Source organism: Micromonospora sediminimaris (assembly GCF_016863575.1).
Classification (GTDB): Bacteria; Actinomycetota; Actinomycetes; order Mycobacteriales; family Micromonosporaceae; genus Micromonospora; species Micromonospora sediminimaris.
This window is the reverse complement of record NZ_BOPD01000031.1, coordinates 1-88,821: the sequence shown is the minus strand read 5'-3', so window position 1 is coordinate 88,821 and position 88,821 is coordinate 1. Positions and strand designations below refer to the sequence as shown.

At 71.6% G+C, this 88,821-nt stretch carries 85 protein-coding genes, 3 pseudogenes and 1 riboswitch; of the genes and pseudogenes, 27 read left to right on the top strand and 61 right to left on the bottom strand.

Going from position 1 to position 88,821, the window contains the following annotated elements:
- Positions 1–121 precede the first annotated feature (121 nt).
- From dusB to Vse01_RS23290, 5 genes are all read right to left on the bottom strand, one after another.
- Positions 122–1,300 (bottom strand): tRNA dihydrouridine synthase DusB, encoded by a 1,179-nt coding sequence (gene dusB / locus Vse01_RS23310; protein ID WP_093407448.1) that lies wholly within the window; start codon positions 1,298–1,300, stop codon positions 122–124.
- 24 nt (positions 1,301–1,324) lie between these two features.
- The gene (locus Vse01_RS23305) at positions 1,325–2,170 is read right to left on the bottom strand and encodes a hypothetical protein (protein WP_093407451.1); all 846 of its coding nucleotides are present in this window, start codon (positions 2,168–2,170) and stop codon (positions 1,325–1,327) included.
- Positions 2,171–2,305: 135 nt separating this feature from the next.
- Positions 2,306–3,685 carry a glycine--tRNA ligase gene (locus tag Vse01_RS23300; protein ID WP_093407453.1) on the bottom strand — a complete coding sequence of 460 codons (1,380 nt, stop codon included), beginning with the start codon at positions 3,683–3,685 and terminating at the stop codon, positions 2,306–2,308.
- Positions 3,686–3,797: 112 nt separating this feature from the next.
- On the bottom strand, positions 3,798–4,295 hold the full coding sequence (locus Vse01_RS23295; RefSeq protein ID WP_093407654.1) for an Rv0361 family membrane protein: 498 nt from the start codon (positions 4,293–4,295) through the stop codon (positions 3,798–3,800).
- A gap of 154 nt (positions 4,296–4,449) precedes the next feature.
- Positions 4,450–4,791 carry an antibiotic biosynthesis monooxygenase family protein gene (locus Vse01_RS23290; protein ID WP_093407456.1) on the bottom strand — a complete coding sequence of 114 codons (342 nt, stop codon included), beginning with the start codon at positions 4,789–4,791 and terminating at the stop codon, positions 4,450–4,452.
- A 29-nt stretch (positions 4,792–4,820) separates the two neighbouring features.
- On the opposite strand from Vse01_RS23290, the gene Vse01_RS23285 reads away from it, so the two are divergent.
- The 7 genes from Vse01_RS23285 (at position 4,821) to Vse01_RS23255 (ending at position 9,273) form a co-directional block, all read left to right on the top strand.
- Positions 4,821–5,078: a hypothetical protein gene (locus Vse01_RS23285; protein ID WP_093407458.1), complete on the top strand. Its 258-nt coding sequence runs from the start codon at positions 4,821–4,823 to the stop codon at positions 5,076–5,078.
- A 54-nt stretch (positions 5,079–5,132) separates the two neighbouring features.
- On the top strand, positions 5,133–6,137 hold the full coding sequence (locus tag Vse01_RS23280) for a metal ABC transporter substrate-binding protein (RefSeq protein WP_093407461.1): 1,005 nt from the start codon (positions 5,133–5,135) through the stop codon (positions 6,135–6,137).
- On the top strand, positions 6,134–6,898 hold the full coding sequence (locus tag Vse01_RS23275) for a metal ABC transporter ATP-binding protein (RefSeq protein ID WP_093407464.1): 765 nt from the start codon (positions 6,134–6,136) through the stop codon (positions 6,896–6,898). Before Vse01_RS23280 ends, Vse01_RS23275 begins: the two co-directional genes overlap by 4 nt.
- The gene (locus Vse01_RS23270) at positions 6,895–7,764 is read left to right on the top strand and encodes a metal ABC transporter permease (protein WP_093407656.1); all 870 of its coding nucleotides are present in this window, start codon (positions 6,895–6,897) and stop codon (positions 7,762–7,764) included. The genes Vse01_RS23275 and Vse01_RS23270 overlap by 4 nt, the downstream gene beginning before the upstream one ends.
- Positions 7,765–7,801: 37 nt before the next feature.
- Complete coding sequence (locus tag Vse01_RS23265; protein WP_093407467.1) at positions 7,802–8,101, top strand: ArsR/SmtB family transcription factor; 300 nt, start codon at positions 7,802–7,804, stop codon at positions 8,099–8,101.
- A gap of 17 nt (positions 8,102–8,118) precedes the next feature.
- A complete protein-coding gene (locus Vse01_RS23260; RefSeq protein ID WP_093407659.1) occupies positions 8,119–8,517 on the top strand; it encodes a Fur family transcriptional regulator in 399 nt (132 codons plus the stop codon).
- Between the two features lie 144 nt (positions 8,518–8,661).
- The gene (locus tag Vse01_RS23255) at positions 8,662–9,273 is read left to right on the top strand and encodes a hypothetical protein (RefSeq protein WP_093407661.1); all 612 of its coding nucleotides are present in this window, start codon (positions 8,662–8,664) and stop codon (positions 9,271–9,273) included.
- A gap of 179 nt (positions 9,274–9,452) precedes the next feature.
- On the opposite strand, the gene Vse01_RS23250 is transcribed toward Vse01_RS23255, so the two are convergent.
- The 7 genes from Vse01_RS23250 to Vse01_RS23220 form a co-directional block, all read right to left on the bottom strand.
- The gene (locus tag Vse01_RS23250; RefSeq protein ID WP_373870705.1) at positions 9,453–11,462 is read right to left on the bottom strand and encodes an acyl-CoA dehydrogenase family protein; all 2,010 of its coding nucleotides are present in this window, start codon (positions 11,460–11,462) and stop codon (positions 9,453–9,455) included.
- A gap of 110 nt (positions 11,463–11,572) precedes the next feature.
- On the bottom strand, positions 11,573–12,073 hold the full coding sequence (locus tag Vse01_RS23245) for a DUF6328 family protein (protein ID WP_093407469.1): 501 nt from the start codon (positions 12,071–12,073) through the stop codon (positions 11,573–11,575).
- Positions 12,074–12,182: 109 nt separating this feature from the next.
- A complete protein-coding gene (locus Vse01_RS23240; RefSeq protein ID WP_093407472.1) occupies positions 12,183–13,013 on the bottom strand; it encodes an alpha/beta fold hydrolase in 831 nt (276 codons plus the stop codon).
- A gap of 59 nt (positions 13,014–13,072) precedes the next feature.
- Positions 13,073–13,840 (bottom strand): MerR family transcriptional regulator, encoded by a 768-nt coding sequence (locus Vse01_RS23235; protein ID WP_093407666.1) that lies wholly within the window; start codon positions 13,838–13,840, stop codon positions 13,073–13,075.
- A 140-nt stretch (positions 13,841–13,980) separates the two neighbouring features.
- A complete protein-coding gene (locus Vse01_RS23230; RefSeq protein ID WP_093407668.1) occupies positions 13,981–14,778 on the bottom strand; it encodes an ABC transporter ATP-binding protein in 798 nt (265 codons plus the stop codon).
- Between the two features lie 79 nt (positions 14,779–14,857).
- Positions 14,858–15,628: a TIGR03943 family putative permease subunit gene (locus Vse01_RS23225; protein ID WP_093407474.1), complete on the bottom strand. Its 771-nt coding sequence runs from the start codon at positions 15,626–15,628 to the stop codon at positions 14,858–14,860.
- Positions 15,625–16,629 carry a permease gene (locus Vse01_RS23220; RefSeq protein ID WP_373870707.1) on the bottom strand — a complete coding sequence of 335 codons (1,005 nt, stop codon included), beginning with the start codon at positions 16,627–16,629 and terminating at the stop codon, positions 15,625–15,627. The genes Vse01_RS23225 and Vse01_RS23220 overlap by 4 nt, the downstream gene beginning before the upstream one ends.
- Before the next feature lie 267 nt (positions 16,630–16,896).
- Positions 16,897–17,002: riboswitch (TPP riboswitch) on the top strand.
- Positions 17,003–17,074: 72 nt separating this feature from the next.
- Here Vse01_RS23220 and Vse01_RS23215 point away from each other — a divergent pair.
- The 4 genes from Vse01_RS23215 to Vse01_RS23200 all read left to right on the top strand — a co-directional run bounded on the left by Vse01_RS23215 (position 17,075) and on the right by Vse01_RS23200 (position 20,245).
- Positions 17,075–17,665, top strand: coding sequence for an ECF transporter S component (locus Vse01_RS23215; RefSeq protein WP_093407673.1), 591 nt, complete (start codon positions 17,075–17,077; stop codon positions 17,663–17,665).
- Between the two features lie 54 nt (positions 17,666–17,719).
- Positions 17,720–19,159 carry an ABC transporter ATP-binding protein gene (locus Vse01_RS23210; RefSeq protein ID WP_093407476.1) on the top strand — a complete coding sequence of 480 codons (1,440 nt, stop codon included), beginning with the start codon at positions 17,720–17,722 and terminating at the stop codon, positions 19,157–19,159.
- The gene (locus tag Vse01_RS23205; RefSeq protein WP_093407479.1) at positions 19,156–19,956 is read left to right on the top strand and encodes an energy-coupling factor transporter transmembrane component T family protein; all 801 of its coding nucleotides are present in this window, start codon (positions 19,156–19,158) and stop codon (positions 19,954–19,956) included. Before Vse01_RS23210 ends, Vse01_RS23205 begins: the two co-directional genes overlap by 4 nt.
- 61 nt (positions 19,957–20,017) lie before the next feature.
- A complete protein-coding gene (locus Vse01_RS23200) occupies positions 20,018–20,245 on the top strand; it encodes a hypothetical protein (protein WP_093407481.1) in 228 nt (75 codons plus the stop codon).
- Between the two features lie 95 nt (positions 20,246–20,340).
- Here Vse01_RS23200 and Vse01_RS23195 read toward each other — a convergent pair whose 3' ends face one another.
- Positions 20,341–20,568, bottom strand: coding sequence for a hypothetical protein (locus tag Vse01_RS23195; protein ID WP_093407484.1), 228 nt, complete (start codon positions 20,566–20,568; stop codon positions 20,341–20,343).
- A gap of 403 nt (positions 20,569–20,971) precedes the next feature.
- Here Vse01_RS23195 and gnd point away from each other — a divergent pair, with 403 nt between their 5' ends.
- Entirely contained in the window at positions 20,972–22,417 is a 1,446-nt protein-coding gene (gene gnd / locus Vse01_RS23190; protein ID WP_093407487.1) for an NADP-dependent phosphogluconate dehydrogenase, read from the top strand.
- A 110-nt stretch (positions 22,418–22,527) separates the two neighbouring features.
- On the opposite strand, the gene Vse01_RS23185 is transcribed toward gnd, so the two are convergent.
- The 3 genes from Vse01_RS23185 to recO form a co-directional block, all read right to left on the bottom strand.
- Complete coding sequence (locus Vse01_RS23185; protein ID WP_093407489.1) at positions 22,528–22,713, bottom strand: hypothetical protein; 186 nt, start codon at positions 22,711–22,713, stop codon at positions 22,528–22,530.
- A gap of 109 nt (positions 22,714–22,822) precedes the next feature.
- Positions 22,823–23,623 (bottom strand): isoprenyl transferase, encoded by an 801-nt coding sequence (locus Vse01_RS23180; protein ID WP_170863518.1) that lies wholly within the window; start codon positions 23,621–23,623, stop codon positions 22,823–22,825.
- A 32-nt stretch (positions 23,624–23,655) separates the two neighbouring features.
- On the bottom strand, positions 23,656–24,540 hold the full coding sequence (gene recO / locus Vse01_RS23175) for a DNA repair protein RecO (protein ID WP_093407494.1): 885 nt from the start codon (positions 24,538–24,540) through the stop codon (positions 23,656–23,658).
- Between the two features lie 126 nt (positions 24,541–24,666).
- Between recO and Vse01_RS23170 the strand changes: the two genes are divergently transcribed.
- On the top strand, positions 24,667–25,530 hold the full coding sequence (locus Vse01_RS23170; RefSeq protein WP_232511332.1) for a DUF4097 family beta strand repeat-containing protein: 864 nt from the start codon (positions 24,667–24,669) through the stop codon (positions 25,528–25,530).
- Here the strand turns inward: Vse01_RS23170 and Vse01_RS23165 are convergent.
- From Vse01_RS23165 to hrcA, 13 genes and pseudogenes are all read right to left on the bottom strand, one after another.
- Positions 25,517–26,644, bottom strand: coding sequence for an acyltransferase family protein (locus Vse01_RS23165; protein ID WP_093407496.1), 1,128 nt, complete (start codon positions 26,642–26,644; stop codon positions 25,517–25,519). The genes Vse01_RS23170 and Vse01_RS23165 overlap by 14 nt on opposite strands.
- A 173-nt stretch (positions 26,645–26,817) precedes the next feature.
- Positions 26,818–27,714, bottom strand: a complete 897-nt coding sequence (era, locus tag Vse01_RS23160) for a GTPase Era (protein ID WP_093407499.1) — start codon at positions 27,712–27,714, stop codon at positions 26,818–26,820.
- Positions 27,711–28,088: a cytidine deaminase-like protein gene (locus Vse01_RS23155; protein ID WP_093407501.1), complete on the bottom strand. Its 378-nt coding sequence runs from the start codon at positions 28,086–28,088 to the stop codon at positions 27,711–27,713. The genes era and Vse01_RS23155 overlap by 4 nt, the downstream gene beginning before the upstream one ends.
- A complete protein-coding gene (locus tag Vse01_RS23150) occupies positions 28,081–29,463 on the bottom strand; it encodes a hemolysin family protein (protein WP_093407504.1) in 1,383 nt (460 codons plus the stop codon). The genes Vse01_RS23155 and Vse01_RS23150 overlap by 8 nt, the downstream gene beginning before the upstream one ends.
- A complete protein-coding gene (gene ybeY, locus Vse01_RS23145) occupies positions 29,463–29,936 on the bottom strand; it encodes an rRNA maturation RNase YbeY (RefSeq protein WP_093407506.1) in 474 nt (157 codons plus the stop codon). The genes Vse01_RS23150 and ybeY overlap by 1 nt, the downstream gene beginning before the upstream one ends.
- 15 nt (positions 29,937–29,951) lie before the next feature.
- Positions 29,952–30,308, bottom strand: a pseudogene (locus tag Vse01_RS29490) (PhoH family protein); the annotation flags it as partial.
- Between the two features lie 273 nt (positions 30,309–30,581).
- Positions 30,582–31,121, bottom strand: a pseudogene (locus tag Vse01_RS29485) (LAGLIDADG family homing endonuclease); the annotation flags it as partial.
- Between the two features lie 207 nt (positions 31,122–31,328).
- Positions 31,329–32,075 (bottom strand): annotated as a pseudogene (locus tag Vse01_RS29480) (PhoH family protein); the annotation flags it as partial.
- Between the two features lie 183 nt (positions 32,076–32,258).
- Entirely contained in the window at positions 32,259–33,647 is a 1,389-nt protein-coding gene (locus Vse01_RS23135) for a serine hydrolase domain-containing protein (protein WP_093407511.1), read from the bottom strand.
- Positions 33,644–34,003, bottom strand: coding sequence for a histidine triad nucleotide-binding protein (locus Vse01_RS23130; protein WP_093407514.1), 360 nt, complete (start codon positions 34,001–34,003; stop codon positions 33,644–33,646). The genes Vse01_RS23135 and Vse01_RS23130 overlap by 4 nt, the downstream gene beginning before the upstream one ends.
- Positions 34,004–34,048: 45 nt before the next feature.
- Positions 34,049–34,783, bottom strand: a complete 735-nt coding sequence (locus Vse01_RS23125) for a 16S rRNA (uracil(1498)-N(3))-methyltransferase (RefSeq protein ID WP_093407516.1) — start codon at positions 34,781–34,783, stop codon at positions 34,049–34,051.
- Between the two features lies 1 nt (position 34,784).
- Entirely contained in the window at positions 34,785–35,930 is a 1,146-nt protein-coding gene (gene dnaJ / locus Vse01_RS23120) for a molecular chaperone DnaJ (protein WP_093407519.1), read from the bottom strand.
- Between the two features lie 73 nt (positions 35,931–36,003).
- Positions 36,004–37,026 carry a heat-inducible transcriptional repressor HrcA gene (gene hrcA / locus Vse01_RS23115; RefSeq protein ID WP_093407521.1) on the bottom strand — a complete coding sequence of 341 codons (1,023 nt, stop codon included), beginning with the start codon at positions 37,024–37,026 and terminating at the stop codon, positions 36,004–36,006.
- A 210-nt stretch (positions 37,027–37,236) separates the two neighbouring features.
- Between hrcA and Vse01_RS23110 the strand changes: the two genes are divergently transcribed.
- The gene (locus Vse01_RS23110) at positions 37,237–37,833 is read left to right on the top strand and encodes a DUF4870 domain-containing protein (protein WP_093407523.1); all 597 of its coding nucleotides are present in this window, start codon (positions 37,237–37,239) and stop codon (positions 37,831–37,833) included.
- A gap of 27 nt (positions 37,834–37,860) precedes the next feature.
- Here Vse01_RS23110 and hemW read toward each other — a convergent pair whose 3' ends face one another.
- A complete protein-coding gene (hemW, locus tag Vse01_RS23105) occupies positions 37,861–39,084 on the bottom strand; it encodes a radical SAM family heme chaperone HemW (RefSeq protein WP_093407678.1) in 1,224 nt (407 codons plus the stop codon).
- A gap of 20 nt (positions 39,085–39,104) precedes the next feature.
- Between hemW and Vse01_RS23100 the strand changes: the two genes are divergently transcribed.
- From Vse01_RS23100 to Vse01_RS23090, 3 genes are all read left to right on the top strand, one after another.
- Positions 39,105–39,893: an enoyl-CoA hydratase-related protein gene (locus tag Vse01_RS23100; RefSeq protein WP_093407525.1), complete on the top strand. Its 789-nt coding sequence runs from the start codon at positions 39,105–39,107 to the stop codon at positions 39,891–39,893.
- Positions 39,894–40,011: 118 nt separating this feature from the next.
- The gene (locus Vse01_RS23095; protein ID WP_093407681.1) at positions 40,012–40,944 is read left to right on the top strand and encodes a hypothetical protein; all 933 of its coding nucleotides are present in this window, start codon (positions 40,012–40,014) and stop codon (positions 40,942–40,944) included.
- Between the two features lie 233 nt (positions 40,945–41,177).
- Positions 41,178–42,083 (top strand): phytanoyl-CoA dioxygenase family protein, encoded by a 906-nt coding sequence (locus Vse01_RS23090; RefSeq protein WP_232511333.1) that lies wholly within the window; start codon positions 41,178–41,180, stop codon positions 42,081–42,083.
- An 87-nt stretch (positions 42,084–42,170) separates the two neighbouring features.
- Here the strand turns inward: Vse01_RS23090 and Vse01_RS23085 are convergent, their stop codons facing one another.
- From Vse01_RS23085 to Vse01_RS23070, 4 genes are all read right to left on the bottom strand, one after another.
- Entirely contained in the window at positions 42,171–42,815 is a 645-nt protein-coding gene (locus Vse01_RS23085) for an MOSC domain-containing protein (protein WP_093407683.1), read from the bottom strand.
- Between the two features lie 143 nt (positions 42,816–42,958).
- A complete protein-coding gene (locus Vse01_RS23080) occupies positions 42,959–43,246 on the bottom strand; it encodes a GlsB/YeaQ/YmgE family stress response membrane protein (protein ID WP_093407532.1) in 288 nt (95 codons plus the stop codon).
- Positions 43,247–43,429: 183 nt separating this feature from the next.
- Complete coding sequence (gene lepA, locus Vse01_RS23075; protein WP_093407534.1) at positions 43,430–45,304, bottom strand: translation elongation factor 4; 1,875 nt, start codon at positions 45,302–45,304, stop codon at positions 43,430–43,432.
- A 94-nt stretch (positions 45,305–45,398) separates the two neighbouring features.
- Complete coding sequence (locus Vse01_RS23070; protein WP_093407536.1) at positions 45,399–45,932, bottom strand: DUF4240 domain-containing protein; 534 nt, start codon at positions 45,930–45,932, stop codon at positions 45,399–45,401.
- Positions 45,933–46,019: 87 nt separating this feature from the next.
- On the opposite strand from Vse01_RS23070, the gene Vse01_RS23065 reads away from it, so the two are divergent.
- Together Vse01_RS23065 and rpsT are read left to right on the top strand one after the other, a co-directional pair.
- Complete coding sequence (locus Vse01_RS23065) at positions 46,020–47,000, top strand: phosphotransferase family protein (RefSeq protein WP_093407686.1); 981 nt, start codon at positions 46,020–46,022, stop codon at positions 46,998–47,000.
- Between the two features lie 225 nt (positions 47,001–47,225).
- Positions 47,226–47,492, top strand: coding sequence for a 30S ribosomal protein S20 (rpsT, locus tag Vse01_RS23060; RefSeq protein WP_093407538.1), 267 nt, complete (start codon positions 47,226–47,228; stop codon positions 47,490–47,492).
- Positions 47,493–47,596: 104 nt separating this feature from the next.
- Here the strand turns inward: rpsT and Vse01_RS29475 are convergent, their stop codons facing one another.
- The 10 genes from Vse01_RS29475 to pepN form a co-directional block, all read right to left on the bottom strand.
- Positions 47,597–48,193, bottom strand: coding sequence for a hypothetical protein (locus Vse01_RS29475; protein ID WP_232511334.1), 597 nt, complete (start codon positions 48,191–48,193; stop codon positions 47,597–47,599).
- Positions 48,190–49,170, bottom strand: coding sequence for a DNA polymerase III subunit delta (gene holA, locus Vse01_RS23050; RefSeq protein WP_093407540.1), 981 nt, complete (start codon positions 49,168–49,170; stop codon positions 48,190–48,192). Before holA ends, Vse01_RS29475 begins: the two co-directional genes overlap by 4 nt.
- A 124-nt stretch (positions 49,171–49,294) precedes the next feature.
- A complete protein-coding gene (locus Vse01_RS23045; RefSeq protein ID WP_232511341.1) occupies positions 49,295–51,676 on the bottom strand; it encodes a ComEC/Rec2 family competence protein in 2,382 nt (793 codons plus the stop codon).
- A gap of 35 nt (positions 51,677–51,711) precedes the next feature.
- The gene (locus tag Vse01_RS23040) at positions 51,712–52,557 is read right to left on the bottom strand and encodes a ComEA family DNA-binding protein (RefSeq protein WP_373870706.1); all 846 of its coding nucleotides are present in this window, start codon (positions 52,555–52,557) and stop codon (positions 51,712–51,714) included.
- Positions 52,558–53,007: 450 nt separating this feature from the next.
- The gene (locus Vse01_RS23035; RefSeq protein ID WP_093407545.1) at positions 53,008–53,781 is read right to left on the bottom strand and encodes an SDR family NAD(P)-dependent oxidoreductase; all 774 of its coding nucleotides are present in this window, start codon (positions 53,779–53,781) and stop codon (positions 53,008–53,010) included.
- A 128-nt stretch (positions 53,782–53,909) separates the two neighbouring features.
- Positions 53,910–54,770: a DegV family protein gene (locus Vse01_RS23030; RefSeq protein WP_093407548.1), complete on the bottom strand. Its 861-nt coding sequence runs from the start codon at positions 54,768–54,770 to the stop codon at positions 53,910–53,912.
- A gap of 48 nt (positions 54,771–54,818) precedes the next feature.
- Positions 54,819–55,484: a histidine phosphatase family protein gene (locus Vse01_RS23025; protein ID WP_093407551.1), complete on the bottom strand. Its 666-nt coding sequence runs from the start codon at positions 55,482–55,484 to the stop codon at positions 54,819–54,821.
- On the bottom strand, positions 55,481–55,885 hold the full coding sequence (rsfS, locus tag Vse01_RS23020; RefSeq protein ID WP_093407553.1) for a ribosome silencing factor: 405 nt from the start codon (positions 55,883–55,885) through the stop codon (positions 55,481–55,483). The genes Vse01_RS23025 and rsfS overlap by 4 nt, the downstream gene beginning before the upstream one ends.
- A gap of 99 nt (positions 55,886–55,984) precedes the next feature.
- Positions 55,985–56,581 carry a nicotinate-nucleotide adenylyltransferase gene (nadD, locus tag Vse01_RS23015; RefSeq protein ID WP_093407555.1) on the bottom strand — a complete coding sequence of 199 codons (597 nt, stop codon included), beginning with the start codon at positions 56,579–56,581 and terminating at the stop codon, positions 55,985–55,987.
- Positions 56,582–56,655: 74 nt separating this feature from the next.
- Positions 56,656–59,169: an aminopeptidase N gene (gene pepN, locus Vse01_RS23010; RefSeq protein WP_093407557.1), complete on the bottom strand. Its 2,514-nt coding sequence runs from the start codon at positions 59,167–59,169 to the stop codon at positions 56,656–56,658.
- A gap of 68 nt (positions 59,170–59,237) precedes the next feature.
- Here pepN and Vse01_RS23005 point away from each other — a divergent pair, with 68 nt between their 5' ends.
- On the top strand, positions 59,238–59,456 hold the full coding sequence (locus Vse01_RS23005) for a DUF397 domain-containing protein (protein WP_093407559.1): 219 nt from the start codon (positions 59,238–59,240) through the stop codon (positions 59,454–59,456).
- A 22-nt stretch (positions 59,457–59,478) separates the two neighbouring features.
- On the opposite strand, the gene Vse01_RS23000 is transcribed toward Vse01_RS23005, so the two are convergent.
- Positions 59,479–59,856, bottom strand: coding sequence for a hypothetical protein (locus Vse01_RS23000; protein ID WP_093407691.1), 378 nt, complete (start codon positions 59,854–59,856; stop codon positions 59,479–59,481).
- Positions 59,857–60,130: 274 nt separating this feature from the next.
- On the opposite strand from Vse01_RS23000, the gene Vse01_RS22995 reads away from it, so the two are divergent.
- On the top strand, positions 60,131–61,378 hold the full coding sequence (locus tag Vse01_RS22995) for a cytochrome P450 (protein WP_093407562.1): 1,248 nt from the start codon (positions 60,131–60,133) through the stop codon (positions 61,376–61,378).
- 189 nt (positions 61,379–61,567) lie between these two features.
- Positions 61,568–62,047: a DUF4383 domain-containing protein gene (locus tag Vse01_RS22990; RefSeq protein WP_093407564.1), complete on the top strand. Its 480-nt coding sequence runs from the start codon at positions 61,568–61,570 to the stop codon at positions 62,045–62,047.
- A 6-nt stretch (positions 62,048–62,053) separates the two neighbouring features.
- Here the strand turns inward: Vse01_RS22990 and Vse01_RS22985 are convergent, their stop codons facing one another.
- The 9 genes from Vse01_RS22985 to Vse01_RS22945 all read right to left on the bottom strand — a co-directional run bounded on the left by Vse01_RS22985 (position 62,054) and on the right by Vse01_RS22945 (position 72,253).
- Positions 62,054–62,503 (bottom strand): GNAT family N-acetyltransferase, encoded by a 450-nt coding sequence (locus tag Vse01_RS22985; protein ID WP_093407567.1) that lies wholly within the window; start codon positions 62,501–62,503, stop codon positions 62,054–62,056.
- A 70-nt stretch (positions 62,504–62,573) separates the two neighbouring features.
- A complete protein-coding gene (gene obgE, locus Vse01_RS22980; protein ID WP_093407569.1) occupies positions 62,574–64,025 on the bottom strand; it encodes a GTPase ObgE in 1,452 nt (483 codons plus the stop codon).
- Positions 64,026–64,115: 90 nt separating this feature from the next.
- A complete protein-coding gene (rpmA, locus tag Vse01_RS22975) occupies positions 64,116–64,370 on the bottom strand; it encodes a 50S ribosomal protein L27 (protein ID WP_091197044.1) in 255 nt (84 codons plus the stop codon).
- 11 nt (positions 64,371–64,381) lie between these two features.
- Entirely contained in the window at positions 64,382–64,696 is a 315-nt protein-coding gene (rplU, locus tag Vse01_RS22970; RefSeq protein ID WP_093407572.1) for a 50S ribosomal protein L21, read from the bottom strand.
- Positions 64,697–64,862: 166 nt separating this feature from the next.
- Positions 64,863–65,378 carry a hypothetical protein gene (locus Vse01_RS22965; protein ID WP_093407575.1) on the bottom strand — a complete coding sequence of 172 codons (516 nt, stop codon included), beginning with the start codon at positions 65,376–65,378 and terminating at the stop codon, positions 64,863–64,865.
- A 182-nt stretch (positions 65,379–65,560) separates the two neighbouring features.
- A complete protein-coding gene (locus Vse01_RS22960; protein ID WP_093407578.1) occupies positions 65,561–68,587 on the bottom strand; it encodes an Rne/Rng family ribonuclease in 3,027 nt (1,008 codons plus the stop codon).
- 130 nt (positions 68,588–68,717) lie between these two features.
- A complete protein-coding gene (locus Vse01_RS22955; protein ID WP_093407695.1) occupies positions 68,718–69,437 on the bottom strand; it encodes a TIGR03936 family radical SAM-associated protein in 720 nt (239 codons plus the stop codon).
- Between the two features lie 98 nt (positions 69,438–69,535).
- Positions 69,536–71,521, bottom strand: a complete 1,986-nt coding sequence (locus Vse01_RS22950) for a TIGR03960 family B12-binding radical SAM protein (protein ID WP_093407698.1) — start codon at positions 71,519–71,521, stop codon at positions 69,536–69,538.
- A 60-nt stretch (positions 71,522–71,581) separates the two neighbouring features.
- Positions 71,582–72,253 (bottom strand): TMEM175 family protein, encoded by a 672-nt coding sequence (locus tag Vse01_RS22945; RefSeq protein WP_093407581.1) that lies wholly within the window; start codon positions 72,251–72,253, stop codon positions 71,582–71,584.
- 148 nt (positions 72,254–72,401) lie between these two features.
- On the opposite strand from Vse01_RS22945, the gene Vse01_RS29470 reads away from it, so the two are divergent.
- Positions 72,402–73,778: a hypothetical protein gene (locus Vse01_RS29470; protein WP_232511335.1), complete on the top strand. Its 1,377-nt coding sequence runs from the start codon at positions 72,402–72,404 to the stop codon at positions 73,776–73,778.
- Positions 73,779–73,809: 31 nt separating this feature from the next.
- Here the strand turns inward: Vse01_RS29470 and Vse01_RS22935 are convergent, their stop codons facing one another.
- The 3 genes from Vse01_RS22935 to Vse01_RS22925 form a co-directional block, all read right to left on the bottom strand.
- Positions 73,810–74,508 carry a lysophospholipid acyltransferase family protein gene (locus tag Vse01_RS22935; RefSeq protein ID WP_093407584.1) on the bottom strand — a complete coding sequence of 233 codons (699 nt, stop codon included), beginning with the start codon at positions 74,506–74,508 and terminating at the stop codon, positions 73,810–73,812.
- A gap of 149 nt (positions 74,509–74,657) precedes the next feature.
- Complete coding sequence (ileS, locus tag Vse01_RS22930; protein ID WP_093407586.1) at positions 74,658–77,804, bottom strand: isoleucine--tRNA ligase; 3,147 nt, start codon at positions 77,802–77,804, stop codon at positions 74,658–74,660.
- A 393-nt stretch (positions 77,805–78,197) separates the two neighbouring features.
- Positions 78,198–79,739 carry an alkaline phosphatase D family protein gene (locus Vse01_RS22925; protein ID WP_093407589.1) on the bottom strand — a complete coding sequence of 514 codons (1,542 nt, stop codon included), beginning with the start codon at positions 79,737–79,739 and terminating at the stop codon, positions 78,198–78,200.
- Between the two features lie 180 nt (positions 79,740–79,919).
- On the opposite strand from Vse01_RS22925, the gene Vse01_RS22920 reads away from it, so the two are divergent.
- Together Vse01_RS22920 and sigJ are read left to right on the top strand one after the other, a co-directional pair.
- Positions 79,920–80,360 carry a carboxymuconolactone decarboxylase family protein gene (locus Vse01_RS22920; protein WP_093407591.1) on the top strand — a complete coding sequence of 147 codons (441 nt, stop codon included), beginning with the start codon at positions 79,920–79,922 and terminating at the stop codon, positions 80,358–80,360.
- Positions 80,357–81,235, top strand: coding sequence for an RNA polymerase sigma factor SigJ (sigJ, locus tag Vse01_RS22915; RefSeq protein ID WP_093407594.1), 879 nt, complete (start codon positions 80,357–80,359; stop codon positions 81,233–81,235). The genes Vse01_RS22920 and sigJ overlap by 4 nt, the downstream gene beginning before the upstream one ends.
- A 14-nt stretch (positions 81,236–81,249) precedes the next feature.
- On the opposite strand, the gene ndk is transcribed toward sigJ, so the two are convergent.
- Positions 81,250–81,675, bottom strand: a complete 426-nt coding sequence (ndk, locus tag Vse01_RS22910) for a nucleoside-diphosphate kinase (RefSeq protein WP_093407596.1) — start codon at positions 81,673–81,675, stop codon at positions 81,250–81,252.
- Positions 81,676–81,816: 141 nt separating this feature from the next.
- Here ndk and Vse01_RS22905 point away from each other — a divergent pair, with 141 nt between their 5' ends.
- Positions 81,817–83,298: a VOC family protein gene (locus Vse01_RS22905; RefSeq protein ID WP_093407598.1), complete on the top strand. Its 1,482-nt coding sequence runs from the start codon at positions 81,817–81,819 to the stop codon at positions 83,296–83,298.
- A 48-nt stretch (positions 83,299–83,346) separates the two neighbouring features.
- On the opposite strand, the gene Vse01_RS22900 is transcribed toward Vse01_RS22905, so the two are convergent.
- From Vse01_RS22900 to Vse01_RS22890, 3 genes are all read right to left on the bottom strand, one after another.
- On the bottom strand, positions 83,347–83,712 hold the full coding sequence (locus Vse01_RS22900) for a DUF4233 domain-containing protein (protein ID WP_093407600.1): 366 nt from the start codon (positions 83,710–83,712) through the stop codon (positions 83,347–83,349).
- Entirely contained in the window at positions 83,709–84,980 is a 1,272-nt protein-coding gene (locus tag Vse01_RS22895) for a bifunctional folylpolyglutamate synthase/dihydrofolate synthase (RefSeq protein ID WP_232511344.1), read from the bottom strand. Before Vse01_RS22895 ends, Vse01_RS22900 begins: the two co-directional genes overlap by 4 nt.
- A 185-nt stretch (positions 84,981–85,165) precedes the next feature.
- Entirely contained in the window at positions 85,166–87,784 is a 2,619-nt protein-coding gene (locus tag Vse01_RS22890; RefSeq protein WP_093407603.1) for a valine--tRNA ligase, read from the bottom strand.
- A 69-nt stretch (positions 87,785–87,853) separates the two neighbouring features.
- Between Vse01_RS22890 and Vse01_RS22885 the strand changes: the two genes are divergently transcribed.
- Positions 87,854–88,537, top strand: coding sequence for a hypothetical protein (locus Vse01_RS22885; protein ID WP_093407605.1), 684 nt, complete (start codon positions 87,854–87,856; stop codon positions 88,535–88,537).
- Positions 88,538–88,821: the final 284 nt, after the last annotated feature.

The following is an 88,821-nucleotide window of genomic DNA, read 5'->3' as shown; positions in this document are numbered from 1 at the left end:
CTCTCCCCGAACCACCCCGGGATACGACAACATCGGGGATGTTGCTCCCTCGCCGTGGCGTGACACGGCAACATCCCCGATGTTGCTGGCTGGGCTCCCCGCCGGCAGGCGGGTGGAGGGATCAGCCGCCGGAGTCGTCCAGCTCGGCGCCCTCCGGAACGGTGTCGTCGTCGCGGCTGGCCAGCCAGCCGTCGGGCAGGAAGACCTTGCCCGGTGAGTTGGTACGACCGCGCGGCTGCCCCAGCGTCTCGACCGGGAACGGTACCGCCGGGTCGAGCTTGCCGAGCAGGTCGTCCAACTGGGCCAGGCTGTCGATCATCGCCAGCGAGCGGCGCAGCTCGCTGCCCACCGGGAAGCCCTTGAGATACCAGGCGACGTGCTTGCGGAAGTCGGTGCAGCCGTCCCGTTCACCCCGGGCCGGGGTGCGGGAACCGGCGGTGAACTGCTCGACCAGCAGCTCGGCATGCCGGCGCATGGTCACCGCGACCTCGCCGAGGGTGGGCAGCCGGCGCTGCGACGAGCCGTTGAACGCCGCTTCCAGGTCGGCGAAGAGCCACGGGCGGCCGAGGCAGCCGCGACCGATCACCACGCCGTCGACCCCGGTGTGCGCCACCATCCGCAGCGCGTCGTCGGCCTCCCAGATGTCGCCGTTACCGAGCACCGGCACGTCGAGGGCCTGCTTGAGAGTGGCGATGGCGTCCCAGTCCGCCGTGCCCGAGTACCGCTGCGCGGCCGTACGACCGTGCAGGGCGACCGCGGCGACGCCGGCCTCCTGGGCGGCGAGCCCCGCCTCGACGTACGTCAGGTGCTCGTCGTCGATGCCCTTGCGCATCTTGACCGTGACCGGCACCCCGGCGGGTGACGCGGCGTCCACGGCGGCCCGCACCAGGCGGGCGAAGAGCCGCCGCCGCCAGGGCAGGGCCGCGCCACCACCGCGCCGGGTCACCTTCGGCACCGGGCAGCCGAAGTTGAGGTCGATGTGATCGGCGAGGTCCCGTTCGACCACGATCCGCACGGCGGCAGCGGTGGTCTCCGGGTCGGTGCCGTAAAGCTGGAGGCTGCGTGGGCGCTCGTCGGCCCCGAACGCGATCATCCGCAGCGTCTTCGGGTTCCGCTCGACCAGGGCGACCGTCGTGATCATCTCGCAGACGTAGATGCCGCCGCCCTGCTCCCGACAGAGCTGCCGAAAGCCGACGTTTGTGATGCCGGCCATCGGGGCGAGCACCACCGGCGGCCACACCTGGTGCGGCCCGATGCGCAGCGACGGCCGGTCGGCGGCGGGAGGGAGGGCGGTTTCCACCGCTCAAGGGTACGGGGACCGTGGTCAGCGCCGCCGCCACGGCCACCGGCGACCCCCGCCACCGGACGCCTGCCGGACCAGCGCCTCCGCCGCCCGCAGCTTCTGCTGGATCTCCGTCCCGCCCGCACCCAGCAAGTCGGTCAGCTGGCTGCCCTGCTTCACCACCAACCCGGCACGCTCGACGTCACCGATGGCCACCAGCGCGTGCGCGTAGATCGAGTACGTGTTGGCCAGCTCCCAGATGGTGATCGGCTGATGCGGGTCGAGCGCCTTCAGCCGCAGCTCCGTTGCCCGGGAGCCGGCCAGCGCCGCTTCCCGGGCATCGGCCGCCGCGCCCTGCTGCTGGTGGCGGTGCAGCAGAGCGTTCGCGTGGTTGTGGTAGGCGGTGGCCATCGCCGCACGGGTGCTCGGCCCCGCGCCAGGCGGCGGACCGGCGGTGTGCAGACCGATCTCGACTGCCTTCTCCAGCAACTCCAGCCGGACCTCGGGGCTGCCGGCCACGAACGCCGACTCGCCGCAGTCCACCATCGCGGTGATCAACTCACCCAGCGCCTCGTCCCGGCGTGGCTGGGTCGGATCCGGATGCTCCGCCGCCACCGCCTGATGGATCTCCGCGAACAGCGTGACGGCCTCGTGGCCCGACTCCTTCGCCCGGTCGTGGCGACCCATGGCGGCCAACACCATGCTGTGCCGCCACAGGGCCCGAGCCAGCTGACGTTGATCGTGCCGGTCGACCTGGGCACCCCCGACGGCCTGCCGGTACGCCTCGATGACCCGCAGCCAGAGCACGTCTGCCTGCTCCCAGCCCGCCGGCCGGGTGGAGTACTCCCGCGCCCGCTCGAAGATCTCCTCGCGTGCTTCCGGCTCCACGTCGTTGGCCCTTCGTCTCCGTGCGGATATACGCCCGCCTGGAGACATCATTGGGCATGGATGCCAGTCGGCTCGACCGTCGCACCCGTCCCGGGCCGCCGGGTTCAGACCGGCGTGCCCGGGCGGGGGCGGGAATCAGCAGCCGGGAAGGTGGTCGATCAGGTAGCGCTCGACCTGGTCCAGGCCGATCCGTTCCTGGGTCATGGTGTCCCGGTTGCGCACGGTCACCGCGTTGTCGTCAAGCGTGTCGAAGTCGACGGTGACGCAGAACGGGGTGCCGATCTCGTCCTGTCGGCGGTAACGGCGACCGATGGCCTGCGAGTCATCGAACTCGACCACCCAGCGCTTGCGCAGGTCCGCGGCGAGCTGCTTCGCCTTCGGCGAGAGCGCCTCGTTACGCGACAACGGCAGCACCGCCACCTTGACCGGGGCCAGTCGGGGGTCGAAACGCATCACGGTGCGCTTGTCCACACCGCCCTTGGTGTTCGGCGCTTCGTCCTCGTCGTACGCCTCCAGCAGGAAGGCCAGCACCGCGCGGGTGAGGCCGGCGGCCGGCTCGATCACGTACGGGATCCACCGTTCCTGCTTGGTCTGGTCGAAGTACGACAGGTCGACGCCGGAGTGCTTGCTGTGCGTGGACAGGTCGAAGTCGGTGCGGTTGGCGATGCCCTCCAACTCGGCGAACTCGGTGCCGCCGAACTGGAACCGGTACTCGATGTCGACGGTGCGCTTCGAGTAGTGGGAGAGCTTCTCCTTGGGGTGCTCGTAGAAGCGCAGGTTGGTCTCGGACAGACCGAGGTCGAGGTACCAGTTCCAGCGCTCGGCGAGCCAGTACTCGTGCCACTGCTCGTCGGTGCCCGGCTCGACGAAGAACTCCATCTCCATCTGCTCGAACTCGCGGGTACGGAAGATGAAGTTGCCCGGGGTGATCTCGTTGCGGAACGACTTGCCGGTCTGCGCGATGCCGAACGGCGGCTTCTTGCGGGCGACCGTCTCCACGTTGCGGTAGTTGACGAAGATGCCCTGGGCGGTCTCCGGCCGCAGGTAGTGCAGACCCTCGTCGCTCTCCACCGGGCCGAGGTAGGTCTTCATCAGGCCGTTGAACATCCGCGGCTCGGTGAAGGTGCCCTTGTTGCCGCAGTTGGGGCAGTTCAGCTCGGCCAACGAGGTCGGCGGGCGGCCGTGCTTGGCCTCGTACGCCTCCTCAAGATGGTCGGCGCGGAACCGCTTGTGGCAGGACTGGCACTCGGTCAGCGGGTCGACGAACGCCTCCAGGTGCCCGGAGGCGGCCCACACGTCCCGGGCGAGGATCACCGCGGAGTCCAGACCCACCACGTCGTCGCGCTGCTGGACCATGGTCTTCCACCACTGCCGGCGGACGTTCTCCTTGAGTTCCACGCCGAGCGGACCGTAGTCCCACGCCGATCGGGTGCCCCCGTAGATCTCGCTGGAGGGGAAGACGAAGCCCCGGCGCTTGGCGAGGCTGACAACGGCGTCGATACGGTCGGCTGGCATTTTTCCTCCTACGCCGACTGGCGGTCGGCGGGGACGTCACGGTCGGCGGGGACGGTTCGGGACCACGGTACGACCGGCGCGGTCCCGAACCCAGCACATTACCTGCGACCGGTCAGTTGACTCCGCAGACCTCCATGCCACCGGTCTGCGGATCCTGTGCGAGCACGACCTGCTGGCGTTCCTGGCCGCCGCCGCGGTAGGTCACCTCCACCGGCACGGTGAGGGTGGTGGTGTCCACCTCGCCGACCCGGTAGGAGGAGATCTGCGGCTCGGCGGCGGAGCGGCGTTCGAACTCCTGCCGGGACTCGCGCCGCCGGGCGTCCTCGCAGAGCTGGTCGTACGCCTGGCCGTACTCGCCGTCCGCGAGGGCCCGGTAGTAGTCGCCGGAGACCGTGCGTCCCTGCTCCTCGATCGCCTGCACCCCGCTGACCAGCAGGCCGACGACCGCCGTGCCGCCACCACCGCAACAGAGCAGCAGGGCCAGCGCCCCCGCACCGAGACCGAGCCACAGCCGGGACCGACCGCCCTCGGTCGGTGGTGCCGCGAACGGCGGCGCCACCCCGGGCCCGGGCGGCGGCACCGGAGCGCCCCGCTCCGGACCGGACGGCACCTGACCCGGCGGCGGGCCGGGCGGCACCGGACCGGCGGCCGGCGTGCCGCTTTCGTCCGCCGCCTGGGGTCCCTGCTGGCCGGGCGGCGATGGGTCTGGTGGTGGGGCTGCCGGTCCGGGAGCGGTCATAGGAGCCAGCGTAGTGCCCGGCGACTCAGCGGTAAGGACCCGCAGCCCGGTCGCTGGCCACCGTGACCACGTCCCCGCCCGGCGCCGCGGTCGCCAACGGCTCGTACGCGGACGGCTCGTCGACACTCTCGGCGAGCAGCGGCACTGCCGTGATCTTCACGTCGAAACCGCCGAGGGCGCGGCGGTAGGTGCCGACCGACTCCCACTCGGTGACCAGGCACCAGTGCCGCGGGTCGTCCAACGCCCGGACCAGCTGTCCGCGCTGGTAGCCGGGCCGGGCGGCGAGCGCGGCGAGGGCCGCGTGGGCCCGGGCGGTGAACGCCTCCGCGACGTCTTCGTCGACCACGAACCGGTTGGTCACCAGCACCGGCTTCTCCTCCTCGTAGAGTCTGTGGAATGCAGCGTACGCAGCCTGGCATCGCCGGCCGACTGGCCCGGACCAACCCGACGACGGTGTTCCTGGTCACCCTCGTCCTCGCGTTGGTCGCGTTCTTCACTCCGGGCGTGATCGGCGGGCTGTTGACGCTGCTGCTGGCCGGCGCGCTGGCGGCCCTGCTGGTGACCACCTGGACGGTGCAGACGCCGCAGACCCGGGCGATCCGGCTGGTCGTGCTGACCCTGCTGGTCACAGCCGGTCTGGTGAAGCTGCTCTGACATGCAATCATGCGTTTTTGACAATCATTGTCGTTGTCGCGGAGAGTCGATGACATGACCTTCCGCTCCGCCCCGCGCGCCCTGGCCACCGCCACGGCCGCCCTGCTCGCCCTGACCGGCGTCACCGCCTGTTCGAATGACGACAGCCCGGCCGGCGCCGACCCGCAGCGGGTCGACGTGGTGGCCGGTTTCTACCCGTTGCAGTTCCTCGCCGAGCGGATCGGCGGCGACGCCGTGGCCGTGACCAACCTGGCCCGCCCCGGCGCCGAGCCGCACGACCTGGAGCTGAACCCGGGTCAGGTCGGCCAGATCAGCGAGGCGGAACTGGTCCTCTTCCTGCACGGCTTCCAGCCTGCCGTGGACGAGGCGGTCGAGCAGCAGGCCGGTGACCGCGCCTTCGACGTGGCGACCGTGGAGCCCCTGCTGGACGCCACCGCCGGTGGTCACGACCACGGCCACGAAGGCGAGGAGGACCAGCACGGCCACGAGGACGAGGAGCACGCCGAGGAGGAGCAGCACGCCGAGGAGGCGTCCGACGGCGCCAAGGACCCGCACGTCTGGCTCGACCCGATCCGGCTGGCCACCATCGGCGACAAGCTCGCCGAGCGGCTCGGCACGGCCGACCCGGACCGGGCCGACGAGTACACCCAGCGGGCCGCCACCCTGCGTACCGAGCTGGAACAGCTCGACACGGAGTTCGCCGAAGGGCTGAAGACCTGCCAGCGTCGGGAGATCGTGGTCAGCCACACCGCGTTCGGCTACCTGGCGCAGAAGTACCAGCTGGAGCAGATCGGCATCAGCGGACTCACCCCGGAGGACGAGCCGTCCCCGCAGCGACTGGCGGCGGTGGCCGAGGAGGCCCGGGAGCACCAGGCCACCACGATCTTCTTCGAGACGCTTGTCAGCCCGAAGGTGGCCGAGACCATCGCCCGTGAGGTCGGCGCCCAGACCGCGGTGCTGGATCCGATCGAGGGCCTGTCAGCCGAGGGCGACGGGGACTACCTTTCGGTGATGCGTACCAACCTGCAGACCCTGAGGACGGCGTTGAGCTGCTCGTGACACCTGACGTCATCACCGTCACGCACGGGGTGGTCGGCTACGACGGCCGCCCCGTGCTTCGTGACGTTTCGCTTACCGTGACCGCCGGTGAGGTGGTCGCGGTCCTCGGTGCCAACGGCTCCGGCAAGTCCACCCTGATCCGCGCCATTCTCGGGTTGGTCCCGCTGAGTTCCGGCACCGTGACCCTGTTCGGCCGACCGGTCCGCCGGTTCCGCCAGTGGCACCGCGTCGGGTACGTCCCCCAGCGCCTCGGCGCCGGCAGTGGCGTACCGGCCACCGTTGCCGAGGTGGTCGCCGCCGGGCGGCTGGCCCGCCGGGGAGTCCTGCGTCCGCCCGGGCGCGCCGACCGGGAGGCCGTCGCCGAGGCGCTGCGCGCCGTCGGCCTGACCGACCGGGCGAAGGACCCGGTCAGCACCCTCTCCGGGGGGCAGCAGCAGCGCACGCTCATCGCCCGGGCCCTCGCCGGGCAGCCCGAGCTGCTGATCCTCGACGAGCCGACGGCCGGCGTGGACGCGGCCAGCCAGGAGGCGTTCGCCGCTGCGTTACGCGACTTCACCGTCGGCGGCGGCACCGTCCTGCTCGTCGCCCACGAACTGGGTCCGCTGCGCCCGGTGATCGGCCGGGCGATCGTCGTACACCAGGGGTTCGTGGCGCACGACGGCGCCGTGCCGGAGCCGGCCGGGCACCACGCGGCGCCGGACCACGACCACGTGCATCCGCACGGCCCCGAGGAGCCCGCCGGGCTGTGGAGCGCGAGTTGAACCTCTTCCAGTACGAGTACATGCAGCTTGCGCTGGTCAGCGCTCTGATCATCGGGCTCACCGCGCCCGCGCTCGGCATCTACCTGGTGCAGCGGCGGCTGGCGCTGATCGGGGACGGCATCGGGCACGTCGCGCTGACCGGGGTCGGTGCCGGCCTGCTCTTCCAGACCTCCCCCGTGATCATGGCCGTGATCGCGGCCACCGTCGGCGCGGTCGTCATCGAGCTGATCCGGGAACGCGGCCGTACCTCCGGCGACCTGGCCCTCGCGCTGCTCTTCTACGGCGGCATCGCCGGCGGGGTGGTGCTGGTCGGGCTCTCCGACAGCACCAGCTCCAATCTCAACGCGTACCTGTTCGGCGCGTTGAGCACGGCCTCCCGGACGGATGTCGCCACCATCGCGGTGCTGGGCACGGCCGTGCTGATCGCGATGATCGGGCTGCGGCCGGCGCTGTTCGCCGTCTGTCACGACGAGGAGTACGCCCGGGTCTCCGGCCTGCCGGTGCGCGCGCTCAACCTGCTGCTCGCGGTCACCACGGCGATCACGGTGACGATCGCCATGCGGGCGGTCGGCGTACTGCTGATCAGCGCGCTGATGGTCGTCCCGGTGGCCACCGCGCAGCAGGTCACCCGGGGATTCCGCAGCACGATGGCGGCGGCGATGGCATTGGGTCTGTTCGCCGGCGGCGCGGGCATCTGGATGGCGGCGGTCGCCGACACCGCGCCCGGCGCCTCGGTGGTGGTCCTCGCGATCGCCTCGTTCGTGGTGGTCACCCTGCTGGCCGCCGGTTGGCGCCGGCTCCGGCGGGCCCGACCCCAACCCGCGCCGGCTCCGGAGCCGCACGAGGTGGTGCTCGGCGGATCCTGATCACGAGCTGCCCGCCGGTATTGGTTACCGTTGCAGGGTGACCAGCGGATCCGGCTATGACGCGTACGAGGGTGCCAGCGAGTTGCTGCGCGCCCTCTCGGCACCGATCCGGCTGGCCATCGTCAGCGAGCTGGCCGGTGGTGAGCGCTGCGTGCACGAGCTGGTGGACAAGCTCGGCGTGGCCCAGCCGCTGGTCTCCCAGCACCTGCGGGTGCTCCGTGGGGCGGGCGTGGTCCGGGGCTCCCGGCGGGGGCGGGAGATCGCGTACACCCTGGTCGACGAGCACGTCGCGCACATCGTGGCCGACGCGGTCAGCCACGCCGGGGAGGGATCATGAACGAGCGGAGTGGCGTCATGAGCGACAGTGGTACGGCCGTTCGCAACACCCGTCAGCGTTCGGCGGTGAGCGCGCTGCTCGCCGAGACGGAGGGGTTCCACAGCGCCCAGGAACTGCACGCGATGCTGCGCGATCGTGGCGAGCGGGTCGGGTTGACCACGGTCTACCGGACGTTGCAGGGGCTGGCTGACGCAGGCGAGATCGACGTGATGCGCCCACCGGGCGGCGAGCACCTGTACCGCCGGTGCAGCGAGGGGCATCACCACCATCTGGTCTGCCGGGCCTGCGGCCGTACGGTCGAGGTCGCCGGGCCGACGGTGGAGACCTGGGCCGACCGGGTCACCGCGCAGCACGGCTTCACCGACGTCAGTCACACCCTGGAGATCTTCGGCACCTGCCCGACCTGCGCCCGCTGACCGATCGGCCGCCGGTCTTCCTCGTCGCGTCACTGCGGGTGCCGCCCGGATCGGCGGGCTGACGATCAGAAGTGTGTGATCGGCGGGAGCTGACGGGCGACTGTCGGGGTGCCGGGTGACGGGGTCCGTGGCAGGCTGTCCGGCGTGAAGATCTACGCTGATCGTTTCCCGACCGCGCTGCGACAGCTGCTCACCGATCTGCTCGTCATCGCCTGGGTGTACGCGACGATCCGGGGCGCGCTGTGGCTGCACGACCTGGTGCAGAAACTGGCCGTACCCGGACAGAAGCTGGAAGGGGCGGGCGGCGGACTTGCCGACAACCTCGCCGAAGCCGGCGGCAAGGTCGGCCGGGTGCCGTTGGTCGGCGATGAGCTGACCGCACCCTTCGAGCGGGCGGCCGGTGCCGCTCGCTCGCTGGCCGAGGCCGGCCGCGACCAGCAGGAGTTGGTCGACCAGTTGGCGCTGGCACTGGCCGTCGGGCTGCTGATCGTGCCGCTCGGACTTGTGGTGTTCGGCTGGCTGCCGCTGCGGGTGCGCTGGATGCGCCGGGCCGGCTCGGCGGCGACACTGGCCGCCGCACCCGCCGGCCGGGACCTGCTGGCCCTGCGCGCCCTGGCCGGCCAGCCGCTGCGCAAGCTCACCCGGATCGCCCCCGACGTCGCCGAAGCGTGGCGCCGCGGCGACGACGCGACGGTCAACGCCCTGGCCGCCCTAGAACTCCGCCGCCTAGGCCTCCGCGACCCCCAAGCCCCCTGACACACCCACCCCACCCCACCACTCCCCTGTTACTCCCCTGTTACTCCCCTGTTGATCAAGAAGTTTGAGTCGTGAATCGCGCCGATTCAGACCAGAACTTCTTGATCAACACGGGCTGGCGCGGGACCGCGTGGGGTGGGGTCAGGGGTGGGGGTGGGGTCAGGTGGGTGGGGGTGGGGTCAGGTGGGTGGGGGGAGGTGGCGGCGGGCGGTGGAGGGGGCGGTGGAGGGGCCGGGGGTCCAGGGGGCCACCCAGGGCAGGTCGGTGGGCGGGGTGATGACGCCGTCCTCCAGGGCGGCGTAGCGGCCGGCGAGGATGCGCTTGGCAGCCGTCACGTCGATCGAGTCGGTGTTCTCCCACAGGGCGGTGAACAGGGCGTCTACCCGGACCCGGGCCTGCCGGCAGAACAGGTCGGCCAGTTCGACGTTCTCCGGCCTGGTGTCGCGCTCGGCGTGGGCGCGTACGCAGACCGCGCTCATCGCGAACAGTTCCGCGCCGATGTCCACCACCCGGCCGAGGAACGCCTGCTTGCGCTCCATCTTTCCCTGCCAGCGGGACATCGCGTAGAAGGTGGACCGGGCCAGCTTCCGACTGGCGCGTTCCACCTGACGCAGGTGCCCGGCGAGCGGACCGAACTCGCCGTACCCGGTGGGCTGCTGCCCCTTGCCGACCGCGAGGGTCGGCAGCCACCGCGCGTAGAACGCGCCCGCCCGGGCACCAGCCTTCGCCTTGCGGGCGAGCCCGGCGTCGGGGTCGATGATGTCGCCCGCCACCGACAGGTGCGCGTCCACCGCCTCCCGGGCGATGAGCAGATGCATGATCTCCGTGGAGCCTTCGAAGATCCGGTTGATCCGCAGGTCACGGAGCATCTGCTCGACCGCGGCCGGGCGTTCGCCCCGGGCGGTGAGCGACTCGGCCGTCTCGTACCCCCGGCCACCGCGGATCTGGACCAGTTCGTCGGCGACCCGCCACGCCATCTCGCTGGCGTACAGCTTCACCAGCGCCGCCTCGATCCGGATGTCGTTGCGGTCGTCGTCGGCGAGCAGGCAGCACAGGTCGAGCATGGTCTCCATGCCGTACGTGGTCGCGGCGATGAAGGAGAGCTTCTGGGCGACGGCCTCGTGCTCACCCACCGGCCGGCCCCACTGGACCCGCTCCGCCGACCACTCCCGGGCCACGTTCAACGCCCACTTGCCGGCGCCGACGCACATCGCCGGCAGCGACAACCGGCCGGTGGTCAGCGTACTCAGGGCGATCCGCAGCCCCTTGCCCTCGCCACCGATGACGTTCTCCTTCGGTACGAAGACGTCGTGGAAGCGGGTGAGGCTGTTCTCCAGTCCACGCAGGCCGAGGAAGGCGTTGCGCCGCTCGACCGTGATGCCCTCGGCGTCGCCGTCGACCACGAAGGCGGTGATGCCGCCGCGACGTCCCTCCGCCTTCGGCACCCGGGCCATCACCACGAGTTGGGTGGCCACGGTGCCGTTGGTGGCCCACAGCTTGACGCCGTTGATCCGGTAGCCGGTGCCGTCGGGTGTCGGCTCGGCGGTGGTCGCCAGGCGGGCCGGGTCGGAGCCCACGTCCGGCTCGGTGAGCAGGAACGCGGAGACCTCGCCGGCGGCCAGCCGGGGCAGGAAGCGACGTCGCTGCTCCTCGCTGCCGAACATCTTCAACGGCTGAGGTACGCCGATCGACTGGTGTGCCGACAGCAGCGCGCCGATCGCCGGGCTGACCGAGCCGGCGAGCATCAACGCCCGGCAGTAGTGCAGGTTGCTCAGGCCGAGCCCGCCGTACTCCCGGCCGATCTTCATCCCGAAGGCGCCCAGCCGGGCCAGCCCCTGGAACACCTCGTCGGGAATCCGCGCGTCGCGTTCGATCGCCGCGCCGTCCACCTCGGTGGCGACGTAGTCGCGGAGCCGGCCGAGGAACTCCTCGGCGCGGGCCTGTTCCTCCGGATCCGGTCGCGGCCACGGATCGATCAGGTCGAGCCGCAGCCGGCCCAGGAAGAGTTCCTTGCCGAAGCTGGGCCGGTCCCAGGTGGTCTGGCGGGCCGCCTCGGCGACCTGACGCGCCTCCTTCTCGGACACCTGGCCCGCCGCGTCCGGCGCGGGCACCTGGCCCGCCGCGTCTGACGCGAGGTCGGCGTTACGGCTGTCGGTGGCTGACGGACGGTGGTTCTCGGCGATGGCCACGGCAAACCCCCGGGGGCTCGATCCGGACAGTCGGACTGTTCCGCCTGTTCAGCAGGCTACCCGCGTTTGTTACCCAAAGGTAGCCACGGATATCCGCAGCAGCGGCCGACTCAGCCCTGGTTCAGGCCACTCGGGTCCTCGTCGTCGTCGATGTCGTCCTCACCCCAGTTGCGGCGGGCGAACGGCAGCATCATCCAGAGGGTCAGGAACCACAGACCGGTAACGGCACTGAGCAGGAACGCGATCGGTCGGGCGAGTACGAAATCGGTGATCAGCAGCACCGAACTCACCATCGCGACAAGCATGAAGCCGAGACCGCCGCTGGCCATCCGATGGGCGAAGCGCACCAGTTCCGGTTTGCGGCCCTGCCGGAACAGCGCCCGGTGGAACGCCACCGGCGAGATGATCATCGCGGTCGCGCCGGCTGCGGCCAACAGCGCGACGATGTAGACGTCCCGCTGAAACTGGGTGGTGTCGTCGAAGCCGGCGCTGAACGGCAGGGTCAGCAGGAAGGCGAAGAGGATCTGCACGCCGGTCTGCGCGACCCGCAATTCCTGTAGCAGGTCGGCGAAGTTGCGCTGCCACCGCTGCTTCTCGGTTTCCTTCGACACTGCGGACCTCCGGGGCTCCGCCGGCCCTCGCCGCCGGCGGTCACGCTGATGCCCCACCGGTCGCGACCCGAAACCCGTTCGGGATCTCCCGTGCCCGCTCTCCGCCCGCTCAAACCGCCGGGCGGACCCGGGCCAGGATCGCCTCGGCCAGCGGCGTCGGCGCCTCGTCCGGGATCCAGTGGGTGATCCCGGCCAGTTCGACGAATCGAAAATCCCCTGTCACGTGAGCGGCGCACGCCTGCGCGGCGACCCGCCCGATGGCGACGTCACCGTCACTCCAGACGAAGGTGGTGGGCACCGGCACCGGGCCGACCGCCGCCAGATCCGACTTCGACATCGCCCGGTACCAGTTCAACGCGGCGGTCAGGGCACCCGACTCACGCATCGGATCGGCGTACGCGGCCACCCGGGCAGCGTCGCCGACGCCACGCAGCAACCGCCGCAGCCCGGCCGCGCCGAGCGTGAGCAACGTCTTCTCCGCCACCCCGGGCTTCCGGAACAGCACCATGTACGCCGAGCGCGCCTTCTGCTGCGGGTCGTGTGTCAACGCGTACGCCATGGCCGCCGGATGCGGCACGGAGACCGCGGTCAGGGTCCGTACCCGGTCCGGGTGGGTGGCGGCCAGCGCCCACCCGACGACCGCACCCCAGTCGTGCCCGACCACGTGGGCGGCGGGCACCCCGAGGGCGTCCAGCACCGCAGCCGCGTCGGCGACCAGTTCACCCAGCCGGTACGCCTCGACCTGGGTGGGCCGGGCCTGTGGCGAGTAGCCCCGCTGGTTCAGCGCGTAGCTGCGCAGACCGGCGGCGTGCAGGGCCGGCAGTACGTCGTCCCACTCACCCGAGTGCTGCGGGAAACCGTGCAGCAGCAGCACCGGTTCGCCCTGCTCAGGACCACCGGTGGCGACGTCGAACCACAGACCTCGGGCATCGATGCGCATGCCGGCAGCCTACCGACGACCCGACGCCGGCTCCGAAAAGGTGACAATCAACAGGGCGGCTAAGCCAGCCGCTCCATCCGGTTCCAACCGGTCCAGCCACGCTCACGCAACAACTCCTGCAGTCGTTGCATCCGGGGATCGGCCTCGACGGCGAGCGCGTCCAGCAGGTCGTGCATCAGGTCCTGGTAGTCCCCATCGGAGGGTTCGAACGTGCCGGCGGCGTACGCCTGCTCAGCCAGGTTGGCAATGATGTCGGCGGCCTCCCCCAAGCGTGGGTCGTCGTCGTCGCCGCCGTCGAGGATCTCCGACAGCACCCGGTAGAGCCGGACGACCCGCGGGTCGTCGAGCTGCGCGAGTTTGCCGGGCATGAACTCGCGGATGTGATCGGGCCAGTGGGCGGCGACCAGGATCCAGCCGTCCCGCTCGCCCGCCATCACCCGCTCGGACACACCGATTTCCCGGAGCCGATCGAGGTAGGCGGTCACCTCCGGGGGGAGTGTCAGACCGTCCCCGGCTGCGAGCTGCGCGATCTGCCTACGGCTGGTCTGCAACCGTTCGATCTCTTCCCGCAGGTGACCGTCGATCCCGCGGATCGCTTCCGCGAAGGTCGCCGAATCGGCTTCGAGTAGCTGACTGATCCGGGACAGCGGTACACCGGCGTTGGCGAGAGTGCGGATCTTGATGAGGGACACGGCCGCCGTCGGGCCGTACCGCCGGTAACCCGAGGCGTCCCGCTCCGGCTCGGGCAGCAGCCCGATCTGGTGGTAGTGCCGCACCGTCCGCACCGTGACACCGGCGTACGCCGCCAGTTGACCGATCGTCAGCATGCCCCGATCCTGCCCCCACCACACCGGGCCCGGCCGAGTCGGGCTTACGCGGTAGGCCACGTACGAGTCGGACCCGGTCTCGATCGCACCACCGAAGCCGTGGACGAACAGCAGCATGAAGGCGATCGGCACATGCCGCTTCAGTGCTGTTCCTTGTCTGTGCCGGCACCGACGAGGGTGAGGAAGATGTCTTCGAGGTTCCGCTGCTTCTCGACGTACTCGACCTCGGCGGGTGGCAGGATCCGCCTCAGCTCGTCGAGGGTGCCGTCCACGATGATCCGGCCCTCGTGGAGAATCGCGATCCGGTCGGCGAGGTTCTCCGCCTCGTCGAGATACTGGGTGGTGAGCAGCACGGTCGTGCCGCCCTGAGCGAGTTCGTTGACGGCGTGCCACACCTCAAGGCGCGCCTGCGGGTCCAGCCCGGTCGTCGGCTCGTCGAGGAAGACGACAGGCGGATTCCCGATCAGACTCATCGCGATGTCCAGCCGGCGGCGCATGCCCCCGGAGTACGTCGCCACCCTCCGGGCACCCGCCTCAGTCAATGCGAAGCGCTTCAACAGCTCGTCCGCGATCGCGCCGGGTGCCTTGAGGTGCCGCAGCCTGGCGACGAGGACGAGGTTCTCGCGCCCGGTGAGGATCTCGTCGACCGCCGCGAACTGCCCGGTGAGGCTGATGGACTCGCGCACGTCGGCCGCCCGCGTCGCGACGTCGAAGCCGTTGACGTGTGCGGTGCCCGCGTCGGCCTTGAGCAGCGTGGAAAGGATCTTCACCACCGTGGTCTTGCCCGCGCCGTTCGAGCCGAGCAGGGCGAAGATGCTCCCCCGCGCGACCTCGAAATCCACGCCACGCAGCACGTGCAGCTTCTGGTACGACTTTGCCAGGCCCCGCACCCGGATCGCGGGCCCCTGAAGCTCACTGGTTGTCGCCGGGATCGTCATGCCGATCAGCATGGAGGGCTGACGCAGCGTCAGGGTCAAGCCCGCAGCGGCACCGATTCTCGCAGTGGGTGGCGCGAGGTCAGTCGTACGGACGCTTGGGGACAGGCACCTGCCGCCAGGACTCGACCTCAAGGTAGGGGATCTCGGCGTCGTTCACCGGATCCCGGCCGAGTCGGTCGCTGTAGCGGCCGGTCACCTCGACCCAACTGTCGTCGGGCAGCCCGGCCGGTACGTCGCCGGTCAACCCGAGCTTGACCGGTCGGCCGTCGGCGGCGCAGCAGGACAGCACCATCCGGGCCAGGATCGGCTGGCCGTCCGCGCCGGTGGCAATGAAGCCGGTGAGCTGCACCCGCCGATCGCCGATCGACGTGCCCCGGTCGAACAGCGCCCGGGAGGCGTAGTCCAGGACGCTGACCTGCACCGGGTCACCCTCGGGCAGCGGCGGGTAGTCCGACTGCTGTTGGCTGCTCAACGCCGTGCCGGCCTGACCCGCCGCGTACGACCCGAGGGCCGGCGGGGCGACCAGCAGCAGGCCGAGCACGGGCAGGATCAGCAGCCAACCGACCCGCGGCTCGTGGTGGGCGCGCCCGTGCCCGTCATGCCCGTCATGCCCGTCGGGGCGGTCGGGGCCGACGGTGGGACCGTCGGCGGGGGCCAGCGCGCGGGGGGCCGGCGGGCGCAGCTCGTACCAGAGCGTCATGATCGCGGCGGCGACCAGCAGCAGGCCGGCGGCGATCAGGAAGGGACGCAGGCCCTCCTTGACGTAGCGCAGGTAGAGGTCGGTGACGCTGGCCCGGATCACCGCGCCGCCGAGCAGCAGCAGGATCACCGCCTGCGCCTGCCGGTTCACAGCAGCACCGCCCCGGCGCCGACGGCGACCAGCACGGCCACCGCGAAGGTGGTCGGAGCGAACCGGAAGGCGAAGCGGCGGCCGAACACCCCGGCCTGCATCGAGATCAGCTTGAGATCGACCATCGGCCCCACCACCAGGAAGACCAGTCGGGACGTGAGCGAGAACTGGGACAGCGAGGCAGCGACGAAGGCGTCAGCCTCCGAGCAGAGCGAGAGCAGCACGGCGAGCAGCGCCAGCGCCAGGATCGACAGCCACGCGTTGTCGGCGAGGGTCTGCAACCACCGCTCCGGCACCAGCACGTTGATGCTGGCGGCGGCCATCGCGCCGAGTACCAGGAAACCACCGGCGTGGGTCACGTCGTGACGTACGGCGGCCCAGAAGGCCCGGCCTCGGGACGCGTCGTCCAGCTCCGGGCGGCGCGGCATCCTGATCCACTCGGTGCGCCCGAGCCGCAGCCAGAGCCACCCCATGATCATGGCGACGATCAGACTGGCGACGCCCCGGGCAAGGACCATCTCGGGGTTGTTCGGGAAGGCGACCGCCGTGGCGGTGAGCACGATCGGGTTGACCGCCGGGGCGGCGAGCAGAAACGCCAGCGCGGCGGCCGGGGTCACGCCCCGCCGGATCAGTGACCCGGCGATCGGTACCGAACCGCACTCGCAGCCCGGCAGCACCACCCCGGCCGCGCTGGCTGCCGGCACCGCCAACGCCGGGTGCCGGGGCAACGCCTTCGCCCAGAAGGATCGGGGCACGAAGACCGCGATCACGGCGGAGAGCAGCACTCCGAAGGCCAGGAACGGCACTGCCTGCACCATGATCGAGACGAAGACGGTGGTCCAGGTCTGGATGCGGGGATCGTCCAGGGCGGCGGCGATCGGCTCCCGAAAGATGATCAGGATGATCAGCAGCGCCGCGAGAACCTCCACCGAGCCGATCCGGTCACCGAGCCAGCGCCGGGGTGACTCGCCACCGGCAGGCTCCGGTGGGCGCGTTTCGATGTCGACGCCCCCGGCCGAGGATCGGGGCTCCGGTTCGCCCGGCACGGCCCGGTCAGTGTCTGTGGTCACCCGTCACCCTTCGGCCGTGGCGGATCGGCGGACTGAGATTACCGTCCGGCGCGGATGACGTCGATGGATGTCACAGATTCGCCAGACTTCCGGGAGCCCCCGGCCACCGGACCAATCGGATGCGAGTAACCGTCGTGACCTGGGGAGATCACATTGCCGGTGGATCTTCCGTGGTGTTAGCGTCGGCGGGACAGACAACACCTCCGACAGGGGAGCGCACAGCGCTGAGAGTGCGGGTCCGCCCGCAGACCCTCCGTACCTGATCTGGGTAATGCCAGCGCAGGGAGTTCGGTCCACCTCCAGCCCGCCACCGTTCGGCGCCGCCGGCCGGGGCGTGCGTCTTGCCTGGTTCGCATCTGGACTGGGAGCAATCATCGTGCAAACCACCGACAGCAACCGCTGGCGCACCATCGACATCGTGGTGGCGTCGGTCATCGCCGTCGCCTTCGGCGTCATCTTCTGGGCCTGGGGCGTGGTGTGGAGCGCCACCGAGGGCGCCTTCAGCTTCTTCCCGCCGGCACAGACCCTCATCTACGGTGTCTGGCTGGTGCCGGCCGTGCTCGGCGGCCTGGTAATCCGCAAGCCCGGCGCCGCGCTGTACTGCGAACTGCTGGCCGCGATCATCTCGGCCCTGCTGGGCAGCCAGTGGGGCACCATCGTCCTGTTGCAGGGCCTGATGCAGGGTGTCGGCGCCGAGTTGGCCTTCGCCGCCTTCCGGTACCGCTCCTACCGGCTGCCGATCGCCCTGCTGGCCGGTGCGCTGACTGGCCTCAGCGCGGCAATCTTCGACTTCGTCTACTGGAACGCCGAACGCGACATCGCCACCTACCGCCTGCCCTACGCCGCGCTCACCGTCGTCAGCGCCACTGTCATCGCCGGCGCAGGCGCGCACGCCCTGACCCGCGCCCTGGCCCGCACCGGCGTCCTCGACCGCTTCCCCGCCGCCCGCGAACGCCCCCTGGTCTGACCTCCCCGGCAGTGTCGATCTCCACAGCAACCGTCAGGAAGAAAGGAGGGTGGGATGGGTGAGGGGGTGTGGGTACGGGGGTTTGGGTGGCGGCATGCCGGGAGGCGTGGCTGGGCGGTGCGCGGGGTTGAGCTGCGGGTGGAGCGCGGCGAGAAGGTGCTGCTGTTGGGGGCGTCGGGGGCCGGGAAGAGCACGTTGCTGGCGGCGCTGGCCGGCCTGCTGCCCGAGGACTCCGGGGAGCACGAGGGCAGCATCGAGATCGACGGCCGGCCGGTCGACGAGGCCCGGGACCGGGTCGGCATCGTCTTCCAGGACCCGCAGTCCCAACTCGTCATGGCCCGCAGCGGCGACGACGTGGCGTTCGGGCTGGAGAACCGGGGCGTGCCGGCCGGCCAGATCTGGCCGAGGGTGGACGAGGCGCTGCACCGGGTGGGCTTCCCGTACCACCGGGACCGGTCCACCGCGGCGCTCTCCGGCGGCGAACAGCAACGACTCGCCCTGGCCGGCGTACTGGCGCTGCGTCCCGGCCTGCTGCTGCTGGACGAACCCACCGCCAACCTCGACCCGGCGGGTGCCGCCCTGATCCGCGCGGCGCTCACCCGGGCGGTGGACGCCGACACCACCCTGATCCTGGTCGAGCACCGGGTCGCCGAGGCGCTGCCCCTGGTCGACCGGGTGGTGGTGCTCGAACCCGGCGGCGGGGTCCGCGCCGACGGCCCACCGGAGGCCGTCTTCGCCGCGCACGGCGACGCCCTCGCCGCCGAGGGGGTCTGGGTGCCCGGCCGGGAGATCCCGCCACGTCGGGCCGCCGGCCCGGCCGGCGAGGTGCTGCTCACCGCCGAACAGCTCGGCCAGCCACCCCGGCTGGCCGCCACCGACCTGACCGTACGAGCCGGCGAGGCGCTCGCGGTGCTCGGACCGAACGGCGTCGGGAAGTCCACCCTGGCGCTGCTGCTCGGCGGGCTGCTCCGGCCCGGCACCGGGCGGCTGGCGGCGAGCCCGGAACTGGCCGGAACGGACTCGCGGACCGCACCGCACCGATGGCGGGCACCGGTGCTGACCCGCCGGATCGGCTCGGTGTTCCAAAATCCCGAACACCAGTTCGTCACCGGCACGGTCTTCGACGAACTGGCCCTGGGGCCGAGGCGGACCGGGGCGTCCGAATCGGCGGTGCACGACCGCGTGACGGAACTGTTGAGCCGGCTGCGGCTGGATCGGCTCGCCGCCGCCAACCCGTACACCCTCTCCGGCGGCGAGGCGCGGCGGCTGAGTGTGGCGACCGCCCTGGCCACCGCGCCCCGCCTGCTCATCTGCGACGAACCCACCTTCGGCCAGGACCGGCGCACCTGGCGCGAGCTGGTGGATCTCCTCGCCGACCTGCGCGACGCCGGACACGGCCTGGTCACCATCACCCATGACGCCGACTTCGTGGCCGCGTTGGCCGACCGTACGCTGGCCCTCGCTCCGCCCGACACGGGACCGGCACGGCCATGATCACCCTGGAGCCGATCGCCCGGCCGGGCGCGCCGCTGGCCCGGCGAAATCCGGTGGCCAAACTGGCAGCCGCGATGTTGTTCGCGTTTCCGCTGATGGCCACGCTGGACCCGGTCACGCCGGCCATCGCGATCGCCGTGGAGCTGGCGGTGCTGCCGCTGTTCGGGGTGCACCCCGGGCTGCTGGCCCGACGGGCCTGGCCGCTGCTGGCCGCCGGCGGCGGCATCCTGGTCACGCTGGTGCTCTTCGCCGCCGACCGGTCGGGTCGGGTGCTGCTCGACGCGGGGCCGGTCGTGGTGACCTCGGGGGTGCTGGTCACCGCGCTCGGCCTGGTACTGCGGCTGTTCGCGGTGGCGTTGCCCGGCGTGATCGTCTTCGCCACCACCGACCCGACGGACCTGGCCGACGCGCTGGTGCAGAACGCCAGGGCACCCGCCCGGTTCGCGATCGGCGCGTTGGCGGCGTTCCGGTTGGTGCCGCTGCTCGGCCAGGAGTGGCAGATGATCACCATGGCGCGCCGGGCGCGCGGAGTCGAGGCGGGGCGCAACCCGGTGGCCCGACTACGGCTGTTCGTCTCGACGGCGTTCACGCTGCTGGTCGGGGCGATCCGGCGGGGCACCCGGCTCGCGGTGGCGATGGACGCCCGAGGCTTCGACAGCGGCATGCCGCGCACCTTCGCCCGCCGACAGCGTTTCGTCACGGCCGACTGGCTGCTCGTCGTCGGCGCGACGGCGACCGCCGGGGCCGCGCTCGCCGTCAGCGTGGCACTCGGCGTCTTCCGCCCGCTGGTCGGCTGACCCCGCCACCACGCGTCGGAGCGGACCGGGTCAGCGACGGACCCGACCGACACCACACCGGATGGTCGGCACCCTCACCGTTGCCGAACTGCTCGCCGCCGGGGCGATCGAGCGGGTGGTGGCGCTGGGTGGGACGCCGGTGACCCCGGACACGCCGGTACACACCAGGGGCTTTGTCCGGCCACAGTGGCAGGACGGCGAGCTGGTTCTGGTCACCATGCAGCACCACGCGGGCGGCCTGGCCCCGTTCGAGGTGCCCGACCCGACGCCCTGCTGCGCCGACCACTGAGGTGATCCTCCGACCGTGGCGTCCGGCACCGGCGCGACGGGCGAGGTCAGGGGGCCGGGTGCGCGTACCGACACGCACCCGGCCCCCGTGGACTGTCAGCTACGCCGGAAGGCGTAGCGGCGGACCTGGCCGGTCCGCTGGCCACGTCCGACACCGGAGGTGCCGGTGGCCGGTGGCCCCGCCTTGGGGGCGGCCGGCCGCCCGGCCGGCAGGGTGGGCACCGGAGCGATCGCGACGTCGTCCAGGTTCGCCGGTGTGACGGCGGCGAGTTCCGCCGAGTGACGGTCGGGACGGGACTTCCGGGAGCTGCGTTTGGCTGGCATCTGTGCCTCCTCGCTCGGCCGGCAACCGGTGGACGGTCGGCCGACCGCGTCGTGAGGACCGCCATCAGGGCGGTCGGGGACGGTACGGACTGCTGCCCGGGACCGGCCACGGAGGACGCCACCGCCGACGGCGGGTGGACACACACGCGGACGCCCGGGAGCACGCGGGGTCGCGGCACGACAGCGGCGAACCCGGCTCGGAAAGGGGCGTCAGTAGCGCATGCCCGCACGTTATCGCTCCAGCGAGGTGGGCGCAGCCGAATTAACGCCACCGGTCCGCGCGGGGCATCGTGGTGCGTTATGCGACCACCTGATGACCAGCGGTGGGGGGACGGCGCGCGCCGAACCGGTACCGCGATACCGTCGCAGCACTACAGGTAGACGGCGGAAGGTGGCGACGAGGATGGCGGATCGGGCTACGGCGCAGATCGGTGTGACGGGGCTGGCGGTGATGGGTCGCAACCTGGCCCGGAACCTGGCCCGCAACGGGTTCACCGTGGCGTTGCACAACCGCTCGCCGGAGCGGACCCGGTCGCTGGTGGCGGAGCACGGCGACGAGGGCACCTTCGTCCCGACGGAGTCCCTGGCGGACTTCGTCGCCGCGCTGGAGCGTCCCCGCGCGGTGATCATCATGGTCAAGGCGGGCGGTCCCACCGACGCGGTGATCGACGAGTTGGTGCCGTTGCTGGAAGCGGGCGACATCATCATCGACTGCGGCAACGCACACTTCGCCGACACCCGACGCCGGGAGGAGGCGCTGCGGGCCAAGGGTCTGCACTTCGTCGGCACCGGTGTCTCCGGCGGCGAGGAAGGGGCGCTGTGGGGGCCGAGCATCATGCCGGGCGGCTCGGCCGAGTCGTACCGCAAGCTCGGACCGATCTTCGAGAAGATCGCCGCTCAGGTCGAGGGCGTGCCCTGCTGCCAGCACGTCGGGCCGGACGGTGCCGGGCACTTCGTCAAGATGGTCCACAACGGCATCGAGTACGCCGACATGCAGCTCATCGCCGAGGCGTACGACCTGCTGCGGGCCGGGCTGGGCGCGGAGCCGGCGGAGATCGCGCAGATCTTCCGGGAGTGGAACTCCGGCGAGTTGGAGTCCTTCCTGATCGAGATCACCGCCGACGTGCTGGCGCACACCGACGCCGCCACCGGGCGGGCGTTCGTGGACGTGGTGCAGGACCGGGCCGAGCAGAAGGGCACCGGCCGGTGGACCGTCCAGATCGCTCTCGACCTGGGCATCCCGATCACCGGCATCGCCGAGGCCACCTTCGCCCGGTCGCTGTCGGGGCACGTGGGTCAGCGCGAGGCCGCGCTGCGGGCCTTCCCCGAGGCCGGCGAGAAGTGGCAGGTAAGTGACCGCGAGGCATTCATCGAGGACGTACGGCGGGCGCTGCTGGCCTCGAAGATCGTCGCGTACGCCCAGGGCTTCGACCAGATCCGCGCCGGCAGCGCCGAGTACGACTGGGGCATCGACCTGGGTGGTACGGCGACGATCTGGCGCGGTGGCTGCATCATCCGGGCCCGCTTCCTGGACCGCATCAAGCAGGCGTACGACGAGCAGCCGGAGCTGCCCACCCTGCTGGTCGCGCCGTGGTTCGCCGACACCGTGCGGGACGGCGTGCCGAGCTGGCGTCGGGTGGTGGCCGAGGCGGCCCGGGCCGGCGTACCGGCGCCCGCCTTCGCCTCGTCGCTGGCGTACTTCGACGCGCTGCGGGCAGACCGGCTGCCGGCCGCACTGATCCAGGGGCTGCGCGACAACTTCGGCGCGCACACCTACCGCCGGGTCGACCGGGACGGATCGTTCCACACCCTCTGGGCCACCCCCGACCGCGCCGAGGTCGAGGCCTGACCCACCGGTCGAGGCCAACGCCGACACCCGACATACGGCATCTCGCGGTATCCCTGCTGAGGGATACCGCGAGATGCCGTATTGCCGAGCTACCGGCCGCGCCGGTCGCGTCAGAAGAAGCGGCGGCGCTTGGCCTGCTGGGGGCGGATCAGGTCGGCGCCCTTGTTGAGCAGCCGAGTGGCCCGGTTGGGGCCACGGCGGGACTCCAGCGTGTGGCTCAGTTTCCGGGCTCCGGCGGCGGCGACCGGTACCGCGATGGCCATCACCGCCCACTGCCCGATGCGCTTGCGGATCATATGGGTTCACCTCCGTCAGTGGCTGCTGTCGGCGGTGATACCCAGAGTTGCCGCCGCGTATGCGCTCAGGTGGCCGGAACCACCGACGCTCACGCCGGAAGACCGACGCTCAGCCTGCCGGCACCACGGATGCCGAGGTGGTCGGGGCCACCGGGTTGGGCAGCGCGCCACCGAACCGACGATCGCGCTGGGCGTACAACTCGCAGGCGTACCACAGGTGCCGGCGGTCGAAGTCCGGCCAGAGCGTGTCCAGGAAGATCAACTCGGCGTACGCGCTCTGCCAGAGCAGGAAGTTGGAGGTCCGCTGCTCGCCGGAGGGTCGCAGGAACAGGTCCACCTCGGGCACCTCAGGGTGGTAGAGGTACCGCTGGACCGTCTTCTCGGTGACCTTGGCCGGATCGAGCCGACCGGCGGCCACGTCCCGGGCGATCGCGGCGGCAGCGTCGGCGATCTCCGCCTGCCCGCCGTAGTTCACGCAGAACTGCAGGGTCAGCGTCGAGTTGCCGCGGGACATCTCCTCGGCGGTCTGCAACTCGCTGATGACGCTCTTCCACAGCCGCCCGGCCCGACCGGACCACACCACCCGCACCCCGAGGTCGACCAGCTGGTCCCGGCGGCGGCGGATGACGTCCCGGTTGAAGCCCATCAGGAACCGCACCTCATCGGGTGAGCGTCGCCAGTTCTCGGTGGAGAAGGCGTACGCCGACAGGTACGGGATGCCCAGCTCGATGGCGCCCTCGACGGTGTCGAAGAGGGAGAACTCCCCCGCCTCGTGGCCCTTGGTGCGGGGCAGACCGCGTTCCTTGGCCCACCGACCGTTGCCGTCCATCACCACGGCGACGTGGCGGGGCACCGCCCCCGGTGGCAGCGCCGGCGGTCGGGCTCCAGACGGATGCGGTGTCGGCGGCACCGGTTCGCGCCGCCCGGCCCTGGACGATCGGATCACTCGGTTCTCTCCCTACTCACGTCCGGTGACGCCCGGTCGGGCGGCAGCGCTGCACCGGCCGGGGCCACGGTGCCGGCCTCGCCGGTCGGCCGCCGCGCGCCGGGTGCCGACGGCATCCCACCCCGGTCGACCAGCGGCAGCGAGCGTAGCGCGCGTTCCAGGTGCCACTGCAGGTGCGCCGCGACCAGGCCGCTGCATTCCCGGCGTACCCCGTTCTCGGTGGCGTCGGCTATCCGCCAGTCACCGACGGTGAGCGCCGACATCAGGTCGATGGTGGCCGGGGCCGGGTGGGCGGCCCCCGGTGGCCGGCAGTCCGGACAGACCGCGCCCCCGGCCGGCACCGAGAACGCCCGGTGCCGGCCCGGCGTGCCGCAGACCGCGCAGGCGGTCAACGCCGGCGCCCAGCCCGCCAACGCCATCCCGCGCAGCAGATACGCGTCGAGCACCAGCGTGGTGGCATGCCCGCCGTCGGCGAGGGCGCGCAGCGCGCCCAGGGTGAGCTGGAACAGCCGCAACGACGGTTCCCGCTCAACCGGGGTGAGCCGCTCGGCAGTCTCGGCGATCGCGCTGGCGGCGGTGTAGCGGGGATAGTCACCGAGAAACCGCTTGCCGTAGAGATCGATCCCCTCGACCTGGCTGACGCTGTGCAGCGAACTGCCGTGCTCCCCCTTGGGGTCGCCGGCCAGCTGCACATCGACGTGACCGAAGGGCTCCAGCCGGGCACCGAACTTTGACATGGTCCGGCGTACCCCCCGGGCGACCGCGCGGAGCCGGCCGTGCCGCCGGGTGAGCAGGGTGATGATCCGGTCGGACTCGCCGAGTTTCTGCACACGCAGCACCACCGCGTCGTCGCGGTAGAGCTGTCGGCGGTATCCGGCCATCGCGCCATTCTCCCCTCCGGCCGGGAATCAGGTCCGACCCCGGGTGGGAATTCAGGGTCCGCTCGGGGTCGCCGTGCCGGCGAACCCGGATGCGCGCCCGGTGCGGCCGGTCGTAGCGTGCTCGGCATGGCTTCGTACCGGACCAGCACCGTCTCCCGGCCCACCGCCGCAGATCAGCCCACCGCCGCGCGCCGAACCACCGCGCTGCGAGCGAGCACCGTGCGCCGGACCGGCATGGCGGTCGCCGCGACCGCCGCCCTCATCGTCCTGGTCGGGTGTGACAACCTGTCGTACCGGCAGCTGGACTTCGACACCACCGAGTCCGCCCGGATCACCGCGATCCAGGTGCTGCCCGGTTCCGGCGACGTGGTGGTCCGGGCCGACGGCGGAGCGGACGGGGTACGCGTCAAGCGCGTGGTGCGCTACCAGGGCAACCAGCCGGACGCGACGTACGAGATCAAGGGCACGGAACTGGTGCTGGACACCTCCTGCGGCAGCCGGTGCACCGTCTCCTACGAGGTGACGGTCGACGCGGGGGTGGGCGTACGCGGCGAGACCGGCTCCGGGGACGTCGATCTCAGCCGCGTCGGCCGGGTGGACCTCAAGGTCGGCTCCGGCAACGTGCGGGTCGCCGCGGCGACCGACACGGTGCGGGTGGAGACCGGCTCGGGCGACATCGAGGTGTACGACATCGCCAAGCCTGTCGTGCTGCGGGCCTCCTCCGGGAACGTGACGGGAAGTCGGCTCGGCGGCGAGGTGGACGCGGAAACCAAGTCCGGCGACGTCACCCTCGACCTGGACAAGCCCGTCTCCGCGCGGGCGCACGCGTCGAGCGGCAACGTCGCGCTGACCGTGCCCGGCGGGGCGTACCAGATCCGGCCCAGGGCCGACTCCGGCGAGATCGACCTGGGTGTCCCGGATGACCCCTCCGCCGCGTCCGTGCTCGACCTGCGTACCGGCAGCGGCGACATCACCGTCACCTCGCGATGACCCCACCGCCCCGGCCCCGCTGTTGCGGGACCGGTGCCACCGGCCCGGCATTCGGCTCGTGATCCTCGCCGGTGCGCGACTCCGCGTGCAGGCGGGTGGGGCGCGCCGCCGGGCGGCGGCCACCGGGGACCAGCTCGGGCGGACGCTGCGCCGCCACATCCTCGACCCAGCCCACCATCGCGGTTACCAGGGCCACCAGCAGGAAGACCAGGACCACCCGGATCGCCAGCCCCAGCAGGTCCTGATGCGACCAGCCGACCACGTCGACGAGCGGGGTGAGTGCGACCACGAACGCCATGTGCCACAGGTAGACCGTCAACGCCCGCCGGTTCAGCACGGTGACCGCCCGGCCTACCAGCGCGCTCCGGTCCACCCAGGCGGCGGTCGCCGGTGCCCGGCCCAGGGCCACCAGGATGAACGCGGCCGACCAGAGTGCGTTGCCGAGCGGAATGTCGTTGAGGTCGTAGCCGCGCGGACCCTGGTGGGTCAGGATCCAGGCGCCGCCCACCGCCGCCAGCGCCAGCGCGGTCGGCACCAGAATCCAGGCGCTCAGGCGGCGCAGCATCCCGCTCTGGTGGGCGAAACCCAGCAGCCACGCCCCGAAGTAGAGCCCGAAATGGCGCAGCACGACCGGCGGGTTCTGGTAGATGCCCAGCTCGATGACGAGCAGCAGGCAGTACGGGGCGAGCAGGGTGGGTAACGGGAACCGGCGGAACAGCCACAGCGCGACCGGGGAGGCGAGCACGAACCACAGGTAGTCACGCAGGTACCAGATCGGGCTCAGCGCCAGCGCACCCCAGTAGTTCGCCGGTGGGTCGGCCACCGGGAAGAGCCAAAGCAGCACCGCCGGGGTGAACGGCAGCCCGGTGAGCAGCATCGCCGGCACGAAGATCGCGGCGACCACCCACAGCGACGGCAGCAGCCGTCGCAGTCGCCGACCCACCGCCATCGGCCCGGACCGCAGCAGGGACGCGGCCATCAGCGAACCGGCCAGCGCGAACATCACCGACATGGCCGGGAACAACAGCGTGAGCGATCCCCAGCCGGTGACGTGGTACACGACCACCCGCACGATGGCCAAGGCGCGCAGCAGGTCCAGGTATCTGTTTCGCATCAGCCTGCATCTGTGTCGGGGGGTGCGGAGGCTCTTGCTTCCTCTACCCTCCGCTGCCCGCCGACGAACCGGTCAGCGACCCACTGCGTTAGTGAAACTTCCCATATGCCTGACCGGCCCCGATCAGACGGTCCGGTGCCGGTCGCCCTATTTAACCGGCCCGCCGGATCGGCTCAGAACCCGAGCTTGCGCAACTGCTTGGGGTCGCGCTGCCAGTCTTTGGCCACCCGTACGTGCAGATCGAGGTAGACCTTCGTGCCCAGCAGCTCCTCGATCTGCCGCCGCGCGGCGGTGCCGACGCCCTTGAGCCGAGCGCCCCGATGCCCGATGACGATCGCCTTCTGGCTGGGCCGCTCCACATACACGTCGGCATAGATCTTCGTCAGCCGGCCCTCCGGAATCATCTCCTCCACCACCACGGCGATGGAGTGCGGCAACTCGTCCCGCACACCCTCCAGCGCAGCCTCCCGGATCAGCTCCGCCACCAGCACCTGCTCCGGGTCGTCGGTGAGCATGTCGTCCGGGTACAGCTGCGGGGACTCGGGGAGATAGCGCGTCATCACCTCGACCAGGGTGTCCACCTGGTGCCCGGAAACCGCGCTGACCGGCACCACCTCCGCGAAATCCCCCAGCTCACTGACGGCGAGCAACTGCTCGGCCAGCCGCTTGCGATCGACCAGGTCGGTCTTGGTGACCACCGCCAGCACGGTCGCCTTCAGCTCGGCCAACTCCCCGGTGATGAACCGGTCGCCACGGCCGATCGGCTCGTCGGCCGGGATGCAGAGACCGATCACGTCGACCTCGCTCCAGGTCTGCCGCACCAGATCGTTGAGCCGCTCGCCCAACAGGGTGCGGGGACGATGCAGTCCCGGAGTGTCGACCAGCACGAGCTGCGACTCCGGCCGGTGCAGCACCGCCCGGATGACGTGCCGGGTGGTCTGCGGCTTGTTCGACGTGATCGCGATCTTCTGCCCGACGATGGCATTGGTCAACGTGGACTTGCCGGCGTTCGGCCGCCCGACGAAACACGCGAAACCCGCCCGGTAGGCGCGCCCGCTGCGTTCGTTCATTCGGTCACCGTGCCGAGCACCGTGCCATCCGGCCCGGCCACGTGCACCGGCGCGTCGACAGCCAGGTCGCGCACGGCCGCGTAGCCGGCACCGTCCAGCGTGGACGCCTCGGTCACCACCACCGCAGCCTCCAACCGGGTGGCACCCGCCGCAGCCGCCGAGGCGACCGCCAGTTGCAGCGCGGTGATGGTCAGCGAGGGCAGCGACACGCTGGCCGCCGCGTACGTCCGACCATCCTGATCCCGGACCGCGGCACCCTCCACGGCACCCACCCGGCCTCGGGCACCACGGGCGAGGATGACCAGCTTGCCGTCCTCGGCGCTCAATTCGGAGCCGGTGGACCGGACGGCCGGTACGGCGGGTGACTCAGGCATCGGCGGGCTGCCTCTCCTCGGATTGGTCGGTGTCGGAACGGGACGCGGTCGGCGGAGCGCCCGGAGCGTCCTTCATGTCGGTCGGCTCCACCCGGCGCACCAGCACCGTGTCGATCCGGTTGCGTCGACCGGTGGTGCCCTCGGCGACCAGCCGCAGGCCAGCCACCTCGACCCGCGCGCCCGGAATCGGCACCCGACCCAGGGCCTGGGCGAGCAGACCCCCAACGGTCTCCACCTCGTCGTGCGGCAGCTCGGTGTCGAACAGCTCGCCGAGATCCTCGACCGGCAGCCGGGCGGTGACCCGCACCGCACCGTCGGGCAACTGCTCGACCGGGGGGCGCTCGACGTCGTACTCGTCGGTGATCTCTCCGACGATCTCCTCGAGAATGTCCTCGATGGTGACCAGACCGCCGGTGCCACCGTACTCGTCCACCACGATGACCAGGTGGTTGCGGGCGGCCTGCATCTCCGACAGCAGATCGTCCACGGGCTTGGACTCGGGCACGAAGGTCGCCGGCCGCATCAGCTCGGCCACCGGTAGCTGACGGTCCTCGACGGCCCCGCCCTGGATACGCCGGATCAGGTCCTTGAGATAGAGAATGCCGAGCACGTCGTCGACGCTCTCACCGATCACCGGGATCCTGGAGAAACCGGAGCGCAGGAACAGCGCGAGCGCCTGGGAGAGGTTCTTGCCCGACTCGATCCACACCATCTCGGTACGCGGCACCATCACCTCGCGGGCGATGGTGTCACCGAGGGCGAAGACCGAATGGATCATCTGCCGCTCGCCGTGCTCCACCACGCCCCGTTGCTCGGCGAGGTCGACCAGCTCACGCAGCTCGACCTGAGTGGCGAACGGCCCTTCCCGGAACCCACGGCCCGGGGTGACCGCGTTACCGATCAGGATCAGCAGGGAGGCCAGCGGGTTGAGCACCCGACCCAGCCAGCGCACCAGCGGCGCGGCCGAACGGCCCACCGCGTACGCGTGTTGCCGGCCGAGGGTGCGCGGGCCCACGCCGACCACGACGAAACTGACAACGGTCATCGCCCCCGCGGTGACCAGCGCCGCCCGCCAGCCCGCGCCGAAGGTGTCCACCGCCACCAGCGCCACCAGTGTGGTGGCGGTCAGCTCGGCGAGCAGCCGGAGCAACAACAGGAGGTTGAGGTGCCGGACCACGTCACCGGCGACCGTCTGGAGGGTACGGGCACCTCGGATCCCCTCGCGGGCCAGCTCGGCCGCGCGGGCCGGAGAGACCGCGGCAAGGGCCGCCTCGGTCATCGCGATCAGGCCGGCAAGTACCACCAGCCCGGCAGCGAAAACGAGTAGTTGCAGGTCGGGTAGGCCGGTGGCGGCCGCGGCCAGCGGAGTGTCCATCACCGGGAGCGGGCCGACCGCCAGCTCGCCAGCAACCGGGCCTGGAGCCCGAACATCTCCCGCTCCTCCTCCGGCTCCGCGTGGTCGTAACCGAGCAGGTGCAGGACACCGTGCACGGTGAGCAGGTGCAACTCGTCGGCGGTGCTGTGCCCGGCGGTGGCCGCCTGCTTCGCCGCCACCTCCGGGCAGAGCACGATGTCGCCGAGCAGTGCGGGCTCACCACCGGCGGCGGCGGTCTCACCCGGCCCATGGTCGACGCTGCCCTCGTCCATGGGGAAGGCCAGCACGTCGGTCGGGCCGTCGCCGCCCATCCACCGATGGTTCAGCTCGGTCATGTAGTCGACGTCCACCAACAACACGGAAAGCTCGGCGAGCGGATTGACTCCCATCTCGTCGAGCGCGTGCCGGGCGACGGCGAGCACGGCGTCGGTGTCGACCTCGGCACCGGACTCGTTGGCGATCTCGATGGACAACTGTCTTCCCTCGGTCTAGCGGCGCCGGCCGCCGCGGTTGCCCTGGGCGCTGCGCCCGGACACCGCGTGCACGCCCTGCGCCTGCTGGTTCTCGGCGTCCCACCGCGCGTACGCGTCGACGATCTCCCCGACCAGCCGGTGACGTACCACGTCGGCGCTGGACAGCTGCGCGAAGTGCACGTCCTCGACCCCGGCCAGGATGTCCCGGACGACCCGCAGCCCGCTCGTCGTCCCACCGGGCAGGTCGACCTGCGTGACGTCGCCGGTGACCACGATCTTGGAGCCGAAGCCGAGCCGGGTGAGGAACATCTTCATCTGCTCGGGCGTGGTGTTCTGCGCCTCGTCGAGAATGATGAACGCGTCGTTGAGCGTGTTGTGCGTGACCAGGAAGTCATCGGTGACATACAGCGAATCCTCCGCCGCCACCTGGATGCACATCGTCTCCTGGACACCGGCGGGGACGATCGAGTCGATGAAGCGCATCGGCCGGCCGCCACCGCACTCCTCGTACCGCTGGCCCTTACGCGCAAGCCGAAACGGCGGTACGCCCTCCGGCAGCCGGATCTCCACGACGTAGGCGTCCGACCGGTAGCCGACCGGACGACCGCTCGCCAGGCCAGGCGTACGACCCTCGGCCACCCGAACGCGCCACGTCGCCACGCCACCGAGTGACTGGACCAGGTGGACGACGTCGTCGCGGAGCCGGGGAGAGGTCGTCGAGTACTGCACCCGGCAGGTCCGTCCCGCCTGGACGACCGGCCCGCCGTCGGTGTCCAGCAGCCCCTGCAGGACGGCCAGGCGGACATCGACACTGTTCTGGAGATAGACGGACGGGACGAACTTGGTGCCCGACTTCGTCCCGGCCAGACCCAGCTCGCGGAGCGCGACCGTCACCGGGTTAGCGACGATCACTCCACCTCGGTGCCCCTTGGTGTGCCGGAGCACATAGTCGTACTCGCTCTTGCGGTGCAGCTCGATGTCGACCAGGTTGTCCTCGATCGCCCGGGCGAGCTCGGGGTCCGCCGTGGTGAATCCCGGCGTCGTGCGGCACGAGATCGACCCGTCACCGAGCAGCAGGCCGAGGACGTACGGATCGAGCGGAACGTCCTGTGGCTCCAACTGCACCGGAGCCACAACCGGCAGTTCGTAACGGCGGAGGTGACCCCGCCGCTCCTGCCCGATCATCTCCTGGGTCTCCAGCGTGCGTCGGCGACCACGCCGCTTGTCCTCGGGGGTGGCGACCGTCCAGAGATGCTCACCGCAACACAGGGTCGAAGCCCCGTCCTGCGTGGTCACCCGGTAGACCTGCTTGGGCCCTTGCGGGTAGATCCCGATCACCGGGGTCGGCATGCCGTTCGAGCCGATCACCAGGTCGCCGACCTGGAGTGAGCCGAACCGCTTGAAGCCTTCCGGTGTCAGCACGCGGGCGTCGTACGGCTGCGCCCGGCCCCTCATGTATGCCAGGGGGGCGACCTCGATCGTGCCGGCGGCCATCAGCTTCGGGATGGTCTCCGGGTCGAGCATGTCGTGCAGCGCGTCGTAGAGCGGGCGCAGGTAGGGGTCGATCTTCTCGTTGAGCGTGCCGGGCAGGAAACCGAGCCGCTCCCCCGCCTCGACCGCCGGCCGGGTCAGGATGATCCGGTTGATCTGCTTGGCCTGCAACGACTGCACCGCCTTGGCCATGGCGAGGTAGGTCTTGCCGGTACCCGCCGGGCCGATGCCGAAGACGATCGTGTGCCCGTCGATCGCGTCGACGTAGCGCTTCTGTCCCAGTGTCTTGGGACGGATGGTGCGCCCGCGCCGGGAGAGGATGTTGAGGGTCAGGACCTCGGCGGGCCGCTCCGTGCCACCCTGTTCGAGCATGCCGACGGTACGCCGGACGGCATCTGTGGTCAGGGTCTCGCCTTTCTCGATGAGTTCGAGCAGCTCGCTGAAGAGCCGCTCGGCGAGGGCGTTGTCGGCGGGAGCGCCGGTGATGGTGATCTCGTTGCCACGCACGTGCACGTCACTGTTCACCGAGCGCTCGACCAGTCGCAGGATCTCGTCGCCCGCGCCGAGCAGGTTGACCATGATCTTCGAGTCGGGGACCGTGATCCTGGTCTGGACCCGGGGCGGGCCGGGAGGTGGGGTGCCGGTCATAGGTCGGGCCCGAGGGCCCTGCGCCACCTGCTCTCGATCTCGGTGCCGGGCCCGTGGCACGGCGTGCGGACGTTACCCCCATCGTATCGGTTCAACGGCGGGGACACGCTGCCCATTTCCGCCGCTGTGACGCTCCGGCACGACCGGACATAGCAGGGCATTCCACCCCGATGAACCGCCCGGTCAGACGCGGAAGTCGAAACCGTCGAAGGTCTCCTGGCGGCGGGTGAACCGGTAGGTCGCCCAGTGCATCCGGACCACCACGCCGGCGGAGTCCCGGGTCAGCCGGAGCAACTCGCCGTTCTCCCGGCCGGAGACGGTACGGAACACGTCCGGCTGATCCGGCACCGGAGCGAACACCGCCGGCGGCTTCCCCGGCGGGTCACCGGCGCCACGGGCCCGCAGGGCCCCCTCGTGCCACGAGAAGACGTACTCGAAGCCCTCGCCCCACCAGCGGCCGAGCAGTCCGCGCACGTCCGGCGGCGCCGGCTCACCGGGACGCCACGGGTCGATGTCGGCCGGATCGTGCTCGACCGCGGCGGCGAGCAGTCGGTGCGGCAACTCCAGCAGCTCGACGGCGGTGCCGGAGGAGCCCAGCACGGCGGCGCCGAACGCCCCCGGAGTGCCCTCGCCGCCCCGGCGGCCGTACGCCCCGGCGAGGAAGCCCGGCATCGCCCCGTCATGCCCGACATGCACCACCCGCTCCCCCTGGGGTACCAGGATCAGACCGAGACCGAAGCCGCCGGCCCAGACCGCCTCGTCGGTGACCGTCACCGGCCAGCGCATCTCGTCCAGGGTGGCCGGGGCGAGCACCCGACCCGCCGCGTCCAACGCCGCCGGGTCGGCCAGGAAGGCGGCCCACCGGGCCAGGTCGGTCGCCGTGCTCCACAGCTGCGCGGCGGGGCTCACCGCGCCGAAGTCGGTGGGCGGCTCCGGATGCGCCTCGTCGGAGTACGCGTCGACCAGGAACCCGGTCGCGGCGCGCGGGCCCGGGGTGGTTGTGGTGGCGGTCAGCCCGAGCGGGGTCAGCACCCTCTCGGTCAGCACCTCCGCCCAGGTGCCGCCGCGTACCTGCCCGACCAGGTGGCCGAGCAGCGCCATGCCGAGATTCGAGTAGTGGTAGCGGCGGCCGGTCGGCAGCACCCGCTCGGCCCGGTCCAGCTCGGTGATCAGCTGGTCGGTGTCCGGTGCGCGCAGGGTGTCCCAGACGTCGCCGTACGGTTCGCGTTGCAGGCCGGCGGTGTGCGACAGCAGCCGGCGCACGGTCAGCTCACCGTGCGCCGGCAGGTCGAGGTGCCGCCGCAGCGGGTCGTCGAGGTCGAGCAGCCCGTCGTCGCGGCACTGCATGACCAGCACGGCGGTGAACGTCTTGGTCACCGAGCCGATCCGGAACCGGGTCTGCTCGTCCAGGGCCGTGTCGTTTCCGGTGCCGCCGGCGGTGCACGTCCACAGCGGCCGGTCGGCGCGGTGCACCGCCGCCGAGACCGCCGGCACCCGGGCCTGCGCCTGGACCTGGCGCACCAGCCGGTCCAGGCGACCGGCGGCGGAGGTGCGGCCGGCGGCGGAGGTCATCCGAGACTCCGGGCCAGCATCGGGCCGAGCGGGGCGCCGCCGAGCACGTGGGCGTGCACGTGGAAGACCTCCTGGCCGCCGTACGCCCCGGTGTTGAACATCAGCCGGAACCCGTCGCCGAGCAGGCCCTGGTCCTCGGCCACCGCGGCGGCGGTGGCCAGCACCTCGCCGGCCAGCGCCGGGTCACCCTGGCCGAGCGTGGCCACGTCGGCGTAGTGCTCCTTCGGTACGACCAGCACGTGTACCGGCGCCTTCGGGTCGATGTCGCGGAAGGCGAGCGTGGTGGGCGTCTCGCGGACCACGGTGGCCGGAATCTCTCCGGCGACGATGCGGCAGAACAGACAGTCGCTTCCCATCCGGGCAGTCTAAGGAAGGGTTCCGCGGCGACGTCCGCGCGACGCTCACCAGCGCAGCAGGCGGGTGGCGAGGACCGCCAGGGCGGCCACGCCCGCGGTGGAGGTGCGCAGCACCGAGCTGCCGAGCCGTACCGGTCGGGCGCCGGCTTCCTGGAAGGCCGACAGCTCGTCCGGGGTGATGCCGCCCTCCGGCCCCACCACCAGCACGATTTCGCCGTGTTCGGGCAGCTCGACTGTGGTCAGCCGGTCGGTCGCCTCCTCGTGCAGCACGTACCCGGCCGCCGCCCCGGCGATCCGGCGCGTCACCGATGCGGTGCTTTCGTCAGGCGCTCCCGCCACCACCGGCAGCCACGCCCGCCGGGCCTGCTTCGTCGCTTCCCGGGCGGTGGCGACCCACCGGCTGCGGGCCCGTACGCCCCGGTCGCCGCGCCACTGCACCACCGAGCGCCCCGCCGCCCAGGGGACCAGCTCGTCCACGCCCGCCTCGGTCATCGCCTGCACGGCCAGCTCGCCCCGGTCGCCCTTGGCGATGCCCTGGACCACCACCAGCCGCGGGTTCGCCGCGTCGACGTACCCCCGGTCGGTCACGTCGAGATCGAGGGTGCCCCGGCCGACGGCGGTGACCACGGCGGTGGCGGTGCCGCCCCGCCCGTCGGCGAGCAGCACCTGCTCGCCGACGCGCAGCCGTTGCACGGTGGCGGCGTGGTGGCCCTCGGGCCCGTCCAGCACCATCGAGACGGCGGTCGGCAGCGACTCGACGAGGAACAGCGGGGCGGACACGTCAGGCGTGGCCGTTGAAGGCGTCGCGCATGCGGGAGAAGAAGCCACCCTGCTTGGTCAGCTCGGCGACCTCCTCGCCGCGGGTCTTGGCGAAGTCGCGCAGCATCCGTTCCTGGTCGGCGTCGAGCTTGGTCGGGGTGCGCACGTCGAGGTGGACGTAGAGGTCACCCCGCCCGGCGCCGCGCAGGTGCGGTACGCCTCGGGCCCGCAGCCGCAGGGTGCTGCCCGGCTGGGTACCCGGCTTGACGTCGACCGGTTCTTCGCTGTCGAGCGCCTTGATGGTCAGCCGGGTGCCGAGTGCGGCGGCGGTCATCGGCACGGTGACCCGGCAGTGCAGGTCGTCGCCCTTGCGGGAGAAGACGTCGTGTGGCCGTTCGTGGATCTCCACGTAGAGGTCCCCGGCGGTGCCGCCGCCCGGGCCGACCTCGCCCTGCTGGGCGAGGCGGATCCGCATGCCGTCCTCCACCCCGGCGGGGATCTTGACGGTCAGCGATCGGCGGGTGCGTACCCGGCCGTCGCCGGCGCAGGTCGGGCAGGGGCTCGGGATGGTGGTGCCGTAGCCCTGGCAGACCGTGCACGGCCGAGCGGAGACCACCTGCCCGAGGAAGGTGCGCTGCACCGACTGCACCTCGCCCCGGCCACCGCACGCCTCGCAGGTGGCCAGGTGGGTGCCGGCGGCGGTGCCGGCACCGGAGCAGGTGGTGCAGAGTACGGCGGTGTCGACGGTGATCGGCGCCTCGACGCCGAAGGCGGTCTCCTGGAGGTCCAGCTCCAGTCGCAGGATCGCGTCGGCGCCGGGGCGGGTACGCGGACGGGGGCCCCGCCCGGCGCCCGTTGCGCCGCCGAAGAACGCGTCCATGATGTCCTGGAAGCCGACGAAGGGGCCGGCCCCGCCGGGACCACCCGGACCGCCGGGCCCGCCTCCGCCGGGTGCCAGCGGGTCCCCGCCCAGGTCGACGATCTGCCGTTTCCGATCGTCCGAGAGGACCTCGTACGCGGCGTTGATGTCCTTGAACTTCTCCTGTGCCTCCGGATCCGGATTCACGTCCGGATGGAATTGGCGCGCCAGCTTGCGGTAGGCGCGCTTGATCTCGTCATCGGAGGCACCCTTGCTCACGCCGAGAATGCCGTAGTAGTCCCTGGCCACTGCGTTCCGTGTCCTCGTGTTCGTCTCGAGTTACGCCGTTCGGCGGCGGCAGCCTGCCGTCGGCCCTGACTTGTCAGTTCTGGGCCAGCAGCTCGCCCACGTAGCGTGCCACGGCCCTCACCGTGGCGATGGTTCCGGGGTAGTCCATCCGGGTCGGTCCCAGCACGCCCATCCCCCCGACGATGGTCGCGCCCGGGCCGTACCCGGTGCTGACCACGGAGGCCGCCCGTAGGTTGTCGATCTCGTTCTCGTCGCCGATGCGCACCCGCAGGGTGCTCGGTTCCACCTCGCCGATGAGCTTGAGCAGCACGACCTCCTCCTCAAGAGCTTCGAGGATCGGACGCAACGAGCCCTGGAAGTCGAGCAGACCGCCCCGGGCGAGGTTGGCGGTGCCGGCCAGGGCGAGCCGCTCCTCGTGCCGTTCGACGAGCGTCTCCAACAGCACCGTGGACAGGGTGGTCATCGCCGGGCGCAGGTGCGGCACGGAGTCGTCGATGAGAGCCTGCACCAGCGGCGGGGTCTCCGACAGGCGGACACCTACGAGCTTCTCGTTGACCAGCCGGCGCAGGTCCAGCACGTCGTCGGCGAGGACCGGTGCGGGCAGCTCGACCAGCCGTTGCTCGACCCGACCGGTGTCGGCGATCATCACCAGCATCAGCCGGGTGGTGGAGATCGGCACCAGTTCCAGGTGACGCACCCGGGACCGGGCCAGGCTCGGGTACTGCACGACGGCGACCTGCCGGGTCAGCTGTGCCAGCAGCCGCACCGTGCGGTGCACCACATCGTCGAGATCGACGGCGCCGGCCAGGAAGCGCTCGATCGCTCGGCGCTCGGCCGGGCTGAGCGGCTTGACCCGGCTCAACCGGTCCACGAAGAGTCGGTAGCCACGGTCGGTGGGCACCCGCCCCGCGCTGGTGTGCGGCTGACGGATGTAGCCCTCTTCCTCCAGCACGGCCATGTCGTTCCGGACGGTGGCCGGCGAGACACCGAGTTGGTGCCGCTCGACCAGCGACTTGCTGCCGACCGGCTCCTGGGTGGCGACGTAGTCCTCGACGATCGCCCGGAGCACGGCGAGCTTCCGGTCGTCCAGACCCATCCTTGCCACCTCCTGTCGCAGGTCAGCCCGCAGCGTCACGGCCGCCAGAGGAACACTCTGGCACTCGACTGTAGCGAGTGCCAGTCTACGTCGGCGTCCCCCTCGACGCGATGATCAAGTCGGCCCGCTCGTCATCGAACCGATCGGCGGGTTGACACTCGCCGGTGTCGCTCTGGTGCGCCGTTGCCGCTGGCACCTACCGTGACCTCCATGACTGAACCACCTCGTCCCCCGGACTCCGGCGACGAACCCACGACACCACTGTCCGGTTCGCCAGGCCAGGGCGGTTATCCCCCGCCCGGCGGCTATCCACCTCCCACCGGCGACCAGCCGCCGCCGGCCGGCTACCCGCCGCCCGGGGGCTACCCGCCGCCCGGCGGTTACCCTCCCCCACCCGGAGCCCCCGGTGTCGGCTACCCGACCGGCGGTTACGGCGCTCCCGGCGGTGGCTACGCCAACAACGAGGACAAGACCTGGTCCCTGATCGCCCACTTCGGCGGCCCGCTCGGCGTGGTCGTCGGTGGCGGGCTCTTCGGCTGGGTGGCGCCGCTGATCGCGATGATGACCCGCGGGCAGCAGTCCCCGATCGCCCGGGCCCACTCGGTGGCCGCGCTGAACTTTCAGCTCACCTGGGCCATCGTCGGTGTGCTGAGCTGGGTGCTCACCATGATCACCTGCGGCATCCTGTTCTTCGCGCCGATCATCGCCGGGATCGTGCCGGTGATCTTCGGCATCATCGGCGGGGTCAAGGCCAACGACGGGGTGCTCTACCAGTACCCGATGAGCTACTCGTTCGTGAAGCGCTGACCGCGCGGGCCGACCGGATGACGGGGGTCAGGGCAGCAGGTCGCGGACCACGGCGTCGGCGAGCAACCGGCCGCGCAGGGTGAGCACGGCGCGGCCGGCGGCGTGGGCGGGCTCGGCGAGCAGGCCCTCGGCCAACGCCCGCGCCGCACCCGCCCGCCCGGCGTCGGTCAGCACGTCCAGCGGCAGGCCGGAGGCCAGCCGCAACCGGAGCATGACGTCCTCCATGTGCGCCTCGTCGCCGGTGAGCACCTCCCGGGCCTGCCCGGGTGACGCCCCGGCGGCGAGGCGTTGCGCGTACGCGGCGGGATGCTTGACGTTCCACCAGCGCACCCCGCCGACGTGGCTGTGCGCCCCCGGCCCGAGGCCCCACCAGTTCCCGCCGGTCCAGTAGAGCAGGTTGTGCCGGCAGCGCGCGGCTGGCGTGCGGGCCCAGTTGGAGACCTCGTACCAGGAAAAACCGGCCGCGCCGAGGGTGGACTCGGCGGCCAGGTAGCGGTCCGCGGCGACGTCCTCGTCCGGGTACGGCAGCTCGCCACGGCGCATCCGGGCGGCCAGCCGGGTGCCGTCCTCGACGATCAGGGCGTACGCGCTGACATGGTCCACGCCTGCGGCGACCACCTGGTCCAGCGAGGCGGCGAAGTCCTCGGCCCGCTCCCCCGGCGTCCCGTAGATCAGGTCGAGATTGACGTGGTCGAAGCCGGCGTCACGGGCCTCCAGCGCGGCGGCGGTGGCCCGGCCGGCGTGGTGCCGGCGGTCGAGCACGGCGAGCACCCCGGGCGCGGCCGACTGCATGCCCAGCGAGATCCGGGTGTACCCGGCCGCGCGCAGCTCCTTCAGCGAGGCGGGCGTCACCGACTCGGGGTTGGCCTCGGTGGTCACCTCCACGTCGGTGGCCAGCCCCCAGGTCCGGTCGATCGCGTCGAGGATGCGGGCCAGGTCGTCGGCGGGCAGCAGGGTGGGGGTGCCGCCGCCGACGAAGACCGTCTCCACCCGGGCCGGTGGGATGTCGTCCAGCACCCGGGCGGCGAGCGCCAGTTCCGCCAGCACGGCGTCGGCGTAGCCCTCCCGGCTCGCGCCGCCGCCCAACTCGTCGGCGGTGTACGTGTTGAAGTCGCAGTAGCCGCAGCGGCTCGCGCAGAAGGGCACATGCACGTAGACCCCGAAACCCCGGACGGCTACGGACGCACGGGCGGACGCGGGCAGCGACCCGTCGGCGGGGACGGGCTCGCCTGCTGGAAGGACGCCGGGCATGGCCACTAGTGTGCCCTGGCATGACCTCTCCCGACGCGTTCGTGCGGGTCGCCACGGCCCACGGGGTGACCACGCTCACCCTGGACAGTCCGCACAACCGCAACGCGCTCTCCACGCCGCTGATGACCGAACTGCTGGCCGGGCTGGCCGCCGCGGTCGCCGACGACGCGGTCCGGGTGATCGTGCTCGACCACACCGGGCCGGTCTTCTGCTCCGGCGCCGACCTGAAGGAGACCGCGGCGGCGTACGCCAGCGGCACGGTGCCCGCCGGGATGCTGGGTGACGTGCTCGCGGCGGTCTGGGAGTGCCCGAAGCCGGTGCTGGCGAGAGTCGCCGGCCCCGCCCGGGCCGGCGGACTGGGCCTGATCGCGGCAGCCGACCTGGCGGTCTGCGCGGCCGAGGCCACGTTCGCCTTCACCGAGGTGCGGATCGGGGTGATCCCCGCGGTGATCTCCGCGACGGTGCTGCCCCGCCTGACCACCCGGGCGGCAGCCGAGCTGTACCTGACCGGCGACACCTTCGACGGCCGGCGGGCCGCCGAGATCGGCCTGGTCACCGCCGCGGTGCCGGCCGCGGAGCTGGATGCCGCGGTGCGGCGGTACTGCGACTCGCTGGTACGCGGGGCCCCGTCGGCGTTGGCCGGCGCGAAGCGACTGCTGCGCCGCCCGGCCGCCGTCGACCTGCGCGCCGACCTGACCGAGCTGGCCGAGGTGTCCACCGGGTACTTCCTGTCGGCGGACGGCGTCGAGGGGGTCACCGCGTTCCGGGAGAAGCGGCCGCCGCGCTGGGTGGCGGAACTCGGTGGGTGAGGTACGGCCGGGACGGGGAACCTCGCGTCGCGCGCAGGTGCCACGGGAGGTGGGAACCGGTCGGACGACCCGAACGGGTCGATGAGGGACGTACGCTTGGCGGACCTTGACACAGGAGGTGCGGGTGCGAACTCGGGCTGTCGCGACGGGCTTCGTGGTCCTGGTCCTGATCGCCGCGATCGGGATGATCGTGGTGCTGAGGCAGGCCGGTGAGGGGCTACGGCTGCCGCTGGCCGGTCGGGCCTGCACGGTCCAGGCCGACGGCGAGGTGACGCTCGACTCGCAGCAGATGGCGAACGCGGCGACCATCGCGGCGATCGGCGTGCAACGCGAGATGCCGGAACGGGCGGTGGTGGTGGCGCTGGCCACCGCGTACCAGGAGTCCGGGTTGCGCAACCTGACCGGTGGTGACCGCGACTCCGTGGGGCTGTTCCAGCAGCGACCGAGCCAGGGTTGGGGCACGCCGAAACAGATCCGGGATCCGCGGTACGCGGCGGGGAAGTTCTACGCGGCGTTGAAGAAGGTGCGCGGCTGGGAGGACATGCGGGTCACCGACGCCGCGCAGAAGGTGCAGCGCTCGGCCTTCCCCGAGGCGTACGAGAAGTGGGCCGACGAGTCGCAGGTGCTCACCCGGGCGCTGCTCGGTCACGCCAGCACGGCGGTCACCTGCGCGGTGGGCGGTGATCCGGTGATGCGCGGCGCCGCCGCCATCGCCGCGCTGACCGAGGGGCTGGCGCTCGACTGGGGCCTGCGGGCCTTCACCGGCGACGACGACCGGCAGGTGGGCAGGAGTTACTTCACCTCTGCCGTCGACAGCTCCGGCAACCCGACCCTGCTGAAGGTGGGGATCAACGAATCGCCCTCCGCCGAGGGTGTGCGGGCCGGCTGGCGCTACACGCACTGGCTGGTCTCCCACGCGAAGGAGCACGGGGTGAAGCGGGTGACCTACGACGGCCGGGAGTGGACCGCCAAGCGCGGCGACTGGAAGCGCCTGCCGGACAGCGACCGGGGTGACACGGAGGTCCTCGCCGAGGTCCACGCCGACGTCTGACCGACCTCGATCTCTTTAGGCCGACCGCTCTTACCCGCAGTCACCGCAAAATCCGGCATTTTGCTACTTAATGCCACGTCTCGCCACGTTGAGTGACGTGCGGTAGTCGTCCAACCGCCTTCAGTCGCCGTACCTGTGTAAAGGTCGCGGGGTGCCCCCCGAGCCGCCTGGACGCGCGTTACGATCGGCGGCCTGTGCCAGAAATGGTTTCACCTCTTGGGGAGGGGTACTACGTGGCGTTCGACTACGGCGACCGGACCGGCTACGAACCGATCAGTGACGTCGACCGCAAGGAGTTCCACGAGCAGGGCTTTCTCCTGCTGCGCAACGTCCTGACCGAGGATCACCGGGCCGCTCTCGAGGCCGCGGTCGACCGGGTGTACGAGGAGGAGAAGGCCAAGGGCAACACCACCAAGGACGGCACCCTGCACCTGCTGGGCTTCCTTGAGCGTGACGAGCTCTTCGGCGAGCTGCTCACCCACCCGATCGCGTTCCCCTACATGTGGGGCCTGGCGGGCTGGAACATCTACACCCACCACAACCACCTCGACGTCACGCCGCCGGCGTTGGAGCCCGAGAAGCCGTACTGGGGTTGGCACCAGGACGGGTACCGGCAGAACTCCGACCCGGAGACGATGGACCCGAATCTGCCCCGGCCGATGTTCTCGCTGAAGGTCGCCTACGTGCTCTCCGACCTGTCGGAGAAGGGACGCGGCGCGACGAAGGTGATCCCTGGCAGCCACCTGTGGAACTCGCTGCCGCGCCCGTCGGATCTGAGCGTGCACAACCCGGACCCCGAGGGCACCGTCGAGATCACCGCCAACCCGGGTGACGCCTTCATCTTCGACCGCCGCCAGTGGCACTCCCGGTCGACAAACCTGTCGAACATCACCCGCAAGATGCTGTTCGTCGGTTACACCTACCGGTGGATCCGCCCGCTCGACGAGCTGCACCCCGACAAGGACGGCGAGTGGTACCGCAACCGCACGCCGGTGCAGCGCCAGCTGCTCGGGGAGGGCACCCACACGGCGAACTACTGGGGCATCAACTGGGACGGCTACATCGACGACGAGATCCCGCTGCGCAAGGAGCTCAAGCAGCGCGGTCTGCTGAACCGCAGCATCCCCTGGCTCCGCTGACCGGACCGTGACGACAGGCCCCGTGGCCACGCCTGGACGTGGCCCACGGGGCCTGTTCGCGTCAGCTCGGGACGACGTGCCGGTCCGTCAGCCGGCCGACTCGCCCAGCCGGCGACGCGCCTTCTCGCGAACCGGCTCGGGCAGGTCGTCGGCCGCCAGCAACCGGGGCAGCAGCGCCGGCTCCAGGGTGAGCGCCCGGAACACCTCGCCGAGGGTCACCCCGTGGGCCGGCCGGTGCACGATCTCGATCGGGTCGCCGACGCCCACCGCGCCCTCCCGCACCACCCGCAGGTAGGCGCCGGGCGTCGCACGGGCGGTGAACCGCTTGATCAGATCCGGTACGCCCCAGAATCCGGCAAAGGTGGTGCACGGCGTACGCGGCTTGGTCACCTGGAGCAACACCTCGCCGACGGCCCACTGCTCGCCGATCACGGCGCCGGTGACGTCGACCGCGTGCGTGGTGAGGTTCTCGCCGAAGCCCCCCGGACGGATGGCGCGCCCGAGGTCCGCCTCCCACCAGGCCGCGTCCTCCCCCGCGTACGCGTAGACGGCCTGGTCCGGACCACCGTGGTGGGACCGTTCGCCGATGAAGTCGCCGACCAACCCGTCGGTGCGGAAGAACACCGGAGCCTCGACCGGCCGCTTGTCGATGCCGCTGCGCCCGCTCGCGTCACCGGCCCACGCCGCCTCGGTCACGATGCCGACGTTCACCGATGCCACCCTGCCCGTCATGATCACATCCTAAGGGAGCGGTTTCGGCACCCCATCAGCCGTCGGCCGCTGGTCAGGTGGTCGCGCCACGGGCACCACGTTTGTCGTACGCATGCGAAAGGCGCCCGACCTCGACGGTCGGGCGCCTTTCGACGGTTCAGCTGTTACCGGTGGGTGACACCCCGGCGGTTGCGGCCCACGCCGGCGACCAGCGCCACCGCGACGGCGGCCAGCAGCACCTGGAGCATCAGCTCCCGCCAGTCGATACCGGCGGTCTCGGCGAAGCCGGACGCACGGGCGATCACGGTGCCGAGCAGCGCCGCACCGACACCGATGAGCATGTGCAGCCAGATCGGCATGTTCTGACGGCCCGGCACCACCAGTCGGCCAAGCGCACCGACGATCAGACCAACGATCAGGGCGGTGATGATGCCCCAGACGGTGAGCTCCATGGTCGCTCTCCTTCACGAAAGACGTTCAACGTTTGTGGTGTTCCTGTCGTGACCGCCTAATGCCCGACGAGCGAAGATCCCAAACCGGCTTTTCTGGCCGAGAGGTCGCGACCACCCCGAAAGACCGCGCCACGCAGACGGGCGCCCGGCCGGGTGGCCGAGCGCCCGTCGGGATGGATGCGCTTACTTCTTTCCGCTCGCCTTGCCGTCGGAGTCGGAGGAGAGCGCGGCGATGAACGCCTCCTGCGGGACTTCCACCCGGCCCACCATCTTCATCCGCTTCTTGCCCTCCTTCTGCTTCTCCAGCAGCTTGCGCTTACGGCTGATGTCACCGCCGTAGCACTTGGCGAGCACGTCCTTACGGATGGCGCGGATCGTCTCCCGGGCGATCACCCGGCTGCCGATGGCTGCCTGGATCGGCACCTCGAACTGCTGACGCGGGATGAGGTTGCGCAGCTTCGCCGCGATGGTGGTGCCGTAGGCGTACGCCTTCTCCTTGTGCACGATCGCACTGAACGCGTCCACCGGCTCGCCGTGCAGCAGGATGTCGACCTTGACCAGGTCGGACGCCTGCTCGCCGGAGGGCTCGTAGTCCAACGACGCGTAGCCCTTCGTACGGCTCTTCAACTGATCGAAGAAGTCGAAGATGATCTCAGCGAGGGGCAGCGTGTAGCGCAGCTCCACCCGGTCGGCGGAGAGGTAGTCCATGCCCAGCAGGCTGCCGCGCCGGCCCTGACACAGCTCCATCACCGCACCGACGTAGTCGTTGGGGGTGAGTACCGTGGCCCGCACCGTCGGCTCGTACACCTCGGCGATCTTGCCGGTCGGGTACTCGCTGGGGTTGGTGACCACGACCTCCTCGCCATCCTCCTGGATGGCCCGGTAGACCACGTTCGGCGCGGTCGAGATGAGGTCGAGGTTGAACTCCCGCTCCAGTCGCTCCCGGATGATCTCCAGGTGGAGCAGGCCGAGGAACCCACAGCGGAACCCGAAGCCGAGCGCACCGGAGGTCTCCGGCTCGTAGGTCAACGCGGCGTCGTTGAGCTTGAGCTTGTCCAGCGCGTCCCGCAACGCGGGGTAGTCCGACCCGTCGATCGGATACAGGCCGGAGTAGACCATCGGCTTCGGGTCCTTGTAACCGCCGAGCGCCTCGGCCGCTGGCCGCCCGTTGATGGTGACCGTGTCACCGACCCGGGACTGCCGGACGTCCTTCACACCGGTGATCAGATAGCCGACCTCACCGACGCCGAGCGCGTCGGCCTTGACCATCTCCGGCGAGATGACCCCGATCTCCAGCAGCTCGTGGGTGGCGCCGGTGGACATCATCTTGATCCGGTCCCGGGCGCTGATCCGCCCGTCGACCACCCGCACGTAGGTGACCACGCCCCGGTAGACGTCATACACCGAGTCGAAGATCATGGCGCGCGCCGGGGCATCGGCGTCGCCGACCGGCGGGGTGAACTGCCGGACGATCTCATCGAGCAGGTACGGGACACCCTCACCGGTCTTGCCGGAGACCCTGATGCAGTCCGCCGGGTCGCCCCCGATCAGGTGGGCCAGTTCCTCGGCGTACTTCTCCGGCTGGGCCGCCGGTAGGTCGATCTTGTTGAGCACCGGGATGATGTGCAGGTCGTTCTCGAGCGCGAGGTAGAGGTTGGCCAGCGTCTGCGCCTCGATGCCCTGGGCCGCGTCGACCAGCAGGATCGCGCCCTCGCAGGCGGCCAGCGACCGGGACACCTCGTAGGTGAAGTCGACGTGGCCAGGCGTGTCGATCATGTTGAGCACGGCCTGCTCGCCAGCCCGCTCGCCCTCGGCGATGGTCCACGGCATCCGGACCGCCTGGCTCTTGATGGTGATGCCACGCTCGCGCTCGATGTCCATCCGGTCGAGGTACTGCGCGCGCATCTGCCGCGGGTCGACCACGCCGGTGAGCTGCAACATCCGGTCGGCCAGGGTCGACTTTCCGTGGTCGATGTGGGCGATGATGCAGAAGTTCCTGATCCGCCCCGGGTCGGTGGCACCAGGAGCGTTCGCGCCGGGATCGAGCGTCGGTGGCACAGCGGTCCGTTCTGGTCGGCTGACGTGAGCGGGCCGGCACGCGCCGGCCCCCTCTATGCTCCCATGTCCCCGGCGGGCATCGGCCGGGCGTCCGTCACTCCTGCGGCGGCTCGACGAAGAGGGCGGCGAGCCGGGGCAGTCGACGGCGGGCCTCCTCCTCGTCGTCGAAGTCCCAGAAGTCGTTCAGGTCGGGCTGCGGCGCCGCCGCGCGCTCCCCCGGCAGGTCGGTCGCGGTGGCCCTGCGGTACGCGTCCCACGGCACCGCGAGCATGTCCGCGCACTCGAACTCCTCGCCGCTGAGCGAGGCGGACCGGATCTGCGGCAGCTCGGCCAGCGAGTCCGGATCAGCGACCGCCCGGGCGAACACCTCCCGTCCCTGGGTCATCAGCCAACCCCGGAAGTACTCGAACCCGTCGTCCGAGGCGCCACCGTTGATCAGGTACGCGGCACCCCACAGGTCGACCCGGTAGGACGCGCCGAGGACCCGTTGCTGGTGGTGGGCGTACCCGACGATCTCCTCGGGGTCGCGGGCGGCGAGCAGCGCGACGGCTCGGGCGGCGATGGCGTCCGGCTCTCCCCCGCCGGTGCGGGCGCGGTCGATCAACTGCCAGAAGTCGTCGGTCCTCATGGTCCGGCAGTCTGGCAGACGCCGCTCCGGGTGCCCGGATCCGCGCCGGAGGTCGCCGCCCGACCGGCCACCGGGCAGCATGGTCGGGTGAGTTCCGCCTCTCCGCCCGAGTACCACGCGACCGCGCAGCGGCCCGAGTGGTCGGTCCTGCCGGCGCGGCTGCGGACCGCAGTGGCCGCCCGGCTGGGCGCCCCGGTGGTCCAGGCCACGACCGCCAGCGCCGGCTTCACCCGGGGTTTCGCCGCGCTGCTGCACACCGCCGACGGGCACCGCGCGTTCGTCAAGGCCGCGCCCCACGCCGAGCAGCCACACCTGGTCGACTGGTACGCCCGGGAGGCCGCGATCCTCAACCGGCTGCCGGCCGGGTTGCCGGTGCCCCGCCCGCACTGGTCGCTGTGGGAGGCGGGCTGGTACGTGCTGTGCCTCGACGCCATCGACGGTCACACCCCCCGGCTGCCCTGGGCGCAGGTCGAACTCAGCGCCACCCTCACCGCCTTCGCCGACGTCGCCGAGGCGCTCGCCGATCCACCGGCCGAGTTGACCGCCCTCGGCCTGCCCCGTCTCAGCGACCTGGCCCGCGACGACATCCTCTGGTGGGGCGAGGTCGCCGCCGGCCGGGAACCGGTGCCGCCGTTGCCCGCCCCGGCGCGGGGACGGCTGGCCGAACTGGTCGCGCTGGAGTCGCGCCTGCCCGGGTACGCCGCCGCTTCGACCGGGCTGACCCACGGCGACCTGCGGGTCGACAACGTGCTGATCGACACCGCCGGCGCGGCCTGGTTCTGCGACTGGTCGTGGCTGTGCCAGGGGCCGGCCTGGTTCGACCTGGTCACCCTGCTGATCACCGGGTACGCCGGCGGGCTGGACGTCGATTCCCGCTTCGCCGCCCACCCGGCCGCGGCCGGCGCGCCCGACGACGCGCTGGACGTCACGCTGGCCGCCCTGGCCGGCTACCACCTCACCGCCTCGACGTCGGCGCCACCGACCGCGTCGACCCACCTGCCGGCGCACCAACGGTGGACAGGCGAGCAGGCTCTCGCCTGGCTCTCGCACCGCCGCGCCTGGGCCTGAGGCACCGCCCCCGCCGGTTGACGACGCGCTGGTGTCCCGGCGACCGGCCTGGGTGCGGGTGTCCCGGCGGCAACCGGCCTGGGTGCGGGTGGTGCGACGACCTGTGCGGGTGCCGTTTTGGCCCGCCCGAACCGGACCTGGTAACCTGGCTCTTCGCGCAGCGATGACGCATGCTCGTCGCGCGCACAAGCTGACCAACCCGAGCTATCAAGACGAGGCTGTCGCGTGGCGAACATCAAGTCCCAGATCAAGCGCAACCGGCAGAACGAGAAGCGCCGGCTGCGTAACAAGTCGGTCAAGTCGTCGCTGAAGACCGCCATCCGCAAGTTCCACGAGGCCGCTGAGGCCGGTGACGTCGAGAAGGCCGCCGCCCTCATGCAGGATGCCTCGCGCAAGTTGGACAAGGCGGTCAGCAAGGGCGTCATCCACGGCAACCAGGCCGCGAACCGCAAGTCCGCGATCGCCAAGCGCGTCGCGTCGCTCGCCTCCTGAGCCAGCGCCCAGACCTGACGGAAGCCCCGAGGCGGTGCCTCGGGGCTTCCGCACGTCCATCCGCCCCGGCATCGGTCCGCTTCCGGTCCGGCCGCGCGCCCTGATCAGGACCCGGGTTCGGCGGTTTCCGGCCGAGACCCGACATCACTCCGCTCCGCGGCCGCCCCGCCGCGCCCCGCCGCCGCTGTCCCCCGGGCCGCGCCGCCCGGGAACCGGTCGGGTCCGGCACCGGCGGCAGGCGGTGCCGGCCGCGTCGCGCCAGGGCGCTCCTCCGCCGGCTCGGACCGCACCACGCCGGGACGCTCCATCTCCACCGGTTCGGATCGCACCACGACGCCGGGCACGCTATGCCGCAGCCAGTCGACCCGGGCCCGCCCGACCACCGGCTCCATCTGCTGACGGAACCGGTCACGTTCCTGCTCGGGTACGGCCGCGGCGGAGCGCACCACAGTGGCGGCCACCAGGTCGTTGAGCTTGACCATCACGGCCACCGTGGCGGGCAGCACGAGCACCGCCCACCAGGTCACCAGCTCGGCGAGCGCGAGCAGCGCCGCCAGCGCGATCGCCCCCTCGAAGAAGATGAAGCAAAGCACCCCACCCGGATTGACGAACCGCAGGCCGAGCACCCGCGCGTAGAACGGCCGGTACCGCTCCTCGTCGGCCGGGATCGTGGCCCACGAGCCACGGAGGGCTCCGCTCACCTGGCGCCACCCTGCCGGGCGGCCGCCACCGAGAAGACCGCCTTCTCCAGCGCGTACGCCCGGTCGTCGGAGCCGCCCTTGACCGCCGCGTTGCACTCGGCCGCCGCCCGCATCGCCAGGACCAGCCCGTCGGGGGTCCAGCCCCGGGCCTGCCGTTGGGCCCGTTCGACCTTCCACGGCGGCATGCCGAGGCTGCTGGCGAGTTGGTACGGGCTGCCCCGGCCGGCCGAGGCGACCCGGGCGACCGTACGGATGCCGTCGGCGAGGGCGTCGGCGATCGGCACCGGATCCACCCCCACGTGCAAGGCCCAGCGCAACGCCTCCAAGGCGCCCGGGAGGTCACCGACCATCGTGGCGTCAGCCACCGTGAACCCGCTGACCTCCACCCGGCCCCGGTAGTAGCGCGCCACCGTGTCGGCGCCGATCCGGCCGTCGGTGTCGGCGATCAGTTGGGAGCAGGCTGCCGCGAGTTCGCGTAGGTCGTTGCCGACCGCGGCGATCAGCGCCTCGGCGGCGGCGTCCGTGCACCGTCCGCCGGCCCGGCGGATCTCGTCGCGGACGAAGGACACCCGGTCGCGGTGCCCCTTGAGCTTCGCGGCGGTCACGACCCGGGCACCGGCCGACTTCAGGCCGTCCGCGAACGCCTTGCCCTTGGCGCCCCCGAGGTGCGCCACCACGAGCTGCACCTCCGGGTCGGGGTTCTTCGCGTACGCCAACAGGGCGGCGACCAGATCTTTGCGGGCGTCCTGACCGGACCGGAGCACCAGCACGCGACGTCCGCCGAACAGCGACGGGCTGAGCATCTCGTCGATCTCGCCGACGGTGAGCTGGCTGGCCTGGTATTCGCGCACGTCAACGGCGGGGTCAGCGGCGCGGGCGGCGGCAACGGTTTCGGACACCGCGCGCGTGGCGAGCAGCTCCTCGTCGCCGAGGACGAGCACAATAGGAGCGGCACTGGCGGCGGTCACGCCGCCCATATTCGCACGCGCGGCCGGTCGGTCCAGCCTGCTCGTCATTACTCTGCCGGCAGACCCCGCACTCAACGCAAATCCAGACATAAGACTTATCTTCCGCTTTTCGCGGTAAATCGCCGTCGATTCATCACGATGGACGGACCCGGTCGACGCCAGCGCTCACCACCGCCAGCCCTCGGGGCGACCGCACCACTGCCACGTCACCCCCGACGTCGGTACGCAGCACCCGCGCGCCACCCCGGGCCAGCCGGGCCAGCACCGCCTCGTTGGGATGGCCGTAGCTGTTCTCCGCGCCGACCGGCACCAGTGCCACCGCCGGCCGCACCGCGTCCAGAAAGGCCGGATCCTGGTACGCGCTGCCGTGGTGGGCGACCTTCAGCACGTCCGCCCGCAGCCCGTCCGGTGGCAGCCGCTCCAGCAGCGCCCGCTGCTCCTCCACCTCGGCGTCGCCGGTCAACAGAATCCGCACCCGGTCGACCATGGCGAGCAGCACCAGCGAGTTGTTGTTCGGATCCGAGCGGGTGCCGCGCATCGGGTACGGCGGGCCGAGCACGGTCAGATCGACCGCGCCGGCCCGATAGCGCCAACCCGCCGCTGCGGCGACCACCGGCGTGCCGTACGCCGCGGCGGTGCCGCGCACCAGATCCCGGCCGGCCACTGGTTCCGGCCACTGCGGAACCAGCACCGTGTCCACAGGTCTTCCCCGGAAGATTCCGGCCACCCCGCCCGTGTGGTCCACGTGGAAGTGGCTGACCACCAGCAGCGACACCCGACGTACGCCGAGCCGGCGCAGGCAGGCGTCCGCTGCCGCCGGATCCGGACCGGCGTCCACCACCACCGCCCGGCCCGCCCGCACCGGCAGCAGCATCGTGTCGCCCTGACCTACCGCACAGGCGGTGACGACCCAACCGTCCGGCGGCCATCCCGGCGCGATCACCCGCACCGGCAGGGCGCCCAGCACGACCGCGACGGCGCAGACCGCCACCAGTCGACGTACCAGCGGGCGGCGGGCGGCGAGCAGCAACGCCACCGTCAGCGCCGTCAGCAGCAGCGCTCCGGAGATCCCGCCGGGCCAGGGCAGGTTGCCCGCCGGCAGCCGGGCGCCGTACCGGGCGACCAGCACCAGCCACCACGCCGGCCAGTGCGCCAGCCAGGCAACGGTCTCGGCGCCGGCCGGCCAGATCGGCGAGACGACCGCGGCCGCCACGCCGAGCACCGTCGCCGGAGCTATCGCCGGCACCGCGAGCAGGTTCGCCGGCACCGCGACCAGGCTGACCGTGCCCGTCAGTCCGGCGATCACCGGCGAACAGGCGAGTTGTGCGGCGGCCGGCACCGCCAGCGCCTCGGCCGCGCCTGTCGGTACGCCCCGCCGACGCAGGCCGTCCCGCCAACTCGGTGCGAGCAGCAGTAACCCGCCGGTGGCCAGCACGGAAAGCGCGAAGCCGGGGTCGCCGGCCAGGCCCGGATCGACAAGCACCAGCGCCGCCACGGCGGCGGCGAGCGCGGGCACTGCCGCCCGGGGCCGGCCGGCGGCCAGCGCGGCGAGCCCGATCGCGCCCATGGTGGCCGCGCGTACCACGCTCGGGGACGGTCGGACCAGGATGACGAAGCCCACCAGGGCCAGGCCGCAGAAGCACACCGCCAGCGCGGGACCGGCACGGGCCCAGCGGGCCAGCAACAGCACCGCACCCATCACAATTGCCACATTCGACCCAGAAACGGCATTCAGGTGAGTCATTCCGGTGGCCTGGAAATCCTCCTCCACCGGGTCAGGCAGCCGGCTGGTGTCCCCGACGACCAGGCCGGGCAGCAGGCCACCGGGATCGTCTGGCAGGGGCGCGCACGCCTGCTGGAGGCCGGCGCGCAGCCGACCGGCCGCGCGCTGCAACGCCGAGGGAGAACCAAGCCGAATGGGTGCGCCGACGGCCATCAGGACCGCCCCGGTGAGGTCGCCGCCGCGTGGCTCGGCCAGGCGCCCGTCCGCAGTGAGCCGTTGCCCGGGCAGCAGTCCCCGCCACGCCGGGTCGTCGGCGAGCACCAGCACCCGCGCCGGGAGGCTGATCCGTTGGCCCTGCGGCCCGGTCAGCGTCACCAGCCTCGCCGGCACCAGCAGGGTCGGTGGACGGCCCACGATGCCGCCGCGTACCGGCCGGGGGTCGTCCCGGACGACAAGTTCGGCGGTGACCCGGGCCCGTTCGTCCACCAGGACGCGCAGTGGGCCCGCGTCCCGTACGGTCAGCCGCGCCGAGGTGGCCGCCCCGCCACAGACCACGCCGATCAGGATCGCCACCGCGACCCAGCCGTGGCGGCGCACGGTCGGGCCGGGTCGCCCGACGAAGCCGAACAGGTGCAGCGCCGCCACCCCGGCGACACCGGCCGCGCCTGCGGCCAGCAGCAGCGTCCGCCGGGCATCGAGATGCAACCCCGCCAACGCGGTGAGCCAGGCCGCGACCGCCAGCCCCGCCAGGCGGAGGTCCGGCGCGGGCCCGCCGGTCGCGACACCGGGGATTCCGGCCGACGGTGCGACCGGGGCGGCCGACGCCCTCACACCGTCACCAGGTCCTTGAGCTGCTCGTACCGGGCGTCGCCGATTCCGTTCACCTGACGCAGGTCGCCGATGGACCGGAAGCCGCCGTGCTGATCGCGATACTCGATGATCCGCTGGGCGAGCACCGGCCCCACCCCGGGCAGGGTTTCGAGCTGTGCGGACGTCGCGGTGTTCAGGTTGACCGGCCCGCCCGCGCCCGGTCCACCGCCCGGCACCGGGCCAGCTCCGGACCCGGGCCCCACCGCGCCCGGAGGTGCCGGTACGCCGACCAGGATCAACTCGCCGTCGCTGATCCTGCGGGCCGGATTCAGCATCGCCACGTCCACCCCAGGCAACGCCCCTCCGGCGGCGTGCAGGGCGTCGGCCACCCGCGCGCCGGCCGCCAGCCGCACCAACCCGGGCCGTCGGACCTTGCCGGCGACGGCGACCACCAGCTCACCGGTCGCCTCCGTCCCGGGCTTCGCCGGCTCGTCGCCGGCCTCGACGGACGCGTCCGGTGTCGCCACGGTGCCGGTCTCGGCGACGACCGGCTCCACCTCAGGACGGGACTGCCAGGCCCAGATGGCCGCAACCAGCACCACGAGGGCGGCGACGGCGGCGAGCGCCCGCACTCCCCGCCGCCCCGGATCGAAAGCACTCGGCCCCGCAAGGGGCTTCGGCGACTCCTCGTCGACCGTCCGCCCTCGCTCGTCGTGGACCGGTCCTTCGTCGCTGACCCGAACCGGACCACCGGGCCGGGCCGGCCCGCCGCTGCTGGCCGGGCCACCGGCCCCGATCGGTCCGTCGGCGCGAACGGGACCGGAGTCATCGACCCGGCCGGCAGCTTGGAGCGGCAGCAGCACGGTCGGCCATTCCGTGACCGGCGTCGGCGCCCCGCCGAGCGGGGACAGGCCGACGGACGGGGCCCGCTCGGCGGGCGGGGGCACGTCGACAGGCGGGGGCCGCTCGGCGAACGGTGGCCACCCGGCGAGGGCCGTCCGGTCGCCGCCCGACATCGGCGGTTCGGCAGCGCCCGCCGGCAGGTCCAGCGCGCCGGGCATCAGTTGCCACAGACGCCGCCGGACCACCATCTCCTCGTCCTCGTCCTTCGACACGGCGCGAGGTTAGGGCGGCGGGGCCCGGTCGAGCGCGCCGCGCCGGTCCGCCTGTGGACAGCGTGAGGCTCTGTGGACAGCAGCCCGATCATGCACCCGATCTGCTATGGCCTCCGCGCGTTGCCGGGCCGCCGCCTGTCGTGACCGAGACCGTCGCACGAGCCCGACACGTGCGACGCAGGTCGCCGATCCGTCGGTTCAGTCGGTGCGCGCCTGCGGGTCCAGACCGAGGACGGCGCGTCCGCCGTCGACCGGCAGGGTCACCCCGTTGACGAAGGCGGCCGCCGGCGAGAGCAGGTACGCCACCGCCTCCGCCACGTCCTGCGGCTGCCCGATCCGGCCCACCGGGTGCAGCCGGGCAAGCTCCGCCTCGATCCGCTGCGCCTGGTCCGGCTCGGTCTCGGCGAGGAACGCCTCGTGTCGTTCGGTGGCCACCGAGCCGAGGGCTATCGCGTTGGCACGGATGCCGTGCCGGCCGTACTCGACGGCCAGCGCCCGGGTCAGCCCCTCCACGGCCGCCTTGGCCGTGGCGTACGGCAGGCAGCCCGGCACCGGCCGGCTCGCCTGGTGGGACGAGACGTTGACCACGACGCCAGCGGTGCCGGCGGCGAGGTAGCGGCGTACCGCGGTCGCGGCGCCGACCACGGCGGGGCGCAGGTTACGGGTGATCAGGTCGACGACCTCGCCGACCGGCGCGTCGTGCACCGAGGCGTCGCGGAACACGGCGGCGTTGTTCACCCATCCGGTCAACGGGCCGAAGCGCTCCGCCAGGTCGGCGGCCCGCCCGGCGACGCCCTCGTCACCGGCGTCACCGACCACCGCCGCGAGCCGGTCGGCTCGGGCGTGGTCCTCCACCCAGGACAGCGCACCCGGATCGCGCTCGACCACCACGACCGTCCGGCCGTCGGCGAGCAACCTCTCCACGATGCCGCGCCCGACCCCGCGTCCCCCACCGGTCACCACACAGGACATCCGCCCCACCTCCCCAGGCCCGGCCACGCGACCAATCCTCGCCCACCCACGCCACCAACGGCGAACAGGTCAGCGGGTCGAAGGCACCGGCGGCGGCTCGCGCGGACGTGCGCTGACGGCTCGACTGGTCAGCTGGCGGTGTCCGGCCTACGGTGGATCACCACGCAGGCGAGGCCGGGCCCGACGTGCACCGCGACGGCGGCACCGGCCTCGGAGACGTACGCCGCACGCAACCGGTCGCCGAGCCGAGCGGTCAGGGTGTCGAGAAGTTCCTCGGCCCGCTGCGGTGCGTCGAGATGGTGTACGGCCAGGTCCACCTGCCCGTCGCCGGCCGCCTCGACGGCGAGATCCACCAACCGAGCCATGCCCCGACTGGCGGTGCGGACCTTGTCCCGCAGCACTATGCGTCCCTCGGGCATGTGCAGGATGGGTTTGACCGACAGCGCGGTGCCGAGCAACGCCTCCGCCGCGTTGATCCGCCCGCCGCGACGAAGGAACTCCAGCGTGTCCACGTAGAAGTGGATGCTGGTACGACCGACGGCGGCTTCTGCCGCAGCCCGTACGTCGGCCAGGTCGGCGCCCCGCGCGGCGGCCCGGGCCGCCGCGATCGCCGGGAAACCGAGACCCATGCCGCAGGAACGGCTGTCGACCACGCTGACCCGGTCGCCCAGTTCGGCGGCGGCCAGCTCGGCGGCCTCGACCGTGCCGGAGAGTCCGGCCGACAGGTGCACCGAGACGACACCTTCCGCCCCCGCCTCCAGTAGCTCCCGGTAGGTCCGGCCGAACTGCTCGGGCGACGGGCGGGAGGTGCTCACCGACACCCGCCGCGCGCGCAGCGCCCGGGTCGCGTCCGCCGGGAAGGTCTCGACGCCCTCCAGCCCTTCGACGCCGGCCAGCACGACGGTCAGCGGTACCACGGTCAGCGCGTGCTCCCGCAGCAGCTCGGGTGGAAGGTAGGCGGTGGAGTCGGTGACGACCGCGACTGGCATGCGGGCACCGTAGCGGATCAAGCTGGGCGGCTGCCTGGACGCGTCCGCTCAGACCGGCTCGGCGGAGACCGGAATTCCGGTCGCGGCGGTGCCGGTCGCGGCGGTGCCGGCCTGCATCGGACCGACGTTGTGGGCGCGCAGGTGCCACCCGCGCTCGACATCGTGGCGCAGTTCCGTCCAGTGACAGTTGCGCAGCGAGCCGACGGCACGCAGCACGGCGTGCTCCCAGCCGAGCAGGTGGCCGCAGCCCTGCCGGGCGGCGCCGCCGTGAGTGGCCACCACCACGGTGCCCCCGGACAGTTGGTCGGCGGCCTCCTGCAACGCGGTGCCGATGCGTTTACCCAACTCGTCCAGCGGTTCGATGTCCGCTCCCGGGTCGGGATCTCCGGCCCGCCAGCGGGCGTACTCCCCGGGGAACCGCTCCGCAACCTCGGTCAGCAGCAGCCCCTGCCAGCTGCCGAAGTGCCGCTCCCGCAGGCGGGCGTCGGAGCGTACCGGCAGACCGGTAAGCGCGGAGAGCGCGGCGGCGGTGTCCGCGGCGCGGCTCAGGTCGCTGGCGACCAGGGCGTCCGGGCGCAGCGCGGCCAGCAGCGGCGCTGCGCTGCGCGCCTGTTCCCGGCCGAGGTCGTTCAGCGGTACGTCGGTCTGTCCCTGCACCCTGCTGGCGGCGTTCCAGTCGGTGTTGCCGTGCCGCCAGATGATCAGCCTGGTCACTCGCCCGATCCGGCGGCGGCCTCTGCGCTGGCGAGGTCCCGGTCGACGAACGGAATGGTCGGGCAGTCCTTCCAGAGCCGGTCAAGGGCGTAGAACTCGCGTTCCTCGGTGTGCTGCACGTGCACTACGACGTCAACGTAGTCGAGCAGCACCCAACGGCCGCCGCGTTCGCCCTCCCGACGCACCGGCTTCGCCTTCTCCGGCAGGTCGAGCAGGGCCTCCTCGATGGCGTCGACGATAGCCAGCACCTGGCGCTCGTTCGGGGCCGCGGCGAGCAGGAACGCGTCGGTGATGGCGAGTTGGTCGCCCACGTCGATGATGACGATGTCCTGAGCCTTCTTGTCGGCCGCCGCCTGGGCGGCGACGATCGCCAGCTCGTGAGCGCGTTCGGAAACTGTCACCGTTCTCCTTCGATCAACCGTGCGAGGTTTCCAGCCTCTCACACGGCCCGGATTCTCGACTCGCCAGTTTCAGCCGGAAAACGGCATGAAACGGCCGAATCACTCCCGATACAGGCACCGTTTCGCGATGTACTGCACCACACCGTCCGGCACCAGATACCAGACCGGCTCGCCCCGAGCGACCCGCGCCCGGCAGTCGGTGGAAGAGATCGCCATGGCCGGCACCTGCACCAGGCTGACCGTGTCGGCGGGCAGGTGCGCGGCGGTCAGCGCGAAACCCGGCCGGGTGACCCCGATGAAGTGAGCCAGCTCGAAGATCTCGTCAAGGTCCTTCCAGCTCAGGATCTTCTCCAGGGCGTCCGCGCCGGTGATGAAGAACAGCTGCGCCTTCGCACCGTACTGGGCACGCAGGTCGCGCAGCGTGTCGACGGTGTAGGTGGGGCCACCCCGGTCGATGTCGACGCGGCTGACCTGGAAACGGGGGTTGGAGGCGGTGGCGATCACGGTCATCAGGTAACGATCCTCCGCCGAGCTGACCGGGACGTCGGCCTTCTGCCACGGCTGCCCGGTCGGCACGAAGATCACTTCGTCGAGGCCGAACCGGTCCGCCACCTCGCTCGCGGCCACGAGGTGACCGTGATGGATCGGGTCGAACGTTCCACCCATGATGCCGATCCGCCGGATGTCTTCCTCCACCCCATGATCCTAGGGCGTGCAAGACCGGGGCCGGGCCGGGCCGTCACCCTTCCGGCCCGGCCCGGCCGCGGTCGTCACGCGCTCGTGGCGGCCACCGCCGTGCGCGCCACCAGGGCCCGACGAAGGTCGTCGTCGGCGTCGGTGACCACCCGACGCAGCCCCGGTGTCAGATCGTCGCGGGCCAGCAACGCCGCGGCCGCCTCCCGGGTGGGCTGGGACACCGCGTGACGGGGAAAGGCCAGCTTCGCCACCTCATCGGCCACCCAGGGCGTACGCAGCCGCGCGGCGGCCGGCATGTCCGCGAAGTAGCTGGCCACGTAGGCGCTGGTCAGGTCGGCCTGCTCGGGCTGCCAGAAGCCCTCCGCGGTCGCCTCGACCAGCCGATTCGACAGTTCCGTGTTCGACACGATGATCTCCCACGCGGCCTGCTTGGCAGCGGGATCGGGCAGGGCTGCCCGGCACCGGGCGGCCCGCTCGGCACCGGTGGCGCTCGGGTCGGCTGCCGTCTCGGCCTCGATCTCGGCCACACCGGCGGCACCGAGAACCACCAACCGGCCGAGCAGCGCCCACCGCAGTTCGGTGTCCACGGCCAACCCGGTGGGCACGGCCCGGCCGGCCAGCCAACCGCTGAGCAACTCGGCGTCGGTGCTCGCAGCGATCAGCCCCCGGGCGGCGGCCAGTTGCAACGACTCCCCCGGCGCGGCGCCGTCGAGCAGTCGCCGGCAGGATTCGGCGACCCGGGCCAGGGCGGACCGTCGGGCCAGCGGGTCGAGATAGCGGTCGACAAGCGCGCGGCTCATCGTCAGGACGTCCTCGACAATGATCACTTCCGTCTCGACGGGCAGTGCCGCGACGATGAGGTCGACCAGACCGGTGACCGGCCGTTCTCCGTCAGTCGCCGCGTCCAGCGCCTCGCCCCAGAGCAGGGCGCGGGCCAGCGGGTCGGTCAGGCGGGGCAGCAGCAGTGGCACCGCATCGGCCGACGCGGCGTCGAGGCGGATCTTGGCGAAGGTCAGGTCGCCGTCGTTGGGCAGCAGCACCGCAGCCGCCGGCTCCCCGGCCAACCCGACGAGCCGGGTACGGCCGTCGCCGGTCTTGGGATCGAGGTCGACCTCGAACCGCTCGGCGGTGCCGTCCACGGCGTACCGGCCCACGCCGATGCGGTGCGGGCGCAGCACCGGGTGCGTCGGCGGCGCGGTCTGAGCGATCACGACCTCGTCGTACCGGCCGTCGGCGTCCACCGTCACCTCGGCCCGCAGCGTGTTGACCTGCGCGGTCCGCAGCCAGGACTCCGCCCAGTCGGTCAGCTCCCGGCCACTGCTGGCGGCCAGGCTATCGAGCAGGTCGGCGAGGGTGGCGTTGCCGAAGCGATGCCGGGCGAAATGGTCGTTGAGACCGGTCAGGAACGCCTCGTCACCGAGCCACGCCACCAGCTGCCGCAGCACACTGGCCCCCTTGGCGTACGAGATGCCGTCGAAGTTGAGCAGCCCCTCGGCGGCGTCGGCCACCCGATCCGGTGCCACCGGATGGGTTGAGGGGCGCTGGTCGGCGGCGTATCCCCACGCCTTACGGCGCAACGCGAACGTCGTCCATGCTCGGTCGAACCGGGTCGCCTCGGCGGTGACCCGGGTGCCCAGATATTCCGCGAACGACTCGTTCAACCACAGATCGTCCCACCAACGCATGGTGACCAGGTCACCGAACCACATGTGCGCCATCTCGTGGGCGATCGTGGTGGCACGCAGCTCGCGCTGACTGTCGGTGACCGCCGAACGGAACACGTAGTCGTCGCGGAAGGTGACCAGGCCCGGATTCTCCATGGCCCCGGCGTTGAACTCGGGCACGAACGCCTGGTCGTACTTGCCGAACGGATAGCGCTCGTCGAACAGCTGATGGAACCGGTCGAGGCACTGCTTCGTGACGGTGAAGATCTCCGCCGCGTCGGCGTCGAGGTGCTCGGCGAGCGAACGCCGACAGTACACACCCAGCGGAATCCCGTCGTGGGTGTCCCGGCGTACGTGCCAGGGGCCGGCGATGAGGGTGAAGAAGTACGTCGCGATCGGCAGGGTGGGAGCGAACTCCCAGCGACCCGGCACCGGGTTGGCCGCCAGTTCCGCGTTGGCCGCCACCGTCCAGTGCCCCGGCGCGGTCACCGACAGCGTCACCGGTGCCTTCAGATCCGGTTGGTCGAAGGCGGCGAAGACCCGCTGCACATCGTCCAGGAACGACATGACGTACAGATAGGTCTCACCGTCGGCGGGGTCGACGAAGCGGTGCATCCCCTCGCCGGTGTTCGTGTACGCCATCTCGGCGTCGACGGTCAGCGTGTTCTGCGCCGCCAGGCCGGTCAGCGGCAGCCGGTTGTCGTCCAGCGCCGCAGGATCGAGATCGGTGTCGTTGAGGCGTACCGCCAGCAGTTTCGCCGGCTTGACCTCGGCGAAGGTCTCGGTGCCGGTGGCCCGGAACCGGATCGTGACGTGGGAGCGGAACCGTTCACCGCCCCCGGTCAGGTCGAGGTCCACCTGGTAGGACTCGACGGTGATCGACGCGCCACGCGCGGTCGCCTCTGCACGGCTCAGGCTCGGCATCCGCTTATCCTGCCCGATGAGGGAACGAACCGGCTTCCCCATTTCCCCTGGTACTGGAGGACGGGACCATGACAGCGCACCCCAAGGGAGACTTCGACCTCTCCCGGGCGGTCTGGCAACGGGCCGAGGGCGACACCTCGGAGGCCGCGGTGGAGGTCGCCTTCGTCGACGATCTCATCGGCATGCGCAACTCCGCCGAGCCGGACGGCCCGGTGCTGGTGTTCACCCAGGCCGAGTGGGACGCCTTCGTCGCGGGCGCCCAGGACGGCGAGTTCGATCTGGACTGAGCGGGGACGCGGTGTCGCTCGCCTAGTCACCGTCGCCCCAGCCGAGGCCACCGGGACCGGGCGCGTGATGGAAACCGGCGTGGCCGGCGACATCGACACAACGTTCGGCGTCCGGCCCGAGGGCACCGCAGAACAGCCGCTCCGCACGGTGCCAGGCGTCGGCCGGCGACAGGGCGGAGGCACCGATCGCCAGCTCGGGCCGGAGCACGCTCAACGCCTCGGCGTACCCGACGGCCACCTCACGGGCGGCGACAAGGTCGGCAGCGGTGAAGCCGAGATGCGCGGTGAAATGACGGTCAGGCCGGGACGGCCGGCGCGGACGCCCCACCAGCGGTAGCCGATCCTCGCCGGCCGTCCCGGCCCTCCGCCAGCGCCAGTACGCCGCACGGTTGTCCCACATCCGTCCTCCCCGTGGCACGCCGAACCCCTGTCCGGCGACGTACCCACCCAACCGGGCCGGCGGCCGGTGCACCGCCGGGCAGGTCGACGACGCCGCCGAATTCAGCAAACCAGGCTTCCCCGGTCCTGGGAGGGGCCAGCAGCTCACCTAGCTGACCGGCTCGGCCGCACTGTCACCCTTTGGCACGGTTGCGCCGCCCTGACCTGGGTAGATACCACCCGCGACGATTGAGTGGCCGGTCGGCGACGGCCGCGCCCCGGCAGCAGGGGACCCGATGGCGACCATCCCGACGGACCGCAGCCCGGACAGCACCCTAGCCTTCCTGCGGGCCGGCTACCAGTTCGTCGGTCACCGGTGCGATCGGTACGGCACCGACATCTTCCAGACCCGCCTGTTGCTGGAACCGACGATCTGCCTGCGCGGCCGGGCCGCCGCCGAACTCTTCTACGACACCGACAGGTTCGTGCGGGAAGGTGCCATGCCGGCTCGCGGTCAACGGACGCTTACCGGCCGGGGCGGCGTACAGGGTCTCGACGGCGACGCCCACCACGACCGCAAGGCCATGTTCATGTCGTTGATGACTCCGACGGCGGTGCGGCGGCTCGGCCAGCTCTTCGCCGACGAGTGGCAGGCCCGGCTGCCCGCCTGGGAACTGGCCGGGACGGTGACCCTGCACACCGAGGTCGCATCGATGCTGACCCGAGCGGTCTGCGCCTGGGCTGGGGTGCCGCTGGGCGACGGCGAACTGGACCGGCGTACCGCCGACCTACGGGCCATGATCGACAGTGCCGCCGCGCTCGGTCCCCGGCACTGGCGTGGCCGGCTGGGCCGGCTGCGGGGCGAGCACTGGGCCGGCGACCTCGTCGAGCGGGTACGCGGCGGCGCCCTGTCCCCGCCCGACGGCACCGCCCTGCGCGTGATCGCCGAGCACCGCGACGGCGCGGGGCATCGGCTGCCCCGCCGCGTCGCCGCAGTGGAACTGCTCAACGTGCTCCGCCCGACCGTCGCGGTGGCCCGGTTCGTGGTCTTCGCCGCGCTGGCCCTGCACGACCATCCCGCCTGGCGGCAACGGGTACGCCACGACGAGGAGGCCGCCGGGCAGTTCGTGCAGGAGGTGCGCCGCTACTACCCGTTCTTCCCCGTGACCGCTGCCCGGGTCCGGCGGGACTTCGACTGGCAGGGTTACCACTTTCCGCAGGGCCGCCGAGTGCTGTTGGATCTCTACGGCACCGATCATCACCCCGAGGTGTGGCCGGAGCCGGAGCGGTTCCGACCGGAGCGCTTCGCCGGCTGGCCGGGCGACCCGTTCACGCTCATACCGCAGGGCGGCGGGGGCCACCTCACCGGACATCGCTGCGCCGGAGAGTGGATCACCATCGAGTTGATGAAGCGGGCGGTGGCGCTGCTGACCGAGGTCATCCGCTACGACGTACCGCCGCAGGATCTCGCGGTGGACCTGAGCCGGATGCCGGCGCTGCCCGGCAGCGGCTTCGTGGTCACCGCCGTGCGGCGCGTCGGCTGAACCCGGCGGCCGGGCCCGCCGCTGTCGCCGATCGGCCCACGCTGCGATCGGCCAGCCGTGCTCGATCGGGAATTTCCCTGCGGATCGGCCGGGACGAGCGACAGGATGAAGGATCGGCGGGGCGACCTCACGGAGCATGGCGTCCAGCTGTCAGGAGTTCCGTCTCGCGGATCCACGGAGGTGACATCGATGGCGCGTCGGGCAGTGGGCGGCGGGGCCACGCGCACCCGGGTCCAACTCGCCGCCCTGGTCGTGGCGGGAGTGTTCCTGCTCCTCGGGGTGCTCGGGTTCGTGCCCGGCATCACCACCGGCTACGGCGACATGACCTTCGCCGGACACCACTCCGGTGCCCGGCTCCTCGGTCTCTTCCAGGTCTCGGTCCTGCACAACCTGTTGCATCTCGGCTTCGCCGTGGCCGGGCTCGCGCTGGCCCGCAGGGTGGCCGGTGCCCGCCTTTATCTCATCGCAGGCGGTGTGCTCTACCTCGGATTGTGGATCTACGGGCTGGCCGTCGGCGAGGAGAGCGGCGCGAACTTCATCCCGCTCAACGACGCGGACAACTGGCTGCACCTGGGACTCGGCCTCGGGATGCTCTTGCTCGGGCTGCTGCTGTCGGCGAGGGCCGGCGGCAGCGACGGCCGCCTCGACCGCCCGTTCGACCGCCCCTGAGCGGGCTCAGGCCGGTACCGGCAGCCGCTTGGCGAAGCACCTCCGATACAGCCCGCCACCGGGCCCACCGGCTCCGGGAACCGGCTCGTACCCGCAGGCCCGGAAGAACGTCACAGCCACCGACAGGTACGGCCCGGTCTCCACCCGGACGAGCGAGTGCCCCCGCTGGTACGCCAACTCCTCCAACGCGGCAAGCAGTTGCCGGCCGACACCGCGACGCCGGTAGGCGGGGCGCACGTACAGATGCTCCAACTCGCCGGTGTCGTCGTCGCGGACTCGGATCCCGCCGTACGCCACCGCCCGGCCGGCGAGCACGACCGTCAGCCAGCAGGTGTCACGGTGCGTGCCGATGTCCCGCCCGGCGGCGCCGCCCGTGAACTCACGCAGCTCGCGCTGCTCGGCCGCGGCAAGGGCGGCGACCTCCGGATCCGCCAGCGGGCGGGACTGGATCAGCATCACTCCACGCTAGGGCGACGAAATTTCGCGAGGGTTTCCAACAGTCGTCCCCATTTCGGAGCGCATCAAGCTATTCGGCGTCATCCCTGCCGGCGGGTGCCGGCTCGACCTCGTCGGCCGGTCGCTGCCGGCGAGCCTTGCGGGCGGCCAGCCGCTCGGCCGCACTGGCCCGGGTCGGCTTCTCCTCCAGCCGGACGTCACGGCCCCGGGCACCCGGGACGAACTCCGCACCGGCGTAGAGGGTGGGCTGCCAGTCGAACTCCCGCTCGCCGATGCGGACCAGGTCACCGGGCTGGGCACCGGCCTTGGCCAGCTGGTCCTCGACGCCGAGACGGGCCAGCCGGTCGGCGAGGTAGCCGACCGCCTCGTCGTTGTCGAAGTTCGTCTGACGCACCCAGCGCTCCGGGCGGACACCGCGCACCGTGTACGAGCCGTCATCCTCGGGCTCAATGGTGAAGCCGGCGTCGTCGACCGCTTTCGGCCGGATCACGATCCGCGTCGGTTCGGCCGGTGGTGCCGCCGCTCGCGACTGTTCCACCAGTTCCGCCATCGCGTACGTGAGTTCCTTGAGCCCTTCCCTGGTGGCCGCGGAGACCTCGAAGACCCGCAGACCACGCGCTTCCAGGTCGGGTCGGACGATCTCGGCGAGGTCACGGCCGTCCGGCACGTCGACCTTGTTCAGCGCGACCAGCCGGGGCCGGTCGGCCAGCCCACCGTACTCGGCCAGCTCCGCCTCGATGGTGTCGATGTCGGCCAACGGGTCGCGCCCCGGCTCCAGAGTGGCGGTGTCGATGACGTGCACCAGCACGGCACAGCGCTCGACGTGCCGAAGGAACTCCAGCCCCAACCCCTTGCCGGTGGCCGCGCCCGGGATCAGCCCGGGCACGTCGGCGACGGTGAAGGTGTGGTTGTCGAGCCGTACGACGCCGAGATTCGGCACCAGTGTGGTGAACGGATAGTCGGCGATCTTGGGCTTGGCGGCGGAGATCACCGAGATCAGGGACGACTTACCGGCTGACGGGAACCCCACCAGACCGACGTCGGCGACGCTCTTGAGCTCCAGCACCACGTCCAGTTGCTCGCCCGGCTCACCCAGCTCGGCAAAGCCGGGTGCCTTGCGGCGCGCGTTGGCCAGCGACGCGTTACCCCGGCCGCCGCGCCCGCCCCGGGCCACCTCGAAGGTGGTGCCGGCACCGACCATATCGGCCAGCACGGTGCCGTCGCTGGTCTGCACCACCGTGCCGTCGGGCACCTTGAGCACCAGGTCGGCACCGTTGCCGCCGTCCCGGTTCGATCCCGCGCCGCCCCGCCCGTTCTCCGCCTTGACGTGCGGCCGGAAGTGAAAGTCGAGCAGCGTGTGCACCTGCGGGTCGACCACCAGGGAGACGCTGCCACCGTGCCCGCCGTTGCCCCCGTCCGGGCCGCCGAACGGCTTGAACTTCTCCCGGTGGATCGAGACACAGCCGTGCCCGCCGTCGCCGGCCTGCAGATGCAGGACGACCCGGTCAACGAACGTCGTCACGACGTAATCCTTCCAGCAGGGCCCGGCCCTACGCGAGAAAAGGCGAAGCGGGCCGGGACATCAGGTCCACGGCCCGCTTACGCCGGACAGCTACTGCTGCGGCACGATGCTGACGGTCTTGCGACCGCGCCTGGTGCCGAACTGGACCGCACCGGCGGCCAGCGCGAAGAGCGTGTCGTCTCCGCCGCGGCCGACCAGGTCACCGGGGTGGAACTTGGTGCCACGCTGACGGATGAGGATCTCACCCGCGCTGACGACCTGACCACCGAAGCGCTTCACGCCGAGTCGCTGGGCCGCGGAGTCACGACCGTTACGCGAGCTGGACGCACCCTTTTTGTGAGCCATTGGAGGACGACCTACTTCCCGCTGGAGATGCCGGTCACCTTGACCTGGGTCAGCGGCTGGCGGTGACCCTGGCGCTTGTGGTAGCCGGTCTTGTTCTTGAACTTGTGGATCCGGATCTTCGGGCCCTTGGTGTGTGCGGCGATCTCGCCGGACACCTCGACCTGAGCGAGCTTCGCCGCGTCGGTCACCAGGTCGTCACCGTCGACGAGGAGCACCGCGGCGAGCTTCACCGCGTCACCGGGGGCACCGGTGAGCTTCTCGACCTCGATCACGTCGCCTTCGGCGACCTTGTACTGCTTGCCGCCGGTCTTGACGATCGCGTACATCGGAGGCGGACTCCCTGTCGTTGAGGCTGCTGGCGGTCGTCCCCACGGCGGCTCGCCGGGCAGCAGAAGCACGGCGGCGCGGGCACGCGGGAACTCGGCACACCAAAGTGCGCCGCAGGTTAGCGTACGCCATGGTCGGGCCGAGGCCCAAACCGGGCCGGGCCGGTCAGCGGGCGCAGAGCTTGTCGAGGCGCTGCTGCAACCGGTCGAGTGCGGTCCCCTCAAGCGCCTCGATGTCGGTGCCGAGTTGGCCGACCTCGGTCGACAACTCCGTCAGCAGCTCCTTGAGCCGCTGGTCGTCGGCGCGTGCCGCCTGTGCTCTGAGCGCCTTCTCCCAGTCGGCCAGGGCCGCCTCGGCCCGTCGGCCGGCGGCCTGTGCGTCGGCGGTGTCACCCGCGCCGGTCGCCGTGGCCATCGCGGCGAGCTGCTCGACGTACTTCTTCCCCGCGTCACCGCTGGCCTGTTGGGCGGCGGCGCAGACCTCCGGGGCGTTTCCGCCTGCCGCCCCGGGTGCGGGGGTCGCCACCGGCTGTTCCGGGGTGGGCGTCGCCGGGCCGGTGGTGACGTCGACACCCGTCGAGGCCGGGGCGGACGGTTCGCCCGCGTCGGGCCGCTCGGCCGAGCAGGCGGTGCCGACGAGCAGTGCGGCCGTGGCCACGGCGACGGCGAGCGGTCGGCGCATCGTCTCCTCCTCCGGCGGCCGCGTCTACCCCCGCGTGCCCCAGGCACGGGGTAAGCCCCGGCCGGGCCACGGCGACCGCTCATCGACCATACGGGACGGCCCCGCCCGGCGGACATCACCGCCGGACGGGACCTGTCGAACCGTCGTCTGCCCGCTAGCGGGCCGAGCTGCCCTACCGACGGTCAGGGCCGGGTACGGCGACGCGCGCCCCCGCGGCGGGAACGGCGCCGACCGGTGCCGCCCTCCTCCTCGTCGGTGTCGCCGAGCGCGTCCGGGTCGTCCGGGGCGGCGAGCCGTGCCGCCTCGCCCTGCTGGCTGTCGGCGACGTCCGCCGCGGCCGGAGTATCCGTCTCGTAACGCGACAGGTCGTAGCCCATGGTGTCGTGGAAGTCGGCGTCGGCGGTGCTCGTGGTGTCGGTCTCGGTGACCTCCACCACGGTCCGCTCCGCCGTGGCGGTGCCCTTACGCGCACGGCGCCGGGACGAAGCGGTCGTCTGCTCAGCCGCCGGGGCACTTGCCGAGGCAACCGCCTTGACCTTGTCGCCGCCCCCGGAGCGCGGCTTTTCCGGCACCGGTTCGGTGTGGATGACCAGGCCCCGACCCTTGCAGCACTCGCACGTCTCGCTGAACGCCTCCAGCAGCCCGGCACCGATCCGCTTCCGGGTCATCTGCACCAGGCCCAGCGAGGTGATCTCCGTGACCTGGTGCTTGGTGCGGTCCCGTCCCAGGCACTCGGTCAGCCGGCGCAGCACCAGTTCGCGGTTCGACTCCAGCACCATGTCGATGAAGTCGATCACCACGATGCCGCCGATGTCCCGCAGCCGCAACTGCCGGACGATCTCCTCGGCTGCCTCCAGGTTGTTGCGGGTGACCGTCTCCTCCAGGTTGCCCCCGGCACCTGTGTACTTGCCGGTGTTCACGTCGACCACCGTCATCGCCTCGGTCCGGTCGATCACCAGGTGCCCACCGGAGGGCAGGAAGACCTTGCGGTCGAGCCCCTTGAGGATCTGCTCGTCGATGCGGTACTCGGCGAAGACGTCCGTGGTGCCGATGTGCCGACGCAACCGGGCGACCAGGTCCGGCGACACGTGCGACAGGTACGACTCGACCATGTCGTACGCCTCGTCGCCCTCCATGACCAGCTCGCGGAAGTCTTCGTTGAACAGGTCGCGGACCACCCTGATCACGAGATCGGGCTCCTGGTAGAGGAGCACCGGCGCGCCGCCCTCGGCCGCCTTGGCCTGGATGTCCTCCCACTGCGCCTGAAGCCGCTTGACGTCCCGGGCCAGTTCGTCCTCGCTGGCACCTTCGGCCGCGGTCCGGACGATCACCCCGGCGCCTTCGGGCACCAGCTTCTTCAGCACGTCACGCAGCCGCTTACGCTCGGTGTCCGGCAGTTTGCGGCTGATCCCGGACGCATTGCCGCCGGGCACGTAGACCAGGTGCCGGCCGGAGAGCGCGATGTGGCTGGTCAAGCGGGCACCCTTGTGCCCGATCGGGTCCTTGGTGACCTGCACCAGCACCGAGTCACCGGACCTGAGCGCCTGCTCGATCGAGCGGGCCCGTCCCTCCAGGCCGGTGGTGTCCCAGTTGACCTCGCCGGCGTACAGGACCGCGTTGCGACCTCGGCCGATGTCGACGAACGCCGCCTCCATGCTCGGCAGGACGTTCTGCACCTTGCCGAGGTAGACGTTGCCGGCCATGGTGCCGGCGGAACTGCGGGTGACGTAGTGCTCGACCAGGACGCCGTCCTCCAGCACGGCGATCTGCGTCCGGTCGCCACGCTGGCGCACGGCCATGACCCGGTCGACCGCCTCGCGGCGGGCCAGGAATTCCGACTCGCTGAGGATCGGCGGGCGGGTACGGCGCTGCTCGCGGCCGTCCCGACGGCGCTGCCGCTTGGCCTCCAGCCGGGTCGAGCCGGAGACGCCCTGCACCTCGTCGACCGTTCGGCGTGGCTCCCTGATCTTCACCACGGTGGGCACACCGTCGTCGGCGGCACCGTCGGTGTCACCGGCCCCCCGGCGACGCCGCCGACGCCGCCGACGGGTCATCCCGTCACCCTCGGCCTCGTCACTCTCCTCCGACTCGGCCTCGGGCTCGTCCGCCTCGGCCTGCACGGCCTCCGCAGACTCGCTCTCCTCGGCCTCCTCGCCGTCGTCGGCGCCGCCCTTGCCCCGGCCCCGGCCCCGGCGACCGCGCCGGCGACGACGCCGGCCGCCCGCGGTCTCCTCGTCCTCGTCCTCCTCCTCGGCGACCTCCTCGGTCGCCGCGGCGGGTTCCTCCTCGGTCTCGGTCGCCACCACCGGCTCGGCCTCCCGCCGGCCCCGCCGACGACGCCGGGACGGCTCGGCCGGTTCCTCGGCGGGCTCCTCCACGCTGGGCTGCGCGGCGGCAGCCCGGGCGGCGAGCACCTCTTCCGGCGCCATGAACAGCACAGTCGGTGCGGTGAGCGCGGCCTTTCGACGGCGGGAGCGGCCCTCGGGTTCGGCCGGCACAGCGTCCGGGCCCACCGGCTCGACCGGACTCTCCGGCGCAGCGTTCTCGGCCGGCTCGGCCGCCTGCTCCGGATCGGCGGCGCCCTCGACGGGCAGCGCGGCGGAGCCGAAGTCGGTGCCGGCCGCCGGTGCGGGACCGGCGGCGGGCTGGGTCGGCTCGACCTGGGCGGACGGCTCGATCACGGCGTCGGCCGGCGGCTCGGCGGGGGCTGGCGTGGACTTCCGACGACGGGTACGGGTCACCTTGACCGGCGGCACCACGTCGCTGTCGGCAGCCTCCGCCTCGGCCACGGCCAACGGCTCCTCGACCGCCTTCTGCCCGGTGGTCGCCTTGCGACGGCGTCGCGGTGTCTTTGCGGCCGGGTCGAGATCACCCGAAACCGGCGCGAAAACCTCGGCCTGGGGAGCTTCCTCGCTACCTGCCGCCGCGGCACCGGACGCCTCCACCGGCGCGTCGGTCTGCTCGGGCCGGCTGACCGAGGTGGCCCGGCGGCGAGTCGCCCGACGACGCGGGGCCGGCTCTCCGTCGGTCGCGCCATCCAGGTCGGCGGTGCCGCTCACGGCACCGGCAATCTCCACCGGCGGGTCAGCGACCGGACCGGATTCGGCCACCTCCTGCGGCGGGGGCGATCCGGCCGCCTCGGCGGTGCCGCTCTCGTCGGCCGGATTGATGCCGGCCCGTTCGCTGCCCTCGGGCTCGTTCTCGAGCATGGACGTTCTCCAGTTCTGGCTTCCCCGGGCGCGGGTGAGCGCTGCCACGCAGGGTTGCCGCAAAAGGTGTTTCCCCGGGCGCACAGGGTGCGCGCCGGCGAAGTCTGCCTGCCTGGACGCCGACCGTCGGTCAGCGCCCGCCGATGGTTGCCCCGTCGCGGTCCGCGTCCAGCGGATCCACGATCGCACCCTGCGCGGTCAGCGTGCCCTGAGCCAGCCGGATCACCTTCGGGGCCACCGGCGGCTCCAGGCCGGCCACCACGCGGAAGCCGGAAAGGACGTCATCGGGCCGTACGGACGGGGTGACCTGCCGCACGACCAGTTCGAGTATCGCACACGGTACGGCCGGGTCCCCGGAAGGCGTCGCCGATGCGGCGATCACATCGATGTCGATGACTGCGGCACGGGCGTCGAAAGTGCGCCGTCCCTGCTTGGTCATGCGCTCGACCAGCACCTCGTCGGCGGCGGTGAAGGCGTCCACCGCCTTGGCCAGCACGTCGGGATCCACCTGCGGCAGCTCGATCCGCCAGCGGGACGCCTCGATCCGGTCGGGCAGGCTCGCACCGCTGGCCACCACGACGTCGAGCACGTCGAGGCCGGGCGAGAGCGCTGCGTCCAGCGCCAACCGCAACTGCTCCGGATCGACCGGCTCACGCAGGCCGACCTCCAGGTACTCCGCCTCACTCGCCACCCCGGTCGGCGCCGCGCTGGCGTACGAGATCTTCGGGTGCGGGGTGAAACCCTGCGAGAAGGCGACCGGTACGCCGGCCCGGCGCAGCGCCCGCTCGAAGGCCCGGGCGAAGTCCCGGTGCGAGGTGAACCGCAGCGGGCCACGCTTGGCGTACCGGATCCGGACGCGCTGGACGACCGGTGCCTGGCCCCCCTCGGGCTGTGGTTTCCTACTGATCGTCGTGCTCCTCGGTGTCGGGCCCCACCCGTGGCGCCGGGCTACTGCTGGGCGCCGGCGGACAGCTTCAGGCCGTTGACCGGGGTCAACGGGAGCAGCTTCCGGCCGGTCGGGCCGATCTGGATCTCGGTGTCCATCGCCGGGCAGACGCCGCAGTCGAAGCAGGGCGTCCACCGGCAGTCGTCCTGCTCGTACTCGCTGAGCGCGTCCTGCCAGTCCTGCCAGAGCCAGTCCTTGTCCAGGCCGGAGTCCAGGTGGTCCCAGGGAAGGACCTCCAGCTCGTCGCGCTCCCGGGTGGTGTACCAGTCGAGGTCCACCCCGAAAGCGGGCAGCACCTCGGCCGCCGCGTCCACCCAGCGCTGGTACGAGAAGTGTTCGCTCCAGCCGTCGAACCGTCCGCCGTTCTCCCAGACCCGGCGGATGACCGCGCCGACCCGACGGTCGCCTCGGGAGAGCAGGCCCTCGATCAGCGACGGCTCGCCGTCGTGGTAGCGGTAACCGATCGCCCGGCCCAACGAGCGATCGGCGTTGATGGCCTGCTTGAGCAGTTTCAGCCGGTGATCGATGACCTCCGGCCGCTCCATGGCCGCCCACTGGAACGGGGTGTGCGGCTTGGGCACGAACCCGCCGATCGAGACGGTGCACCGGATGTCCTTGGAGCCGGTGGCGGCACGACCGGCCCGGATGACCTCGTGCGCCATGTCGGCGATCTCCAGGACGTCGTCGTCCGTCTCGGTCGGCAGACCGCACATGAAGTAGAGCTTCACCTGCCGCCAACCGTTGGTGTACGCGGTGACCACGGTACGGATCAGGTCGTCCTTCGACACCATCTTGTTGATCACCTTGCGGATCCGCTCCGACCCGCCCTCGGGGGCGAAGGTCAGACCGGTCCGCCGGCCGTTGCGGGACAGCTCCTGCGCCAGCTCGATGTTGAACGCGTCCACCCGGGTGGACGGCAACGAGAGCGAGACATTTGTGCCCTGGTACTGCTCGGCCAGGCCAGAACACATGTCACCGATCTCGGAGTGGTCGGCCGACGACAGCGACAACAGGCCCACCTCGTGGAAGCCGGAGAACTCCAGCCCCTGCTGCACCATCTGCCCAACGGTGGTGATCGAGCGTTCCCGCACCGGCCGGGTGATCATGCCGGCCTGGCAGAACCGGCAACCCCGGGTGCAGCCCCGGAAGATCTCCACCGCGTACCGCTCGTGCACCGTCTCGGCCAGCGGGACGAGCGGCTTCTTCGGGTACGGCCAGGCGTCCAGGTCCATCGTCGTGCGCTTGTGCACCCGGAACGGCACGTCCGCCCGGTTCGGCACGACCCGCTGGATCCGGCCGTCCGGCAGGTAGTCCACGTCGTAGAAGCGCGGTACGTAGACGCTCTCGGTACGCGCCAGCCGCAGCAGCAGCTCGTCCCGGCCTCCCGGGCTGCCCTCGGCCTTCCACTCCCGGACGATCCCGGTGATCTCCAGGACCGCCTCCTCGCCGTCGCCGAGCACGGCGGCGTCGACGAAGTCGGCGATGGGCTCGGGGTTGAACGCGGCATGCCCACCCGCCACGACCACCGGATCGGCGTCGGTGCGGTCGGCGGCGAGCAGCGGGATGCCGGCCAGGTCGATCGCGGTGAGCAGGTTGGTGTAGCCCAGCTCGGTGGCGAACGACACGCCGAACAGGTCGAAGTCGCGGACCGGGCGGTGGGCGTCGACGGTGAACTGCGGCACGCCATGGGCGCGCATCAGCTTCTCCAGGTCCGGCCAGACCGCGTACGTCCGTTCGGCGAGGGTGTCCGGCAGCTCGTTGAGCACCTCGTAGAGGATCTGCACGCCCTGGTTGGGCAGCCCCACCTCGTACGCGTCCGGGTACATCAGCGCCCACCGTACGGTCGCCGCGTCCCACTCCTTGACCACCGCGCCCAGCTCGCCACCGACGTACTGGATGGGCTTGGTCACCTGGGGCAGCAGCGGCTCCAGCCGGGGCCACACGGAGTTGGCCGCGACGGGACGCGAAGTCGTGGACGGGACGCTCATGATGCCCAAGGGTACGCGGTGCTCCATCGCCAGCCGCGCCGACGGGGCGAGCGCAACCGGTCAGGTTGTCGTACGCCGACGTGACCGCCCCCGCCGGACACCCTCGCTCGTCACCGCGTGGAAAAAGATCATGACGCCGATGCCGACCAGTCCGATGACCGGGCTGACGAACCAGCCCAGCGCCCCACCGATGAGATAGAGCGCCATGCCGACCACCGGCCGGATCCGCTGCCTGGACACGAACGCCCGGTCGATCCCCTCCCTGAGCAACATCGGGTGCCGACGGAGGTAGGCGAAGAAGGCGAGCCAGGGGGCGGACATCGCGGCGGCGACGAGGGCATAGAGCAGCACGGCGACCCGGCGGTCACGGTCGGTGCCGGCGTGGGCGAAGGCCTCGGCGAGCACCGAGGTCGGGAACGGAATGATCACCACGCCGAGCAGTAGCCACAGGTTGATCCAGTTGAGGCCGAGCGTGGTTCCGCAGATCAGGCGCAGCAGGGTGTGGTGGTTGAGCCAGAGCACGCCGACGTACCCGAAGGAGAGCAGGAAGGCCAGGTACGCCGCAGCCTGTTCGAACAGGGCGTGGAGCAGTTCTCCCGGCGCATGGTCGGGAACCTGGAGTTCGATCACCAGCAGGGTGATCACGATGGCGAAGACCCCGTCGCTGAAGCCGGTCATCCGGCCGATCTCGCTGACCCGCGGCGCACCGGACGTCGTCCCTGACTCGGGCATAGGCCGAGACTAAGGGTGCCCATACGGCCACCATCGGTGAACGGCGTCTACCGGCGGCGCCGCTCGCACCGGCCTTTCCCTCATCCCGAGTCGGTCCCGGTGGCACACCGGTACTAACCTCGGACCGGCGCGAGAGGAGATTGCCGCGATGCCGGAGCCGCAGCCGGGAGCCGACCGGCCGGTCGACGGGAGCCGTCCTGATCAACACCGGGACGGGGAGCCGGCGGTCACCCACGAACTGCCCACCGACCCGGCCACGGCCGTCGACCGGTCGGCCAGGCCAGACGACGCCGAGCCGGCCGGAAACGGGCCGGCCGACACCGAACCGACCGACGGCGGACCCACCAAGGTCGGCCCGCCGACCGACGCAGGGCCCACCGGGGGCGTCTCCGACGACGACCAGGCGTCGGCGGCGCAGGTCGGTCCGCAGGGCACCCGGGTGCTGCCCGAGTCCGCGCCGGAGGCGGCCGCCCCGCGCTGGAGCGGCTCGGCGCCGGTACCGCCGTCGGCACCGCGCCGACGCGGCTGGGGCGAGTCGGCAGAGCCCACCCCGCCGCCGGCAACCCCGGTGCCGCAACCGGAGCATCAGACTCCTGTCGATCCGTGGGCCGGTGTCGACACCAGCGGCTGGGATCTTCCCTCGACCGACTTCCCCGCCCTGCCACCGACGCTGTCCTACCCGAGCCCGCCCCCGACCCGGCCGTACTCCGGGCCCCCGGTCTCCCCGGCACCGGTCTCGCCCCTTCCGCCGCCGGCGGTCGCGCCACAGCCACAACCCCCGGCGGTCGCGCCACAGCCCGCGCCGGTCGCGCCACAGCAGCCGCAACCACCCGGGCCCTACCCGCCCGTCCCGGCCGGCCCACCGGCACCACCACCGCCGCGAGGTCGGCGGGGCAGGAAGAAGGCCAAGGCTGGACCTGTCGCACCCCCACCGGGTTGGCAGCCGCCCGCGGGGTACGTCCCGGTGCCGGTCCGCAAACGTCGCCGCTGGCCGTGGTTGCTGCTGCTGACCCTGGCCTGCTGCTGCGGCTGCCCGGCCTACTACGGCGTGCCGATGGCCAGCCAGTACCCGGCGAAGGCCGCGTTGCCGCAACAGGTGGCCGACCTACGGCTACGCGAGGACCCGCGCAGCACCCGCGACGCGCGGCAGCTGGAGACCCAGATGCGCGAGGCGCACTGGCTGGCCGAGGGCACCTTCGCCGGGATCTACCACACGAGCAACGGCAAGCGGGTGACCGTCTTCGGCGGCACCGGTTTCCGGTTCACCCCGTCGGCGGACGCCGACGCCGAGATCGAGCGCCTCAAAGAGCAGTACGCACTCGGCGACACGCAGATCATGGATACCGGTGTCCGGGGCCGCCACGAACGCTGCGCGGTGGGACGCACCGACGGCCTCGGTGCGGTGGTGTGCACCTCGGTCGACCACGGCAGCATCACCACCGGGGTCTTCACCGGGCTCTCCGTCAACGACAGCTCCCGGCTGCTGGGCACCCTACGGGACCAGATCGTCACCACGGACGGCTGATCGCACGCCGCGGCGCAGCCGGCGGGACAGCTCAGCGGGCGTCGGCTTCCCCGGTGACCGGCGGGTGGGCCCGCGGCGGCGCGTAGCGGGGGACGTACTCCTGGCCGGTGAGCTTCTGAATCTCACCCATCATCTCGTCGGTCATCTGCCGCAGCGACAGCCGGTCGTCCGGCCGGCCGGTGAAGTCGAGCGGCTTGCCGAACCTGACGGTGATCTTGCCGGTGAAGGGGCGCGGCACCCGGGCGCCGATCGGCTGCACCTTCTCGGTGCCGATCATGCCCACCGGAATGATCGGCACACCGGCCGCGATGGCGAGCCGGACCGCACCGGTGCGCCCCCGGTACAGTCGCCCGTCCGGCGAACGGGTGCCCTCCGGGTAGACGACCACCAGGTCGCCGCCCTTGAGCGCCGGGATGGCGGCGTCGAACGCGGCGAGCGCGGCACGCCCGCCGGCCCGCTCCACCGGAATCGCACCGAGACCGGTGAGGACGAACTTGGAGAAGCGGCCCTTGACGCCGGTGCCGGTGAAGTACTCCGACTTGGCCCAGAACGCCAGGTGCCGGGGCACCACCGTGCCGAGGAACAGTTCGTCGGCCACCGACAGGTGATTGCCGGCGAAGATCGCGCCGCCCTTGTCCGGGATGTGCTCCAGCCCCTCCACCGTCGGACGGAACGCCAGCCGCATCGCGGGCCCCACGGTGAGCTTGCCGATGGTGTAGAGCAGCGGCACTGGTCCTCCGGCGGATCGAATGAGGGAAGAGGCGGTGTCACCGTAGCGGACCGTCCCACGACAGCATGCGTGAGGTCGGGCTGGTCCGCTGGCTGAGTGCGGGTTGCCGGAACGGGCCCCTCCGGTCGGAAGGGCCCCTCCGGTGCAACTCAGACGCGGCGAACGACCACCGTCACTGGCACGCCCTCGCCGACCTCACCGGCGAAGCCGTCGATCCCCTCGGCGAAGTCGACGCTGTCGGCCAGCACCTCCCGGGCCACGAAGTCGCGGTACCCGGCCACCGCCGCGCGGACCTCGTCGGAGCCCGACGCGGTCACCACGATCCGGTCGGACACGTCGAGGTCGGCGTCGCGGCGGGCCTGCTGCACCACCCGGACGAAGTCCCGGGCCAGCCCCTCGGCGGCCAGTTCGGCGGTGACCGTGGTGTCCAGCACCACCACCCCCTCGCCGCCGGGCAGCGGCGCGGAGTGCTCCGCGTCGGCGGCGACCAGGCGCAGCTCGTACTCGCCCTCGGCCAGGGTCACTCCGGCGGCCACCGGAGCGCCGTCGACCAGCTCCCACTCCCCCGCCTTGACCGCCTTGATCACCTGCTGAACCTGCTTGCCGACCCGGGGCCCGAGCGCCCGCGGCACCACAGTCAACACCTGCTGGCAGTACGCCGACACCGCGTCGGTGAAGTCGACCTCCTTGACGTTGACCTCGTCGGCCACCAGGTCGGCGAAGGGCCCCAGCTGCCCGGCCGCCGGGCTGGCGACGGTCAGCTTCGCCAGTGGCAGCCGCACCCGCAGCCCCTTGGCCTTGCGCAGCGACAGCGTCGCCGAGGCCACCGCCCGTACCGTGTCCATCGCGGCGACCAGTTCGTGGTCGGCCGGGAACTCCTCGGCCACCGGCCAGTCGGTCAGGTGCACCGACCGCTCGCCGGTCAGCCCGCGCCAGATCTCCTCCGCGGTGAGGGGCGCCAGCGGCGCCACCACCCGGCAGAGCGTCTCCAGCACGGTCCACAGCGTGTCGAACGCGTCCGGGTCGCCCGCCCAGAAGCGGTCCCGGGAGCGACGCACGTACCAGTTGGTCAGCGCGTCCAGGTAGGACCGCACGGTGGCGCAGGCGCCCGAGATGTCGTACGCGTCCATCTGCGCGCCGGCCGTCGACACCAGCTCGTTCGTCTTCGCCAGCACGTACCGGTCGAGCACGTTCGCCGAGTCGGTACGGCGCCGCGCCTGATACCCGTCCGCGTTGGCGTAGAGCGAGAAGAAGTACCAGACGTTCCAGAGCGGCAGCAGCACCTGCCGGACGGCGTCACGCACGCTCGCCTCGGTGACCGGCATGTCCCCGCCGCGCAGCACCGGCGAGGACATCAGCATCCAGCGCATCGCGTCCGAGCCGTACGAGTCGAAGACGTGGTAGACGTCCGGGTAGTTGCGCAGGCTCTTGGACATCTTGCGGCCGTCGGAGCCGAGCAGGATGCCGTGGCTGAGGCAGTTGCGGAACGCCGGCCGGTCGAACAGCGCGGTGGCCAGCACGTGCATCGTGTAGAACCAGCCGCGGGTCTGCCCGATGTACTCGACGATGAAGTCGCCCGGGTAGTGGTGCTCGAACCACTCACGGTTCTCGAACGGATAGTGCACCTGGGCGAACGGCATCGAGCCCGATTCGAACCAGCAGTCCAGCACTTCCGGCACCCGACGCATCACCGACCTGCCGGTCGGGTCGTCCGGGTTGGGGCGGACCAGCTCGTCCACCGCCGGCCGGTGCAGGTCGCTCAGGCGTACCCCGAAGTCCCGCTCGATCTCGGCCAGCGATCCGTACACGTCGACCCGTGGGTAGTTCGGATCGTCGGACTTCCACACCGGGATGGGCGAGCCCCAGAACCGGTTGCGGCTGATCGACCAGTCCCGGGCATTGGCCAGCCACTTGCCGAACGAGCCGTCCTTGATGTGCCCCGGCGTCCAGTTGATCTGCTGGTTCAGCTCGACCATCCGGTCCTTGAACCGGGTCACCGCCACGAACCACGACGACACCGCCTTGTAGACCAGCGGGGTGTCGCAGCGCCAGCAGTGCGGGTACGCGTGGGTGTAGGTGTCCTGCTTGAGCACCACCCCCCGCTCCTTGAGCTGGCGGATCACCGGCTTGTTGACGTCGAAGACCTGCTCGCCCTCGAAGGGCGGCACCAGCGCGGTGAAGCGGGTGTGGTCGTCGACGGTGACGATGGTCGGGATGCCGGCGGCGTTGCAGACGTTCTGGTCGTCCTCGCCGAAGGCGGGTGCCAGGTGCACGATCCCGGTGCCGTCCTCGGTGGTCACGAAGTCCGCCCCGAGCACCTGGTACGCGTTCGGCCCGGCCTGCTCCACCAGGAAGTCGAACAGCGGGGTGTAACGGCGGCCGACCAGGTCCGCGCCACGCACCGTGCCGACCTGCTGGTACCCGTCGAGTTCCTTGGCGTACGCGTCGAGCCGCGCCGCGCCCACCAGGTGACGAACACCGCCGCGCTCCAGCACCGCGTACTCGATGTCCGGGCCGACGGCGAGCGCCAGGTTCGACGGCAGGGTCCACGGCGTGGTGGTCCAGACACCCAACCGCACCGGCCCGCGGAGCAGTTCCGGCGCGGCGTCGTCGGCGGTCAGCTCGAACCACACAGTAAGCGTCGGGTCGTGCCGGTCGCGGTAGACGTCGTCCATCCGGGTCTCGGTGTTCGACAGCGGCGTCTCACACCGCCAGCAGTACGCCAGCACCCGGAAACCCTCGTAGACCAGGCCCTTGTCGTGCAGGGTCTTGAAGGCCCACATGACGCTTTCCATGTAGTCCAGGTCGAGGGTCTTGTAGTCGTTTGTGAAGTCCACCCAGCGGGCCTGGCGGGTGACGTACCGCTCCCAGTCCTGGGCAAACTCCAGCACCGAGCTGCGGCACGCGTCGTTGAACCGGGCCACACCGAGGTCGAGGATCTCCGCCTTGCTGGTGATGCCGAGCTGCTTCTCGGCGACCACCTCGGCGGGCAGGCCGTGGCAGTCCCAGCCGAAGCGCCGCTCCACCCGCCGGCCACGCATGGTCTGGTAACGCGGCACCACGTCCTTGACGTACCCGGTGAACAGGTGGCCGTAGTGGGGCAGGCCGTTGGCGAACGGCGGGCCGTCGTAGAAGACGTACTCGTTCTTCCCCTGGTCGCCGGCCGGGCGGGCATCCACGGACGCCTCGAAGGTCTTGTCGGCCGTCCAGTGCTCCAGCACCCGGCGCTCGACCGCGGGCAGGTCCGGGCTCGCCGGTACGCCGCCGGCGGTCGGGTCGTGCAACGGATAGGCCATCGGGGGTCGCTCCTCGCTGACGCTCACTGTCCTGTGGGTCTGCGAGGACGAGCCGCTCCGGTACGCCGTGACCGGCGCTTCGGGGGCCCGCGGTACCACCCCGCTTGGCGGTCAGGTTCGACCGCCCGCTCGTTAGGTCGGCTGTGACGGGCCGCCCCGTCCGGTTCTACTGAGCCGGTCACCCGGCCGTTCTTCCGGAAGCTCCCCGGTGATAGCCGGATCATCGCCGCCCGCCCATGATACCCACCCCACCTTCCACCCCTCCCCCCAATAACCCCGACGCTCCCGCCCTCCGCGATCTTGCAGTTCCGGTCCCCTCTTCACGGCTCTTACACCGTTATGCACGGACGAAAAGTGCAAGATCGCGGAGGCGGTGGAGGGTGAGGGGGCGAGTTAGGGGGTGGGGAGGGTGGTGGTCCAGAGGGAGCGTCCAGCGCGGTCGCGGAGGTGGACGGTGAGGGCTCGGGTCTCGGCGTCGATCTGGACCTCGCCGAAGTGTTGGAAGCCCTCCGCCGGGGAGGTGTTGGCCCGCGGTGGGGCGTTGACGAAGACGGCCCTCGGACCGAAGGTGCCGTCCAGCGCGTTGGGGCCGAAGGCACCGGCGTGCGCCGGCCCGGAGACGAACTCCCAGAACGGGGTGAAGTCGGCGACCGCCGCCCGCGCCGGGTCGTAGTGGTGCGCGGCGGTGTAGTGCACATCGGCGGTGAGGAAGACGATCCCGGTCACCCCCGCCCGGTGTGCCGCACCGAGCACCTGCGCGAACTCCAGCTCCCGCCCGGCCGGAGCACCGGGGTCGCCCTGCGCCACCCCCTCCTGCGCGCCCGCTCCGTCGGGCACCACCAGCCCCAGCGGCAGGTCGATGGCGATGATCTTCCAGGTGGCCCGGGAGCGGGTCAGTTCCCGGATCAGCCAGGCCCGCTGCTCGGCGCCGAGCAGGCCACGCTTCGGATCGGCGTAGGTGTTGCCGTCGTTGGGGTCCTTGTAGGTCCGCATGTCCAGCACGAAGAGATCCAGCAACGGGCCGTACGGCAGCCGTCGGTAGCGCGGTCCACGCGACGGCGTGGGCAGCCACTCGTCGAAGGCCCGCCGGGCCCGCGCGGCGAGCACATCCACCCGGCGCTCGGTGTAGCGGCTGTCGGTGAGCACCTCGCCCGGATACCAGTTGTTTGTCACCTCATGGTCGTCCCACTGGTTCACTTGGGGCACCTCCGCGACGAACGCCCGCAGGTGCTCGTCGAGCAGGTTGTACGCGAACTGCCCACGGAACTCGGCCAGCGACTCGGCAACCTTGAGCTTCTCCGGCACGACCAGATTGCGCCACACGCGCCCGTCGGGCAGCGTCACCGTCTCGGTGAGCGGATTGTCGGCATACACCGTGTCACCGCTGCACAGGAAGAAGTCCGGCCGGCACGCCCGCATCGCCCGGAAGATCTCCATCCCGCCGAAGTCCGGTGCGATGCCCCAGCCCTGTCCGGCGATGTCCCCGGTCCAGACGAACCGCACGTCGCGCCGCTGGTGCGGGGCGGTGGTCAGCGAGCCGGTCAACGGCGCACTGGCCAGCCCCGGCCGGTCCAGGCTCTCCACCCGCACCCGGTAGTGCAGCCGCTCGGCGCCGGGCAGCCCGCGCAGCCGCACCTTGCCGGTGAGGTCGGTGTCCGGGGTCAGCACCGGCCCACGTACCCGGCGGGCGCCCCGGAAGTCGGGCCGGCGGGACACCTCCACGATCATCCGCCCCGGGCGGTCAGCCCGGGTCCAGAGCACCGCCGAGTCCGCCGTGGCGGCCCCGCTCTGCACTCCGTGCGTCAGCACCGGCCGCCCGGCGGGCCGCCAGGCCGGCCCGGCGAGCGCGCCCGGTCCCAGCAGCGCACCGCCGGCCACACCGGTGCCGGCGAGCAGACCGGCCCGCAGCAGGGTACGTCGGTCGAGTTCGGTCATCGTTCCTCCTGAATGAGGGGACTGACCGCTTCGGTGTACCGGCCGGACGTGGCCGTCGGCGTCCGTCCGGGTGACCGCCGCCGAAACGACGCATGACCGGTGTCACATGCCCCAGATGTCACGCGACGGGCCGCGCGATCCGTCGAGGCGGTGTCAGACCGCACTATCGGGGAGGTTGTCATGCAACGGATCAACGTGGCCGAGGTGGCGCCGGAGGCCTTCGGCGCCGTGCTGGGGCTGGAGAAGTACGTCCGGGCCAACGTCGACCACACCGTGCTGGAACTGGTGAAGCTGCGCGCGTCGATGCTGAACGGCTGCGCGTACTGCGTCGACATGCACAGCCGGGAGGCGCTCGGCGCCGGCGAGTCGAGCCGGCGACTGTTCGCGGTGGCCGCCTGGCGGGAGGCACCCTTCTTCGACGAGCGGGAACGCGCCGCGCTCGCACTGACCGACGCGGTCACCCAGTTGGGCGAACACGGCGTGCCCGACGACGTCTGGGATGCCGCGGCGAAGTTCTGGCCGGAGAAGGCCCTCGCCGACCTGGTTCTGGCGATTGCCACAATCAACGTGTGGAACCGGATCGCGGTGACCTTCCGCAACGAGCTGCCAACGGACGTGTGAGTCCGGTCGACGCGGCGGAGGCGGCCGGTGCGCTGGACGCGCACCGGCCGATGCTGCTCGGGCTGGCGTACCGGCTACTGGGTAGCCGACACGACGCCGAGGACATCCTCCAGGAGGCGTACCTGCGCTGGTTACGGGTCGACCGCGCCGAGGTGAGCGAGCCGCGTCGCTACCTGTCCCGGGTGGTGACCCACCTGTCGATGGACCGGCTGCGGGCCCGGCAGGCCGCCCGCGAGACATACGTCGGGCCGTGGTTGCCGGAGCCGGTGCCGACCGCGCCGTCGCCGTTCGGGCCGCTGGAGCGTGCCGAGCTGCGCGACTCGCTCTCCACCGCGCTGCTGCACCTGCTGGAGCGGCTCACCCCGCCGGAGCGCGCCGTCTACGTGCTGCACACCGCCTTCGAGCTGCCCTACGCGGAGATCGCCGAGTTGCTGGACCGCTCCGCCGAGGACTGCCGCCAGCTGCACCACCGGGCGAGCGTCCGGATCGGTCGCGACCAGCGCCGCTTCACCGCCGACCGGGCCGAGCAGGAACGGCTGCTGGAGGCGTTCATCGCCGCCGCGACCGAGGGCGACCTGGCCGCGCTGACCGATCTGGTCGCCGCCGACGCGACCGCGTGGAGCGACGGCGGCGGCCGGGTGCGGGCCGCCCGCAACCCGGTCACCGGCGCGGACCGGGTCGTCCGGTTCGTGCTGGGTGTCCGGGAGAAGGGCTGGCTGCACGCCGTGCGGCGCACGGAACTCAACGGCCAGCCGGCCGCCGTGGTGGTCACCGCGGCCGGCGACACGTACGCGGTCACCCTCGGCACGGCCGCCGGTCGGATCACCGACATCTTCCTGGTGGCCAACCCGGACAAGCTGCCCTGGGCGGCCTGAGCCGAGCGGCTGGCTCAGCCCAGCTCGGGGAACCAGAGCGCCAGCTCGCGCTTGGCGCTGTCGGCCGAGTCGGAGGCGTGCACCAGGTTCTCCCGGTTGGACAGGGACAGGTCGCCGCGGATCGTGCCGGCGGCGGCCCTGCGCCCGTCGGTGGCACCGATCAGGCCACGCACCACCTCGATGACCTGATCACCGGAGAGCACGAGCGCGACCAGCGGGCCACCGGTCATGAACGCCTTCAGCGGCGGGTAGAACGGCTTGTCGACGTGCTCGACGTAGTGCTCGTCGGCCAGCGCGGCGTCCATCGTCCGGGACACCATCGCGTCGATCCGCAGCCCCTTGCGCTCGAATCGGGAGATGATCTCGCCCACCAGTCCCCGGCGGACCGCGTCGGGCTTGATCAGGACGAGCGTGCGGTCGTCCGGGCTGCTGCTGGACACGCTGGGTTCCTCCTCAGAGCGGAAGCCGGTCGGGCTGGGTACGGTCAGCCTAGCGACTCGGACCCGGCGCCGGCGCGGTGGCCGGCCTTCCCCCGGCCCCCGATCCGGCCTAGCCTGGCCCTGACCCCCGGGAGGTCCACTGTGGCGAATGGTGGCGGCAACCGACCCATCGCACCGGTACGCAAGTTGATCGCCGCGGTGCTGGGCACCGTGGCCACCTTCGTCATCCTCTTCGGCCTGGGCATGACCAGCTGGGCCATCGTCGCACTCGGTGCCGCCCTGCTGGCCCTGGCGATCGCGCTGGCCACCGTGCGCAGCGGCGGCCGCACCTGGGTCGTCGGCGCCGGCCACGTGCACAGCGCCTCCGAGCCGCCGACCCAGTACGCCTTCGGTCGCTGCGAGCTGCAACTGGTGATCGACGCGCCCGGGCTGCCGCCCCGCTCGAAGAAGATCATCGAACCGCGGGTTCCGGTGTCGAAGTGGCCGTCGCTGGGGCAGACCCTGCCGATCCGGGTGGCGTTGGACGACCCGCGACACGTCCGGGTGCTCTGGGACGAGGTGCTCACCCACACCGAGGCCGGCAGCACCGCCGACCTGCCCCCCGAGTTCGCCACGGTGCCGCCGGACGAGGTGCTGATCGGGCAGGAGGCGCCACCGTGGGCCGGTCGGGCACCGGAGGACGACTTCCACGACCCTTCCGGCGATCCGTCCGAAGGTCCACTCGGCGGTCCGTCGGACGGCCGACCGCACGATGCCGCGACCGAACCGGTGGAGCACCACGAGACGGTGCGGGTACGCCAGCGCCCTGGCCGTCCGGTCGTGCTGGAGGGCACCGTGGTGGAACGCTCCGACGAGCAGCGGTTGCCCCGCCGCGCCACCCCCGCGCCTCGGATGCCCGCCGAGGAGCGGTTCACCGAGGAACCGTTCAATCCAGCGGCGACCGCCGCCGGAGACGAACCTGCCGACCCGACGGGCGATCGATCAGCGCCGCCACCGACCGGCCCGGCCGCGAGCCTGACCGACCCGATGGATCCCGTCGACCCGCTCGACCTGCCGCTCGACGATCCGGAACCGCGCCAGACCGCCAGCACCGAGCGCCCGGCGGCCGACAGCCAGGCGACGCCCGTCGACCGTCGGACTGTCGACGATCACCCGCAGTCCGCTGCAGACCGGGCGGAGGCGGTCGACGCGGGGGAACTGGACGAGGCGATCTTCGGCTTCGACCCGGACGCCGCCGACCCGGCAGCACCGATCAGCGGGGTGGGCATCACCCTGCTGGTGACCGAGCTGTCCCGCTCGCTGGAGTTCTACCGGGATCGACTCGGCTTCACCGAGGTCGACCGGGGTGCCGCCAACGCGGTGCTCTCCTCGGGGGCGACCCGCCTGGTGCTACGCGAGGTGACCGGGGCCCAGCCGATCAGCCGCCGGCTGGTCCACGTCAACCTCGACGTGGACGACATCCAGTCGGCGTACGAGCGGCTGCGCGAGTCCGGCGTCCGATTCACCTACCCGCCCCGGGTGGTCAACCGTGGCAGCAAGCTGGAGGTGTGGGCGGCGGCGTTCCGCGACCCCGACGGGCACGGCATCGCGCTGACCCAGTGGCGGGAACTCGCCGAGGCATGACGAGGCCCCTGGGGCAGCCGGTAGCCTGACGCACCTCCGCGGCCGCTCTCAGCCGAGGATGACGCGGCGCACGTGCAGCGCGTACGCCCACACCAGCGCGAACATCACGCCCAGCACGAACAGCGACCAGTGCAGCAGGCCGGCCAACAGCAGCAGGCCCTGCAACACGGTGCCGGCGTGCCAGGCCCACGGCCGGCGCATCATGCCGGCGAGCACGGCGGAGACCACGGCCAGCGCCACCACCACGGCGATCGCCGCGCCACCGAGGTCAGCGCCGACCGCCCGGATCGGCTGGATCGCCAGCAGCAGCACCAACGCCTCCAGGGCGAGGGCAGCCGCACCGAGCCCGCGTACCGCCCGCTGCGGGTCGCGCAGGCCCGACCGGCGGGGCTGGCCGTCGCCGTCGCCGGTCATCGCTTCAGCAGCCGGCGGGCGTCGGCCACGGTCACCACGGAACCGGTGATGAGCACCCCGACGCCGGCCAGCTCGCCCGGCACGTCCTCCTCGGCCAGCGCAACCGCCGCCTCGATGGCGTCCGGCATCTCCTCGGCCACCTCGACCCGGTCCGGGCCGAACACCTCCGCAGCCAGCGCGGCCAGTTCCTTGACCGGTAGGGCCCGGGGCGAACTGTTCCGCGTCACCACCAGTTGGTCGACCACCGGCTCCAGCAGCTCCAGCATGCTGGCGGCGTCCTTGTCGGCGAGGGTTCCCATGACGGCGACCAGCTTGCTGAACGCGAACTCCTCCTGGAGCGCGGTGACCGTGGCCGCCATGCCCTGCGGATTGTGTGCGCCGTCGAGCAGGATCGTCGGCGCGGAACGCACCCGCTCCAGCCGCCCCGGGGAGCTGGCGGCGGCGAAGCCTTCCCGCACCGCCTCCACGTCGAGCTGCCGACGGGCACCCGCACCGAGGAACGCCTCGACGGCGGCCAGCGCCACCGCCGCGTTCTGTGCCTGGTGGGCACCGTGCAGCGGGACGAAGACCTCCTCGTACACCCCACCGAGCCCTTGCAGGGTGAGCACCTGACCGCCGACCGCGACAGCCCGGCGCAGTACGCCGAACTCCGAGCCTTCCCGGGCCACGGTCGCGCCCACCTCCGCGCAACGTTGCAGGATCGGCCGGGCGGCCTCCTCCTCCTGAGCGGCGCAGATGACCGTGGCACCGGGGTGGATGATGCCGGCCTTGGCCACCGCGATGTCCTGGAGCGTGTCACCGAGCCACTCGGTGTGGTCGAGCCCGACCGGGGTCAGTACGCACACCCCCGCCTGGATGACGTTTGTGGCGTCCTCGGCGCCACCGAGACCCACCTCGACCACGGCCACGTCGACGGGGGCGTCGGCGAAGGTGGCGAAGGCCAGCGCCGTGGTCATGTCGAAGTAGGTCAGCGGCTCGGCCGAACGGTCGTCGACCAGTTCGGCCAGCGGCTTCACCTCGTGGTACACGGCGCTGAACCGGGCCTCGTCCACCGGCTCGCCGTCCAGGCTTATCCGCTCCCGCACGGTCTCCAGGTGCGGGCTGGTGTACCGCCCGGTGTGCAGCCCGAAGGCCCGCAGCAGCGAATCGATCATCCTGGCCGTGGAAGTCTTGCCGTTGGTCCCGGTCAGGTGGATCGACGGGTACGCCCGCTGCGGGCTGCCCAGCAGGTCCAGCAGGGACGAGATGCGATCCAGCTCGAAGACCATCCGGGTGAAGCCACGCGCGGCCAGTTCGGCTTCCACCTGCGCGAAGGCGGCACGCTCGGCCCGACCGGTCCGCTCCCGGCGGTCCGCGCCCGCACCATCACCGGTACGGGCGCGGTCGGTCGGTTCGCTGGGTACGGCACCCGGCCGGTCGGCGCGGACAGGGTCGGTGCGGTCGACAGGGTCGGTCACGAGGAAAGTGCCTCCAGGGCGGCATCGATGCGAGCCAGGTCGGCCTCGGCGACCGACAGTCGTTCGCGGATCTTGGATACGACGTGCTCGGGGGCTTTACCGACGAACGCCGGGTTGTCCAGCTTCGCCCGGGCCTGCGCCGCCTCCTTCTCCGCCGCCGCGCGATCCTTGGTCAACCGAGCCCGCTCGGCGGCAACGTCGATCGAGCCTCGGGTGTCCAACGCGACACTTACCTCACCCGGCATGGCCAGCGTCGCACTGGCCTGGAAATCGTCACCGGCCGGATCCAGCCGCGCCAGCGACCGGATCAACGGCTCGTGCGCCGCCACACCGGCACCGGACAGTCCGTCGAGCCGCGCCGCGACCCGCTGGGTCGGGCGCAGGCCCTGGTCGGAGCGGAACCGGCGGACCTCGGTCACCACCCGCTGGAGGGTGGCCACCTCCGTCTCGGCCGCGTCGTCGATAAGCGCCCGGTCAGCCGTGGGCCAGGCTGCCGTCAGCACCGTCTCGCCGCCGGTGAGTGCCGTCCACAGTTCCTCCGTGACGAACGGGATCACCGGGTGCAGCAGCCGCAGCAACTGGTCCAGGACGTGACCGAGCACCCGGCGGCTGACCTCGGCCGGTTCGCCACCGCCGGCCAGCACCGGCTTGCTCAGCTCCACGTACCAGTCGCAGACGTCGTCCCAGGCGAAGTGGTACAGCAGGTCACAGACCTTCGCGAACTCGTACGACTCGAACTGCTCGTCGACCTCGGCGGTGACGTGGGCCAGCCGGGACAGGATCCACCGGTCGACGGTCGACAGCCGTCCGGCGTCCGGCATCGGGCCGTCGGTGTGCGCACCGTTGAGCAGCGCGAACCGGGTGGCGTTCCAGAGCTTGTTGCAGAAGTTCCGCGAGCCCTGGCACCAATCCTCGCTGACCGGCACGTCGCCGCCGGGGTTGGCGCCCCGGGCCAGGGTGAACCGGGTGGCGTCGGCACCGTACCTGTCGATCCAGTCCAGCGGGTCGACCACGTTGCCGAACGACTTGGACATCTTCTTGCCGTGCTCGTCGCGGACCATTCCGTGCAGGGCGATCACGTCGAACGGCTGCCGGCCGTCCATCGCGTACAGGCCGAACATCATCATCCGGGCGACCCAGAAGAACAGGATGTCGTACCCGGTGACCAGCACGCTGGTCGGGTAGAACTTCGCCAGGTCCGGGCTCTGCTCCGGCCAGCCGAGCGTGGAGAACGGCCAGAGGCCGCTGGAGAACCAGGTGTCAAGCACGTCCTCGTCCTGGTGCCAACCCTCGCCGGCCGGCGGTTGCTCGTCCGGGCCGACGCAGACCACCTCGCCGGCCGGGCCGTACCAGACGGGAATCCGGTGGCCCCACCAGAGCTGCCGGGAGATGCACCAGTCGTGCATGTTGTCGACCCAGGCGAAGTAGCGCTTGGCCAGTTCCGCCGGCTCGATGCGCACCCGACCGTCGCGTACCGCGTCGCCGGCCGCCTTGGCCAGCGGCGAGGTGTTGACGAACCACTGCAACGACAACCGCGGCTCGACGGTGGTACGGCACCGGGAGCAGTGACCGACGGCGTGCACGTACGGCCGCTTCTCGGCGACGACGCGTCCCTCGGCCCGCAACGCCGCCACGATCGCCGGTCGGGCCTCGAACCGGTCCAGGCCCTCGAACGGTCCGTGCGCGGTGATGACCCCCCGCTCGTCCATGATCGTCAGGCTGGGCAGGTCGTGCCGCTGCCCGATCTCGAAGTCGTTCGGGTCGTGCGCCGGGGTCACCTTCACCATGCCGGTGCCGAACGACGGATCGACGTGGGCGTCGCCCACGATCGGGATCCGCCGCCCGGTCAACGGCAGCTCGACCTCGGTGCCGATCAGGTGGCGGTACCGCTCGTCGTCCGGGTGCACGGCGACCGCCGTGTCGCCGAGCATCGTCTCCGCCCGGGTGGTGGCCACCACCACCTCGTCGCTGTACCGGATCGAGACCAGCTCGCCGTCGTCGTCGGTGTGCTCCACCTCGATGTCGGACAGCGCGGTGAGACAGCGCGGACACCAGTTGATGATCCGGTTCGCCCGGTAAATCAGGCCGTCGTCGTACAGCTTCTTGAACATTGTCTGCACGGCGCGGGACAGGCCCTCGTCCATGGTGAAGCGCTCCCGGTCCCAGTCGACCGAGTCACCGAGCCGGCGCATCTGGCCCAGGATCGCTCCGCCGGACTCCGCCTTCCACTGCCACACCCGCTCGACGAACTTCTCCCGGCCCAGGTCGTGACGGGAGAGCCCCTGCGCGGCGAGCTGCCGCTCGACCACGTTCTGGGTGGCGATGCCAGCGTGGTCCATGCCCGGCAGCCAGAGCGCCTCGTAGCCCTGCATCCGCTTGCGCCGCACCAGCGCGTCCTGCACCGTGTGGTCGAGCGCGTGGCCCATGTGCAGCGAGCCGGTGACGTTCGGCGGCGGGATGACGATGGTGAAGGGCTGCCGCTCGCTGTCCGCGGCGGCGCGGAATCGACCGTCGGCTACCCACTGCTCGTACCGTCGCTGCTCTACCTCACTCGGCTGATACTGGCCGGCGAGGGTCGGGGCGTCGGGGCGGCGGGCATCCAGTCTCTCGGTCACCCTGAAAGTCTACGGAGCGCTTCGACGGACCCGACGTGCGCCACCTGTCGTTCGCGTACGGTGTCGGCTATGTCCGACGCACATCTCAGTGCCCGCCAGCTCGACAAGGGCGCTCCGCCGGTCGAGCTGACCGACGAGCCGATCGAACTGGGCGACCGCGAGCCGGCAGACGCCACCGACCGGCCGGGCGTGCGGTCCCGGCGGCGACGTCTGGTCGTGGCGGCGCTCGCGATCATCGCGCTGGTGGGGGTGGGCGCGTTCGGCACCTGGGGCTGGCGGATCGTGCAACAGAAGGACGCCCGGATCACCATCCCCGACCAGGTCGCCGGTCTTCGTCTGGACAGCAGCGACCGGGCTGCCAGCACCGCCGACTACCTGCGGAGCGGACTGGCTGCCGACATTCAGCTCGACAGCAGCTTCGGTGCCGTCTACCAGGACCCGGCCGACGCCCGGCGATCGGTTCTGATCTTCGGAGGCACCACTCTGCTGTGGCAGCCTGAGCGGGATCTGGAAAGTCTGTTCGAGCTGATGGCAGACGAGACCGCAGCCGTGACCGGGCTCCGCGGCGTGTCGCCGGGGCGGCTGGGCGGCGTGATGAAGTGCGGCAGCACCGGCGGCGAGGGCGGCGATTTCGCCGTCTGCGGCTGGGCCGACCACGGCAGCGTGGTGCTGGCCATGTTCCCCGCCCGTTCGGTCGACGACTCCGCCGGTCTGCTGCGGCAGATCAGGGAGAGCATGCAGACCCGCGACTGACGGCTGCGGGGCGGCTGACTCGGATGCTCGTGCGACGGCTGCCGCGCCCTCCCTCGGGCGCGACCGGCCACGCTGAGACTGACCCGCCGCGTCCGGTCAGCCCGGACGGGCGTGCCGCACCGGCGTGGCCAGCCTGGCAAGGGCCACCAGGAGGACTCCGCCGCCGGCGAGAAGACACACCAGGGGTACGCCGTACACCTCGGCACCCCAGGTGACGACGGCCGCGCTTATCGGCCCGAGAGCGTAGTGGGTCGCCCAGAAACGACTTCAGGGCCACCCCGTTT

Excerpts from the sequence above, each read along its gene's own strand:
- Vse01_RS23300 (WP_093407453.1), bottom strand. The coding sequence starts at position 3,685 with ATGCCAGCCGACCGTATCGACGCCGTTGTCAGCCTCGCCAAGCGCCGG.
- Vse01_RS23285 (WP_093407458.1), top strand. The coding sequence starts at position 4,821 with ATGCAGCGTACGCAGCCTGGCATCGCCGGCCGACTGGCCCGGACCAAC.
- Vse01_RS23280 (WP_093407461.1), top strand. The coding sequence starts at position 5,133 with ATGACCTTCCGCTCCGCCCCGCGCGCCCTGGCCACCGCCACGGCCGCC.
- Vse01_RS23260 (WP_093407659.1), top strand. The coding sequence starts at position 8,119 with ATGAGCGACAGTGGTACGGCCGTTCGCAACACCCGTCAGCGTTCGGCG.
- Vse01_RS23240 (WP_093407472.1), bottom strand. The coding sequence starts at position 13,013 with ATGCGCATCGATGCCCGAGGTCTGTGGTTCGACGTCGCCACCGGTGGT.
- Vse01_RS23235 (WP_093407666.1), bottom strand. The coding sequence starts at position 13,840 with ATGCTGACGATCGGTCAACTGGCGGCGTACGCCGGTGTCACGGTGCGG.
- Vse01_RS23230 (WP_093407668.1), bottom strand. The coding sequence starts at position 14,778 with ATGACGATCCCGGCGACAACCAGTGAGCTTCAGGGGCCCGCGATCCGG.
- Vse01_RS23210 (WP_093407476.1), top strand. The coding sequence starts at position 17,720 with ATGGGTGAGGGGGTGTGGGTACGGGGGTTTGGGTGGCGGCATGCCGGG.
- Vse01_RS23205 (WP_093407479.1), top strand. The coding sequence starts at position 19,156 with ATGATCACCCTGGAGCCGATCGCCCGGCCGGGCGCGCCGCTGGCCCGG.
- Vse01_RS23200 (WP_093407481.1), top strand. The coding sequence starts at position 20,018 with ATGGTCGGCACCCTCACCGTTGCCGAACTGCTCGCCGCCGGGGCGATC.
- Vse01_RS23195 (WP_093407484.1), bottom strand. The coding sequence starts at position 20,568 with ATGCCAGCCAAACGCAGCTCCCGGAAGTCCCGTCCCGACCGTCACTCG.
- gnd (WP_093407487.1), top strand. The coding sequence starts at position 20,972 with ATGGCGGATCGGGCTACGGCGCAGATCGGTGTGACGGGGCTGGCGGTG.
- Vse01_RS23185 (WP_093407489.1), bottom strand. The coding sequence starts at position 22,713 with ATGATCCGCAAGCGCATCGGGCAGTGGGCGGTGATGGCCATCGCGGTA.
- recO (WP_093407494.1), bottom strand. The coding sequence starts at position 24,540 with ATGGCCGGATACCGCCGACAGCTCTACCGCGACGACGCGGTGGTGCTG.
- Vse01_RS23170 (WP_232511332.1), top strand. The coding sequence starts at position 24,667 with ATGGCTTCGTACCGGACCAGCACCGTCTCCCGGCCCACCGCCGCAGAT.
- Vse01_RS23165 (WP_093407496.1), bottom strand. The coding sequence starts at position 26,644 with ATGCGAAACAGATACCTGGACCTGCTGCGCGCCTTGGCCATCGTGCGG.
- era (WP_093407499.1), bottom strand. The coding sequence starts at position 27,714 with ATGAACGAACGCAGCGGGCGCGCCTACCGGGCGGGTTTCGCGTGTTTC.
- Vse01_RS23155 (WP_093407501.1), bottom strand. The coding sequence starts at position 28,088 with ATGCCTGAGTCACCCGCCGTACCGGCCGTCCGGTCCACCGGCTCCGAA.
- Vse01_RS23150 (WP_093407504.1), bottom strand. The coding sequence starts at position 29,463 with ATGGACACTCCGCTGGCCGCGGCCGCCACCGGCCTACCCGACCTGCAA.
- Vse01_RS23135 (WP_093407511.1), bottom strand. The coding sequence starts at position 33,647 with ATGACCTCCGCCGCCGGCCGCACCTCCGCCGCCGGTCGCCTGGACCGG.
- Vse01_RS23130 (WP_093407514.1), bottom strand. The coding sequence starts at position 34,003 with ATGGGAAGCGACTGTCTGTTCTGCCGCATCGTCGCCGGAGAGATTCCG.
- hrcA (WP_093407521.1), bottom strand. The coding sequence starts at position 37,026 with ATGGGTCTGGACGACCGGAAGCTCGCCGTGCTCCGGGCGATCGTCGAG.
- Vse01_RS23110 (WP_093407523.1), top strand. The coding sequence starts at position 37,237 with ATGACTGAACCACCTCGTCCCCCGGACTCCGGCGACGAACCCACGACA.
- hemW (WP_093407678.1), bottom strand. The coding sequence starts at position 39,084 with ATGCCCGGCGTCCTTCCAGCAGGCGAGCCCGTCCCCGCCGACGGGTCG.
- Vse01_RS23100 (WP_093407525.1), top strand. The coding sequence starts at position 39,105 with ATGACCTCTCCCGACGCGTTCGTGCGGGTCGCCACGGCCCACGGGGTG.
- Vse01_RS23085 (WP_093407683.1), bottom strand. The coding sequence starts at position 42,815 with ATGACGGGCAGGGTGGCATCGGTGAACGTCGGCATCGTGACCGAGGCG.
- Vse01_RS23080 (WP_093407532.1), bottom strand. The coding sequence starts at position 43,246 with ATGGAGCTCACCGTCTGGGGCATCATCACCGCCCTGATCGTTGGTCTG.
- Vse01_RS23070 (WP_093407536.1), bottom strand. The coding sequence starts at position 45,932 with ATGAGGACCGACGACTTCTGGCAGTTGATCGACCGCGCCCGCACCGGC.
- holA (WP_093407540.1), bottom strand. The coding sequence starts at position 49,170 with ATGGGCGGCGTGACCGCCGCCAGTGCCGCTCCTATTGTGCTCGTCCTC.
- Vse01_RS23035 (WP_093407545.1), bottom strand. The coding sequence starts at position 53,781 with ATGTCCTGTGTGGTGACCGGTGGGGGACGCGGGGTCGGGCGCGGCATC.
- Vse01_RS23030 (WP_093407548.1), bottom strand. The coding sequence starts at position 54,770 with ATGCCAGTCGCGGTCGTCACCGACTCCACCGCCTACCTTCCACCCGAG.
- pepN (WP_093407557.1), bottom strand. The coding sequence starts at position 59,169 with ATGCCGAGCCTGAGCCGTGCAGAGGCGACCGCGCGTGGCGCGTCGATC.
- Vse01_RS23005 (WP_093407559.1), top strand. The coding sequence starts at position 59,238 with ATGACAGCGCACCCCAAGGGAGACTTCGACCTCTCCCGGGCGGTCTGG.
- Vse01_RS23000 (WP_093407691.1), bottom strand. The coding sequence starts at position 59,856 with ATGTGGGACAACCGTGCGGCGTACTGGCGCTGGCGGAGGGCCGGGACG.
- Vse01_RS22995 (WP_093407562.1), top strand. The coding sequence starts at position 60,131 with ATGGCGACCATCCCGACGGACCGCAGCCCGGACAGCACCCTAGCCTTC.
- Vse01_RS22990 (WP_093407564.1), top strand. The coding sequence starts at position 61,568 with ATGGCGCGTCGGGCAGTGGGCGGCGGGGCCACGCGCACCCGGGTCCAA.
- Vse01_RS22985 (WP_093407567.1), bottom strand. The coding sequence starts at position 62,503 with ATGCTGATCCAGTCCCGCCCGCTGGCGGATCCGGAGGTCGCCGCCCTT.
- rpmA (WP_091197044.1), bottom strand. The coding sequence starts at position 64,370 with ATGGCTCACAAAAAGGGTGCGTCCAGCTCGCGTAACGGTCGTGACTCC.
- rplU (WP_093407572.1), bottom strand. The coding sequence starts at position 64,696 with ATGTACGCGATCGTCAAGACCGGCGGCAAGCAGTACAAGGTCGCCGAA.
- Vse01_RS22965 (WP_093407575.1), bottom strand. The coding sequence starts at position 65,378 with ATGCGCCGACCGCTCGCCGTCGCCGTGGCCACGGCCGCACTGCTCGTC.
- Vse01_RS22960 (WP_093407578.1), bottom strand. The coding sequence starts at position 68,587 with ATGCTCGAGAACGAGCCCGAGGGCAGCGAACGGGCCGGCATCAATCCG.
- Vse01_RS22950 (WP_093407698.1), bottom strand. The coding sequence starts at position 71,521 with ATGAGCGTCCCGTCCACGACTTCGCGTCCCGTCGCGGCCAACTCCGTG.
- Vse01_RS22945 (WP_093407581.1), bottom strand. The coding sequence starts at position 72,253 with ATGCCCGAGTCAGGGACGACGTCCGGTGCGCCGCGGGTCAGCGAGATC.
- Vse01_RS29470 (WP_232511335.1), top strand. The coding sequence starts at position 72,402 with ATGCCGGAGCCGCAGCCGGGAGCCGACCGGCCGGTCGACGGGAGCCGT.
- ileS (WP_093407586.1), bottom strand. The coding sequence starts at position 77,804 with ATGGCCTATCCGTTGCACGACCCGACCGCCGGCGGCGTACCGGCGAGC.
- Vse01_RS22925 (WP_093407589.1), bottom strand. The coding sequence starts at position 79,739 with ATGACCGAACTCGACCGACGTACCCTGCTGCGGGCCGGTCTGCTCGCC.
- Vse01_RS22920 (WP_093407591.1), top strand. The coding sequence starts at position 79,920 with ATGCAACGGATCAACGTGGCCGAGGTGGCGCCGGAGGCCTTCGGCGCC.
- Vse01_RS22900 (WP_093407600.1), bottom strand. The coding sequence starts at position 83,712 with ATGACCGGCGACGGCGACGGCCAGCCCCGCCGGTCGGGCCTGCGCGAC.
- Vse01_RS22895 (WP_232511344.1), bottom strand. The coding sequence starts at position 84,980 with ATGGTCTTCGAGCTGGATCGCATCTCGTCCCTGCTGGACCTGCTGGGC.
- Vse01_RS22885 (WP_093407605.1), top strand. The coding sequence starts at position 87,854 with ATGTCCGACGCACATCTCAGTGCCCGCCAGCTCGACAAGGGCGCTCCG.